Raw genomic sequence first — 113,921 nt, 5'->3', positions numbered from 1 at the left:
GGGCGCCCACCCCACCACCCTCGCCCATCGAAAGCCCTGCTCACGTAGGCCCTGGGTCCCGTTCCCTTATCCGGCTCCTACTCCCACCGCAGTACGCCCGGGTGGAGATCAGTCCATCCTCGGGCGGACCAGCCCGGACTCGTACGCGATCACCACGAGCTGGGCCCGGTCCCGGGCGCCCAGCTTGGCCATGGCCCGGTTGACATGCGTCTTCACGGTCAGCGGGCTGACCTCCAGGCGCTCGGCGATCTCGTCGTTGGAGTGCCCGCCGGCGACCTGGACCAGGACCTCGCGCTCCCGTCCGGTGAGCGCGTCGAGCCGCTCGGCGCGGAGCGGGTCGCGGCCGTCGTCGCCGTCGCCCTGGGCGAGGAAACGGGCGATCAGGCCCTTGGTGGCGGTCGGGGAGAGCAGCGCCTCGCCGCCCGCGGCGACCCGGATGGCGTTGAGGAGCTCCTCGGGCTCGCTGCCCTTGCCGAGGAACCCGGAGGCGCCGGCGCGCAGCGCCTGCACGACGTAGTCGTCGACCTCGAACGTCGTCAGGATCACCACCCGGACCTGGTCGAGGGCCGGGTCGGCGCTGATGAGCCGGGTGGCGGCGAGACCGTCCGTGCCCGGCATCCGGATGTCCATCAGGACGACGTCGGCCGCGCACTCCTTGGTCAGCTGCACCGCCTCGGCGCCGTCGGAGGCCTCGCCGACCACCTCCATGTCGGGCTCGGAGTCGACGAGCACGCGGAACGCGCTGCGCAGCAGTGCCTGGTCGTCGGCGAGCAGGACACGGATCGTCATACGGAGTCCCCCAGGGCGGCCGTACGGCGGTCCGTACGGCCGGTCGTGTCGGTCGTGGCGGCCTTGACCGGCAGGATCGCATGGACGCGGAAGCCGCCGCCGTAGCGGGGACCGGTGGTGAGGGTGCCGCGCAGGGCGGCGACGCGCTCGCGCATGCCGAGCAGACCGTGGCCGCCGCCGGCCTCGGGGGCGGTGTCCTCGCCGGAACCGTTGTCGAGGACGGTGACCTCTACGTTCGGTCCGACGCGTACGACGCTGACCTCGGCCTTGGCGTCGGGTCCTGCGTGCCTCTGCACGTTGGTGAGGGCCTCCTGGACGATCCGGTAGGCGGCCAGGTCGACGGCGGCGGGCAGGGTGGTGCCCTGGTCGGCGCGGGCGACCTCGACCTGGAGGCCCGCGTTGCGGAACGTGTCGGCGAGCTCTTCGAGGACGTGCAGGCCGGGGGCGGGTTCGGTGGGGGCCTCCGGATCGCCGGACTGGCGGAGCAGGCCGACGGTGGCCCGCAGTTCGTTGAGTGCGGAACGGCTGGCCTCGCGGACGTGGGCGAGGGCCTCCTTGGCCTGGTCGGGCCGCTTGTCCATGACATGCGCGGCGACTCCGGCCTGCACATTGACCAGGGCGATGTGGTGGGCGACGACGTCGTGCAGGTCGCGGGCGATACGCAACCGCTCCTCGGCGACCCGGCGGCGGGCCTCCTCCTCACGGGTCCGCTCGGCGCGCTCGGCACGCTCGCGGATGGCCTGGACGACGGCCCTTCTGCTGCGGACGGCGTCCCCGGCGGTGGCGCCGATACCGGTCCAGGCGAAGATCGCGAGGTTCTCCTGGGCGTACCAGGGCAGTGGGCCGGCGGCCATCGCGGCGGTGGTCAGCACGGTCATGGTGAGCAGGCCGCAGCGCCAGGTGGTACGGCGGTCGGTGGTGGCGGCGACGGTGAAGAGGGCGATCACGGCCGCCATCGCGACGGGGGCGCGGGGGTTGCCGGTGAGGCTCTCCACGACGGAGGCGGCGCCGGTGAAGGCGAGGACCGACCTGGGGGCGTTGCGGCGGAACACCAGGGCCGCGGCGGCGAGCGTCATCAGGACGAGGCTGAGGGGGTCGGGGCTGCGGACACCCCACTTGACGCCGTGCGCTCCGTGAGGGACGACGAAGGAGCCGGCGACCATGCAGAGGAGGACGCCGACGGCGATCGCGGCGTCCAGCGCGAGGGGATGTGCGTCGGCTCTGCAGCGGGCCTTGTCGAAGGTGCTCACGCACTGAACGGTACGGCGGCTTCCCCCCGACCGGAACTACACCCTCGCCCCGCTGCACCCCGCCCGACTCGCCAGGCCGAGAGGCTCGGGGTGGGGCGGGCGTGAGGTGAGCAGAACCAGATCAGCGCGCAACCGGTCCAGGCTGTCGTCAGCCTGGGATCAGGCCGTCGTCCCTCAGGAGGGCGCGGACCTGCTCCAGGGTCGCGTCCGGGGACGGGAGGATCAGGTCCGAGGGTTGCAGGGCGTCGTCCGGCAGGGGCTCGCCGCGTTCTCGGACCTTGTCCAGGAGGGCGGTCAGGGTACGGCGGAAGGCCGGCTCGTCGTCGGTCTCCATCTGTGCCAGGAGCTCGTCGTCCAGCTTGTTGAGTTCGGTGAGGTGGCTGTCGGCCAGCCTCACCTGGCCCTCCCCCATGATCCTCACGACCATGTCGGCCATGTCGCCCTCCAGGCGTCGGCTACTGCTTGTCGAAGCGCGGGGTGTCCTGCGGCTGCTGCGCCTGCTGGCCCTGGCCGGTGCCGCCCTCGATCGCCTGCTGGGGCTGGCCGCCGGCGAGCTCGGCCTTCATGCGCTGCAGTTCCAGCTCCACGTCCGAACCGCCGGAGAGGCGGTCCAGCTCGGCCGCGATGTCGTCCTTGGCCATGCCGGTCGGGTCGTCCAGGGCACCGGAGGCGAGGAGCTCGTCGATGGCGCCGGCGCGGGCCTGGAGCTGCTGCGTCTTGTCCTCGGCACGCTGGATCGCGAGGCCTACGTCGCCCATCTCCTCCGAGATGCCGGAGAACGCCTCGCCGATGCGGGTCTGGGCCTGGGCGGCGGTGTAGGTGGCCTTGATGGTCTCCTTCTTCGTACGGAAGGCGTCGACCTTGGCCTGCAGGCGCTGCGCGGCGAGGGTGAGCTTCTCCTCCTCGCCCTGGAGGGTGGCGTGCTGGGTCTCCAGGTCGGTCACCTGCTGCTGGAGCGCGGCGCGGCGGGACAGTGCCTCACGGGCGAGGTCCTCACGGCCGAGCGCGAGCGCCTTGCGGCCCTGGTCCTCCAGCTTGCCGGACTGCTGCTGGAGCTGGTTCAGCTGGAGTTCGAGCCGCTTGCGGCTGGTCGCCACGTCGGCGACGCCGCGGCGGACCTTCTGCAGCAGTTCGAGCTGTTTCTGATACGAGTAGTCGAGGGTCTCGCGCGGGTCCTCGGCCCTGTCCAGGGCCTTGTTCGCCTTCGCGCGGAAGATCATCCCCATACGCTTCATGACACCGCTCATGGGCTTCGCGCGCCCCCTTCTGACGGACTCCAGCTCACAGATCCTGCGACAGAACCCACAGTACGGGCCCTGCCTCCATTACCGCACTGTTCGGGGACCGATGCGCTCATCCCCAAGGACGACTGCGGACAACCACGCTCCGGCACAGGTAGTAGGTGGCCCCCCAGGGTTCCCCGAACCGCCTGCAACGTCCCCTCTGTCCCCAATGGAGACGACTGGCGTTGCGGGATCGTTCCCCGCCGGACTAGGGCCCACACCCCACCACCCCGTACCCTTGGGTTTTGTGTTCCGTAGCCGTGCCAAGGATGAGAAGGCCCCCGCCGACAAGGCGGCGATGACCGACTCCAAGCAGACCCGTGACCCGCAGGCCCCGAAGGGCAGGCCCACGCCCAAGCGCAGTGAGGCCCAGTCCCAGCGCCGCAGCGTGGCCAGTACGCCGACGACGCGCAAGGACGCCGCCAAGCGTCAGCGCGACGACCGGCGCGCCGCCATGGAGCGGCAGCGCCAGGCGCTGGCCACCGGCGACGAGCGGTACCTGCCGGCCCGTGACAAGGGCCCGGTCCGCAAGTTCGCCCGCGACTGGGTCGACTCGCGCTTCAACGTGGCGGAGTTCTTCCTGCCGCTGGCCGTGGTCATCCTGGTCATGAGTGTGGTCAACAACACGGCGATCAAGAACATCGCGCTGCTGCTGTGGCTGGTCGTGATCGTGCTGATCGTGCTCGACGCGGCCGTCAGCGGCTTCCGGCTGCGGGGGCGTCTCGCCGAGCGCTTCCCGGACCAGAACAAGAAGGGCGCCGTCGCCTACGGTCTGATGCGCTCGCTGCAGATGCGCCGTCTCCGGCTGCCGAAGCCGCAGGTCAAGCGCGGAGAGCGGCCCTGAGCACAGAGCCTTTCACCGGGGATGCGTCCGAGGCCTGGCTGACCAAGCTGGGCGGGCTGCGGAACGTCGTGAGGCAGGAGCTGGTGGCCCGGCAGCTCGAGGAGCAGATAGCCGGGCGGTTCGCGGTCGGGCGGCGGCTGCGGGTGCTCGACGTGGGGATGGGCCAGGGCACGCAGGCGCTGCGGCTGGCCCGGGCCGGGCACCAGGTGACCGGTGTCGAGCAGGATCCGACGATGATCGCGGCCGCGCGGGAGAACCTGGCCGGTGAGCCGGAGGGGATCCGCGAGCGGGTGCGGATCGTCCAGGGGGACGGACGGGACACCGGTGTCCACTTCCTGCCGGGCAGCTTCGACGTGGTGCTGTGCCACGGTGTGCTGATGTACGTCGAGGAGCCCGACGCGCTGCTGGCCGGGGTGGCCCGGATGCTGGCCCCGGGCGGACTGCTGTCGCTGCTGGTGCGCAACGCCGAGGCACTGGCCATGCGGCCGGGGCTCGCCGGGGACTGGGCGGGGGCGCTGGACGCGTTCGACACCGTCTCCTACCGCAACCGGCTCGGCCTGGACGTACGGGCGGACCGGCTGGGCACGCTGACGGCCACCCTCGCCGGTATCGGTGCGCCGCTGCACTCCTGGTACGGGGTGCGGGTGTTCACGGACACGGCGGCGGACGACGCCGAGGTGCCCTCCGACGTGGAGGCGCTGCTGGCGGCGGAGGACCGGGCCGGGCGGACGGATCCGTACCGGTCGGTCGCGGCGCTGCTGCACCTGTGCGGGGTCCGCGGCTGACCTCGCCGCGGCCTGCCCGTTCGGGTCAGCAGTACGAGCCGGACCGGCACCCCGCGGCGAGACTCGGGGCATGGATGTCTCCCGTACCCGACGGACCCTCCGTACGACCGCCGCGCTCGGCTCCTGCTGCCTCGCCCTCGTCTCCGGCTGCTCCGTCCCGGGCGGCGGTTCGGCCGAGGACGGTTCGACCACCGCCCAGCAGGCGGCCGTCCCGGTGTCGGTGACCGATCTGCAGAACCAGTACCTGAAGGTGATCAAGAACGTGCTGCCGTCGGTCGTGCAGATCGAGGCCAGCAGGGACCTGGGCTCGGGCGTGGTCTACGACGGCAGCGGACGCATCGTCACCAACGCGCATGTCGTCGGGAACGAGAAGACGTTCAGGGTGACGACCGCCAACAGCGAGGAACCGCTCACCGCGTCCCTCGTCTACTCCTACCCCGAGCAGGACCTGGCGGTCATCAGGCTCGACAAGGTCCCGGACGGGCTGAAACCGGCCTCCTTCGGGGACACCCAGAAGGTCCAGGTCGGGCAGATCACGCTCGCCATGGGGTCGCCGCTCGGGCTGTCGTCCAGCGTGACCGAGGGCATCGTCTCGGCGACCGGACGGACCGTCACGGAGAACCCCGAGGGCGGCGGTACGGGCGCCACCATCGCCAACATGGTGCAGACCTCGGCCGCCATCAACCCGGGCAACAGCGGTGGCGCCCTGGTCGACCTGGACGGCCGGGTGATCGGCATCCCGACGCTCGCCGCGAGCGATCCCGACCTGGGCGGCAGCGCGGCGCCCGGGATCGGGTTCGCCATCCCGGCGTCGATGGTGAAGACGATCGCCGACCAGATCGTCAAGCAGGGCAGGGTGACCGACTCGGGGCGGGCCGCGCTCGGCGTCACCGCGCGCACGGTCGTCGACGAGAACTACCAGCCGGCCGGAGTGGCCGTGGTGAGCGTGCAGCCGGGGGGCGCGGCCGACCGGGCGGGCATCCGGACCGGGGACATCATCACCAAAGTGGGTGACGACCACATCACCACCATCACCTCACTGGCCGTGTCGCTCGCCTCGGACCGGCCGGGGCAGCGGACGACGGTGACGTACAGCCGGGAAGGTGTCCGGCGGACGGTGGGGGTGACGCTGGGCGGGCAGTGACGCGGCGACGGCGGGGCGGCCGACTGGGGCCGCCCCGGCCGACGTCCGCGGACGCGTCCTAGGCCTCCGCGTGCAGACTCATCGGGCCGTAGATCTCGGTGGCGTCCTCGAAGAGCCGCACCTGGTCGGCGCCGCCGGCCAGCAGGGCCTTCCACTGCTCGCCGATCCAGGACTCGGCGTCGCCCTGTGTGGTGAACTCCTCGGGCTCCACCGCGGGCTGGACCTCCGTCCCGTCGGCCTTCTCGAACCGCCACGTCCATGCCGCCATGTAGGCCTCCCTTTGATCCAACTGATGCATCGTATGCGGTTCAGTACGGGTGCCGATATAACTCCGCAGGTTGTGGGGTGGGTGCGGGTGTGTGGGGGGCTGGTCGCGCCCACGCGGCGGAGCCGCATGTCAAATACGGCCCCGCGCCCCTTTGGGGCGCGCTGCAGGGGGCGCCGACTGAAGCGAGAACCATCGGGACGGGTGAAAATCAGTACGTGGAAGTGACTTTGCTCGGTACCGGTGCTCCTGCGGGGCTGCCTCGCCCCGGCTGTTCCTGTGCGGCTTGTGCGTGTGCCGTCGGGGAGGATGCGCGGGCCGCCACCGCGCTGCTCGTCGACGGGACGCTGTTGCTCGATCTGACGCCCGGTGCGGCGTTCGCGGCGGCTCGGGCCGGGCGGTCGCTCGGAGGCGTACGGCAGGTGCTGCTGTCGCATCCGCACGACGGGCCGGCCGTCGAGGTGCCGGCCGGGCTGCCGCAGCCGGCGCGGGTGCCGGACGGGCGGGAGCTGGCGCTGCTGACGGGGCATCGGGTGCGGGCGGTGGCGATGGACTCGGGCGGCACCGGGTACGCGGTGACCGGTCCTGAGGGGCAGCGGCTGCTGTACCTGCCGCCGGGCGGGGCGCCGGCCGGGCTGGAGAACGGGAGCGCGGAGTCGTACGACATGGTGCTCCTCGACGTCGTGGGGCGGCCGGACGCGCTGGCGCGGCTGCGGGCGGTCGGTTCGGTGGGGCCGGCCACGGATGTCCTCGCCGTGCATCTGGACCATGACGTGCCGCCCGGCGCGGAGTTGCGGCGGCGGCTGGCGGCGGCCGGGGCGCGGGCGGTGCCGGACGGTACGACGCTGACGGTGGGGGTGTACGAGGACGTGCCGGACGTACCGCGGCGGACGCTGGTGCTGGGCGGGGCCCGGTCGGGCAAGTCCGTGGAGGCCGAGCGGCGGCTGGATTCCTTTCCCGACGTGCTGTACGTGGCCACCGGCGGGACCCGCGGCGGGGACACCGAGTGGGCGGCGCGGGTGGCCCTGCACCGGGAGCGGCGGCCGGGGTCGTGGCGTACGACGGAGACCTGCGACCTGGTGCCGTTGCTGGCGCAGGACGGGCCGGCGTTGCTGGTCGACTGTCTGTCGCTGTGGCTGACGGACGCGATGGACTCCGTCGGGGCGTGGGACGACACGGAGTGGGCGTCGGGCGGCGAGAAGGCGCTGCGGGAGCGGGTGCGGGAGCTGACGGACGCGGTACGGGCCACCCGGCGCACGGTGGTCGCCGTGTCGAACGAGGTGGGGTCGGGGATCGTGCCTGCGACGGCGTCCGGGAGACGGTACCGGGACGAACTGGGTCGGCTGAACGCGGCGTTCGCGGGTGAGTGCGAGCAGGTGGTGCTGGTGGTGGCGGGGCAGGCGGTGGTGCTGAGGTGAGGGGCGCGGCCGGGCAACGGGCTGTCATCCCCCCTTTTTCGCGATGATCCGATAGGTGTTCGAGAAGCGTGTCCGGCGCAGCAGCGGAGCCAGGGCGTGGTCGACGGCCGCTGTCAGGGACACGAACGGGGCCGCCGCCGGGAGCCACCGCCTCGGCATCAGCCGGCCCAGGGCCAGGAAGAGTGCCGCCGAGATGTCGTACGGAACGTGGGGCGTCTTCCGGTCGGCTTTCAGGATCTCGCAGCCCTGGGACTCCAGTTCCGCCCGCAGGTTGGCCGGCGGCATGAGATGCAGGTGGCGGGGCTGGCCGTGGTGGAGCCACCACTTGCCCAGCAGCCTTGCGAACATGCTGCGCGGGTCCGGGGCCTCGATGAGGAGGTGGCCGCCGGGACGCAGCGCGGTGAGCGCGGCGCGGAGTTCGGCGCGTGGGTCGGGAGTGTGTTCCAGGTGGTGGATCATGCTGACCACGTCGTAGCGGGCGCGGAGGCGGGCCAGGACCTCCGGGGCGGTCAGCCGGCCGCAGTGGGCCTCCTCGATATGGCCCTCGGTCTGGGCCCGCGCCACCCGGAGGGTGGTGTCCAGGCCGTCGAAGGAGGTGTAGGGGAAGAGTTCCTTCGCCGTGCGCGGGAAGTGGGCGTGGCCCGTCCCCACGTCCAGCCAGCTCTCCGGCTCCGGCAGCGCCGCCAGCGCGCGGGCCGCGGCGCGGTGCCGGCGGCGGCCGGAACGGGTGGCGCGGAACCGTTCGGCGTAGTCCTCCAGGCGGCCCTCGAAGAAGTCCCGGTGGTAGAGGGCGAGGCCCTCCGGGGACAGCAGGGGGTTCTGGAAGGCGTGGGCGCAGTCGCGGCACTCGTCGACGGCGAACGTGCCGGGCCGGTGGTGGAGGAGGTCGGGCGCGCGCAGACGGGTGCGCAGGCGTCTGGAACCGCACCAGGGGCAGTCCTCGCGGCGCGGTTCGTGGAACCGGTCGGTGCCCGGGGCGAGTTCGGGCTTGGGCGGCATGGGCGGCTCCCTCTGCTTCCCGGAACACAATCCACTGCAAAACGGAACGTATGGGATACCGATCTTGCGTGCAAAGACGCCGTGCGGGTGTGGTGGCGATCTGACGCCGAACCGTTCGTTCCGTGCCGGTACTGTTCGGCGAATGAGCTCGCTTAATCTCGACGACTTCACCGATCTGATCGAGCGCCCCGACGGCGGTGTACGCCGGGACGCCGAGGCGCGCCGGGAGCGGCTGATCGTGCCGCCCGGGTCGCTGGGCCGCCTGGACGACCTGGGTGAGTGGCTGGCCGCCGCGCAGGGTTCCGTACCGGTACGGACCGTCGAACGGCCGCGGGTCCTTCTCTTCGCCGGTGACCACGGCGTCGCCGAACTCGGCGTCTCCGCGCGGCCCGCGGGCAGCGCGGAGCTGCTGGTGCGGGCGATCCTGGAGGGGGCCAGCCCGGTGGCGGTGCTCGCCCGGCGGCTCGGGGTGCCCGTGCGGATCGTGGACATGGCGCTGGACTGCGATCCGGACACGCTGCCCGAGGAGGTCGTACGGCACCGGGTGCGGCGCGGCAGCGGCCGTATCGACATCGAGGACGCGCTGACCCTGGAGGAGGCGGAGGCGGCCTTCCGGGCGGGCGTCGCGCTGGCCGACGAGGAGGCCGACTCGGGCACCGATCTGGTGGTGCTCGGTGATGTCAGCGTCGGGGGGACCACGGCGGCCTCCGTCCTGGTCGCCGCGCTGTGCGGGACCGACGCGTCCGTGGTGACCGGGCGGGGCGGTCTCGCCATCGACGACCTCACGTGGATGCGGAAGTGTGCGGCGATCCGGGACGCGCTGCGGCGGGCGCGGCCGGTGCTCGGGGACCAGTTGCAGTTGCTGGCGACGGTCGGCGGGGCGGACCTCGCGGCGATGACCGGGTTCCTGTTGCAGTCGGCGGTGCGGAAGCTGCCGGTGGTCCTGGACGGCGTCGTGACCGCCGCGTGCGCGCTGGTCGCGCAGCGGGTCGCGTTCCGGGCACCGGACTGGTGGCTGGCCGGGCACGGCAGCGGGGAGCCGGGGCAGGCGAAGGCGCTGGACCGGATGGCGCTGGAGCCGCTGCTGGAGCAGGGCGTGACGGTGGGCGAGGGCGCGGGCGCCCTGCTCGCCCTGCCCCTGGTCCAGGCCTCGGCGGCACTGGCGGCAGAACTCCCGGAGAAGCCGGAGCCGGAGCCGGAAACCGAGGAGAAGCCGGAGGAGTAGCCACCGAACGGGTCACGACCGGGACGGCACCGCCGGACTCCGCCGTCCCGACCGATCACCGCCGCGGCGGCAGAAGAAGCCCGGCGGGCCAGGGGGCCGACGGAGGCGAAAGACCGGCCGCCGAAGGAACGGGCAGAGGAGCGGAGGCCGGGCGGGTCAGGGCCGGTTGGGCACCGCCGAGATACGCCGTCCCGGCTGATCACCGTTGCGGCGGAGAAGAAAGACCGGCGGAGACGGAAGACCGGCGGACGAGGGGACCCGCGGAGAAGGCAGCCCTCCGGCGAGACGGGCCGCGGAGAAGGCAAACCTTGTGCGAGGCGGGCCTCGGAGAAGGCAGCTCTCGGGTGAGGCGGGGGTTGGGCCGAAAGCGGGGTTGGAGACGTGGTGGCGTTGGCCTGGATGGTGGGGTTCGCCATGGAGACGCCCATATGATCCCTCTCCATGGGAGATGCCCGAATTGCCGTGGAGCAGTGTGATGGACGTGAGCCGGGGCGGCGGGGTGGCGGGGTCTCCCAGCGGGCCGCCGCCTTCGCCGTGTGGTACTTGCGGGCCGTCGCCTTCGTCAACTTCCTCAGCGCGGTGTGGGTGTCGTTGGGCCAGGACGTACGGCGGCACAACCAGGAGAACTTCTTCACGCCGTACCTGCTGACGGCCGGCTTCGCCTCCGGCGTGTTCACCGCGTTCCTCGCCATCACCATGCGGCGGCGGAAGCGGGCCGCCTGGATCCTCAACCTCGTGCTGAGCGGGCTGTTCCTCGCGCTGTTCGCGTTCGCCATGGCCTTCCCGGAGATCCGGCGGTACGCGCAGAACTGGATCTCGATCGCGCTGACCGCCGGGTTCGTGGGGGCGCTGCTCGTCGGGCGGCGGGAGTTCTATGCGAAAGGCGACCGGTCCAATCCCCGGCTCGCCGCCACCGTCGCCGTCGGCGGCGGGCTGCTCGCCTCGCTGTTCGCCGCCCTCCTCGTGACCGTCACCAACCAGGCCCCGCACGCCGCGCGTTCGACGTTCGCGGAGCGCTGGCACTACGGCACCCTGCGCCTGGTGTCGGTCGCCGCCGACCCCTCCCGGTTCCCCTACATCGCACCGCCCAACTGGGTGAACGTCGTCGTCAACGTGCTCAGCACGCTCCTCGTCCTCGCCGTGCTCTACGCCGCCTTCCGCTCCCGCCGCGCCGTCGACCCGCTCACCGAGGACGACGAGAAACGGCTGCGGGCGCTGCTGGAGCGGCACGGGGAGCGGGACTCCCTCGGCTACTTCGCGCTGCGCCGGGAGAAGAGCGTCGTGTGGTCGCCCACCGGGAAGGCGGCGGTGGCGTACCGGGTGGTGGGCGGGGTGAGCCTCGCCTCCGGGGATCCGATCGGGGATCCGGAGGCCTGGCCGGGGGCGATCGTGCCGTGGCTGAGCGAGGCGCGGGCGCACGGGTGGATCCCGGCGGTGATGGGGGCCGGCGAGGAGGCCGGGACCGTGTACGCGCGGCACGGGCTGGACGCCCTGGAGCTCGGCGACGAGGCGATCGTCGAGGTCGCCGAGTTCACGCTGGAGGGGCGGGCGATGCGCACCGTCCGGCAGGCCCACAACCGGGTCGGACGGGCGGGGTACTCGGTACGGATCCGCCGGCACGAGGACATCCCGGCGGACGAGATGTCGTATCTGATCCGGCGGGCCGACGACTGGCGGGACGGGGCGACCGAGCGCGGGTTCAGCATGGCGCTGGGGCGGCTCGGGGACTCCCGGGACGGGCAGTGCGTGATGCTGGAGTGCACCGACGAGAACGGCGAGCTGCGGGCCCTGCTGTCCTTCGTGCCGTGGGGGCCGGGCGGGCTCTCCCTCGACCTCATGCGCCGGGACCGGGACTCCGACAACGGGCTGATGGAGTTCATGGTCATCGAACTGCTGCGCCGTGCCGCAGACATCCGGATCACCCAGGTCTCGCTCAACTTCGCGATGTTCCGGTCGGTCTTCGAACGTGGTGCGCGTCTCGGCGCGGGGCCGGTGCTGCGGCTGTGGAGGTCCTTGCTGAGCTTCTTCTCCCGGTGGTGGCAGATCGAGTCCCTGTACCGGGCCAACGCCAAGTACCGGCCCATCTGGGAGCCCCGGTTCCTGCTCTTCGAGAAGAGCGCGGACCTGCCGCGCATCGGCCTCGCGTCGGCCCGTGCGGAGGGGTTCCTGGGGACCGCGGCGCCGGGTCTGCCGAAGTGGGCGCGTCGCAGGCACCTGGACACGCACGGATGAGGACCCACGGATGAGAGCCCACGGATGAGGACCACCGCATGAAGTCGATCGCCCGCTGGGCCCGCACCGAGTGGGGTCTGCTGCACGCCACCGTGCGCGGTCCGCTGCTGAAGCTGCGGCTGCGGGCGGTGCCGATGGCGGCCACGGCGGTGTGCCTGACGACGTTGCTGCAGTTCGCCCAGAACCAGCCGTGGGGCTACCGGTTCGTGGAGAACATCGGGGCGGTTCGCGCCGAGGACCCGCTCTGGCTGGCGCTGCTGCGCACCCCGCTGTCGCTGTTCGTGCCGGCGCTGGATCTGCCGGTGTGGGGCGCGCTGGCGCAGATCCTGGTCGTGTTCGGCATCGCCGAGGTGTGCCTGGGCTGGTGGCGGACCCTGACCATCGCGTACGTGGCGACACTCGCCGGGACGCTCTACGCCCGCCTCGGCATCTCGCTCGGCCCGGGCAGTCCGCTGGGGCTGCCCGCCTCGGACGCGAGGGTCGTGGACACCGGGCCGTCGGCCGCCGTCGTCGGTATCGCGCTCTACCTGGGCTGGCGCTACGGCGCCTATGTCACCGCGGGCGCCGTGGCGGCGGCGATGGCGGTCGAGGTGGGGGTGAAGGAGAACCTCGCCGGCAAGGAGCATCTGGCGGCCATCGTGGGCGTGGCGGCGCTGGGCGGGGCGGTGGTGGCGGGCCGGCGGCTGCGGAACCGGTACGGTCACCGGCGGCCGGGCAGCCGGGCCGGCTCGGGGCGGTCGGGCTTGCCGCCGATCCAGTCCTGAAGGGTCCGGGTGAGTCCGGCCCAGCGGCGGTCGTGGTGGTAGGCGCGCAGTCCGGACCTGGCCCGGGCGTGCGGGCGGTTGCCGTAGAAGCGGCGGGACCAGGCCGAGCCGGGGCGGGCCAGCCGGACCGCGCCGACGATCGCGACCAGCGGGACGATCACGCCGAAGATCGCGGTGCGGGTCTTGCCCTTGCTCAGGGCGACCAGCGAGAAGGCGAAGTTCGCCACGATGTTGGCGATGACGGTCCCCCGGCTCTGGAGTTCGTCGGCCGAGAGGTCGTTGACGCCGAACGGGGAGAACCCGGCGAGCAGCAGGCCGACCAGCGCGGCGGTGATGACGACGGCCTCGACGCTCTTACGGCCCTCCTCGGTCCAGTAGACGTCGTCGAGGTGCAGGATCAGCGCGAACTCGTCGAGCACGAGCCCCGCGCCGATGCCGAAGACGATCGCGGCGAGGGCCGCGCCGAAGCCCTGGCGGGCGCTGGCGACCGCGCCGAAGCCGCCGACGATGATCAGGACGACCCCGGGGACCACGTGGTGGATGTGCAGCCCGCCCGCCTTCACATTGCCGAACGGGCCCTTTCCGGCCCGGATCAGCCGGGTGATGACCCGCGTGATCACGAAGGTCAGGACGAAGGCGGTCAGGGCGAGCAGCAGCGGGAGTTTGCCGGGCTCGATGATGTTCCGTTCCAACCAGTGCCCCATGTGCGCACTTTATCCCCGGCCGAAGTCCGGCGGGGGCTCGGTCGGACCCTGCTCGGGGCGCGCCTGAAGGCGGGCCGGCACCCGGCCGGGACACGGCCCTTCCTGACCACCGGGTAACCTTCGCCGGTGGCTGCGACCTCTGCGACTCCCTGGCCGGACGGCCTCCGCTTCGCCTTCGGCACCCTCACCGCGTTCCCCGTGAAGGTCACCCGCTGGGACCGCGAGGCGGCCCGCGGTGGCATGCTGTGCGCTCCGCTGGCCGGTCTCGCGGTCGGCGTCTGCGCGGGCACGGCCGGTGCGCTGCTGCTGCTGGCCGGTGCGAGTGCGCTGCTGGCCGCGGTCGCCGCTGTCGCGCTACCGGCCGTGCTCACCCGGGGGTTGCACCTGGACGGCCTCGCCGACACGGCCGACGGGCTGGGCAGCGGCAAGCCCGCGGAGGACGCCCTGCGGATCATGAAGCAGTCGGACATCGGGCCGTTCGGGGTGATCACGCTCCTCCTCGTCCTGCTCGGGCAGGTGGCCGCGCTGGCCCAGGCGTACGGCGACTCGTGGCAGCGGGGGGCGCTTGCCGCGGTCGTCTCGGGGACGGTGGCGCGGCTGGCGCTGACACTGGCCGCGGTGGACGGGGTGCCCGCCGCCCGGCCGGAGGGGCTGGGGGCGGCGGTCGCGGGGGTGGTGCCGAAGGTGGGGGCCTCGCTGGTCACGGTCGCGGTGATGGCGGCCGCGGCGGGCGCGGGGGCGGCGATCGGGGCCGGCGAGAGTCTGCGGGCGCTGCTCGCGGTGGTCGGCGCGGAGATGGCGACCGACGTGCTGCTGCGGCACTGCAGACGGCGGTTCGGCGGGGTCACCGGGGATGTGTTCGGGGCGCTCGCCGAGACGGCGGCGACGACCGCGCTGGTCGTTCTCTGCCTCGGGTGACCGGCGTCAGCAGGTTTTGCGCCACACCCCCAGTTCGTACTTCTTCTCCAGCGAGCTCAGCCTCAACTTCCGTGACTCGGCGCAGAACTTGCTCGTCGCCAGTTCGTACTCCACGTGGAAGACCGCCTTGTCCGCCTCGATGAACGGCTTCAGGTCGTCGCACTCGCCGTACTGGGCGCACTGCTCGTTCACCGCGAAGTCGAAGTCCCCTACCAACTGCGGGATTTGGTCCAGGTCGTTCTTCAGGCCCACCGACATGCCCCGGTCGTGGGCAAGTTGGGCGACGAGCCTGTTGTAGCGGAGCTGGTCGGCCGCCTTGAGGGGGAAACCGGTGCGGTTCTTGTAGCCGTCCATGTTGTCGGGCTCCACCGCGTCGAACCCCTTGTCCCTGCACATGTCGAGACGGGCCGTCAGCAACGGCTTCAGGACGTCCGTACGGCGGATGTCGAGCCAGCGCTCGCCCTCCCAGCCGTTGCCACGCCCCAGCACCGACCCGGGGAACTTCTTCGCGTCCGGGCGCCAGTCCTCCCAGGCGCCGGTGGAGAGGTAGCAGATGACCCTGCGGCCGTCGCGGTGCAGTTCGGCGACGGTCGCCTTCGACTGGTCGAAGCCGTCGATGTCGTAGACGGACGCCTTGACGGAGGTGTCGACACGGCCGCTCAGCTGCCACTGCCAGCTGACCCCGGGCTCGGGCTGCCAGCGCCCGGACCCTTCCGAGGCCTGGGTGCAGCCGGCGAGCAGTGCCAGAAGGGCGAGCAGAGGCGTGGCGCGGGGTATCACCGGGCGGGCTCCAGGGTGTTCGGCGGGGTACCCCAGGATGATCTCCCATCCCGGGGACCGCTCGGCGCACGGCCCCGAACGCCACGAGTGTGCCCCGGCCCGCCGGTGGGGATGGGCCGGAAATGGCGACGACGCCACCCTCAGGTGAACGCCCGTAGGAATGAGCGAACGCATACACACGCGTAGGCTCGTCCCGGGTGTTCGCCGACAGGGTGAAGGCCCCGGTCGCAACGCGCCCTGAGGCCACGCCTAGGGTCGCTTCCCGGGCCCGGTCGACCCACCCACTCGGCCACAGCAACTCAACATCGGAAGCGAGATTCCACCACCGTGACTGCTCTCACTCTCAGCACCTCAGCGGCGCCCGGCCTCCGGGCCGACGCGATCGTGATCGGTGTCGCCAAGGGCGCCAAGGGCCCGGTCGTAGCGCCGGGCGCAGAGGCCGTGAACGAGGCCTACGACGGCAAGCTCGCCGGCGTCCTGGAGACCCTCGGTGCCTCGGGTGCCGAGGGCGAACTGACGAAGCTGCCCGCCCCGGCGGGCTTCAAGGCCCCGCTGGTCATCGCGGTGGGCCTGGGCGCCGAGCCCGAGGACCGCGACTACCCGGCGGAGGCGCTGCGCAAGGCGGCCGGTGTCGCCGCCCGCGCGCTGACCGGGGCGAAGAAGGCGGCCTTCGCGCTGCCCGTCGAGGACGCGGCCGCCGTCGGCGCCATCGCCGAGGGCGTACTGCTCGGCGCGTACTCCTTCGACACCTACAAGGACAACGGCAAGGACCCGAAGGCGAAGAACGGCAAGGCGCCGCTCGCCGAGGCCGCGCTGCTCGGCGGCAAGCCGCGGGACGCCGCCCACAAGGCGGCCGCGGCCCGTGCCACGGCCGTCTCCGAGGAGCTCAACCGCGCCCGTGACCTGATCAACACCCCGCCGAACGACCTCACGCCTGCCATCTTCGCGGGCATCGCGCAGGAGGCGGCCAAGGAGCACGGGATCAAGATCCAGGTGCTCGACGACAAGGCGCTCACCAAGGGCGGCTACGGCGGCATCCTCGGCGTCGGCGGCGGCTCGGCGGCGACGCCGCGGCTGGTGAAGCTGACGTACACGCACGCCAAGGCGGACAAGCACCTCGCCTTCGTCGGCAAGGGCATCACCTACGACTCGGGCGGCATCTCCCTCAAGCCGGCCGGCCACAACGAGACGATGAAGTGCGACATGAGCGGGGCGGCGGCGGTCTTCGCGGCCGTCGTCGCGGCGGCGCGGCTCGGTCTCGAGGTCAATGTGACCGGGTGGCTGGCGCTGGCCGAGAACATGCCGTCCGGGTCCGCGGTGCGGCCGGGCGATGTGCTGCGCATGTACAGCGGCAAGACGGTCGAGGTGCTCAACACGGACGCGGAGGGGCGGCTGGTGCTCGCCGACGCGCTGTGGGCGGCGTCGGCGGAGAAGCCGGACGCGATCGTGGACGTGGCGACGCTGACCGGCGCGATGATGCTGGCGCTGGGCAGCCGGACGTTCGGCGTCATGGCGAACGACGACGCGTTCCGTTCCACGGTGCACGAGGCCGCGGAGGAGGTGGGCGAGCCGGCGTGGCCAATGCCGCTGCCGGAGCACCTGCGCAAGGGGATGGATTCGGCCACGGCCGACATCGCGAACATGGGTGAGCGGATGGGCGGCGGGCTGGTCGCCGGACTGTTCCTGCGCGAGTTCGTGGGTGAGGGGATCACCTGGGCGCACCTCGACATCGCGGGGCCCGCGTTCAACGAGGGCGGGCCGTTCGGGTACACGCCGAAGGGCGGCACGGGGTCGGCGGTGCGGACGCTGGTGCGGCTGGCCGAGCTGACTGCCGCGGGTGACCTGGGCTGACGTCGGGTTTTGTGGGCGGGGCCTCGCCTGCGGGTAGTGCGGGGCCCCGTCGCCGAACAGCTCGGGGGGTTCGGTCGTGCGGCGGCTGCGGGTGGTCCGTGGCTTGTCGCGCAGTCCCCCGCGCCCCTGACGGGGCGCTGTCCCCCGGGGCGTTATCAAGTGAGCGTGTGGTGTCTCACACCCCGGCCCCGCGTCTCGTTCACCTCCGACAAGTGCGAAGATGGGGCTCGGCAGGACAGGGCCCCACCCACAGGGCCGAAGAAGAGCGGCCGGACACCAGCCGCCGACCGGTCGCCGTTGACCGGCGTACGGCGCACATGCATGGAGGACGTGACGTGGCGAACGACGCCAGCACCGTTTTCGACCTAGTGATCCTCGGCGGTGGTAGCGGTGGTTACGCCGCGGCCCTGCGCGGGGCGCAGCTGGGCCTGGACGTCGCCCTGATCGAGAAGGACAAGGTCGGCGGTACCTGCCTGCACCGGGGTTGCATCCCCACCAAGGCCCTGCTGCACGCGGGCGAGATCGCCGACCAGGCCCGCGAGAGCGAGCAGTTCGGTGTCAAGGCCACCTTCGAGGGCATCGACGTGCCGGCCGTCCACAAGTACAAGGACGGTGTCATCTCCGGCCTGTACAAGGGCCTGCAGGGGCTCATCGCCTCCCGCAAGGTGACGTACATCGAGGGTACGGGGCGTCTCTCCTCCCCCACCTCCGTCGACGTGAACGGCCAGCGCATCCAGGGCCGCCACGTGCTCCTCGCGACCGGCTCCGTGCCGAAGTCGCTGCCGGGCCTGGAGATCGACGGCAACCGCGTCATCTCCTCCGACCACGCCCTCGTCCTGGACCGCGTGCCGAAGTCCGCGATCATCCTCGGCGGCGGTGTCATCGGCGTCGAGTTCGCCTCCGCCTGGAAGTCCTTCGGTGCCGACGTCACCGTCATCGAGGGCCTCAAGCACCTCGTCCCGGTCGAGGACGAGAACTCCTCCAAGCTTCTTGAGCGCGCCTTCCGCAAGCGCGGCATCAAGTTCAACCTGGGCACCTTCTTCTCGAAGGCCGAGTACACCACCGACGGCGTCAAGGTCACCCTCGCCGACGGCAAGGAGTTCGAGGCCGAGATCCTGCTGGTCGCGGTGGGCCGCGGGCCCGTCTCCGCCAACCTCGGTTACGAGGAGCAGGGCGTCGCGATGGACCGCGGCTATGTCCTGGTCGACGAGTACATGCGGACGAACGTCCCGACCATCTCCGCCGTCGGCGACCTGGTCCCGACCCTCCAGCTCGCGCACGTCGGCTTCGCCGAGGGCATCCTGGTGGCGGAGCGCCTGGCCGGTCTGAAGGCCGTCCCGATCGACTACGACGGTGTCCCCCGCGTGACCTACTGCCACCCGGAGGTCGCCTCCGTCGGCATCACCGAGGCCAAGGCCAAGGAGATCTACGGTGCGGACAAGGTCGTCGCGCTGAAGTACAACCTGGCGGGCAACGGCAAGAGCAAGATCCTCAACACCTCCGGCGAGATCAAGCTCGTCCAGGTGAAGGACGGTGCCGTGGTCGGCGTCCACATGGTCGGCGACCGCATGGGCGAGCAGGTCGGCGAGGCCCAGCTGATCTACAACTGGGAGGCGCTGCCCGCCGAGGTCGCCCAGCTCATCCACGCCCACCCGACGCAGAACGAGGCGCTCGGCGAGGCCCACCTGGCCCTGGCCGGCAAGCCGCTGCACTCGCACGACTGACCCTCGGTCGACACAAGCGACGACTCAGACTTCCGCAATTCGTAAGGAGCAACCGAAACCATGGCGGTTTCCGTAACCCTTCCGGCGCTCGGCGAGAGCGTCACCGAGGGCACTGTCACCCGCTGGCTGAAGGCCGAGGGCGAGCGCGTCGAGGCCGACGAGCCGCTGCTCGAGGTGTCGACCGACAAGGTCGACACCGAGATCCCGGCCCCCGCCTCGGGCATCCTGGCCTCGATCAAGGTCGCCGAGGACGAGACGGTCGAGGTCGGCGCCGAGCTGGCCATCATCGACGACGGCACGGGCGCGCCCGCTGCCGCTCCGGCCCCGGTCGCCGAGCCCGTCGCCGCGCCGGCTCCGGCCGCCCCGGCCCCCGCGCCGGTCGCCGAGGCCCCCGCCGCCCCGGCCCCGGCCCCCGCCGCCGCTGCGCCCGCCGCTCCGGCCGGTGGCGCGTCCGGCACGGACGTGGTCCTGCCCGCGCTCGGTGAGTCCGTCACCGAGGGCACCGTCACCCGCTGGCTGAAGCAGGTCGGCGAGGAGGTCGGGGAGGACGAGCCCCTGCTCGAGGTCTCCACCGACAAGGTCGACACCGAGATCCCGGCGCCGGTCGCCGGTGTCCTGCTGGAGATCGTGGTCGGCGAGGACGAGACCGCCGAGGTCGGCGCCAAGCTCGCCGTCATCGGCGCCCCGGGTGCCGCTCCGGCGGCCGCTCCGGCCCCGGCGCCCGTCGCCGCTGCCCCGGCCGCGCCCGCCCCTGCGGCTCCGGCCCCCGCGCCCGCCGCCCCGGCCCCGGCGCCCGCCCCGGCTGCCCCGGCGCCCGCCCCGGCTGCTCCGGCGCCCGCCCCGGTCGCCGCCGCTCCGGCTCCGGCCGCCCCGGCTCCGGCCCCCGCGCCGGTGGCCGCCGCCCCCGTCACCCCGGCTCCGGCCGCTCCGGTCGACGAGGGTGCCTACGTCACCCCGCTGGTGCGCAAGCTCGCCGCCGAGAACGGCGTCGACCTGGGCTCGGTCAAGGGCACCGGCGTCGGCGGCCGTATCCGCAAGCAGGACGTCATCGCCGCCGCCGAGGCCGCGAAGGCCGCCGCCGCTGCTCCGGCCCCCGTGGCCGCCGCCGCTCCGGCCGCCGCCGCTGCCAGGAAGGCCCCGGCGCTGGAGGTCTCCCCGCTCCGCGGCCAGACCGTGAAGATGCCCCGCATCCGCAAGGTCATCGGCGACAACATGGTCAAGGCGCTGCACGAGCAGGCGCAGCTGTCCTCGGTCGTCGAGGTGGATGTGACCCGCCTGATGCGTCTGCGCGCCCAGGCCAAGGACTCGTTCGCGGCCCGCGAGGGCGTCAAGCTCTCCCCGATGCCGTTCTTCGTGAAGGCGGCGGCCCAGGCGCTGAAGGCCCACCCGGCCGTCAACGCCCGGATCAACGTGGAAGAGGGCACGATCACCTACTTCGACACCGAGAACATCGGTATCGCGGTGGACTCGGAGAAGGGCCTGATGACCCCGGTCATCAAGCACGCGGGCGACCTCAACATCGCCGGTATCGCCAAGGCCACGGCCGACCTGGCCGGCAAGGTCCGCGCCAACAAGATCACCCCGGACGAGCTGTCCGGCGCGACCTTCACCATCTCCAACACCGGCTCGCGCGGCGCGCTGTTCGACACGATCATCGTGCCGCCGAACCAGGTCGCGATCCTCGGCATCGGTGCCACGGTCAAGCGTCCGGCCGTCATCGAGACGGAGGAGGGCACGGTCATCGGCGTCCGCGACATGACGTACCTGACCCTCTCCTACGACCACCGTCTGGTGGACGGCGCCGACGCGGCCCGTTACCTGACGGCCGTCAAGGCGATCCTGGAGGCCGGCGAGTTCGAGGTCGAGCTCGGTCTCTGACCAGCCAGGCAGTACTGACGCTGTTCCACGGCGCCCCCGACCGGACCACTCCGGCCGGGGGCGCCGCATTTTGCCCCTCTCGCGGCCCTTTCCCTGCTGCGCCCACCCGGCGACCGCTACCGTGAGTCAGTTCACAAGCGGTTTCACGCGGACGAAACCCCCACCGCCTACGCCTGCATCACGGACCGCGCCGCCCTGAACGCACGGATCCAAGGTCTGCCGGCCACACCGGACGCCGAACTCCTCAACGCCTGCGCGCTCCTCGAACTCCTGGTCCACCAGGACGAGTTCACCGCCTCTGTCCACCTGGCCATGTCGGCGATCCTCGCCGACACCCCCTGGCCCACCTCCACCGCCCCCGACCGCGACCGAGCCCTCACCGGGATCACCGCCTTCATGGGACGCTCCCCTCAGCACGCCCCCTCGGCACCCTCCTCCAGAGCCTCCTGGCTGCGACCACCTCATGACCACGTGCTGACGCCCCCCACTCCCGCCGTCATCCTCGTGGTCCAGCCGGCCTCCCCGGAGTCCCCGGCACCCCGGACGCCGGAGCCGAGTACCGCACTCCGCCCACCCGGGACACCGTCGAGCCGCGCGGCAGCCGTCTCTCCTGGCGGCTGCGGAGGAAACCGCTGCCCGCATGCCCTGCCGGTCGGCCTCAGCCCCGCCGGGTCGACGCCTCGGGGCTTTACGGATCCCGTCGGCCCGGGAAGCATGTAAGTCTCGTCTCACCTGCGCGAAAGCGCCCCCGTGCACCTCTCCCGAAAGGCAGTCCGGCCTTATTGTCTAAACGTCAAACGCCCTTAAGGAGCTCCCATGACCGCGCCCGTCGTCCACTCGCTGCGCGAGCAGATCCGCGAGCACATCGTGGAGGGGATCGTCAGCGGGCGCTGGCAGCCGGGCGAGCGGATCGTGGAGCGGCGGATCGCCACGGAGCTGGAGGTCAGCCAGACGCCGGTGCGGGAGGCACTGCGTGAGCTGGAGTCCCTCCGGCTGATCGAGTCGGCACCGAACAAGGGCGTGCGGGTCCGGAACCTGACGGCGGCGGACCTGGAGGAGAGCTACCCGGTGCGGGCCGGGCTGGAGGCGATCGCGGCGGAGCTGGCGGCGGAGCGGCTGGCGGAGGACTGCTCGGCGCTCGAACCGCACGTGGCGGCGCTCTACGAGGCCGACCGGAACGCCGACGGCACGGCCCAGGTCCGCCACACGGTCGGCTTCCACCGCGAGCTGGTCCGGGCGGCCGGCAACTCCGTCCTGCTGCACACCTGGGAGGGGCTGGGCATCGAGGTGTTCACCGCCCTCTCCATCCGCTGGCTGGGGACGGTCCAGCAGTCGTACGCCGAGGAGCACGAGGAGCTGGTCGCCGCGTTCCAGCGCCGGGACCCGCGGATCGCGGAGATCGTGAAGGCGCATGTCCTGGGGTGCGCGCCGAGGGCGTGAGGGGCCGCCGTACGCTGACCCGGGATCCGCGGGATCCGGGATCCGGGGCGACGGAGGAGACCTGACGTGACGGTGGGCGAGGCGCCGGTGAAGCGGCGGCGGGTATGGGTGCTGTGGTGCGTGGCCGGTCTCGCGTACGCCGTCGACCTGGGGAGCAAGCTGGCGGTGGTCGCCTGGCTGGAGGGGCGTGCCGCCGTACCGGTGATCGGGACCTGGATGGAGTTGCGGGTCCAGCGCAACCCCGGCGCGGCGTTCAGCATGGGCCGGACCACGACCATCCTGTTCACGCTGATCGCGGCGGGTGTAGCCGTCGCCGTCGTCCGGGTGTCCCGGCGGCTGACCAGCACACCGTGGGCGGTCTCGCTGGGGCTGATCCTGGGCGGGGCGGTCGGCAATCTGACGGACCGCGTCTTCCGTTCCCCCGGCGGTATGCGGGGAGCGGTGGTCGACTTCATCTCCGTGCGTGACTTCAGTGTGATGAACCTCGCCGACTGGGCGATCACCTGCGGATGTGCCCTGGCGGTCCTGTTGTCGGTGCGGGGGCAGGCGTTGGGCGCTGCCGACAGCGCCGCCGACACGGCGGCACCGACCGCGTCCCCGTCCTGAACCGAACGACCGCGTCCCCGCCCTGAACCAGAAGAGCGCGCCCCCGCTCAGACACCGCCCCACCTGCGCAAACGTCGATCGAATCACGTCACGCGGTGCCATCGCCGAAGGCACCCCGTGCCGACTTTCTCGGAATCGAGAGGTTTTGCCCCTGAACCCTTTGATCGATCATCGATCAGGGAGTTAGAGTCACCGACGGGCTTCCACCAGAGCCTCACGCCCTGTCCTGCCAAAGACCAAGGGCACCCCCGAAGAACCCCTTACCGATGAGGGAACCCCCTTCGACTGAGGAAGGCGGCGACATGACCGACCCCCAGGCCATCCAGCCGAGCGCGCTCGACCAGCTCCCCGACCGGGACCCGGAGGAGACCGCCGAATGGCAGGCCTCACTGGACGCCGTGGCCAAGGAGGCCGGGCCGCACCGCGCCGCGTACCTGATGCGCCGCACGCTGGAGCGCGCCGAGGCGGACGGCATCGCGCTGCCGAAGCTGCTCGAGACCGACTACGTCAACACCATCCCCACCGCCGTCGAGACGGCCGTCCCCGGCGACGAGGAGATGGAGCGGAAGATCACCGCGTGGAACCGCTGGAACGCGGCCGCGATGGTCACCCGGGGCTCGAAACACGGTGTCGGCGGGCACATCGCGACCTTCGCCTCCGCCGCCTGGCTGTACGAGACCGGCTTCAACCACTTCTTCAAGGGCAAGGAGGGGGACGGCAGCGGTGACCAGCTGTACATCCAGGGTCACGCCTCCCCCGGCATCTACGCCCGAGCGTTCCTCGACGGCCGGCTGACCGAGGCGCACCTCGACAACTTCCGCCAGGAGGCCGGCGGCAACGGCCTCCCGTCGTACCCGCACCCCCGCCGCCTCCCGTGGCTGTGGGAGTTCCCGACGGTGAGCATGGGCCTCGGCCCGCTCTCGGCCATCTACCAGGCCCGCTTCAACCGGTACCTGACCGCGCGCGGCATCAAGGACCTCACCGCCTCGCACGTCTGGGCCTTCCTCGGCGACGGCGAGATGGACGAGCCGGAGTCCACGGCCGCCCTCGCACTCGCCTCCCGCGAGGGCCTGGACAACCTCACCTTCGTCATCAACTGCAACCTGCAGCGCCTCGACGGCCCGGTCCGCGCCAACTTCAAGATCGTGCAGGAGCTGGAGGCCCAGTTCCGCGGCGCGGGCTGGAACGTCGTCAAGAGCCTCTGGGGCACGGCCTGGGACGAACTGTTCCAGCTCGACACCACCGGGGCCCTCGTCCGCCGCCTGCGCGAGGTACCGGACGCCCAGGTCCAGACGTACCAGACCCGCGACGCCGCCTACATCCGCGCCGACTTCTTCGGCAAGGACCCGGCGCTCGCCGAGATGGCGAAGCTGCTGAGCGACGACAAGATCCTGGAGTGCTTCCACCTCTCCCGGGGTGGTCACGAGGCGCGCAAGGTGTACGCCGCGTACAAGGCCGCCGTCGAGTTCAAGGGCGCGCCGACCGTGATCCTCGCCCAGACCGTCAAGGGCCACACCCTCGGCAACGGCTTCGCGTCGAAGAACGCCAACCACCAGATGAAGAAGCTGACGGTGGACGAGTTCAAGACGATGCGGGAGCTGCTGGAGCTGCCGATCCCGGACAGCGCCTTCGTCGACGGGGTCGTGCCCTACGGCCACCCCGGCGCCGACTCCCCCGAGGTCCGCTACCTCCAGGAGCGCCGCGCGGCCCTCGGCGGCCCGGCCCCGGCCCGCCGTACCCACGCCCTGGCCCCGCTGCCCGCCCCCGCCGACAAGGCGTTCGCCTCCTTCGACAAGGGCTCCGGCACGCAGAACGTGGCGACGACGATGGCCTTCGTCCGCCTCGTCAAGGACCTGGTCCGGGACAAGGAGACGGGGAAGCGCTGGGTGCCGATCGTCCCCGACGAGGCGCGCACCTTCGGCATGGAGAGCCTCTTCCCCTCCCTGGGCATCTACTCGCCCAAGGGGCAGACGTACGAGCCGGTCGACCGCGACCAGCTGATGTACTACAAGGAGGCCAAGAACGGCCAGATCCTCAACGAGGGGATCACCGAGGCCGGTTCGATGGCCGACTTCATCGCCGCGTCCACCGCGTACGCGACGCACGGCGAGGCGATGATCCCGTTCTACATCTTCTACTCGATGTTCGGCTGGCAGCGGACCGCCGACCAGATGTGGCAGCTCGGCGACCAGCTCGGCCGCGGCTTCCTCGTCGGCGCGACGGCCGGCCGTACGACCCTGACGGGCGAGGGCCTCCAGCACGCCGACGGCCACTCCCCGGTGATCGCCGCGACCAACCCGGCCGCGATGACGTACGACCCGGCCTTCGCCTACGAGATCGCGACGATCGTCAAGGACGGTCTGCGCCGGATGTACGGCGAGGCGGCACCGGGCGAGGACTCCAACGTCTTCTACTACCTGACCGTCTACAACGAGCCGCTCCCGCAGCCCGCCAAGCCGGCCGGGCTCGGGATCGACGAGGGCATCGTCAAGGGCCTGTACCGCTTCAACACCGCGGAGTCCGCGGGCGTGACCGTCCCGGCCAACGCCCCGCGCATCCAGCTCCTCGGTTCCGGTACGGCGATCCACTGGGCGCTGAAGGCGCAGCAGCTGCTCGCCGACGAGTGGGGCGTGGCCGCCGACGTCTGGTCGGCGACGTCCTGGTCGGAGCTGCGCCGTGACGCGATGGAGGCGGACGCCGCACTCCTGCGCGGCGAGGAGCGCGTCCCGTACGTCCGTCAGGTCCTGCACGGCGCCGAGGGCCCGGTCCTGGCCGTGTCCGACTACATGCGTCAGGTCCCGGACCAGATCGCGCAGTGGGTGGAGCAGGACTGGTCCTCGCTCGGCGCGGACGGCTTCGGCCTCTCCGACACCCGCGAGGCGGCCCGCCGCCACTTCGGCGTCGACGCCGAGTCGATCGTGGTCGCGGCCCTGGCCCAGCTGGCCCGGCGCGGCGAGGTCAAGGCGACGGCGGTGAAGGAAGCCCGGGAGAAGTACGGGCTGTAGGGAATCCGACCGGGCCACGGCGCGGTTCGGCACCGCCGAACCGCGCCGTCCCGGCCGAGCGTCGTTGCGGCGGGCAGGAGGGTGCACACACCTTCCGGTCCGCCGCTTCCCATTTCCCCCTCTGTCGGTGGGCCCCGGCATCATGAACGCATGCGCGCCGCCCGGCTCATCAAGATGGTGCTTCTGCTGCAGTCCCGGTCCGTCATGACCGCCGGTGAACTGGCCGTGGAGCTGGAGGTGTCCGAGCGGACCGTCATGCGGGACGCGCAGGCGCTGTCGGAGGCGGGGGTGCCGGTGTACGCGGACCGGGGGCGTGCGGGCGGGTACCGGCTGGTCGGGGGATATCGGACGCGGCTGACGGGATTGGGGCGGAGCGAGGCCGAGGCGTTGTTCCTGAGCGGGATGCCGGGGGCCCTGCGGGAGATGGGCCTCGAGGACGCGGCCAGTGCCGCCCGACTGAAGGTGTCCGCCGCGCTGCTGCCGTCCCTGCGCGACGCGTCCCGTACCGCCGCGCAGCGGTTCCACCTCGACGCGCCCAACTGGTTCACCGAGCCGGAGACCCCCGCGCTGCTGCCCGCCGTCGCCGACGCGGTGTGGGACGACAGGCGGGTCGTCGCGCGCTACCGGCGCGGGGAGTCGGAGGTACGGCGGGAACTGGAGCCGTACGGGCTCGTGCTGAAGGCCGGGGTCTGGTACCTGTGCGCGCGGGTCGCGGACAGCGACTCCTACCGGGTGTACCGCATCGACCGGTTCACCTCCGTGGAGGCCGGCGGGAAACGGTTCGAGCGGGACGAGGAGTTCGATCTGCCGGGGTTCTGGGAGCAGCGGGCGGAGCAGTTCGCGCGGTCCCTGCTGCACGCCCAGGTGGTGGTACGGCTGTCGGCGGTCGGGGTGCGGAGGCTGGCGTACGCCGTCGATCCCTTCGCCGCGCGGCAGGCGCTCGCGGCGGCCGGGACCCCGGACGATCGGGGGTGGGTGACGGTGACACTGCCCGTGGAGAGCGAGGAGGTCGCACACGGCCAGCTGACCGCGCTGGGGCCGGAGGCCGAGGTACTCGCGCCGGCCCGGCTGCGGGCCCGCTTCGCGGCGGACGCGGCGCGGCTGGCGGGGCTCTACGCGCAGCCGGGTGACGGCGCATAACAATCCGCACCACTCCGCGTGCGCCCCCGGCGCCCAGGCACGATGCTGGACCCGTGATGGACGAGACGGAGTTCTGGGAGCTGGTCGACGCCACCCGCGAGGCCGCCGAGGGTGACCCCGACGACCAGGCGGACCTGCTGGTCGACCGGCTGCTCCAGCTGGAGCCGGACCTGGTCCTGGACTTCGCCCGTCACTTCGAGGCCCGCTACAACCGCGCCTACCGCTGGGACCTGTGGGGCGCCGCCTGGGTGCTGCTGGACGGCGCCAGCGACGACGCGTTCGACTTCTTCCGGTGCTGGCTGATCGGCCAGGGCCGGGACGTCTACGAGGGTGCCGTGCACGATCCGGACACGCTGGCGGAGCTGCTGGACGACTTCGACGAGGAGGTCGACGGCGACGGCGAGGAGCTGGGGTACGCGGCGGACGAGGCGTACGAGCAGCTCACCGGGACCGTGGCGCCGGACCTGGGTATCACGCCCGCGCCCTCCGAACCGGAGGGCGCCCCGGTCGACTTCGAGAACGAGCGGGTGCTCTCCGAGCGGTTCCCCAAGCTCTGGGACCGCTTCAAGGAGTGAGCGTCACGGCGTGAGTGCCGGGGCGTGCGTGCCGGGGCGTGCGTGTCACGCCGCCGTGCGGCGCCGGGTCACGTCCGACGGGATGTACGCCTGCGTCTGCTCGGCCTTGACCGCATGGTGCATCGGTGCCGCGTTGGCCTGGTCGAGGGCGGACGCGGTGACCGCGGCCGGGCCGAGGACGACCGTCGCGACCGCGCAGACCACGGCCCACGGTCCCCGGGACGACCTGACCCGGCCGGCCTTCCCGGTGCCCTCCGCGCCCTGCGTGGTCTCCGTACGGGCTTCGGTACGACTGCTGTTCATGATCCCCACCTCCAGTCGGCTGCTGATGTCCATGACTGTAGGACGCGGGGATCTGAACAACCTGCGTGTCACCTGTGGCGTTCCTTTGACATCCTCCCCCCGCTGGAAGCGGGGGGATTCCAACCCTGAGGGATTGAGGTTCACGGACGCTCGACCGCTTGAGCGGTGTCATCCCTCCGGCGTGTCCCGCCGCGACGCCGGAGGCTCAGCACGACCGCCGAAGCCCATGGCCCCCTTCAGCGGAGATTCGGTAGCCGCCGTGGCCGGGCGCAGGGGTGTCATCCACCGCGGCGTTCCCGGCCAGGTCGCCATGGGGGTCCTGGTCGGTGTTCCGGTGGCCGTCCCCGTCGGCACCCTGCCCTGCAGCCGGGCCGCCGCCTGCCTGATCTCCGGGAGGCGGGCGGCGAGGGCGGCGCCGGGGCAGTTGGTCTTGTAGCCGTCCTGGTGGCCGGCGACCGCGGGCAGGGCGACGGTGGTGCCCTGCTGGTAGCGGCTGCGGTCGTTGCTGGAGACCAGGCGGGCCCTGGCGCGCGGGTCGACGTCGGCCAGGCCGAGTTTCCAGGCGACGAGGGCGGCGATGGAGTCGGTCATGGCGCGCGGCACCGGTACCCCGGCGGTGAAGGTGCCGAGGGCGGCGATGCCTGCGGTGCGGTGGTTGAAGCCCTGGGTGTGGGCGCCGGTGACGGCCCGGTCGGTGCCGCCGGCACGGCCCTCGTAGATGGTGCCGCAGCGGTCGACGAGGAAGTTGTAGCCGATGTCGTCCCAGTCGCGGTCGCCGGTCTGGCCGGTGTAGAGGCGGCGGATGATCTCGGGCGCCTGTGCGCAGGAGTAGCCGTTGGGCGAGTCGGTGTGGTGCACGAAGACGGCGACGACCTTGTCGTCGTAGCGCGGCGGCGGCTGGGTGCGGCGGACGGTGGCGTTCAGCCAGGCCGAGCGCGGCACGATACGCGGCCGGGGCGCCCGGTACCGGCCGGCCGGGCCGGCGGGCTCGGGCGCGGCGAGGTGCATCGCGACGGGGCGGTCGACACCCTGGGTGCACACCACCAGCGTAAGGACGGCGACAAGGCCGGGCAGACAGCCGAGCAGCGTCAGGACGGTGATCCTGGTGCGCCGCCCCGCTCTGGGGAGGACACGCATGGCACCCACTCTCGGGTTGATCCACCGCGTCCGCGATGTGTGCTGTGCCACCTGGTGGAACCATCGTCCCGGTCCGGGACGTTTCAGGAGGTACACGCACGCGTGGCCGGTTCCCGAGGTTCCCGCGCGCGTGAACTGATCACCGGACCTGTCCCGACCGTATTAAGGGCACCGAGAGAAAGGCGGCTTCGTGGACGTGCTCGACCTGGTGCTCGTACTGCTGGTCCTCGTCTACGCGTCGTCCGGTTACCGGCGCGGGCTGGTGGCCGGCTGTGTCTCGCTGGCCGGGTTCGTCGGCGGCGCGGTGATCGGCGTGTGGGTGCTGCCGTGGGTGATGGAACTGGTCACGCGCGGGACGGCGACGGCGACGGTGGTCGCGGTGCTGACGGTGCTGGTACCGGCGGTGGTGGGGCACGAGCTGGCGGGGCGGCTGGCGCTGCGGCTGCGCCGGGAGCTGGACGAGGGGCCGCTGCGGGTGGCCGACGGGATAGGCGGGGCGGTCGCCAACTCGGTGGCGGTGCTGATCGTGGCCTGGGTGGCGGCGAGTGTGCTGGCCGCTTCCTCGACGCCCGCGGTGACGACGGCGATCCGGGACTCGAAGCTGCTCGGCGCGGTGCAGAACACCATGCCGGACACCACCCCGGCCTGGTTCTCGCGGGCCACCTCGGCGCTCACCGAGGCGGGTTTCCCGCAGGTCTTCAACCCGTTCGAGAACGAGTCGACGGCCCAGGTCGCCAAGCCCTCCGGCGACAACGTCACGGCGGCCGCGACGAACGCGGCCAAGCGCAGCACGGTCAAGATCGAGGGTTCCTCCGGCACCCAGGGCCGCGAGGGCAGCGGGTTCGTGTTCTCGCCTGAGCATGTGATGACCAACGCCCATGTGGTGGCCGGCATCGACAACCCGACCGTGCGGATCGGCGGGGTGGGGCCGGCGTACGACGCGCAGGTGGTCCTCTTCGACCCGGACCGGGACGTGGCGGTGCTGTACGTGCCGCAACTGCACGCGCCGGTGCTGAGGTTCGACACCGCCGCGGCGCGCGGCAACTCGGCGGTGGTCGCCGGCTACCCGCAGGACGGCGACCTGAACCTCCAGGCGGCCACGGTGGCGAACAAGGTGCAGGCCACCGGGCAGAACATCTACAACGACGCCACGGTGACCCGCGAGATCTACTCGATCCGCTCCACGGTCCGCCCCGGCAACTCCGGCGGCCCGCTGCTGACCACCGGCGGCAGGGTGTACGGGGTGGTGTTCGCCCGCTCCACCTCGGACAACGAGACGGGGTACGTCCTGACGGCCGACGAGGTGGCCGGTGACGCGCAGCGCGGGGCGGAGGCGACCCAGCCGGTGGACACGGGCGACCTGATCACGTCCTGACCGTCACACCGTCCGCCCCATGAGGACGTCGTCGACGTACCGCCCGTCGAGGAGGAACTCCTCGGGCAGTACGCCCTCGACGGCGAAGCCCTCGGCCTCGTACAGCTTGCGGGCCGGGGTGTTGTGCCCGAGGACGCGCAGGGTGAGCCGTCGGGCGCCGCGCCGCCGGGCCTCCTCGACGGCGGCCCGGATCAGGATGCGTCCCACGCCGCGGCCGCGCACCTCCTCGGTGACGGCGAGGCCCTGGATCTGCAGCACATGCGTGTTGGCGGCGAGCGGGGTGGGACGGGCCAGCCGGATGTAACCGACGATCCGCCGGTCGAGCTCGGCGACCAGGAACTGGTCCGGGGTGTGGCGCTCGTCGAAGTACGGCGGGTACGGCGGCTGCGGCTCGGGGGTCACCGCGTGCAGGGTGGACCAGGTGACCCGGTCGAGGAGGGCGAGCTCCTCCTCGTCGTCGGGCAGGGCGGTGCGTATGTACGGATCTGCCATGCCGGTCACCCTAGGCCGGGCCGCGCCGGGGGCCCATCGGGTTTTCCGCCGTACGTGCGGGCATGCTGGGGCGCATGGAACGTTCTCGTATCGCGGTGGCCGGTGCGTCCGGTCTGATCGGCAGCGCCCTGGTGCGGTCCCTGCGGGCGGACGGGCACGAGGTGGTCCGCCTGGTGCGGCGCGGGGCCCACGGCCCCGGCGAGGTGTGCTGGGACCCCGAGGGGCAGTATGTGGACACGGCCGGGCTGGCCGGCTGCGACGCGGTGGTGAACCTCGCCGGGGCGGGCATCGGCGACCGGCGCTGGACACCGGCGTACAAGAAGACGATCCGGGACAGCCGGGTCCTCGGCACGGCCGCGCTCGCCGAGGCGGTGGCGGCCCTGCCGGAGCCGCCCCGGGTGTTCGTGAGCGGCAGTGCGATGGGCATCTACGGCGACACCGGCGACCGGATCGTGGACGAGGACGCCCCGCCCGGGGACGGTTTCCTGCCGTCGCTGTGCGTGGAGTGGGAGGAGGCGGCGGCCCCGGCGCAGGAGGCGGGGGTACGGACGGTGTTCCCGCGCACGGGCCTGGTGGTCGCGCGGGGCGGCGGGGCCTGGGGCCGGCTGTTCCCGCTCTTCGGCGCGGGGCTCGGCGGCCGGCTGGGCGACGGAAGTCAGTACTGGTCGTTCATCGCGCTGCACGACGAGGTGGCCGCGATCAGGTTCCTGATGGACACCGAGGGCCTGGCGGGCCCCTTCAACCTGACCGCGCCGCAGCCTCTGACGAACCGTGAGATCACGGCGGCGATGGCCCGGGTGCTGCACCGCCCGGCCCTCTTCCCGGTGCCGGCCGCCGTGCTGCGGACCGCGCTGGGCGAGCTGGCCGGGGACGTCCTGGGCAGCCAACGGGTGGTGCCCAAGCGGCTGTTGGAGTCGGGGTTCACATTCGCGTTCCCGGGCATCGAGGACGCGATTCGCGCGGCCTGACGCCACATGTGACCGTATGCGACCGGTGTGCGACCGTGCCCTGTTCATGCGCGACTGTCCTCGACCGTTCACCGCCCTAACCTCGACCCGAACTCGGGTATCCCCGGAGCCTGTTGGGGGCATCACGTCTCCACCGGACGCGCAATCGAGGAGGGGCCTCGTGCATGAGCCCGCGTACCAGGCGGACGTCGTCATCGTGGGAGCCGGTATCGCCGGACTCTCCGCGGCTCATCGGCTGAACAGCGCAGGAGTAACGACCGCGGTCCTGGAGGCCGCCCCCTACGTCGGCGGACGCATGTCGACCGAGAAGGTCGACGGCTTCCGGCTCGACCGGATCGGTCAGCTCCTGTCCACGTCCTACCCGGAACTACAGCTGACACCGGGACTGGACGCCCTGGTTCTGCGCCGGTTCGCGCCCGGCGTGCTACTGCATCGCAACGGGCGCAGGCACCGGGCCGGCGCTCCGGCGGGCGGAGGAAGCGCAAGGGGCGCACTGTATGCCGTGCGCGCCCTGGCGAGCGCCCCCAGGGGCTCGGCGGTGGCCCCGGCGCGGGCGACCGCGCCGATGGGCAGCGCGGTCGACCAGGCACGTCTGGGCGCGGCGCTGGGCCGGATGGCGACCACGCCCGTCGAGCGGCTCCTGGCCCGCCCCGAACTCCCCGCCGCCCACGCCCTCGCGGAGCGCGGGGTACCCGCCCGCACGGTCGACGGCTTCCTGCGCCCGCTGCTGGCGGCGCTGCTCTGCGACCCCGAGCTGACGACGTCCAGCCGGTGCGCGGACCTCGCCCTGCGCTCCTTCGCGAGCGGGCGACTGTGCGTGCCGGAGGGGGGCGCCGAGGTCGTCCCCGAGCTCCTCGCCCGCGCCCTGCCGCCCGGCACGGTCCGCACGGGGGTACGGGTCACCTCGGTCTCCACTACGTCGGTGACGACGGCCGACCACGGCGAGATCCGCTGCCAAGCGGTCCTGCTGGCAACCGACGCCCGGGCCGCCGCCGAACTGCTCCCGGGCCTCCGGGTCCCGGACTTCCACCAGGTGACCGTGGTCCACCACACGACGGACGAACCGGCGACGCTCACGACGGGCACGTCGCTCCTGCTGGACGCCGACCGGAGCGGCCCCGTCTCCCACACCTCGGTGGTCAGCAACATCGACCCGAGCCGGGCCCCCCAGGGCCGCGCCCTGATCTCCTCCACGGTCCTCGGCACGCCCCCCTCGGACATCGACACAGCGGTCCGAATGCACCTCTCCCGCCTCTACGGCACGTCGACGCGCCGCTGGGAGACCCTCGCGATCCACCACACGCCGGAGGCGATCCCGACCATGCGCCCCCCGCACGACCTGCGCCGCCCGGTCCGCCTCCTGGCCGGCCTCTACGTCTGCGGCGACCACCGCGACACCAGCACAGTCCAGGGAGCCCTCCATTCAGCCCACCGGGCAACAGCGGCGATATTGGCGGACATCGACGCATCGGGCTCCTTGAACAGGGCGGAACCTTTGCAACGCCGAGCCGCATAAGCACCCCGCCAGGGGCGCGAGGAACTGCGCGACCAGCCACGACGGCGCCGCACCAAGCCGACAGCCGCCACCCGCAACGGCGAGTGACAACACCCGGCCCGGCACCGCCGGACGACACCGTCGTGGCTGAGCACCGTCGCGGCGGAAATGAGGTGAGCGGCGGAGAAGGCACGACCGGCGAAAAGGCGAGCCGACTCGAAAGCCGCCCCGCCCAGCACCCCGTCGGCCAGGCCGGCGCAGCTACCCCCGCTAGCCGAGCGCGGCGACCTTGTCGCGGTAGCCCTTTACCGGGGCCGCGTCCTTGTACGGCTCCAGTCGGCGTTCGAAGTCCTTGACGTACTCGATCGCGCGCACCGAGCGCATCTCCGCGGCCGCCCCCGCCGCTTCCACGCCGAGCGCGCACGCCTGGTCGAGTTCGCCGAGGCCCAGGCGGGCCGTGGCGAGGACGACGCGGCAGAAGAGGCGGCTGCGGGCGTAGGAGGGCGCACGCAGTTGCAGCGAGCGTTCGGCGTGCTGGGCGGACGCGCGGAACTGCTGCAGATCCCGGTGACAGTGGCCGAACTCGTCCGCGAGCTGGGCCTCGTCGAAGAAGCGGGCCCAGTGCGGGACCTCGTCACCCGGGCGGGCCGCCTCCAGCGCGCGTTCCGCGCGGACCAGCGCGCCCGTGCACGCCCGCACCTCGCCGAGGACTCCGTGCGCGCGGGCCTCGGCCGCGTGCAGCAGCGCCTGGACGACCGGCGAGGCGCTGGTGCCGACGCCCTGCTGGGCCACCCGCGCCAGCTGCACCGCCTCCCGGCCGTGCCCGAGGTAGACCGCCTGACGGCTCATGGTGACCAGGACGTAGGAGCCGTAGGCCCGGTCCCCCGCCGCCTGGGCGAGCCGGAGGGACTGCACGAAGTAACGCTGCGCCAGGCCGTGCGCCGCGATGTCGTACGACGTCCAGCCCGCGAGCCGGGTGAGGTCGGCGGCCGCGCCGAACAGCTTGCGTCCGGTCTGCTCGCCGTACGTGCCGCGCAGCATCGGCTCGCACTCGTGCTCCAGATAGCGCACCAGTGCCTGCCGGGCGTGCCCGCCGCCGTACGTGTCGTCGAGCGTGCGGAACAGGTCGCCGACGGAGCGCAGCGCGGCGATGTCGCCGCCGGTGACCTTCTGCCCGGGTCCGCGTTCGGTCTGTCCGCGCGGGCGCCCCGGCACGGGCGGCACCTGCCTGGGCACGGCCGGACGGAGCTGCGCCGGTACCCGGGCCGCCGGTGCGGGCGCCGGCGCCGGCTCGCCGCGGGCCACCCTGTCGTCGGCGCGGCCGATCAGCCAGTCCCGGCTGGGCACCACGAGCCCGGCCGGGGTGAACGCGATCTTGCGGAGCTCGGCGTGGCTGCCGGAGTCCTTGCGCCACAGCCCGCTGACGATGTCGACGGCCTCCTCGGGGGTCGCCGCGAACTCCAGCCCGGCGTACACCGGGGCACACGCGTCGAGGCCCAGGTCCTGGGCGGTGAGTCGGCGGCCCAGGCGCCGGGTGAAGACCTCGGCGATCAGCGCGGGGGTGGTGCCCCGGGGCTGCTGGCCGCGCAGCCACCGGGTGACGGATGTCTTGTCGTATCTGAGATCCAGCCCGTGTTCGAGGCCGAGTTGGTCGACGCGACGCGCCAGACCCGCGTTGGAGAACCCCGCTTCTGCGATGAGCGCGGCGAGCTGGCGGTTGGGGGTGCGCTGCGCGGGTCGGTCCGTCATCTGGGGTGGGGTCTCCTGCCTTCTGGCTCAGCTCGGTAGCTTGTGCCCGGATTGCCGGTGAGCAGCCCTTTTGGCGCTCATGGACGGCGCGAATGTAGCGGAGAGTGAGCAACCGATCGCACACTTCGACGTTCATTCATCCGATCGTGTGAGGATTGCCCCCGAGGCTGACGCGCGACGGGCGGACGTACAGTGGCTTGGGCGCGTTACGTGCCTGACGCACTTATCGCCTTATCGCCGAGGGAGGCGCTTGCCGTGAGCGAGTTGCGGTTCGTCCGTATGGGGTTCGGCGCGGATGCCGTCGAGTACCAGGAGGCCTGGGACGAGCAGCGCCGGGTGCACGCGGCCCGGTTCGCCGACGAGGTCCCCGACACGGTGCTGCTGCTCGAACACCCCCCGGTGTACACGGCGGGCCGCCGCACCGCGGACAACGAGCGCCCCCTCGACGGCACCCCGGTCGTCGACGTGGACCGCGGCGGCAAGATCACCTGGCACGGCCCCGGCCAGCTGGTGGGCTACCCGATCCAGAAGCTCCCGCGCCCGGTGGACGTGGTCGCACACGTACGGCGTCTGGAGGAGGCGCTGATCCGTGTCTGCGCCGAGTTCGGCCTGGAGACCAGCCGGGTGGAGGGCCGCAGCGGCGTGTGGGTGCTCGGCGACCCGGTCGAACAGCGGCCGGCCATCGGAGGGCTCTCCCTGGACTTCGACCCGCGGCTGCACGACGAGGAGTTCGACCCGCGGATGAACGGCCCGGAGTACGCGCCCTCCAACGCCGGCCAGCGCCGCGAGGACCGCAAGATCGCCGCGATCGGCATCCGGGTCGCCAAGGGCGTCACGATGCACGGCTTCGCGCTGAACGTGAACCCCGACAACAAGTGGTTCGACCGGATCATCCCGTGCGGCATCCGGGACGCGGGCGTGGCCTCCCTGGCGGGCGAACTGGGCCGGGACGTCACGATCGAGGAGGTGCTGCCGGTGGTGGAGCGGCACCTGAAGGACGTCCTGGAGAACGCGGAACTCGCGCCGAGGGTGATCGAGAAGACACCCGCGGCCTGACTTTGGCCTGCAGGCTTTCGAATCCACGGGCGTACGCTGGAGCACGCCGAAGAATCAATCGCTAGGGAGCCGGTCGTGTCCGCAGTCGCACCCGACGGACGCAAGATGCTGCGCCTGGAGGTCCGTAACAGCCAGACCCCCATCGAGCGCAAGCCCGAGTGGATCAAGACCCGGGCGAAAATGGGCCCCGAGTACACGAAGATGCAGAACCTCGTGAAGAGCGAGGGCCTGCACACGGTCTGCCAGGAAGCCGGCTGCCCGAACATCTACGAGTGCTGGGAGGACCGCGAGGCGACCTTCCTCATCGGTGGCGACCAGTGCACCCGGCGCTGCGACTTCTGCCAGATCGACACGGGCAAGCCCGAGGCGCTGGACCGCGACGAGCCGCGCCGCGTGGGCGAGTCCGTGGTCACCATGGACCTGAACTACGCCACCATCACCGGCGTCGCCCGCGACGACCTGGCGGACGGCGGTGCCTGGCTGTACGCGGAGACCGTCCGCCAGATCCACGCGCAGACGGCGGAGCGCGAGGGCGGCCGTACCAAGGTCGAGCTGCTCGCCCCCGACTTCAACGCGGTCCCCGAGCAGCTCGCCGAGGTCTTCTCGTCCCGCCCCGAGGTCTTCGCGCACAACGTCGAGACCGTGCCCCGGATCTTCAAGCGGATCCGCCCCGGCTTCCGCTACGAGCGTTCGCTGAAGGTCATCACCGAGGCCCGTGACTTCGGTCTGGTCACCAAGTCCAACCTCATCCTCGGCATGGGCGAGACCCGTGAGGAGGTCAGCGACGCGCTGCGCCAGCTGCACGAGGCGGGCTGCGAGCTGGTCACCATCACCCAGTACCTGCGTCCGAGCGTCCGGCACCACCCCGTGGAGCGCTGGGTCAAGCCGCACGAGTTCGTGGAGCTGAAGGAGGAGGCCGAGCAGATCGGCTTCTCGGGTGTCATGTCCGGCCCCCTGGTCCGCTCCTCCTACCGGGCCGGCCGCCTCTACCAGATGGCCGTGGAGAAGCGGGGCGCGTTCGTCGCCGCGCAGGCCGTCTGACGGTCTCCGCCACGGCCTTCGGCCATTTGCGTGTGAATTCACGCACAAGTTGCTACCGGTCGGTAATGACCGAATGGACGCGGTCCTGACCGTCCTCGCTGATGAGGGCGTACGTCAGGGCCGCGTCAGCGTTCCGGCCCCGCGCATCAAGGCTTCATTGGTGTTTGACCGGTCGGTCACGCCCTGGTAACACCAAACAGTGACCCTGGTATCACAGCAGGCAGACCCACTTCGAGGAGGGACCTCCACCATGCAGGCCGCGCCCGTTCGCGCCACCGCCATCCCGTCCTTCACCGACGCCCTGCGCGCCGTCGAGTCGATCCTGATGAGCGGCGGCCAGCGCACCGCCCGCCAGAACGCCTGGACCTCCGTACTGGAGGACCGCCGTCGTGCCAAGGACCGGGTCGAGGCGCAGCGCTTCCTGGAGCAGGCCGCCGGCCGCTCCTGACGCCCCTCCCGTGGGGCCTTCCCGGGCACTGCCGTCGTCGGCACTCCCGGGGCCACGTAGACTTCGGGGCATGGCGAGGAAGGAACCCGCAGCGGACGCTGCGAATGCGGGACGACTGAAGCAGATCGTCCTGACGTACAAGATGACCCGCAAGGCCGATAAGACGATCGGTCTTGTACTTGCGGGTGTCGGTCTCGGCACCCTTGCCGTCTTCCTCGTGATCGGCTTCCTGATCGGCCACCCGGTCTATCTGGGCATCCTGGGCCTGTTGCTCGCCTTCCTCGCGACGGCGATCGTGTTCGGCCGCCGGGCCGAGCGTGCGGCCTTCGGCCAGATGGAGGGCCAGCCGGGCGCGGCCGCCGCGGTGCTGGACAACATCGGGCGGGGCTGGACGACGACGCCGGCGGTGGCGATGAACCGCAGCCAGGACGTGGTGCACCGGGCGGTCGGCAAGGCCGGCATCGTGCTGGTCGCCGAGGGCAACCCGAACCGGGTGAAGACCCTGCTGGCCGCCGAGAAGAAGAAGATGGCCCGCATCGTGGCCGATGTGCCGGTGCACGACGTGATCGTGGGCACGGGCGAGGGCCAGGTCGAGCTGAAGAAGCTACGGACGACGATGCTCAAGTTCCCGCGCGTGCTCGCCGGCCCCCAGGTGACGGCGACCAACGACCGACTGCGGGCCATGGGCGACCTGATGTCCAACATGCCGCTGCCGAAGGGCCCCATGCCCAAGGGCATGCGGATGCCGAAGGGTGGACCTCGGGGGCGGTAGTTCGCCCAAGAGCTCGGGGCGCGGTGGTTGCTACGGCGACCGCCGCGCCTTTGTGGTTTCCCGGTCGTCCAACGCGGATGACACGCCGCCGAACGGAGCATCCAGCGGGTTATCGGGTCATCCGCTTCTAACCTGCCGAATGTGACAAAACGCCATATCGCATACCTCGCCTGTGCAGCCGCCCTGTGCGGCTCCCTCGGCGCCGCACCGGCGTCCGCCGCCCATCGCGTCCACTGGGTGCACCCGGGCGAGTCGATCCAGAAGGCCGTGAACGCCGCCGAGCCCGGTGACACGGTGGTCGTCATGGCCGGCACCTACCGCGAGAGCGTCAAGGTGACCACGCCCGGCCTCACGCTGCGCGGCGTGGGCCCTCAGACCGTGCTGAAGCCGGCCAAGAAGGCCAAGAAGGTCAAGGCCGGCAAGATGAAGGCCGCCGCCCAGAAGTCCTGCGCGGAGATGGGCAACGGCATCTGCGTGATCGGCACGAAGAAGCAGCCCGTCGAGGACGTGACCATCGCCGGGATGACCGTCACCGGGTTCTCCCGGATCGGCGTGATGGCCGTGGGCGCGGCCAACCTGAACGTGCACGGCGTGGCCGCCGTCAAGAACGGTCAGTGGGGCATCGCCGAGGAGCGCTCGGTGCACAGCACCTACCGCGACAACGTCGCCCGGGACAACGGCGACGCGGGCCTGTTCCTCGCCAACTCCGTCACCGCGGAGAAGGGCGCCACGGACACCCACGGCACGGTCGTCGAGCGCAACCTGCTGCAGGGCAACCGGATCGGCGTCACCGTGCGCCGGCTGCGCAACCTGACCGTCACGGCCAACTCGATCACCGGCAACTGCGCGGGCGTCTTCGTCGTCGGCGACGAGAACAAGCCGAAGGCGGGCAACATCACCGTCGCCGAGAACCAGGTCGTCAAGAACAACAAGTACTGCAAGAAGACCGCCAGGCTGGCCTTCCTGCAGGGCACCGGCATCGTCCTGACCGGCGCCGAGAAGACCCTGGTCACGCACAACACGGTCACCGGCAACACCGGCAAGTCCCCGCTGTCCGGCGGCGTCGTGATCTTCAAGAGCTTCGTCGGCACCACCAGCGACAAGAACCAGGTCACCGACAACAAGCTGTCGGGCAACGGCCCCGCCGACCTGATCAACCAGGAAGCCACCAAGCACGGCAACGCCTTCAAGGGCAACACCTGCAAGAAGTCCAAGCCCGCGGGTCTGTGCTGACCGTAGGGACGTACGGCACGCCCAGAAGACACACCGGAAGACACACCGGAAGAAACACCAGAAGGACCCTCAGAAGGAACCTCAGAAGGAAGGAAGGCGGCACATGACCGCACCAGCACGCGACCTCTCGTCGGCGGCGAAGCAGCCGACGCAGGAGGACGCTCCGCCGCCGTCGATGCGGCTGCGCGAGCTCGTGTTCGGGGCGGCGTGTGCCGCCGCCGTCCGCGCGGCCGCCCGGCTGCGCGTCGCCGACGCGCTCGGGGACGCCCCCATGACCGTGGAGACCCTGGCGGCCACGGTGAAGACCGACCCGAAGCCGCTGCGCCGGCTGTTGCGCGCCCTGTCCTGCTACGGCGTCTTCGCCGAGCGGCCGGACGGGACGTTCGCCCACACCGAGACCTCCCGGCTGCTGCGCGAGGACGACCCGCACAGCCTTCGCTACATCGCCCTGTGGTGCACCGAGCCGTGGACCTGGGCCGCCTGGCCGAAGCTCGACGAGGCCGTGCGCACCGGCCGCAACGTCGTCGAGGACCTCTACGGCAAGGAGTTCTTCGACTACCTGAACGAGGACGCGCCGGAATCGGCGGACGTCTTCAACCGGGCGATGACCACCTCCAGCGAGCAGTCGGCCCGAGAGGTCGCCGCACTGCTGGACCTGTCCGGGAGCCGGTCGGTCGCCGATCTCGGCGGCGGACAGGGGCATGTGGTGGCATGCCTGCTGGACAAGTACCCGGCGATGAAGGGCTATCTGCTGGATCTGCCGCGGGTGGTGGAGAAGGCGCTGCCGCGGCTGCGTCCGGGCGGGGACCTGGAGGACCGGGCGAGCATCGTGCCCGGTGACATCCGGGAGGCCGTGCCGGTCGGGGCCGACGCCTACATCATCAAGAACATCCTGGAGTGGGACGACGAGTCCACCGCGCGGCTGCTCGCGAATGTCATCGCGGCCGGTGGTCCGGGGGCCCGGGTCGTGGTCATCGAGAACCTCGTCGACGACACCCCGTCCATGCGGTTCAGTACGGCCATGGACCTGCTGCTGCTCCTGAACGTCGGCGGGGCCAAGCACACCACCGACAGCATGGTGCGCCGGCTGACCGACGCGGGACTGCAGGTGGGTGACATCCGGCCGGTCAATCCGTATCTGCATGCCTTCGACTGCATGGTGCCCGCCTGACCGGGCGGCACAGGACCCCGTGCACGCCGGTGCCGGGCCCGCGTCGTACGCGGGTCCGGCACCGTTGGCTGGGCGGCCTGCGGTTCAGGCGCCGCCGTCGCGCTCCCAGAGGTAGAAGCGCTGTGCCATCGCGTCCTTCGGGGAGCGCCAGGTCTCCGGGTCGTACGCGCTGACGTACGCCTGGAGACGGTCGCTGACGTCCCTGAACTCGGGGTGCGAGGTGACCTTGGCGATGGCCGGTCCCGGCTCGCGCTCGGACTCGATGAGGTGCATGTACACATCACCGAACTGGAAGAGGCTGCGCCGGGTGACCCCGACGAGGTGCGGCAGCTCTCCCCGGTCGGACTCCGCGAACACCTTCGCGATGTCGGGGGCGGAGCCCGGGGCCATACGGGCGACGATCAGGGCCTGGTGCACGTGTCTCTCCGTTCCTGTCTTCCTGACGGCCGGCTCAGTCGGCCAGGGCCGGGTCGGGGCGCCGGCCGGTGGCCGCCTTCTCGATCTTGTCCCGGATCAGGGCCATCTGGACCTTGGAGTTCCGGTTGATGTTGTCGGTCATCCAGTCGTCGTCGACGGGGGCGTCCGGCTTCATCGCGAAGTCCTGGGTCCAGACCATCCGGGTACCGGCGGGCACCTCCTCGTACTGCCAGAGGATGTCCATGTGCGCGAACGGGCCGGTCTCCACGCGGCGGGCCTTGACCCGCAGGCGGGCGCGGTCCGCCTCGCGCTCGGAGACCCAGCTCCACACCTTGCCGTTCTCGTCGGGGTGCATGGTCAGCCGGAAGGTGACCTTGTTCCCCTCCTCCTCCAGGATCTCGGCGCTGGCGTACTCGCTGAACAGCTGGTGCCAGTTGGCCACGTCGTTGGTCATGTCCCAGACCAGTTCGACGGGCGCGGCGATGGTGATCTCGTTCTGGGTGTGTCCGGTCATGTCAGGCTCCCGCGGGCATGGCGCTGTTGACGAGGTCGAGGAACGCGCGGGGCGTCCTGCACCGCTCGGCGTCCACCGGCATCGGCACGCCGTGCCGGTTCTCCAGCTCGCCGACGATGCCGAGCAGGCCGAGCGAGTCGACACCGAAGGCGTCGAAGCCACTGTCGCTCCGCTCCTGCAGGTCGGCCGGGGAGACGGTGACGCCGGCGGCCGTCTTCATGAGTGCGGACAGTTCGTCCACGGTGATGCTCATAGGGACTCCTTCTTCGTTCGCTGCCGGTCAGCAGCTGCTTGTTCGCGTCACCCGGCCGCGCCGTGGCGCAGCACGAGTGCCGAGTTCGACCCCATGAGGCCCCGGCTGAGGACCAGCGCCGTGCGTGGTGCGGCGGCGCGGGCGCTGCCGGTCACGAGGTCGAGGTCGTGGCAGATGTCGAAGACACCCGGGGTGGGCGGGATCAGCCCGTGTTCCATGGCGAGCACCGCGGCGGCGGTGTCCAGGACGGGCGCCGCGCAGTAGCCGCGGCCGATCCCGGTCTTCGGTGCGGTGACCGGTACGCGTCTGCCGTGCGCGCCGAGGGCGTCGGTGATGGCCAGTGCCTCGGCCCGGTCGGCCTCCGGGACGCCGAGGGCGTCGGCGAAGACCACGTCGATCTCCTCGGGGGCGCACCCGGCCTCGGCCAGCGCCCCGCGGATCGCCTGGGCGAGCCCGGCCCTGGACTCGGCCCAGCGGGAGGCCCCGGTGAAGGTCGACGCATGGCCGTCGAGGGTGGCCCGTACCGGCAGTCCGCGCCGACGGGCCGAGCCGGTGTCCTCGACGACGAGCATGGCGCCACCCTCGGCCGGCACGAACCCGCAGGCCTGCTCGGTGAACGGGCGGTAGGCGCGGGCCGGGTCGGTCTCCCGGCTGAGCTCCTCGTAGCCGAGCTGGCAGACCACCGAGTACGGAGCTATCGGCGCCTCGGTGGAGCCGGCCACGATGACGTCCGTGCCCCGGCGCACCGCGCGGGCGGCATGGGCGAGGGCGTCGAGGCCGCCGGCCTCGTCGGCGGCGACCACCGAGCAGGGTCCCTTGAAGCCGCGCCGGATGGAGATCTGGCCGGTGCTGGCCGCGTAGAACCAGGCGATGGACTGGTAGGGGCCGACGAACCGGCTGCCCTTGCCCCACAGCTGCTGGAGCTCGCGCTGGCCGAACTCGCCGCCGCCGGAGCCGGCCGCGGTGACCACGCCGATGTCGAACGGCGAGCCGTCGGTGTCGGCGCGGCCGAGGCGGGCGTCCTCCAGGGCGAGGTCGGCCGCGGCCATCGCGAAGTGGGTGAAGCGGTCGGTCTGGACGATGAGGCGTTCCTCGACGGCGGCCGCGGGGTCGAAGTCGCGGACTTCGCCGGCCACCTTCATGGGCAGGTGCTCGCAGCCGTCGCGGGTCACCTTGTCGAGGACGTTGCGTCCCTCCTGGACGGATTTCCAGAAGGTGTCGGTGCTGGTTCCGTTGGGCGCCACGACACCGATGCCGGTGACAGCCGCCCGCCGAGAATGGGGTTCGCTCATCGTGTCCTTCCTCTCGGCCGGGTCAGGATCACCGCGGACTGGAAGCCCCCGAACCCGCTGCCCACGGACAGGACACCGCTCAGGGGCCGTTCGCGGGCGACGCGCGGCACGTAGTCGAGGTCGCACTCGGGGTCGGGGGTCTCGTAGTTGGCGGTGGGAGGGACGACCTGGTGGGCCAGGGCGAGCACACAGGCCACGACCTCGATCGCGCCGATGGCGCCGAGCGAGTGGCCCACCATGGACTTGATGGAGCTCATCGGCGTGCGGTACGCGTGCTGTCCGAGCGCCTTCTTGACGGCTGCGGTCTCGTGGCGGTCGTTCTGCCGGGTGCCGGAGCCGTGCGCGTTGACGTAGTCGATGGCGGTGGGGTCGAGGCGGGCGTGGTTCAGGGCGGTCTCGATGGCGCGGGCCATCTCCAGGCCCTCGCTGGTGAGACCGGTCATGTGGTAGGCGTTGCCGAAGGTGGCGTAGCCGTCGAGGAGGCAGTAGATGTGCGCGCCGCGGGCCTTGGCGTGCTCCTCCTCCTCCAGGACGAGCACCGCGCCGCCCTCGCCCATGACGAACCCGTCGCGGCGGTTGTCGAAGGGGCGGGAGGCGTGCTCGGGGTCGTCGTTGTTCGGTGAGGTGGCCTTGATCGCGTCGAAGCAGGCCATGGTGATCGGTGAGATCGGGGAGTCCGAGGCGCCGGCGATGCAGATGTCGGCGCGGCCCTCCTGGACGGTGTGGAAGGCGTAGCCGACCGCGTCCAGGCCCGAGGTGCAGCCGGTGGAGACGGTCTGCACCGGACCCTGCGCGCCGAAACGTTCCGCCACCGCGGAGGCCAGGGTGCTCGGGGAGAACGCCCGGTGCAGCTGGGGCTGCGCCTGCCGGTGGTCCACGTCCCAGCGCTGACCCGCGCCGCTCACCAGGACGTAGTCGTGCTCCAGTCGGGTGGTGCCACCGACCGCCGTACCCAGGGAGACCCCGATCCGCCAGGGGTCCTCCCGGCCCAGGTCGAGACCGGAGTCCCGGACCGCCTCGTCGCCGGCGACCAGGGCGAACTGTATGTAACGGTCCGCCCGTTCGATCTCCTCAGGGTCCAGGCCGTGCGCCGCCGGGTCGAAGTCGCACTCGGCGGCGATCCGTGACCTGAGTCCGGAGGGGTCGAAGAAGGTGATGCCGCGCGTCGCGGTCCGGCCCGAGGCGAGCAGATCCCAGAACGCCGGTACGCCCACACCCCCCGGAGCCACGATGCCTATGCCCGTAACCGCCACGCGCCGGGTCACGACCGGACCTGCCCCACGGAGACGGCTTCCGTCTCCTCCGTGTCGACGTGGCCCAGGGCCGGGCGGGGGGCGAGCGGGCCGAGGTGGAAGACGATCCGCGCCTCGACATTGCCCACGTTGCGGAAGCGGTGCTTCATGTTCATGGGGATCATCAGGCCCTGCTCGGGCCGCAGCGGGTGCGGCTCGCCGTCCAGATCGACCTCCATGTCGCCGCAGACGACGTACACGAACTCCTCGGAGTACGGGTGGTAGTGCTCGGCGATGCGGTCGCCCGGCTGCACGAGGGCCACACCCATGAAACCGCTGGTGGAGCCCACCGTGGCGGGGGTGAGCATGGCGCGCAGATCGCCGCCGCGCCGCGTGTTGGGCTCGATCTCGCTGAGGTCCACGATCTTCGGAATGGGCTTCATCACGTACTCCTCCGTGAATGTGATGCCGTGGTCTGATGCGACGGTGGTGAGGGGGGTCAGGCGTCCGGCGAGCGGCGGTCGGTGATGAGCTGCATCCGCACCGCGTCGCCGTCCAGCAGGGCGGTCAGGGCTTGGGCCGGGGTGACGTCCACGGCCTCGCCGGGCCGGTGCTCGACCAGTCGTACGACGACGTCGTCACGCTGGAAGACCGTGCTGTGCAGCACCGGGCTCGCCGGGTCCTCGGCGGCGGTCTCGTCGTGCTGCGCGAGCAGTTCCGCGAGCCGCATCCCGCAGCCGGGGCGGGCCGGGTAGTACAGCGCGTGGCGCTCGCCCTCGGCGAGCTCGTCGACGCTGACGTGGTGGACGGCCGGCAGCGCCGCCCGGGTGAAGAACACCCGTGCGGATTCCTGGTCGTTGAGGTCGCGTTCCTGCTCCAGGTAGGGGTTGATCGCCTCCTCGACGGCCCGTACCTCGGGCTGCCGGGCGACATGGCGCAGGGCGGCCATCAGTTCACCGCGTACCTCGATGGCCCGCACGACCCGGTTGCCGTGCATGAACAGGGAGGTGCGGAGCAGCCGGGTGGTGTCGTCGACGTTCGCCTTGGGCGAGGCGTAGTCCGCGAGGATCTTCGCGACCTGGGCCTCGCTGCCCGGCCGGACCGTGAAGGTGAGCGCGTGCCGGATCACTCCGTCGCCCATCCGCGGCTCGGCCTGCAGGACGCGCACGGAGTCCGCCGCCGGGCCGCCGGTCTCGCGGACGACGTGGAAGCGCAGCGAACGGGTGTCGCGGACGCAGCTGTGCAGCGGCTTCACCATCTCGACGTGCTCCTCGCTGTTCACCCAGGCGAGGAACGGCGGGGCGCTCTCCCACTCGCTGGTGATCAGCCACTGCGAGGGGTTCTCGATCGACTGGCAGAGCTGGTCGCTGACGTGGCCGGGCACCTGGGCGACCTGGTTGCACAGCTGCTCGTAGGCCTCCAGGAACTGCTGCTGTGCGCCGTCGTAGACGTCCACCAGCAGGACGACCCGGAGCCGGGAGCCGTCGAAGACGGACTGGGAGACCCGCTTGGACACCGGGCGGGTCGTTCGGGTCGGGGAAACCTTTTCCGAGATCGTCGTCATGCTTCGCACATCTCCTTCGCGGGGGCAGCGGCCTGCGCCTTCGCCGATGACGCGGCGTCAGCGCTTCTTGATCCTGTGCCGGTCCTTCGAAGTGCGCGACTCGCGTGAACCAGGTGGGTGATTGAGCGCACGGAACCCCTGCCGGAGGGGCCCGGACGGGGCATGGAAGTTGCGACGCACCTGACGGACCACCACCCGCCTCTGGAGTGCCCGATGCACCGGAAAACCGATCACCAGGTCCCCGTCCTCGTCGTGGGCGGCTCCCTCGTGGGCCTGTCCATGTCCCTCTTCCTGGGCCGACTGGGCGTACGGCACATGCTCGTCGAGAGACACTCCGGGACCTCGATCCATCCACGCGGCCGGGGCAACAACGTGCGCACGATGGAGCTGTTCCGGAAGGCCGGCATCGAGGCCGACATCAGGACCGCGGCCTCGCTCCTCGCGGACAACCACGGCATCCTGCAGACCCCGACGCTGGTCGGCGACGCCGGCGACTGGCTGTTCAAGGAGATCGACCCGGGCGGCGGACTCGCGAGGTTCAGCCCGACGGGCTGGTGCCTGTGCAGCCAGAACGACCTCGAACCGGTACTCCGCCGGGCGGCCGAATCCCTCACCGGCGAGCTGCGCTACTTCCATGAGATGGAGTCCTTCGAACAGGACCCCGAAGGAGTGACGGCGTACGTCCGCGACCGTGACTCCGACCGGATGTACACCGTCCGTGCGGACTACCTGGTCGCCGCCGACGGCCCGCGCAGCCCGGTCCGCGGCCGGCTGGGCATCGGCCAGACGGGCCCGGGCGACCTGTTCGCCAACGTCAGCATCACCTTCCGCTCCAAGCTGCTCCAGAACACGGTCGGGGACCGCCGCTTCATCTGCTGCTACCTCACCGACCCCGAGGCCGACGGCGCCCTCCTCCCCGTCGACAACAAGGAGCGCTGGGTCTTCCACGCGCCCTGGCACCCCGAACGCGGCGAAACCCTCGACGAGTTCACCGAGGAGCGGCTCACCCGGCACATCCGCCGGGCCGTCGGCGTCCCCGATCTCGACGTCGAGATCACCGGCCGGGCGTCCTGGCGGGCGGCCGAGCGGGTCGCCGAGCGGTACTCGGACCGGCGGGTCTTCCTCGCCGGGGACTCCGCGCACGAGATGTCCCCGACCGGCGCGTTCGGCTCCAACACCGGCATCCAGGACGCCCACAACCTGGCGTGGAAGCTGGCGGCGGTCCTGGACGGCTGGGCCGGACCGGGGCTGCTGCAGTCGTACGACACCGAGCGCCGCCCGGTCGCCCTCGCCACCAGCGCCCGCGCGTCCGCCCGCTCGGTGGAACACAGCCACCCCGGCTTCGCCCCGGCCCCCGGCATCGGCGCCGGCAAGCGCGGCGGCATCCTCAACATCGTCCTCGGCTACCGGTACCCGAGGGGGGCGGTACTGGGCGCGGACGTCGGCCGGCCGGTCGTACCCGACGGGATGAACCTGACGGGCCGGCCGGGCAGCAGGGCGCCGCACCTGTGGCTGCGCCGGGCGGACGAACGCGTCTCCACGCTCGACCTGTACGAGCGCGCCCTGGTCCTGCTCAGCGCCCCGGGTTCGCCCTGGCACATGGCGGCCCGCCGGATCGCGGACACGGAACGGGTACGACTGGACGCGTACGGGATCGGCACGGCCGGGTCAGGGGCCGATCTTGTGTACGACACGGAGGGCGACGACTGGGCGACGGCACACGGCACGACGGCGGACGGCGCGGTGCTGGTACGGCCGGACGGATTCGTGGCCTGGCGCGCGGAGGGCCCGGCGGAAGGGGACGCGGAGGCGGAGCTGCGGGATGTACTGCGGGGAGTTCTGCGGACACGGTGAGCCGGGGTGGGGGCTGCAGCGCCCCGTCAGGGGCGCTGGGGGTACCCCCGGCCGAAGGCCGGGGGAGGAACTGCGCGAGCAACCACGCACCACCCGCGGCCGCCGACGAAACGGAACCCCGCAGTCGACCGGGCGGCCGAACCCCCCGCGCCTCAGATACGGACCTCCACGGTCCGCGCCAGCCGGTCGTGCAGTCCCCTGCCGTCCCGGTCCCAGATCAGCGCCGGAATCGCGAGGCACAACAGAACCGTGCGGGCCAGCACGCGCAGCGGCTGCACCCGCCCTGTCCCGACGCCGACCACCCGCAGCCCGAACAGTCGCTTGCCCGGCGTGAAGCCGACCGTGCCCACCGTGAGGACACCCAGGACGAAGAAGATGAGCAGGGCCCAGTTGCCGGTCGAAGCCGGGTTGTAGCCATGAGTGATCAGGCCGTATGCGATCAACTCGCACAGCGCCCAGTCCACGGCCAGCGCCCCGAGCCGCCTGCCGGGGCGGGCGATGGAGCCCGGTCCCTGTTCCGGCAGACCGAGCTGCTCGCCCCGGTAGCCGAACTCCGCGCCCGCCTCTTCCATGGCCGCGCGGGGCCCGGAGAGCCACGATCCGATTGCTTGCCTGTTGTCCACCCGTCAACGGTACTGCCCCGGTATCCACCCGGGGTTCGGCGGGGTGTCCCGGGGCTACCGTGGAAGCGAACCCGGTTAACTTCAGCGAAACAAATGGGTCACGCCCGAGAAATCACCCGTCCCTAGGGTCGAGGACAGCGTGTGCCACCGCACTGGCCGCACGAACGAACTACCACCCCGGCACGGGAACGGCCGGGAGTAGGAGGAGCTGGATGTTCCAGAACGCCGACGAGGCCAAGAAGTTCATCGCGGACGAGGACGTCAAGTTCATCGACGTCCGTTTCTGCGACCTGCCGGGCGTCATGCAGCACTTCACGCTGCCCGTCGAGGCGTTCGACCCGGACGAGGAGCTCGCGTTCGACGGTTCGTCGATCCGTGGTTTCCAGGCGATCCACGAGTCCGACATGGCGCTGCGCGCGGACCTGTCGACCGCCCGGGTGGACTCGTTCCGCCGGGACAAGACGCTCAACATCAACTTCTTCATCCACGACCCGATCACCGGCGAGCAGTACTCCCGTGACCCGCGCAACGTGGCGAAGAAGGCCGAGGCCTACCTCGCGTCGACCGGTATCGCGGACACCGCGTACTTCGGTCCCGAGGCCGAGTTCTACGTCTTCGACAGCGTCCGTTTCGCCACCTCGGCGAACGAGAGCTTCTACCACATCGACTCCGAGGCGGGTGCCTGGAACACCGGTGCCCTCGAGGACAACCGTGGTTACAAGGTCCGCTACAAGGGCGGCTACTTCCCGGTCCCGCCGGTCGACCACTTCGCCGACCTGCGCGCCGAGATCTCCCTGGAGCTGGCCAAGTCCGGCCTCCAGGTCGAGCGCCAGCACCACGAGGTGGGCACCGCCGGCCAGGCGGAGATCAACTACAAGTTCAACACGCTGCTCGCCGCCGCCGACGACCTCCAGCTCTTCAAGTACATCGTGAAGAACGTGGCCTGGCGCAACGGCAAGACCGCGACCTTCATGCCGAAGCCGATCTTCGGCGACAACGGCTCGGGCATGCACGTCCACCAGTCCCTGTGGACCGGCGGCTCCCCGCTCTTCTACGACGAGGCCGGTTACGCGGGCCTGTCGGACATCGCCCGCTACTACATCGGCGGCATCCTGAAGCACGCCCCGTCGCTGCTCGCGTTCACCAACCCGACGGTGAACTCGTACCACCGTCTGGTCCCGGGCTTCGAGGCGCCGATCAACCTGGTGTACTCGCAGCGCAACCGCTCCGCCGCGATGCGTATCCCGATCACGGGTTCGAACCCGAAGGCCAAGCGTGTCGAGTTCCGCGCGCCCGACTCCTCCGGCAACCCGTACCTGGCCTTCTCGGCCCTGCTCCTCGCGGGCCTCGACGGCATCAAGAACAAGATCGAGCCGGCCGAGCCGATCGACAAGGACCTCTACGAGCTGGCTCCCGAGGAGCACGCGAACGTGGCCCAGGTCCCGACCTCCCTCCCGGCCGTCCTGGACTCCCTGGAGCGCGACCACGAGTTCCTGCTCGCCGGTGACGTCTTCACGCCCGACCTGATCGAGACGTGGATCGACTTCAAGCGCACCAACGAGATCGCCCCGCTGCAGCTGCGCCCGCACCCGCACGAGTTCGAGCTGTACTTCGACGTGTGATCGACGCCTCTCCGGCTTCCGGCGCCCCCGTTCCTGTTTCTCAGGGCGGGGGCGCCGTCGTATCGTGCCTGGGTACTGGCGTTCGAAACGGGGGCACGGGATGTCGGAACAGGACGACGAGGAGCGGGAGTTCGATCTGCGCTGGGCCGACCAGGCCGAGCACAGGGAGCCGTCCGCGCGGGCACGGATGCTGGCTGCCCGGTGGCGGGAGAACCCCCCGGGCCCGGTGCCGTTCCGTCCGGATCCGGGACCGGCGGCACCACGACGATCGTCGTGGGTGTCGACGGCTCTGGTACTGGGCTGCGTGGCGGCTGTGATCGTTCTGCTCGGGTACATACAGACGCGCTCGCCCTACTAGGGGCCCCGGCACAAGCGCCCCGTGAGGGGCGCGGGGAACTGCGCGAGCAACCACGACGGCGTCGCTCCCTTCACAGGGACCTTTTGCCGCTACTAGGCACGTTCGGAACCTCCTCATTGCCCTCGGCAGGTGCACACTGGACAGCGGGACGAGTGCCTGACTGCGGGGTGAGGCAAGATGCAGAGCCGCTTCCGGAGCGACCGACGGCTGACCGTGCGGATGACGATCACGCTGTTCCTGCTCGGGTTGTTGTACGTCGGATTCGTTGCCGCGTTGATCGTGCTGCTGAAGTCGTGGCTGCTGGTCGTGGTGCTGGTCGGCGCGATGTTCGTGGCGCAGTTCTGGTTCTCCGACCGGATCGCGATGTTCGCCATGCGCGGGCGGGTCGTGGAGCGGGAGGAGTATCCCGAGCTGCATGCGGTGGTGGACCGGCTGTGTGCCATCGCCGACATGCCGAAGCCCGTGGTGGCCGTGTCGGACATGGACATGCCGAACGCATTCGCGACCGGGCGGAATCCCGACCATGCGGTGGTGTGCGTGACCACCGGGCTGCTGAGGCGGCTGGAGCCCGCCGAGCTGGAGGGTGTGCTCGCGCACGAGCTGTCGCACGTGGCCCACAAGGATGTCGCCGTGATCACGATCGCGTCGTTCCTGGGCGTGATCGCCGGGCTGATCGTGCGGTTCGCCTTCTACTCGCAGCTCTTCGGCGGAGGCAGGCGGGACCAGAACACGGCCGCCGTGTTCGCCGCCGTCATCGGGGTCTCCGCGGCCGTGTACGCGATCAGCTTCCTGCTGATCAGGGCGCTGAGCCGGTACCGGGAGCTGGCCGCCGACCGGGCGGCCGCCCAGCTGACCGGCCGGCCTTCCGCGCTGGCGTCGGCGCTGACCAAGGTCTCCGGCGACATCGCCCGGATCCCCACCAAGGACCTGCGCACCGCCCAGGCCTTCAACGCCTTCTACTTCACCCCGGCGGCCGGCAAGGAGCCCGGCCTGGAGCGCTTCTTCTCCACCCACCCGCCCCTGGAGCAGCGCCTTGAGCAGCTGGGCCGGATCTCGGCGGAGCTGGGCGAGGCGGCGACGCCCGGGAAGGCCGGGTGAGCATGGGGTTCCTGGACATCCTGCTCGGCCGTACCAAGCCCGTCGCACCCGACCTCGACCAGCTGTTCGCCCTGCCGTCCGCGGCGCTGACCCTGGAGGCCGCTGCCGGGTTCACCCCGACCGGCGGGGGCGCGGTGTGCTTCGCCACGGTGGAGGGCTCGGCCTTCGAGCAGACCCACCGGGAGGTCCAGGCGCTCCTGGACGCGGACGCGGACCGCAGCGGACCGCCGGTGGAGCTGCACCAGGACGAGTACGGATACTCCTGGCTGGTCTCCCGGCGCACCCCCGACCAGCTTCCGCAGCTGGTCAACGATCTGCACGCGGTGAACAGCTCGATGGAGGTCAACGGCTTCGGCCCGCAGCTGCTCTGCTCCCTGGCCGCGTTCGAGGACGAGCGCGGGCGCAGGCTCGCGCTCGTCTATCTCTACAAGCGGGGCACCTTCTACCCCTTCGCACCGCTGCCCGGGTCGGGGCAGCGGCGGGACAGCGCACTGGAGCTGCAGGTGAAGGCGGCACTCGCGAACGACCTGAGGATCGAGCAGGACCTCAGCCGCTGGTTCCCGGTCTGGGGTGCCCCCGGCCTGTGACCGGCGGCCTGTGACCGGCGGCCGCTGACCGGCCGGCAGCACCTGCCTGCTCTCCCCTTCTACTTCCCCTTCTCGTTCTGCTGCCGCCGGGACTCCAGGGGGCGCTCGCGACGGTAGCGGCGCTCCCACTTGGCCTGCTGGTCACGGCGTTCGCGGTAGGTCTTGTAGTCGCCGGCCATGCCCCCTCCGCCGCCGGACGAACCGCCCGACGAGGAGGCCGACGACGAGCCCCGTCCGTACTGGACGTACAGGAAGAGCAGGGCGACGGCGGCGAGCCACCAGTTGTGGTTGCCGAATCCGAGGATGACGAGGACGACTGTTCCGGATAGGACGATGGTGCCCATGACGGGCCTCCGTGGCGTGGGTGTGTGAGCGGTCGACGGATCCGACGGCACGCGGGGGACGGGCGGCCGTCCGTCGGTGCGTAGCAGAGTAGCCCCGAGTCACCGGGGCGCGGCCGCCTCTGCGGAAAGCAGTGGTGGACGACTCCGCAACGCGTGTCCAGCGTAGGGAGACGGTCACTCGGTGTGCATCTCGTTTTCGGGAGGCCCGGGTGCCCGTCCGGGACGCCCTCGGCACCCGTTCCCGCTTCACCTGGCTCGAACTGCCGCACGCGGAGCATCGGTTGGGGCTGTGGTTCCGCGACCACCGGGATGACCGGCGGGAGTTCGCCGCCCTCCTGCTGGAACCGCGCGGCCGGCTCAGACCCCCGGCAGGGCCGTCAGGACGCCCGCCGTGACGGCCGCGTGGAGGGCGGCGTGGTCGGTGGCGGTCTGGTCGGCATAGGCGAGCGCGAAGTCGGTGACCGCGTGGTCGAAGGAGTCGGTGCCGCCCAGGTAGGCGGCGATGGCGATGCGGTCACCGGAGCGGGCATGGCCGTGGGCGAGGGTCGCACCGCACAGCTCGGCGTAGACGCTCAGGCCCTTGGCGTCCATGGCGGCGGCCTCCAGGGAGCCCTTCATGTCCCGCAGTTGGCGCCAGTAGTAGGCGCGGCCCTGGGGGCCGGTCATCCAGCCGAGGAAGATGTCCCCGGTGGCCTGCAGCAGCCGCTGCCCGGCGACGACCCGGTGGCCCGGGTGGGCGTACGGCCCGCTGGGCAGGTACTGCTCCAGTACGGCCGTCCGGGCCTCCTTGATCTGCAGGAACAGCGGGTCGTCGTCGTCCCGGCCGGTGAGCAGCACGATGAAGCAGCGGGTGCCGACGCTGCCGACGCCGACGACCTTCCGGGCGGCGTCGACGAAGCGGTAGCGGTCGAGCAGGAGCCGGCGTTCCTCGGCGAGGGTGGAGCGGTAGTCGCTGAAGATCTTGCGCAGCGAGGCCATGTCGGGGGCACCGGCGGCTTCGAGGAGCGGCGGGTCCAGGACGATACGGCGCCGGCCGCCGGCCACCTCGGTGAGCTTGCCGAGCGCGTGCAGGCTGGTGCGGCGCCGGGCCCGGGTGAGGGTGTCCTCGATCCGGTGCCGGCGGCGCGCGGAGCCGACCAGGGACAGCAGACTGCCGGCGTCGACCCGCTCGTACCAGACGGCGAGTTCCCCGAGCCTCGCCAGCCGCCGCATGCCGGTCCGGTACCCGGCCACGGCCGCGCGGGCCGCGGCCCGGGCCTCCACGTCGCTGTGCCCGTTCTCCCGGGCGGCGACGGCGACGGAGGCGGCGAGCCGTTTGACGTCCCACTCGAAGGGGCCGGGGAACGTCTCGTCGAAGTCGTTCAGGTCGAAGACCAGGATCCGCTCCGGGGAGGCGTACAGCCCGAAGTTCTGCAGATGGGCGTCGCCGCACAGCTGCACGGTGAGCCCGGTGTGCGGCCGGGCGGCGAGGTCGGCGGCCATCACGGCGGCGGCGCCGCGCAGGAACGCGAAGGGCGAGGCGGCCATCCGCCCGTACCGGATGGGCAGCAGCTCCGGCACCCGGTCACGCCCCTGCCGCTCCAGCACGGCGACGGGGTCGGGCCGGTCCACGGGCGGCAGCCAGAGGGCGTGCGCGGAGCGGGGGGCACGCTTGCGGGCGGCCTTGCCACGGGTGGCACGCTCGGCGGGCGTGGTCATACGTCACTCCCCTCGCTCGGCTGCTCCCTCCTTGACCTGCTGTTCGCAGTGAACGGGAGGTCGGGGGGCGTGCGCATGCCGAGCCCACCAAACGAGTGACGACGCCCCGTCAGGGGCGCTGGGGGTACCCCCGGCCGAAGGCTGGGGGAGGAACTGCGCGACCGGCCCCCACCGGCCCGCAGCCGACACTCAAGGCCACCGACGCGGGGCCTGGGGGCGGCAGCCCCCAGACAAAAAGCACCGGGCACCGCAAAACACACGGCACCCGGCACCACGGCTCATCGCGAATATCGCATCAGCGCCCGCACCATGTGACACGTCGTGTCCGACGGCGGGTGGATCCCGACGCTCTCCGCCGCGCTCCGTATCGTCTCGTTGCGTGCCTGGTTCGGCAGGTAGACGCCGGAGTCGAGCAGGGCGATGGCGAGGCGCATGGCCTTGAGGCGGCGGTTGTGCATGACGTACCACTCGCGGGGCCGCCCGGCCGGCAGCGGGCGCTTCTCCGCCGGCGCGTAGGGCGAGTCGAGCAGGACGGCACGCTTGGCGGTGGACTGGGTCGGCAACGGCTTCGACTTCGGCTTCAGTGCGGCAGCGGGCAAGACATCCTCCTGTCGCGGTCAGAGCGCCCCCGGAAACCCCGGCGACCCTCTCGAACACTGCTTCCAGTGTACCGGCCGCCACTGACATCGAGACAGCTCGAAACGGCATCGAACTTCCCAGGTGAGAAAGGGTATTTCAGCTGTGACGCAATGGACCGGAGAGACTTCCATGACACTCCCCGAAAATCGAACAGACCAGGCCCCGGACAGCGGCTCGCATACTGTTCCCCGCATGGAGATCTGGATCAATCCCGCCTGCTCGAAGTGCCGCAGCGCGATCAGCCTGCTCGACGCCGAAGGGGCCGACTACACCGTCCGCCGCTACCTGGAGGACGTGCCGGGCGAGGACGAGATCAGGGCCGTACTCGATCGGCTCGGGCTCGAACCCTGGGACATCACCCGCACCCAGGAGGCGGCCGCCAAGGAGCTGGGCCTGAAGGAGTGGGCGCGGGACGAGACGGCGCGCGACCGCTGGATCACGGCGCTCGCCGAGCACCCCAGGCTCATCCAGCGGCCGATCATCACCGCCGACGACGGAACGGCGATCGTCGCCCGGAGCAACGAGGCGGTGGAAGAAGCGCTGGCCAGGAGCAAGAGCTGAACACTCTTCAACTCCGGTGTGACGTAGGTTACTTCAGTTGACTCCTGTAACTGCTGAGTAACGGCGTTCGACATCCCGTACGTAGCGGCGTACGCACCCCCACACCTCACAGGAGGCGCGCATGTCGCGTAGGAGAAACTTCAGCGCCAAGAAGAAGCTCGCGCTGCTCGTCAGCGCCGCCGCGGTGGCGGGCGGCGGGGCCTTCGCCCTGGCGTCCACCTCGAACGCCGCGCAGACCCCGCAGAACGCCAAGACGCTGTCGTCGGCCGCGGACTCGACCGTCTGCCAGGGGCTGGCCACGGCCCTCGGCAACAACCAGAAGTTCATCGCCGGCCAGCAGGCGAACCCGGACGCCCAGTCGGCGGCCCGGATCGCCAACCGCCAGGCGGTCATCCAGCAGATCCAGGTCCAGCAGAAGGCGGCCGGCTGCGTCGTTGGGGAGTCGGCTCAGGGCTCCCAGGCGGCGAGCGGTGCGCAGGCGGGCGGTACCCAGGCCGGCGGCAAGACCGCGACTCCCTCGCAGAGCGCGGCCACCGGCAACACCGGTGGCGGTGCCGCCGCGACCGGTTCCGGTACACAGGTCTGCAAGGGCTCGACCGTCACGCTGTCCGGCGAGGCCGGCGCCCCGGCCGCCTCCAGCAACCAGTTCCCGGCCGGAACCACGCTGAAGGTCACCAACCTGGACAACAACAAGTCCACGACGGTGAAGGTCACCTCGGTCTCCGGCAGCTGCGTGCTGCTCAACAACGCGGCCTTCGAACAGGTCCGGGAGCCGGGCAAGTTCCTGATCCGCCGCGCGGTGATCGAGAAGATCGGCTGACCCCCGAAACGAGCTGAGGCACGGCCGCCGGCTTTTACGGAGGGAAAGCCGGCGGCCGCCACACGGACAGCTCCGTACGGTGCCCGAAATGGGCCCCGTACCCCGCCTTTCCGAGTCTCACGACGTGAGTCGCGCCACAGAACCACCAGGTAACACGGGGTTCACATTCGAGCAATGATCGGGAAATCGCCTGTTGACAGGCTGCCGGGCAGAAAAGGCGGCGCCCCAGTGCCGTAGCGCCGCTGCACCCGCAAGTGCGCCCGACCCACCCCCGAAGGATGTGGCCCGTGACCTTCAAGGCTGAGTACATCTGGATCGACGGCACCGAGCCGACGGCCAAGCTGCGTTCGAAGACGAAGATCATCGCGGGCGCCCCCGCCGGTCTCGACGCGCTGCCGATCTGGGGCTTCGACGGGTCGTCCACGAACCAGGCCGAGGGGCACTCCTCGGACCGTGTGCTGAAGCCGGTCTTCACCTGCCCGGACCCGATCCGCGGCGGCGACGACATCCTCGTCCTGTGCGAGGTCCTGGAGATCGACATGACTCCGCACTCCTCCAACACGCGCGCCGCGCTGGTCGAGGTCTCGGCGAAGTTCGCCGCGCAGGAGCCGATCTTCGGTATCGAGCAGGAGTACACCTTCTTCGACGGCGCCCGCCCGCTGGGCTTCCCCGAGGGCGGCTTCCCGGCCCCCCAGGGCGGCTACTACTGCGGTGTCGGCGCGGACGAGATCTTCGGCCGCGAGATCGTCGAGGCCCACCTGGACAACTGCCTGAAGGCAGGGCTCGCGATCTCCGGCATCAACGCCGAGGTCATGCCGGGCCAGTGGGAGTTCCAGGTCGGCCCGGTCTCCCCGCTGGAGGTCTCCGACCACCTGTGGGTGGCCCGCTGGCTGCTCTACCGCACCGCCGAGGACTTCGGCATCTCCGCGACCCTCGACCCCAAGCCGGTCAAGGGCGACTGGAACGGCGCCGGCGCGCACACCAACTTCTCCACCAAGGCGATGCGCGAGGGCTACGACGCGATCATCACCGCGTGCGAGTCGCTCGGTGAGGGCTCCAAGCCTCTCGACCACGTCAAGAACTACGGCGCCGGCATCGACGACCGCCTGACCGGTCTGCACGAGACCGCCCCGTGGAACGAGTACTCCTACGGCGTCTCCAACCGCGGTGCCTCGGTCCGCATCCCGTGGCAGGTCGAGAAGGACGGCAAGGGCTACATCGAGGACCGCCGTCCGAACGCCAACGTCGACCCGTACCTGGTGACGCGGCTGATCGTCGACACCTGCTGCTCCGCCCTGGAGAAGGCCGGCCAGGTCTGATCCGCAGACAGCTCCTCAAAGGGGGCGTCCGCCGTTCGCGGCGGGCGCCCCTTTCGTATGCCCTCTTCCGTATGCCCGTGACCGCGTTGTCAGTGGTGCGTGTCATGGTGGGCGGCATGGAGATCGACGAGGTGCTCGCCGTCAACGCCCGGACGGAGAACGGGCGGACGTACGTGTGGAGTTCGCCGGACGAGCTGCGGGCGGCCGTGCGCGGGCTGGGCGGGGCCGGGAACCGCTTCCTGGTCGCGCAGCGCATCCCGGACCTGCCGAAGGTGTTCGCGCAGCTGTGGCACGAGGAGGGCGGGGACTACCGCCTCGAACACCGGCGCGGCGCGGACGAGTTCTTCGGTACGAGCCTCACGGACCCGGAGCGGGCGGCGGACCTGGTCGTCGACTGGGCGCACGAGGACGACGGCTGGGACGCGGGCGTGGACTGGGCGCCGGTCGAGACACCACCGCGCGAGGAGATACCGGCCCTCACGACCGAGGTGGCGGCCCGCGCGGAGGAACACGTGCGCGCGCTGCTCCGGGACGGGTTCCTCGGGATCGAACGGCTTGTGCAGGAGACCGTGTACCTGATGGAGGACGGTGACGGGGCAGACGGTGACGGGGAGGGCGCACCGACGGTCTCCTCGGCCCAGGCACGCGAGATCGTCGAACGGCTCTGGGTGGAGCGGCTGGAGGAGCAGCGGGCGTGGACCGGGCTCACCGACCCGGACCGGCTGACCCGGGCGTTCGCGGCACTGGAGCGCGAAGGCGTCGTCGCCCGCCAGGACTTCACCTGCTGCCGCTCCTGCGGCATGACCGAGATAGGCGCCGAGGCGGCGGACGCGGAGGCCACCCGGGGCTTCGTCTTCTTCCACCACCAGGGCACCCGCGCCGCGGCCGAGGGCCGTGGACTCACCCTCTACTACGGCGGTTTCGACGACTCCGCCGCGACCACCACCTCGGTCGGCCGGAAGGTCGTCGCCGCGCTCAGGACCGCCGGGCTGTCCGCAGTGTGGGACGGCAATCCGGACAAGGCGATCGAGCTTACGCCCCTGACCTGGCACAAACGCCTGGTGGGGTGAGGTGCGCAACGTCAACTTCCCACCAAGGACGCGTCCAAGCAGTGAGAGGAGGGTCCTGTTTCCGGGCTGTGTCTGCTTCAATATGGGCATGGCCAGCTTCCAGAAGTACACCGCGACGGGTCGCCATGACCTGGAGCCCTTCTGGCCTTCCCGTCAGCACCACGACTTCGACCGGGTGTGTTGCCGCGCGATGAACGCGCGGGCCCTCTAAAGCCGTACACCCCGGCCTTCGGCCAGCGCGAAACGCAGTACGTCTCCCCGGCGCGCCCGACCACGAATCGCGGCCGTCGTCCTCGACCGACGAACTCCTCGCGCGAAAGAGCTGACGTCTCATGGCGACCACTCGTTCTCTCTCCCCCGCTACCGCCCTCGCCGCCTCCTCCCCCGCCCGGCACCGGTTGCGTGCCGTCGACCGGGACGAGGTCGTGGACATGGCGGACTTCCTGCCGCCGGGCGCCACCTGGCTGCCCGCCCCGCAGCACACCCTGCCCACCCTGCCGGGCCAGCCGCCGATGATCGGCTACCTGGTGCTGGTCCCGGCGGACCAGCAGCCGCCGTTCCTGCCGGTCGCGGTGCCGGACCGGCCGGAGACGGCCGCCGGGCCTCAGGCCACGGCGGAACCGGCCGACGGCGCCCGACCGCTCGTCACCGTCGACACCGGGCAGCGCACCGCCCAGGTCGACGGAGAGGAACTCGACCTCACCTACCTGGAGTTCGAGCTCCTCGCCCACCTGGTCGCACATCCCAACCGGGTGCACACCCGCGACCAGCTGGTCACCACGGTCTGGGGCTACGGCCATGTCGGCGACGGCCGGACCGTGGACGTCCATGTGGCCCGGCTGCGCCGCAAGCTCGGCGCGGAGCACCGCGGCGCGATCCAGACGGTGCGCCGGGTCGGATACAAGTACACCCCGCCGACCGGCCGCTGACGAGCCGCTCTGCCCTCGGCAGAGAACCGTTACGTCCGCCGCCGCTCCCGGGCACGATCACCGGCATGAGACTTCTCGTGCTGGGTGGAACGGAGTTCGTGGGGCGGGCCGTCGTGGAGGCGGCGCTCGGACGCGGCTGGGAGGTGACCGTCTTCAACCGGGGACGCCACGAGCCCCCGCCGGGGGTGCGGTCGCTGCACGGCGACCGCTCCTCTGCCGAGGGCCTCGCCGCCCTCGGCGACGGCACCGGGTGGGACGCGGTCGTCGACACCTGGTCGGCCGCGCCCCGGGCGGTACGGGAGACGGCGCGGCTGCTGCGGGGCCGCGCCGGACGGTACGCGTACGTGTCCAGCCTGTCGGTGTACGACTGGCCCCGCCCGGTCGGCTGCACCGAGGACGCGCCCCTGGTGGCGGGGGCCTCGGCCGACGCGGACCGGACCGAGTACGCGCAGGACAAGCGGGGCGGTGAGCTGGCCGCCGTCGAGTCCTTCGGGGTGGACGGTTCGATCCTGGTACGGGCCGGGCTGATCCTCGGCCCGTACGAGAACGTCGGCCGGCTCCCCTGGTGGCTGAGCCGTATCGCGAAGGGCGGCCCGGTGCTGGCCCCGGGCCCGCGTGAGCTGCCCGTCCAGTTCGTGGACGCCCGCGACCTCGCCGAGTGGACCCTCGGCGCGGTCGAGCGGGAGCTGTCCGGGCCGTACAACCTGATCGGCCCGCCCGGCCACACCACGATGGGCGGGCTGCTGGAAGCCTGCCTCCGGGTCACCGGCTCGGACGCCGAACTCCGCTGGACCGCCCCCGGGCCGATCCTCGCCGCCGGGATCGAACCATGGGTCCAGCTGCCGGTGTGGGTGCCGCCGGACAGCGAGTCGTACACCGGCGTGCACCGCGTCGACGTCTCCCGGGCCCTGGCGACGGGGCTGGTGTGCCGCCCGGCCGAGGAGACCGTGGCCGACACGTGGCGGTGGCTGCGGGACACCGGAGGTGTGGCGCCGATGCGGGAGGACCGGCCGGCCGTCGGGCTCGACCCTGTTGTCGAAGCGCGGGTGCTCGGCGTTTCACGCGGTACGCCGTGATCGGTCTGCGGGCCGGTGGGGGCTGGGCGCGCCCACGCGGCGGAGCCGCATATCCGACACAGCCCCGCGCCCCTTCGGGGCGCTTTCCTTCGGGGCGCTTTCCTTCGGAGCGCTTCAAGTCCCCGGGGTGTATCTGGCACCACCCCCTCACATGGGGCTTCGGGCCAGTGACCGGCGTCCGTGGGGTCGGACAGACTGGCGCCATGACGACGAACACGAACCGTGGCGGCTTTCGGGGCCGGGCCCGGGAGATACTGCTCGCCGCCGTGCGGGGGCTGGTGCTGGCGCTGGTGATCCTGCCGGTCTCGGTGCTCTGCTTCGCCCTGACCGCGGTCTCCGTCGCACTGATCCCGATCGGTGTCGGCATCGTCACGACCCCCTGGATCCTGGGCGGCGTGCGGGACGTGGCGGATGTGCGGCGGCGGCTCGCGTACGAGTGGTGCGGGGTGCGGATCCGGTCGGCGTACCGGCCGCTGCCGGCGGACGCCAACCCGTGGGCCAGGACCTTCGGGATGCTGCGGGACCCGCAGGTCGGGCGGGACGTGCTGTGGCTGTTCGTGGACATGACGGCCGGGTTCGTGACCGCGCTGCTGCCGGCGGTGCTGCTGCTCTATCCGTTCGAGGGGTTCGCGGTGGCCGCCGGGCTGTGGCGGGTGCTCGGGGAGGGCGGCACCTACTGGTACGGATTCGTGCCGGTCAGCGGGCAGGGCACCGCGTTCGCCGCCGCGGCGCTCGGCGCCGTGATCCTCGTGGCCGCCTTCCGCTGGACCCCCGCCCTGCTCACCGCCCACTTCCGGCTCACCCGTGCCGTCCTCGACCCGGGTGAGGGTGAGCTCGTAGAGCGGGTAAGGGTGTTGACCGAGACCCGGAAGGACGCGGTGGACACCTCGGCGGCCGAGCTGCGCCGGATCGAGCGGGACCTGCACGACGGGGCGCAGGCCCGGCTGGTCGCCATGGGCATGGATCTGGGGACCATCGAGATGCTCCTGGACAAGGACCCGGAGCACGCGAAGAAGCTCCTCGCGCAGACCCGGCAGGCGTCCGTGGAGGCGCTGGGCGAGCTGCGCGACCTGGTCCGGGGCATCCATCCGCCGGTTCTCGCGGAGCGCGGGCTGGGGGACGCCGTACGGGCGCTGGCGCTGCGGCTGCCGGTGGCCACGGAGGTGACCGTGGACCTGCCGGGGCGGGCGGACGCGCCGGTGGAGTCGGCCGCGTACTTCGCGGTGAGCGAGGTGCTCACCAACGCGGTCAAGCACTCCGGCGCCGACCGGATCTGGGTGGATGTGCACCACACCGACGGGATGCTGCGGATCTCGGTCACCGACCACGGCCGGGGCGGCGCCACGATCGGCGCGGGCTCCGGGCTCGCCGGGGTGGAGCGGCGGCTCGGTACATTCGACGGCGTCCTGGCCGTCAGCAGTCCCGCGGGCGGTCCCACCATGGTCACCATGGAGATCCCGTGCGCGTTGTCCTAGCCGAAGACCTGTTCCTGCTCCGCGACGGACTGGTCCGGCTGCTGGAGGCCTACGGCTTCGAGATCGCGGCCGCCGTCGAGTCCGGCCCCGAACTCACGCGAGCCCTGGCCGAGGCGGAGCCGGACGTGGCGGTGGTCGACGTGCGGCTGCCGCCCACCCACACCGACGAGGGGCTGCAGTGCGCGCTGGAGGCGCGGCGGAAGCGGCCCGGACTGCCCGTGCTGGTGCTCTCCCAGCATGTGGAGCAGCTCTACGCGCGGGAGTTGCTGGCCGACGGCACAGGCGGGGTCGGGTATCTGCTGAAGGACCGGGTGTTCGACGCGGAGCAGTTCGTGGACGCCGTACGGCGGGTCGCGGCGGGCGGTACGGCGATGGACCCGCAGGTGATCCAGCAGCTGCTGTCCCGGCGGGCGGACGACCGGCCGCTCGGTGGCTTGACGGCGCGCGAGCTGGAGGTCATGGAGCTGATGGCGCAGGGCCGTTCGAACGCGGCGATCGCCGCTCAGCTGGTGGTGACGGAACGGGCCATCGCCAAGCACACCTCCAACATCTTCACCAAACTCGGACTTGAGGTGTCGGACGATGACAATCGGCGTGTGCTCGCGGTACTGGCCTACCTGGACCGCGATCGCTGATTTTCCCGGAACTTCTGCAGCTCAAACGGCAGTTGTGGCCCAAGTGCGTAACAAGTCTCTGATTATTTTGTGAGACGCCTGAACACCTCTGAGACCAGGTGCGTATGAGAAGGCGCCGCTTCACTCCTGTCGGGCGCCTCGATGCCGCCCCGCAAGGAAGGTCTGAGGAGTTCCATGGGACGCAACATACGCAAACGCCGTTCGCCGCTGGCCGTCAAGGTCGTAGCCGCATCGGCGGCCATAGCGCTCGGCGGGGGCGGGCTGCTCTGGGCACAGATGAACGCTTCGGCCCACGAGTCGAACGACGCCGCCCAGAACTACACGAAGGCCGCCGCCGCCACGGTGGCGACCATCGCCTGCCCGGATGTCGGCCAGAAGCTGACGAACGTTCCGGCCAATGCCAAGCAGGGGGTGGCGACGGAACTGGCGAACCTCGACAAGCAGATCACCGAGGCCTACGCCCGGCTCGCCTCCACCCGTCAGGCCCAGGCGAACGACGCGAACTTCGTGCAGAACGCGATCGTCGGCCCCCTGAAGGAGAAGCGGGCGGCCACGATCAACCGGATCCGTCTCGACATCACCCGGGTCGGCGGAACGTTCGACAACTCGCTGGCGCAGCTCGCCGCCTGCACCACGCAGAGCGTGAACCAGACCAACGCCGGCCAGGGTGGTGGCCAGAACAACGGTGGCCAGAACAACAACGGCGGTCAGAACAACAACGGCGGTCAGAACAACAACGGGAACAACGGGCAGGCCTCGGCCGCCCCGAGTGCCAGCGCCAGCGCTCCGGCGAACATCGGCGGACAGGCGGGCAACGGTCCGGTCGCCGCGGACTTCGTGGACATCACGAAGGTCGCCGCGAACGTCCAGGGCAAGCCGCAGAACGGCGCCCAGGCCTCGACCGGTTCCTTCACCACCCGCTGTGGTGTCAACGCGAACAAGAACCACAACACCGACAACGTCATCGTGGCGCCCGGCGTGACCAACGGCGCGCACCACCTGCACGACTACGTCGGCAATCAGAAGGTCAACGCGTTCGCGACCAACGACACGCTGATCGCGGACCAGACCAGCTGCCAGAACCAGGGCGACCTGTCGGCGTACTACTGGCCGGTCGTGCGTATCCAGAACGGCACGCAGGACTTCGACCAGAACGCGCTCGGCGGTGGCAAGGAAGGCAACGTCGGCAAGATCCTGACGCCGCTCCAGGCGCAGATCAAGTACGTCGGCAGCCCGGCCAGCAAGGTCACGGCGATGCCCCAGTTCCTGCGCATCATCACCGGTGACGCCAAGACCACGACCAACGGTCTGGGCAACGCCAACGCGCACTGGAGCTGCACCGGCTTCGAGAACAAGGTCCAGCTGACCACGCAGTACCCGATCTGCCCGCAGGGCAGCAACGTGGTGCGTACCTTCGCCTTCCAGAGCTGCTGGGACGGCAAGAACATCGACAGCGCCAACCACCGTACGCACGTGGCCTTCGCGGACCCCGCGAGCGGTGTCTGCGGCAACGGCTTCGTGGCCATCCCGCAGCTGACGATGCGCCTGGTCTACAAGGTCACCCCGCCGACCATCGTCAACGGCCAGGTGAAGAACGCCTACGCGGTGGACGGCTTCCCGGAGCAGCTCCACAAGTCGGCGACCGACCACGACGACTTCATCGCGGTCTTCAAGAACAACCTGGCGACCACCATCGCCAACTGCATCAACACCGGCAAGAAGTGCGCGTAGCACTGACTGACCGATAGCACGAGAGCGGGCGGTGGGAGATTCCCACCGCCCGCTCTCGTATGTGCTGGACTCTTATGTGCTGGACTTTTATGTGCTGAAGTCGCTGAAGTCCTTGGGGCGTCAGCTGCTGTGCGCCGAGTGGTCGGTGCCGATCTCCTCGCCGCCGCCCAGCGTGGTCTGCAGCGTCTTGACCACCTTCTCGGTGCCGACGGCGACCCACTTGCGGCCGACGAGGTAGAAACCGCCGTAGTCCTTGGCGTCGTTGATCCATTCGCGCTGGCCGCGGTCGGTGGCGAAGGTGGCGAAGACGAACTTGCCGGCGGAGGTCTTGCAGATGGCCTGGCGGACCTCGTCGGAGTCGATCTGCATGTCCGGGGTGCACTTCACCTTGGCGGCCAGGCTCTCCAGACTCCCGGTCGCGGTGACCGGCACCTTGGCTTCCGCCTTGCTGGCTCCGGTTCCACAGCCCGCCAGCGCCAGTACGGCCACGGCGCCGGCCACGGCGAGCATCGGTCGGGTCAACCTCATCTGATCCTCCGGTCGCATTGCTGGCCCCGGGGTGCCTTCGGGGGCCCGTCCCCTTCGATACGGCTGTGGGGCGCGAAGCGCTCAAATCGTGCGCGTACGGCAGTGTCACCTGTGTGGCGGTGACCAACCAACGGGTCGCTCGTTCTCCAGGGCGTGCAGTCACAGCATGTAGCCCAGCGTCACGCAGCCTCCTCCGCCGGAGCCCTGGGTCCGGCCGTCGACGTCGAGCAGGCCGAGGCCGCGCTCGTCGAGCACTACCCGCGGCTGGTCCGGCTCGCCTATCTGGTGCTGCCGCCGGGGCTCGCCCGGGGCCGCCGGGTCCTGACCGCACACGCGCTGGTCCAGCGGGCGCTGCCCCGGGGCCGTAAGCAGGCCCCGGTCATCCCGGCCCAGTCCACCGGGCGGGACACCGACCCCGGGTACGCGTTCGTCCGCCTCCAGGTGGTGCGTACGGCGCTGGAGGCGGGCGTACCACTGAAGTTCACCGCGTGGCCCAAGCGTGCCCAGCTGCCGCCGCTGCTCCCCCAGGTGTGGGGCATCCGGCTCTTCCCGCGCTCCGGCGGCGCCGACGAACTCGCCCTGGACCAGCGGCTCGCCGGCCTCTCCGGCCCGGCGCGCGCCGCGTACGCGCTGCGCGGTCTGGAGCAGCTCCCCGACGGCGACGTCCGCAAGATCCTGCGGGCGGCCGGGATCGGGCACCCGGAGAGCGCGCTCGCCGAGGCGAACGGCGTCCCGGCCGAGTACCCGCTGCTCGACTCCCCCGAGTTCGACCCCTGTTCGCTGCAGGCCCGGCCCACCGATCTGATGCGGCGCCGCCAGCACACCAGGGCCGCGCTCGCCGCCGCCGCCGCGCTCGCGGTGTGCGGGGCGCTGGTCGTGCTGCCGGGCGGCGGCTGGGGCGCCGACGGCGCGGCCGCCCCGCCGTACGCACAGAACGCGGCCGCCCAGGCCGCCTTGGACCCGGCCCAGGTGACGAAGGCCCCGGCCACCGCGTGGCAGACCGCCGCGCGCACCGACTTCTCCGTCTGGCCGGCGCGCGGCACGCTCACCAAAGACACCGGGCTGCTGCGCCGGGCCCTCGCCGTCTGGGCCCGCCCCGGTGCCACCGTCCGGGTCTCGGCGACCCCCGGCACCCAGACCGGCGGCCCGGCCGGACCGCCCCAGCTGCTGTTCGCGGGCGTGGTCGACAGCGCCCGGGTGGTGGTCTTCTACGACGGTCTGCGCATCGCCCGCTACGCCGAGCCGAAGACCGGCACCGAGGGGGCGGCCCTGGACTTCGCCCGGGTCGACGGCGCGTCTGGTGCCGAGGCGGGCGCGCTGGTCCTGGGCCGTACCGACGGCAACGTCCGTTATCTGACCGCTCCCTGGGTGACCGGGGCGGCCGAGCGGGATCTGATGAAGCCGACCGCGGGGGCGATGGACCTCGGGCTGACCGACGGGGTGACCGGGCCGCTGGCCGGCCCCGCGGTGCAGCAGGGCACCTGCACGTCCTGGAACGTGCTCCAGCTGACCGACGCGAAGGGCGTGCAGCTGGCGACCGACCTGGGCGAACTGGTGCCGGCCCATCTCACCGCCGGGCGGCCCGGCTACATCGGCGAGGCCTCGGGGGCGAAGGCGCTGCGCGACTGGGCGCCGTTCGCCTGCTCGCTGGCCGCGGAGCGCTCCGCCGGGGTGCGCAGCGTCAACGTGTGGGCGTTCGCCGAGCAGCCGCTGCCCGACGCGAGCGGCACCGGGTCGTGGGTGTGCACGCGCGCGGAGACCTGGCGGGGCGACGGCACGCTGTCGCTCGCCCAGTTCCGGACGCCGGGCAGCCAGTACGGGGCGGTCACGGCGAAGGGGGCCGATGTGACGGCCTGCGGTCCGCGTGATCCGCATGTGCTGGCCGGGGTGTTGTGGAAGTCCGGGGCCGGACGTTGGTACCTGCTGGCGGCGGGCGGTCGCGACACGGCGTCGATCCGGGCGACCGGCGGGATCACGGCCTCGGCACCGGGGACGCTGCTGGTGGCCAGGGCGAAGCAGGGGGCACAGGCCGACCTGACGGGCACGCTGAAGGACGGGACCGGGATCAGCGGGCTGCGGTGAGGCCGACGTACGGCCGACGCGAGGCCACCTTGCTGACATCTGCGTAAATAAGCTCGGTCGCAGGTCTTCTCAGGCCATCTACCCGTCAGTACATTGACGCCATGTCCAACAAGCAGCCGCAAGCGGTGGAGTCCGAGCACATCGCGCTCACGGCCCGCAATGTGTCCTTCACCTGGAAGGACACTCCCCTGCACTGGGTGCCGGGCGACCCCTTCGCCACGCACACCATCAATGTGCTGCACATGCTGCTGCCCGCCGGTGAGCGGTGGTTCGTGCATGTCTACAAGCAGGTGCTGCCCCTCATCCGCGACGAGCGGCTGCGCGCGGACGTCATCGGGTTCATCGGGCAGGAGGCGATGCACTCCCAGGCCCATGACGAGGTGCTGCCCCACCTCAGGGAGCAGGGGCTGGACCCGACGCCGTACACCGCGCAGGTCGACTGGTTCTTCGAGAAGCTGCTCGGCGACCGGACCCTGCCGCCGGGACGGGCCCGCCGCTGGTGGCTGCTCGAACGGGTCGCGCTGATCGCGGCGATCGAGCACTACACCGCCTTCCTCGGCGACTGGGTGCTCAACGCCGGCGAACTGGACCGGCGCGGCGCCGACCCGACGATGCTGGACCTGCTGCGCTGGCACGGCGCCGAGGAGGTGGAGCACCGATCGGTCGCCTTCGACCTCTTCATGCACCTCGACGGCGGCTACCGGCGCCGGGCGCGGACCTGGGCGACGGCGTTCACGGCGATCGTGTTCCTGTGGCAGCGCGGCGCCCGCTTCTTCATGGCGAACGACCCCACGCTGACCGAAGGCCGGGCCCGGCTCAGGGACTTCCATCTCGCGGGCAGGCGCGGCACGCTCCCGGCCACCGGCGACATGCTGAGGTCCATCCCGCGCTACCTCAGCCGTACCTACCACCCCTCCCAGGAGGGCTCCACCGAACAGGCGGTCGCCTATCTGGCGTCCTCCCCCGCCGCACGCGCGGCCGAGCAGGAGGGCAAGTGATGCCGAGGCTGCGGACCGTCGTCGCCGTCGCGGGCGCCGCGCTGCTCGTCAGGCGGGCCATGCGCCGCCGTATCGAGGCCTCCCCGCTGTGGCCGATGCCGGCCCTGGACCCGCCGACCTCCGGGCAGCCGCGCTCCCGGGCGCTGCGGCTGCTGGTTGCCTCGCACCGGACGGTCGCCGACGGAGTCGTACAACTGCGCCTGGAGGGGCGGGAGCTGCCGCGCTGGGAGCCGGGGGCGCATCTCGACGTCGTGCTGCCCTCGGGACTCGTCCGGCAGTACTCGCTGTGCGGGGACCCGGCGGACACCTCGTCGTACACGATCGCCACACGGCTGGTCGCGGACGGCCGGGGCGGTTCGCGGGAGGTCCACGAGCAGGTGGCGGAGGGGATGGAGCTGGAGGTGCGCGGGCCGCGCAACCGCTTCCCGCTCGTCGACGCCGGGTCCTACGTCTTCGTCGCCGGGGGGATCGGCATCACCCCGGTGCTGTCGATGGTGCGGTCGCTGCCGGAGAGCGTGCCGTGGCGGCTGCTGTACTGCGGGCGGTCGCGGGCCTCGATGCCGTTCCTCGGGGAACTCGCCGGGGACGAGCGGGTCACGGTGGTCGCGGAGGACGAGAACGGACGCCCGGACCTGGACGCGCTGACGGTCCCCGAGGACGCGGTGGTCTACTGCTGCGGTCCGGAGGGGCTGATGGCGGCGGTCGAGGAGCGCTTTCCCGCCGTACGCCTGGAGCGCTTCGCACCGCGCACCGACACCGACGGCAACCACGCCTTCGAACTCGAACTCCGGCGCAGTGGACGGGTGTTGACGGTCCCGGCCGGCTCCTCGGTGCTGGCCGCCGTACGGGCGGAGCTGCCCGACACGCCCTACTCCTGCGCGCAGGGCTTCTGCGGAACCTGTCAACAGAGAGTGCTGGAAGGGGAGGTGGAGCACCGGGACGAGCTGCTCACGGACACGGAGCGTGCCGACTCGATGCTGATCTGTGTGTCGCGGGCGCGAAGTGGGAGACTTGTGCTGGATCTGTGAACACCCATGGTGGGTCGGGTCCGTTGGAGGCCGGATCCGATCGGTAAGGTGTTCGTATGAGTACCGGGGTACGCCGCAGGATGGGAGTCGACGAGCGGCGGCAGCAGTTGATCGGCGTAGCCCTCGAACTGTTCAGCCGTCGCTCGCCCGACGAGGTCTCCATCGACGAGATAGCCGCGGCCGCGGGCATTTCGCGGCCGTTGGTCTACCACTACTTCCCCGGCAAACTCAGCCTGTACGAGGCCGCGTTGAAGCGCGCCTCGGAGGATCTCGCGGGTCGTTTCGCCGAACCGCAGGAGGGCCCGCTCGGCGCCCGGCTACTGCGTGTGATGCGCCGCTTCTTCGACTTCGTCGACGAACACGGGCCCGGTTTCGCCGCGTTGATGCGCGGCGGCCCGGCGGTGGGCTCCTCGGCGACCAACGCGCTCATCGACTCCGTGCGGCAGGCCGCGTACGAGCAGATCCTCTCCCACCTCGACGTCGCCGAGGCGCCGGCCCGCCTCGAACTGGTCGTCCGCTCCTGGATCTCGCTCGCCGAGTCCACGGCGCTGATCTGGCTGGACGGCCGCCGGATCCCGCGCGGTGAGCTGGAGGTCCAGCTCGTCCACGACTTCGCCGCGCTGGCCGCGGTGAGCGCGGCGTACGACGAGGAGATGAGCGCGCTGGTCAAGCGCATGGTCCAGGACGAGCCGACGGACGGGCCGTTCGCGGACCTGGCCGGCCGGCTCATTGCGTTGGCGGGCTGAGTCGGGTCGGAGGGCGGCTGCGGGCCGGTGGGGGCCGGTCGCGCAGTTCCCCGCGCCCCTTACCGGGGCGTTGCCCGAGGCCCCTGCAAGGGGCGCGAGCAACCACGACGGCGCGACAGCCGAACGACGACCGTGGACGGCACAAGCCGACCTAGCCCTCGTACTTCCGGTACGACGGGTCCAGGTCCCGCACCTCGGCAGAAGCGTGCAGCACGAACCCTTCCGGCTTCAGATGCTCCCGCAACAGCTCCAGCGTCGCCTCGGTCAGCTTCGCCTTCGTCTCGTCGGCGCGGCCGGCCAGCAGGCCGAACGTCACGTGCACGATGACGTGGCCACCCTCCTCCTCGTAGCCGTACGCCGTGGCGTCCGCGGCACGGAACAAGGTCTTGCAGGCCTCGGGCTTGGCGGCCGCGATCTCGACGACGGCGGTGTGCAGGGCCTTGGCGAAGCCGGCCCGGTCGAAGGCGGCATCCGCCGTGGCGGAGTAGTCGACGGTGATCTGCGGCATGGGCACTCCTGTTCTACGGCAACTGAGGCCCAGCCTAGTTCGCCAGGCTCAGTGCCAGCAGGGCGACGTCGTCCTCGCGGTCGCGGCCGAAGCAGGCGAGGAGGGTGTCGCACAGGGCGTCCAGGCCGGGCAGGGCGCCGACGGCGGCGGCCCGGAGCTGTTCCATCGAGACCGTGAGGTCGGTACCGCGGGTCTCGATCAGGCCGTCGGTGATCATGAGGAGCCGGTCGGCCGGGGCGAGGACCAGCTCGGTGGGCGGCGGATGGGGCAGGCCGACCCCGAGCAGCGGACCGGACGCCTTGACGTACTCGGCGCTGCCGTCCTCGCCCAGTATCAGCGGCGGGATGTGCCCCGCGTTGGCGATCCGGGTGCGCCCGGTCTCCGGGTCGATCAGGGCGAGGCAGACGGTGGCCGTGACATCGGCGTGGTAGTGCTGGAGCAGCTGGTCGAGCCGTTCGGCGAGCGCGGCCGGGTCGCTCTCGGCGAGGCAGTAGGCGCGCAGCGCGTGCCGGAGTTCGACCATGACGGTGGCCGCGTCCAGCGAGTGCCCCACGACGTCGCCCACCGCGGTGAGCACCTGGTCGCCGACCCGCAGCGCGGCGTAGAAGTCGCCGCCGATCTCCGTCTCCTGGGAAGCGGGCTCGTAGCGCACCGCTATGTCGACGCCCGGCAGCTCGGGCAGCTGGTGCGGGCGCGGCAGGAAGCTGTGCTGGAGGGTGAGCGCGACATGCCGTTCCACCTGGTACATGAGCAGCGGCTCGGCGGTGAGCGCGGTGGCGTGGGCCAGCTGGGCCAGCAGCGCCTCGTTCTCGGGGTCGATCCTGCGCAGCCCGCGGGTGGGTGTGGCCAGGCACACCGGGACCTTGCCGTCCTGGGTGAGGACCAGGGTCAGCCGGGCGTCGTGCTGCACTCCGGGCCGGAAGAACCCGGCCGGCCACAGCGGCGCCGGCACGGTGGTGATCTGCACCCCGGACTGCCCCCGGGTGAGCCGCCTCAGCAGGCCGGCCACCTCCCGGTGGGCGCCCTCGTCCGGCAGGGCGAGGGAGGTGCGCTCCCGGCACAGGCCGCGGTACAGCTCGTCGTCCTGGTCGAGGACGAAGACGGCGGCGGGGCAGCCGAGGAGCCGTGCGGCGCCGTCCGCGGCGGCGTCGGCCAGTTCGTGCAGCGAGCGTGAGGCCTGGATGGTGACGATCGTCTCCGACAGCCGTTTCAGCCGCCGTACCAGTGCCTGGTCGTCGGCGCGCAGCCGGGCGGCGCGCACCGCGGCCCGGACCGCGGCGTCGATGTCCTCCGGTTCGGCGGGCACCGTCAGATACGCCTCGGCCCCCGTGTCCAGTCCCGGGCAGCGGTCCGCCGGGGCGACGGAGAGGGCGGAGAAGTGCACGACGGGCAGTCCGGCCATGTGCGGCCGCTCCCTGAGCCGGCGGCACAGCTCGAAGCCGCTCATGTCGGGCAGGTGCACGTCTATGAGGGCCACGTCGGGCAGGTGGCCCTTGCGCAGCCGTACATCGAGTTCGCTGAGCGCCTCCGCGCCGCCGCCGACCGCGACGACCTCGTGACCGGCCCGGCGCAGCACGGTGCCCATCGCGTACCGGCTCGCGGGCTCGTCGTCCACGACCAGCACGGTCGTGTCTGTCAGCTTGCCGTTGACGTCCATTCTCCCAGCCCCTGGACAACGCCGGTGGGGCAGACCCGGTGCCGGGCCTGCCCCACCAACCTAACGCCACCGTCACCTGGTCCGGGAGAACACCGCCACCGTGCGTCCCGGGACGATGAACGTACCCGTTCCCCGCTCGTACGAAGCGGACTTGACAACGGAATCCGCGCCCGAGGCCTGCACCGGGTGCAGTCGGTAACCGGTGCCGGCCAGTGCCGTCACCCGCTGCTCCCGCTGCTCCGGTGCCGCGTTGAACACGACGACGAGGTCACCGAGTTCCATGGTGATCACACCGGGTGTCTCGTCCTTCCCGGACAGCGGGAAGGACAGCTTCGACTGCACCTGTCCAGCCGTGTCCAGCGAGAACGCGCTCTCGGTCGTACGGATTCTCAGCAGATCGCGGTACGCGGCCGAGGTCCCGTCGATCTGCGCGCATCCGACGCTCACCGAACTCAACAGGGGCTTGGCATATGACCACTTGGACTCGTTGTCGGCGGCCGTCGGCAGTCCGCGCCCGAAGCCGTTGCCGTCGGCGCAGTTCCAGTGGATGGCGTTGAACCAGTCTCCGCTGTCGAAGGAGTTGCGGTCCAGGGACTTGGAGCGCAGGAGGTCCGTACCTGCCTGGGAGAGCGACGGGCCCTGCGAGAGGGCGGCCGTGGCCATCGCCAGGACCTGCATCCGGGCCCGGTCGGAGGCGCTGGTCGTGGCGGGCAGTTTGTACGTCAGCGCGTCGAACAGCGACTCGTTGTCGTGTGCGTCGACATAGGCGAGGGCGTCGCCGGGCGCGTCCGCGTAGCCGGCGGGCGAGCCGTTGTAGTCGACCTCGGCGCCGGTGACGTCCTTGCCGTCGTCGTCGGTGAACCGGTACTTGGCGAGGTTGCCGGTCAGGCCGATCTTGATCAGGTCCTGGTAGTGCAGCAGCCGGGCCTTCTGCTCGGCCGAAGTGCCGTTTTCCGTGGAGGAGTTGGGGTCGGTGTAGAGCCCGGACGCGAAGCCCTGGATGCCGGGGTCGGCGTCGAAGGGGCTGCCGCCGCGTACGGCGTCCCGGGCGCGGTCGGAGAAGGTCGCGATCCCGGTGCCGGCCATGTTCTGCTGGGTGGCCTGGACGAAGCGGGCGTCATTGGCGACCTCGCCGAAGTTCCAGCCCTCCCCGTACAGGATGATCTTCTTGCCGTCGACGCCGTCCTTCTTCAGGGTCAGCGCGTCCAGCGCCTTGCGGACCGCGAGGATGTTGGCCTTCGGGTGGTGGCCCATCAGGTCGAAGCGGAAGCCGTCGACCTTGTACTCCTTGGCCCAGGTGACGATCGAGTCGACCACCAGCTTGCCCATCATGGCGTTCTCGGGCGCGGTGTTGGCGCAACAGGTGCTGTTGGCGACACTGCCGTCGGCGAGCAGCCGCTGGTAGTAGCCCGGCACGATCCGGTCCAGGACGGAGGTGTCCGCCTGGCCGCTGGCCGCCGTGTGGTTGTAGACGACGTCCATGACGACCCGCAGACCGTCCTGGTTGAGGGACTTCACCATCTGACGGAACTGGACCGTGCGTGCGGTGCCGTCCGGGTCCGTGGCATAGGAGCCCTCGGGGACCGTGAAGTGGTACGGGTCGTAACCCCAGTTGTAGGCGTCCTTCGCGGCGATCGCCGAGACGCACTCCTGCTGTTTCTCCGAGTCGGCCGGGTAGGAGGCGAGGTCGCAGTCGGTCCTCGCCTGGTCGGACTTCTTCTCGGGGACCGTGGCGAAGTCGAAGGCCGGGAGGAGGTGGACGTACGAAGTCCCCGCCTTGGCCAGGGCCTTGAGGTGCCTGGACCCGTCGCTGTTCTTGTCGGTGAAGGCCAGGTAGGTGCCCTGGTCCTTCGCCGGGACGGTCTTGTCGGCCACCGAGAAGTCGCGGATGTGCAGCTCCTGGATCTGCGCGTCCTTCAGCGGTACGGCCTTGGGCTTGGTGTAGGTCGACCAGCCGCCGGGGGCGAGGGACCTGTCATCGAGGTCGACGACCAGGCTGCGCTCCGAGTTCGCGGTGAGGGCGACCGAGTAGGGGTCGGTGACCTTGTTGGTGACGATCTTCCGGACGCTGGGCGCCCAGACCTTCACCACGTACCGGTAGGGCTTGTTCTTCCATGACCCGGGGCCGGTGACGGACCAGACGCCGGTGGCGGAGTCGCGGTGCATCGCCTTGACCGCGCCGTCGAGTTCGAGGGCGACGGACTGCGCGGTCGGGGCCCAGACGGAGAGGGTCGGCTTGCCGTGGTGGAAGACCGGGCCGAGGGCGGCCTTGGTGGCCGTCGCGTACACGTCGTCGAGCACGCCCGCGATCTGTACGCCGGTGGCGGCCAGCACCGCGCCGTTCGCGGCCCGCTGCGAGGCGACCAGCTGACCGCTGAGCGCCTCGCGCACCCGGCCGCGGTCACGCGGATCGACGGACCAGGCCGTGTAGTCCTTCAGGTGCGGGAACCTCGCCTTCTGCGCGTCGGTGAGCGTGGTCTTCGTCAGCCGCAGCCAGCGCTCGTCGTCACTGGTCAGCGCCCCGTCCTTGACGGCGATCGAACCGTCGTGGGAGGAGAGCAGCTGGGTGGAGGCGGCACCGTCGACGCCGTCCCAGGCGACCGTGTTCCGGTCGATCCAGATCGCCTTGGAGGTGGTCAGGTCGAGCGCGGCCGCGCTGCCGGCGGGCTGCGGGAGCAGGTGCTTGTCCTGGCCGTTCAACAGCCACACCTCGTAGCCGTCGGACTTGAGGTCGAGGGACTGGTCGGCGGACAGGTCCTTCGTGTCGCCGTTGTGGATGATGTAGCTGAGGCTGGTGGCACCCGCGGTGAGCGGTACCTCGAAGACCGCGCCATAGGCATCAGTCTTCACCGGCTTCAGGGGGTTCGACCAGTCGGTGGGGTTCGCGGCACCCGTCCAGACGTGCAGGCCCCAGCCGTCGTAGTTCCCGTCGGCACGGTGGTAGTGGATGACCGCCTTGGTGGTGTCCTGGGCGGGGTACGCGTCCGAGGGCCGCGTCGTGAGGACGTCCGTCTTGCCCTGCTCGACCCAGACCTCGCCCGTCTTGGTGACGTCGATGGAGCGGTCGGCGGAGACGTCCTTGTTGCCGTCCTTGTCGACGACGAGGAAGCCGACGTTCGAGGCGCCGGACTTCAGCTTGACGTAGGCGAAGGCGCCGTACGCGTCCCGGCCGACGAAGGGGTGACCGGCGGGCCAGGTGGTCGCCTCGCCGTCGGCGATGTCGCCCCAGGTGTACAGGCCCCAGTCGGCGTAGTCGCCGTCGGTGCGCTTGTAGTGGACGATCGCGTAGTCGCGGGAGGAGGCGGTGGGGGTCTCGGCGGCGGGCGGGGTGCCGGAGGTGGTGGCGGCGAGTGCGCTGCCCGTGTGCCCCGCCGAGTCGATGACGACCGCCTTGTAGCGCAGGGCGGTGCCGGCCGGGACGTCCTTGGCGATGGTCTGGGTGACCTTGTAGGGGGCGTGGTCGGCGGAGCCCAGGGTGGTCCACTTCCCGTTGCCGACCTGGGCGGCGAAGACGACGCGGTCGAGCTGTCCGCCGGTGACGTCCGCGCTGAGGTCGACGGTGCCGGTGGCGCCGGCGGCCGGGGCGGTGAGGGTCAGGGCGGGTGCGGTCGCGGGCTCGGCGAGGGCGCCGGAGGCCTTGTACACGACGGCGGACTCGGCCGGGACGGTGACGGTGACCTGGGAGGAGGCGTCCGAGGTGACGGTGCCGTCCGTGCCGTAGAGCGCGCGGTAGCCCATCCCGGCGGAGCCGGTGGTGAAGGTCGCGGTCTTCGCCGTGCCGGCGTTGTTGAAGGCGACGACGTACTCCTGGCCGGTCTTCGCGTCCGTCCGGGTGAACGCGTAGATACCGGCGCCGTCGGCCGCGTAGCGCTCGGTCTGGACGCCGTCGGCGAGCGCGGGGTTGGCCGCACGCAGCTTGGAGAGAGCGCTGATCTGCTGGTAGAGCGGCGCACTCGTGTCGTAGGAGTCGCTGGCTGCGGTGCGGTCGGTGCCGATCTCGTCGTCGTCGAGATAGTCGGCGACCTTCGACGCGAACATCGTCTGCCGGGCGTCCTTGTCCCCGCCGGAGCCGGTGAAGCCCTGCTCGTCGCCGTAGTAGACGACCGGGTTGCCGCGGCTGAGGAACATCACCTCGTTGGCGAGCCGGTCCTTGGCCAGCAGTTCGGCGTCCGTGGCCTTCGGGTTGTCCTGCTCCAGGAAGTACCCGATCCGGCCCATGTCGTGGTTGCCGAGGAAGGTGACCTGTTCGTAGGCGTTGGCCTTGTCGGTCGTGTACTTGTAGTCGTCGCCGAAGACGCTCGCCAGCTTCTGGGCGCTGCCGCCCTGCGAGGCATAGGAGCGGGCCGCGTCCTGGAACGGGAAGTCGAGGGTCGCGTCCAGCCGCCCCTGGGTGACGTACGGGGAGGTGACGGACGTGTCGGCGGAGTAGGTCTCGCCGAACATGAAGAAGTTCTTACGGCCGTGCTGCGCCGCGTACTTGTCGAGCGCGGTCGCCCACTGGGTCCAGAACTCCATGTTGACGTTCTTCACGGTGTCGATCCGGAAGCCGTCGATGGCGTAGTCCTTCACCCACCGCTCGTAGATCTTCTCCATGCCCTGCACGACCTCGGGCCGTTCGGTCCACAGGTCGTCCAGGCCGGAGAAGTCGCCGTAGGTCGCGGACTCACCGGCGAACGTCGAGTCGCCCCGGTTGTGGTACATCGTCGGGTCGTTGAGCCACGACGGCACCTTGGACCGGCTGGTGACGACGGGCGTGCGCGGGAAGGAGGCGGTGGAGACCGCCGGGAACCTCTTCTTCCCGTCCGCGTGGTCGGCGTCGTCGAACGGCCGCCCGTCCTTGGTCAGATAGGGGAAGGCACCTTTGGAGAGGTAGTCGTACGACTTCTCCTCATAGTCGACGACGTCGGCGGTGTGATTCGTGATGACGTCGAAGAAGACCTTCATCCCCTTGGCGTGCGCCTTGGAGATGAGCGTCGCCAGGTCCTTGTTGGTGCCGAAGTGCGGGTCGACCTGGGTGAAGTCGGTGATCCAGTAGCCGTGGTAGCCGGCGGAGGCGTTGCTCCCCGTCCCCTGCACGGGCTTGTTCTTGAAGATCGGGGCCATCCAGATGGCGGTGGTGCCGAGCCCCTTGATGTAGTCGAGCCGTTTGGTCAGGCCCTTGAGGTCGCCGCCCTGGTAGAAGCCCTTGTCGGTGGGGTCGTATCCGGTGGAGAGCCGGGAGCCGGTCAGGCCGCCCTTGTCATTGCTCTTGTCCCCGTTGGCGAAACGGTCCGGCATGACGAAGTAGAACTGCTCGCGGGTGTCGTCGTGCCGGGCGGGCTCGGCGGCGAGTTTCGCGTCGGAGGGCGGCGCGGGCGGGGTGTCGGCATGTGCGGCGAGTGGCTGCACCAGCGCGACTGCGAGGGCGGCGACGGCGACGGCCGCGACCCGTCTGACATGTATCACCGGTGTGAACTCCTAGCGATAGCGGCTCTCTTGGGTCCGACCCGGCGCGACCGTATCGCTAACGAAAGGTTTACAGCAAGAGGCTTGAAACTCACAGCAAGAACTTTCACGAGGCGTATTGACGCGCTGTCTCAACTGGCCCACGCTCCAGGGTTGTTGAAGCCTGTCCCTCTTGTTTGGGAGCCGCACATGACCGGACACCGACCCCCGGGTGTCTTCAGACGCACGGCCGTCGCGATCGCCGCGGGCGCCCTGGCGCTCGCGGGCGTCGTCGCCCTGCCGGCCACCGCCGCACAGGCGGACACCACCGCCAAGGGCGACGTGATCGCCAACCTCTGGGAATGGAACTGGAACTCGATCGCGTCCGAGTGCACCAACGTGCTCGGCCCGGCCGGGTACGGCGCGGTGCAGGTCGCCCCGCCCTCCGAGTCCCTCAAGCAGTCCAGCTACTACTGGTGGGACGTCTACCAGCCCTACTCGTACACCCTGAACAGCCGATTCGGGACCGCGACGCAGTTCGCCGCGATGGTCACCGCCTGCCACACCGCGGGCGTGAAGGTCTACACCGACGCGGTGATCAACCACACGGCCGCCCAGACCGGCACCGGCTACGACGGCACCACGATCACCAACAAGTACGACACCCCGGACTGGGACCCGAGCGACTACCACACCTCCGCCGACTGCCCCACCTCCGACCTGACCATCCAGGACTACTCGAACCTCACCCAGGTCCAGAACTGCGAACTACTGGGCCTGCCCGACCTCAAGACCAGCGCGGACAACGTCCGTTCGGGCCTCGCCGCCTTCCTCAACAAGCAGATCGCGCTGGGCGTCGACGGCTTCCGCGTCGACTCGGCCAAGCACATCCCGGCCACCGACATGGCGGCCATCGTCGCCAAGCTGAACACCACGACGTCCGGGGCCGCGCCGTACATCTTCGACGAGGTGTACCCGGGCTCGACCCCCCAGCCCAGCGACTACTACGGCTCCGGTGACGTCCTGGACTTCACCTACGCGAGCAAGATGAAGTCTGCCTTCCAGGGCAACGTCAGCGACCTCTCGTCCCTCTCCAGCAGCGGCATCCTGCCGGCCGCCAACTCGGTGTCCTTCGTGACCAACCACGACACCGAGCGCAACGGCCTGCACATGTCGTACAAGGACGGCGACACCTACAAGCTGGCGAACCTCTTCGAGCTTGCCTACAAGTGGTCGACGCCGACGGTCTACGCCAGCTGGGAGTGGACACAGAGCGACCAGGCCCCGCCGAACTCGTCCGGCTTCGTCACGGACACCGACTGCTCCAGTGGCTCCTGGTACTGCCTCGACCGTGACACCGGGGTCGTCGGCATGGTCGCCTGGCACAACGCGGTGGACACGGCGGCGGTCTCCAACTGGCAGACCATGTCCTCCAGTGTCATCGGCTTCGGCCGCAGCGGCGCGGGCTTCTTCGCGCTCAACAACGGTTCCTCATCAGCGACTTACACGTTCACCACCGGCATGGCGGACGGCACGTACTCGAACGTCGTCGACGGCGGGGCCACCAAGGTCACCGTCTCCGGCGGCAGCGCCTCCCTCACCATCCCGGCGAAGAGCGCGGTCGCCTTCTACAACTCCTCCTACACCTGCACGGTCGGCTGCGGCGACGCGGGCGGCGGTGGCGGCGGTTCGACGTCGACGGTCAGCGCGACGTTCAACGAGTACGCGTCGACGACCACCGGCACCAACGTCTACGTCGTCGGCTCCATCTCCGCCCTGGGCGGCTGGGACACCTCGAAGGCGATCCAGCTGTCGTCCTCCGGGTACCCGATCTGGTCGGGGGAGGTGAGCGTACCGATCAACACGTCCTTCACCTATAAGTACGTCAAGAGAGATAGTTCAGGCAACGTGACCTGGGAGTCCAACGCCAACAGGTCGGCCACGACCACCACGTCGGCGGTCTCCCTCAACAACTCCTGGAACGTGGCCAACGCCGACGCCACGGACGTGACCTTCAACGAGTACGCCACGACCACCTGGGGCACCAACGTCTACGTCGTGGGCTCCATCGCCTCCCTCGGCTCCTGGAACACCAGCGACGCGATCCCGCTGTCGTCGGAGTCGTACCCGACGTGGAGCAAGCTGGTGATCGTCCCGAAGAGCACGACATTTGACTATAAGTTCGTCAAAAAGGACAGTTCCGGGACCGTGACATGGGAGTCGGGCACCAACCGCTCCTACACGACCGGCACTTCTTCGGGCTACACCACCAGCGACACCTGGAAGTAGTCGAGCAAGCCCAACGCCCACGGACGGGCTCTCGTCGGCCTACGCCGACGAGAGCCCGTTCATCTGTGCACTTTCGAAGCCGTGACCGATCCGTATCGGCGTCGTTGCTCCTGTCGTATGAAAGACGAGCTGTCCCGCATCAAGGGACAGCGCCGGGAACGTGACGTGGGAGTCGGGCACGGTCCGGAAAGATTGCCGCGGTCTCCCTCGAACAATTCCGCGGTATCGCGCATCGAACCTCGTGTACGGCACCAGAGGACGGCACGGGGCGCACACCGCGCCCCGTGCCGCAGGACACGAGTGGAGCACCGTCATCATGAACGATCACCGGAGCACCGGCCGCAGGTACGGCCGTACCGCGCTCGCCGCGGTCGCCGTCGTCGGCCTGGGCATCGCCTGGGCGGGTACCGCCTCGGCCGCGGGTACGAGCAGCGCGAAGGCCACGCCGACCTGTTCCGCCGCCGCGCTCAAGGCCACCTTCGGCCAGCAGCTGGCCGGCGGGATGAACCACGAGGGCGTCGTCATCAGACTGCGCAACCTCAGTGGCAGGACCTGCGCGCTGCGCGGCTACCCGGGCCTGGGCCTGGAGAACTCCGCGCACCGGGCGCTCACGACCCACACGCACTGGGGCAACACCTGGTACGCCAAGGACCCGGGCAAGAAGACCCTGGTCCTCAAGGACGGCCAGAGCGCCGAGGCCGTGGTCGCCTGGACGCACGCCAACACCGGCACCTCGGGCGCGGTGCACGCCTCCTACCTGGAGATCACTCCGCCCGCCTCGACCCAGCACAAGACGCTGGCCTTCCGTCAGTGGGTCGACCACGGTGACCTCTCCGTCACGGCGCTGGCCAGGCACATCGACGTCACGCCCTGACCTCACGGCCGGGCGGGCCGCCACCGGGAGCCCGGTGGCGGCCTCTCACGCGCCTGCTCCCCCGTCCACCTGCAGAATCGCGCCCGACACGAAGGACGCCCGGTCGCTGAGGAGCCAGGCGGCGGCTTCGGCGATCTCTTCGGGGGCGGCCGTACGGCCCAGCGGGGTCATGGACCTCAGACGGTCGATGACGCCGGGGGTGGCCGCGTCCCAGTCGCGGACCATCTCGGTGAGCGTGCCGCCGGGTGCGACGGCGTTGACGCGGATGCCCTCGGGGCCGTAGGTGACCGCGGCGGACTGGGTGAGGCTGTTGACGGCCCGCTTCAGGGCACCGTAGACGGGCAGGACGGGATTGGCCCGCAGGCTGCCGACGGAGGAGTTGTTGACGATGGCGCCGCCGGAAGCGGTGGCGCGGATGGCCTTGATCTCCGCGGTCATGGCCAGCCAGACGCCCTTGAGGTTCACGTTGGTGACCTGGTCGAAGTCCGGCTCGGGGAGTTCGTCCAGGGGGCCGGGGTGCTGGGCGATCGCGCCGTTGTTGAAGGCGATGTCGAGGCGGCCGTAGACCTGCACCGTGCGGTCGACGGCGGCGCGGACACTCTCCGCGTCGGCCAGGTCGCAGACCACGTAGTCCGCGGTGCCGCCCGCCGCGCGGATCTCCTCGGTGACCGTCTTGAGCTGGTCCTCCGTGCGGGCCGCCAGCAGGACCCGGGCGCCCTCGCGGGCGAAGAGCCGGGCGGAGGCGGCGCCGATGCCGCGCCCGGCGCCGCTGATGAAGGCGACCTTGTCGGTGAGAAGGCCCTGGCCGGTCGTCACTGTGTTCGTCATGGCTTCGAGCCTGGGCCCGGCCCGGCGGCTCATCCAGGCACCGGCGGTACCTGGATGGGGTCCGGCACCTGGCGCACACTGAAAGGCATGGACAGGCAAGAACTCGCGGCGTTCCTGCGCAGCCGGCGTGAGCGGATCTCCCCCGCCGAGGTGGGGCTGCCGCGCGGCCCGCGGCGCCGTACGCCGGGGCTGCGGCGCGAGGAGGTGGCGCAGCTGGCGTTCATCTCGACCGAGTACTACACGCGGCTCGAACAGGCGCGGGGGCCGCGTCCGTCGCGGGAGGTGCTGGGCGGTCTGGCGCGGGCGCTGCGGCTGTCGGACGCCGAGCGCGGGCATCTCCATCACCTCGCCGGGGCGCCGGCGGGGCCGCCGCCCGGGCCCTCGCGCGAGGTGCGGCAGAGCCTCCTCGACCTGCTGCGCCGGCTGCCGCAGGCCGCGGCCTTCGTGACGTCCGCAACCTTCGAGGTGCTGGCCTGGAACGATCTCGCCGCAGCCCTCATGGAGGACTTCTCCGCGCTGCCCCCGCGCGACCGCAACCTGGTGCGCCGCGCCTTCCTCACCCCGCGCCCGGAAGGCAGCAGGCTGTACGGGGTGTCGGACGTCGACGCCTTCGCTCGGCTCTCGGCACAGCGGCTGCGGGCCGTCGCCGCCCGCTACCCCGACTCGCCGGAGGTGACCGGGCTGGTGGCCGAACTCCTCGCCGGGAGCGAGGAGTTCCGTCGGCTGTGGGAGTCGCACGACGTGTCCGCCGAGCCCACCTTGTGCAAGACCTTCCGGCACCCGGTGGTGGGCCCGGTCACCGTGAACTGCGATGCCCTCGACATCACCGACCGGGACCAGCAGGTCGTGATCTACACCGCCACTCCGGGCTCACCGTCGGAGGAGGCGCTGCGTCTGCTGGCCGTCGTCGGGACGCAGCGGATGGATCAGCAGGTCGACTTCCCGGCGTAGATCGCGAGGGCCGTGTTGCTGCCGAGGGTGGCGGTGAACTGCCCGGAGCCGTTCACGGTCACGCTGGTGTTGTTCTGCACGTTGCAGTACGTCCCCGCCGGGAGCGAGGTCTGGTAGGTCCGGGTCAGCGTGCCGCTCTCGTGGTTGATGGCCACGTAGCCCTTCGCGCCCCGTCCGAAGGCGATCGCGTCGTCTCCGTCGTCCCACCAGTTGGTCACCGACTCGCCGCGCACCGCGTTGCGGAAGGCGACCATGCGGATGATCTCCGGCCAGGCGTGCTGGCACTTCCAGCCGTCCTGCCAGCAGGCGTTGACGACACCGTTGTTGGGCGGCCCGGCGTCGGCGTCCGACCATTCGTAGCCGGAGTTGATGTCCGGGGCGCCGTAGGGGTAGGCGAGCATGAAGACGTTGGCGAGCGTGTAGTTGGCGCCGTCCTTGTAGTTCAGGGTGGAGCCGTTGCGCTCGGTGTCGTGGTTGTCGACGAAGACCCCGGCGACCGAGCTGCTCATGTATCCCCAGCCTTCGCCGTAGTTCTTCAGGTAGGCGAGGCTCTCGTTGTTGAAGACGCGCTTGAGGTCGTAGGCGTAGCGGAATTCCTGGACGTCGCCGTTGCCGGTGTACTCGGTGGGCTGGACGGCCTCTCCGGCGCCGTAGATGACCTCCTGCTTCCAGTACACGGACGGATTGGTCAGCCGGGTCTTGATGTTGGCGAGGTCCTCGGCCGGGATGTGCTTGGCCGCGTCGATCCGAAAGCCGTCGACGCCGAGGCTGAGCAGGTCGTTCATGTAGCCGGCGATGGTCTTGCGGACGTACTCCTCGCCGGTGTCCAGGTCGGCGAGGCCGACGAGTTCGCAGTGCTGGACGTTCCAGCGGTCGGCGTAGTTCGAGACGAGGGAGGTGCAGTCGTCGAAGTCGTAGGAGGAGTACAGGCCGGGGTAGTTGTACTTGGTGTACGACGAGCCGCCGGTGCCGGTGCCGCTGCCCGCCGACATGTGGTTGATGACGGTGTCGACGACCACCTTCACACCGGCCGCATGGCAGGTATTCACCATGTTCTGGAAGGAGGTGCGGTCGCCGAGCCGGCCCGCGATCTTGTACGACACCGGTTGGTACGACGTCCACCACTGCGAGCCCTGTATGTGCTCGGCGGGCGGGGAGACCTGGACGTAGCCGTAGCCCGCGGGGCCCAGGGTGCTGGTGCACTCCTTGGCGACCGAGCCGTAGTTCCACTCGAAGAGGACGGCGGTGACGTCCTTGGTGCCGGGCGGGGAGGCGTCCGCGACGGTCGGGGTCATGACAATGACGGAGGTGGCTGCCGCCAGCGCTGCCGCTGCTGCGAGGGTCTTGCGTGCCATGTGGGGGTTCCTTCGCCGTTGAAGGCTCGTGCTGGATCTCGTGCCGAATCTCGCACTGAAGCTCTTGCAGAAATGTTGCTGAAACCTTGCGGTTGCGCAGATGTTAAGGGCCCGCCACCCAGTTGGGTAGCGGGCCCTGTGAAGTTGCTGCAAGAAGTTACCGAGTGACGGCCCGTCAGACGGCTGTCAGGCGGTCGTCCACCACACGGTCGTGTCGGCCGGCACCTTCGCCTCGCCGTCGGCCTCCGTCAGCTCACCGCTGGCGAGCAGCACCCGGCCGTACGCCGGAGTCGTCACCGACTCGCCGCCGGTGTTCGCGACGCAGACGAACTCCCCGCGCCGGAAGGCGAGTACGCCCTCCGGGGCACGCAGCCACTCCACCGACTCGCCCGCGCCGAGGTCGGGCTGCGCACGACGGACGCTCAGCGCGGAGCGGTACAGCTCCAGCGTCGAACCGGCCACCCCCGACTGCGCCTCCACGCTCAGCTCGCCCCAACTGGCGGGCTGCGGGAGCCAGCTGCCCCCGCCGCCGAAGCCGTACGACGAGCCCTCGCGCGTCCACGGGATCGGCACCCGGCAGCCGTCGCGGAAGCCGTCCTGACCCGCGCCCCGGAAGTACGCGGGGTCCTGGCGGACCTCGTCGGGCAGGTCGACGACGTCCGGGAGGCCGAGCTCCTCGCCCTGGTAGACATACGCGGAGCCGGGCAGCGCGAGCATCAGCAGGGTCGCCGCACGGGCCCGGCGCAGGCCGAGGTCCCGGTCCCCCGCGGTACGGATCTGGGTACCCAGTCCCGGCGGGTTGGCGAAGCGGGTGGCGTGCCGGGTGACGTCGTGGTTGGACAGCACCCAGGTGGCGGGGGCGCCGACCGGGCGCATCGCCTCCAGGGTGCGGTCGATGACCTTGCGGAGCTCGGCGGCGTCCCACTCCGTGCTCAGGTACTGGAAGTTGAAGGCCTGGTGGAGCTCGTCCGGGCGGACGTAGTTCGCGGTGCGCTCGACGGTCGGGGTCCACGCCTCGGCGACGAAGATGCGCTCACCGGCATACTCGTCGAGGACGTGCCGCCACTGCCGGTAGACGTCGTGGACGCCGTCCTGGTCGAAGAACGGCATGACATCGTTGCCCAGCAGCTTGAGCTGGTCGGCGCCGCCGAGGTCCGGGAGGCCCTCCGCCTTGACCAGGCCGTGGGCCACGTCGATCCGGAAGCCGTCCACGCCCATGTCCAGCCAGAAGCGCAGGATGGAGCGGAACTCGTCGCCGACGGCCGGGTGGTCCCAGTTGAAGTCGGGCTGCTCGGGGGCGAAGAGGTGGAGGTACCACTCGCCGTCGGCCACCCGGGTCCAGGCGGGTCCGCCGAAGATGGACTCCCAGTCGTTGGGCGGGAGTTCGCCGTTCTCGCCCTTCCCCGGGCGGAAGTGGTACCGGTCGCGCGACGGCGAGCCGGGGCCCTCCGCCAACGCCCGCTTGAACCACTCGTACTGGTCCGAGGAGTGGTTGGGCACCAGGTCGACGATGATCCGCAGACCCAGTCCATGGGCGTCCCGGATCAGCGCGTCCGCGTCGAGCAGGTTGCCGAACATCGGGTCCACGGCCCGGTAGTCGGCGACGTCGTAGCCGGCGTCGGCCTGCGGGGAGGCGTAGAAGGGGCTGAGCCAGACGGCGTCGATGCCGAGGTCGCGCAGATAAGGAAGTCTGGAACGTACGCCCTCCAGGTCGCCCATCCCGTCACCGTTGCTGTCGGCGAAGCTGCGCGGATAGACCTGGTAGATCACCGCGTCCCGCCACCAGTCGCGCCGTTCGGCGACGGTGGCGGTGACGGGGGCCGGTGCGGCGGATTGCTGCTGGCTCATGGCGTCCTTGATGCGTCGTAACAGGGTCATCGGGTCAGAGGTGGGTTGTTGAGGCGGCCGTGGTCACAGCGGGGTCGGATGAAGACCACGGCCGCCACCCCGCGCGTTCGGGCGCACGGGAGTCATGGCGCGCCCCCGAAGGGGCGCGGGGAACTGCGCGACCAGCCCCCACACCGCCGCAGACGAACGACGGGCCGAGGCAGTTCTTCGGCGACCGGCGCTAGCCCTTCGTGCCGCCCGCGGTGAGCCCCGCGACCAGGTTCTTCTGCACGAGGTAGAAGAACACGGACACGGGTATCGCGATCAGCACCGCCGTCGCGGCCATGAGGTTGCGCTGGGCGTCGTGCTCACTGATGAACGTCTGCAGGCCGACGGCCAGCGTGTACTTCTGGTCGTCCAGCATGAACGTCGTGGCGAAGGCGACCTCGCCGAACGCGGTGATGAAGCTGTAGAACGCGGCGACCGCGAGCCCCGGCTTGGCCAGCGGCAGGATCAGCCGCGCGAACGTCCCGAAGGGGGACAGCCCGTCGACCCGGCCGGCCTCGTCGATCTCGAACGGGATGGTGTCGAAGTAGCCCTTGAGCAGCCACGCGCAGTACGGGACCGCCGTCGAGCAGTAGACGAGGATCAGGCCGAGGTAGCTGTCGACGAGTTTGAGGTCGGACAGGATCTGGTACATCGGCACCATGAGGACGGCCACCGGGAACATCTGGGTGACCAGGAGCACCCACATGAACTTCCGGTAGCCCGGGAAGCGCATCCGGGAGACCGCGTACCCGGTGGTGGCGGCGACCAGGACGCCGAGCACGGTGGTGCCGAGCGAGACGATCAGGGAGCTCTTCAGCCAGTCGAAGAAGCTCGTGTGCTGCAGGACGAACGAGTAGTTGTCGAACGTCATCTTCTTCCAGATGCCGCCCGGGTGGAGGTAGTCGTCCTGGTCCGGACCGAGGGACAGGAAGACCAGCCAGCCGACCGGGAAGAGCGCGATGACGCTCCCGGCGATGAGGATGCCGTGGGAGGCGAGGGAGGCCGCGAGGCTGCGCTCGTCCCTGCCCCGGATCCTGCGGGGGCGCTGCGCCGGGCCGTCGTCGGTCACCGCGGCGGAGGTCTCGACAGTGGTCGTACTCATGGGAACTCCTGCCTCAGATCGCGAGCTGCTGCTCGTTGCGGTTCAGCCAGCGGCGGTAGAACGAGGTGAAGACGATCAGGACGGCCAGCAGCAGGATGCCGTAGGAGGCCGACTGCGCGAAGTCGCGCGGCTGCTGTCCGAAGCCGAGGTAGTAGGCCCAGGTGACGAGGATCTGGGCGTCCGGGGCCGAGGTCGGGCCGAACAGCAGGAAGATGACGGCGAACTGGTTGAAGGTCCAGATGATGCCGAGGAGTACGACGGTGGAGCTGACGGACCTCAGGCCCGGCAGGGTGACGTACCTGAAGCGCTGCCAGGCGCTCGCGCCGTCCATCTCGGCGGCCTCGTACAGGGAGGCGTCGATGGACTGCAGTCCGCCGAGCAGCGAGATCATCATGAACGGCACACCGCACCAGGTGTTGACCATGATGGCGGCGAACCGCTGCCAGAAGGTGTCCTCCAGCCAGGACGGCTGCGGCAGATGCAGCATGTGCAGGAAGGAGTTGATGATGCCGCCGTCGGAGAGCATGATGCGCCAGCCGAAGACGGTGACGAAGGTGGGCACGGCCCACGGCACGATGAGCAGCAGCCGGTAGAGGGTCCGGCCGCGCAGCTTCTGGTTGAGCAGCAGGGCGAGGCCGAGGCCGATGGTGTAGTGCAGGGCGACGCACAGGGCCGTCCAGACGACGGTCCAGATGAAGTGCGACCAGAAGCGGTCGTAGGACAGCGGGCCGAACAGGATGTCCTTGTAGTTGCCCAGGCCGATGAACTTGTAGGTGGCGTCGATGTGGTTGACGCCGATCGTGCGCGCGGTGTTGAGGCTGTTGGCGTCGGTGAGCGTCAGGTAGAGGCCGTACACCAGGGGGTAGAGCACGAGGACGCCGAGGACGATCACCACGGGGGCGATCATCGCGTACGCGTACCAGTACTTCTGGTAGCTGTGCTTGAGGCGCTGGCCCAGCCCGGGCCGTGGCGCGCGGTCACCGCGGCGCTTGCCGGTGGCGCGGTCGATGGCGACTGTCATGTTCGACACCTTCTGGAAGTTCTACGGCTCTGAGAAGCGGCTGGGCGCGGGCCGGTGGCCGCCGGATCCGTCCCCTGCTCGCAGGAGGATCCGGCGGCCACGGCTGTCACTTGCTTGTCACTTGCTGAAGTCCGGCACCAGCTTGGCGATGGCCACTTCGGCGTTGCTCAGGCCGGTGTCGAGGGACTCCTTGCCGCCGGCGATCTTCGGCAGCTCGATGTCCAGCGGGCCCCACAGGGAGCTGTACTCGGGCAGCGCGGGGCGCGGCTGGGCGGCGGAGAGCACGCTCTGGTAGCCGGCGATGCCCGGGTCGGCCTTGACCTCGGCGGTGTAGGCGTCCTCGCGGGTGGGCAGCGTGGAGTTCTTCAGGGCGATCTGAGTCTGCGACTTGGCGGAGGTCATGAAGTTGACGAACTTGAGGGCCGCCTTCTGGTGGGCGGAGTCCGAGCCGGCGTAGACCGACAGGTTGTGGCCGCCGGTCGGGGCGCCCGACTTGCCGGTGGAGCCGGCCGGGATCGTGGCGATGCCGAGGTTGGACTTGTCGGCGAACGCCTTGCCCTTGTAGAAGTTCGTGATCTCCCAGGGGCCCTGGATGATCGCGCCGACCTGGCCGTTGACGAACGCGTCCTGGATGTGGGCGTAGGCGTCGGCGGTGGTGTCGGCCTTGTGCAGGCCCTGGCCCTTGAAGAGGCTCAGCCAGGTGCTGTAGGCCTTCTTCGCGGCGTCCGAGTCGACGGTGATCTTCTTGGCGGAGGCGTCGACGGTGTCGGTGCCCTCGCCGTAGAGGAAGGTCTGGGCGTAGTAGGCCTGGGTGGAGCCCCAGTAGCCGTAGACGTTCTCCTTGGCGTTGATCTTGGAGGCGTCGGCCTTCAGCTCGTCCCAGGTCTTGGGCGGCGTGGTGATGCCGGCCTTGGCGAAGATCGCCTTGTTGTAGACGAGCGCGAGGGTGTCGGTGACCAGCGGCACGCCGTACGTCTTGCCGTCGTACTGGGCCTGCGTGATCAGGCTGGACTGGAACTTGTCCTTGTCCGCCAGGGCCTCGGTGCCGTCCAGCGGCAGGAAGTAGCCCTTCTTGGCGAAGGCGGGGGTCCAGCCGACCTCGGAACGCAGCACGTCCGGGGCGCCGGTGGAGCCGGCGGCGGTGTCGAACTTGTTCTGCGCCTGGTCGAAGGGGACGTTGACGTACTTGACCTTGACGTCCTTGTTGGCGGCCTCGAACTGGCTGATCAAGGCCTTGTACGTCGGTGCCTCATTGGTGGCGTTGGAGGTGTCCCACCAGGTGATGGTGACCGGGCCGTCCGACTTGCTGTCGCTACCGCTCCCGCCGCACGCCGTCGCCGTGAGGGCGAGGGACGCCACCAGCGCGGAGGCCGCTATGCCACGCCGCATGAGTTCTCCTTGAGGGTTATGCCCGTGTGATGCGGGAGCGGCCCCGTCCGCCGTTCCCGCTGTCGTGCCGACTGCGCCGTTGCTGCGGCGGCCGGGCGTCAGGGAACGTAACAGCGATGCAACCCTTGCGAAAGACCTTGCAGAAAAAAAGTGCAAGAAGTCTCCGAAGTTATCCGGGCGTGACCTGTCGGCGACCGCCGTGAGACGCTTGTTTACGGCGGTAGAGCGCTACGGGGGCCACTTGTGCAAGACTCTGCAAGCTCTTGCTGTCACGTTTCATGAGGGAGTGCGATGACGCAGCAGCCCGCCCCGGGCCGCCCCCCAGGCCGCATCAGGCGCCCGATTGGTGTGCAAGGAGAGATACGACCGGTACAGTCCAGTGCCGTGACCACACGGCTTGCCGACATCGCAGCGCAGGCGGGGGTGAGCGAGGCGACCGTCAGCCGGGTCCTCAACGGGAAGCCGGGCGTCGCCGCCACCACCCGCCAGTCCGTGCTCGCCGCGCTCGACGTGCTCGGCTACGAGCGCCCGGTACGGCTGCGGCAGCGCAGCGAGGGCCTGGTCGGCCTGATCACCCCGGAGCTGGAGAACCCGATATTCCCGGCCCTGGCCCAGGTCATCGGGCAGGCGCTGACCAGGCAGGGCTACACCCCCGTGCTCGCCACCCAGACGCCCGGCGGGTCCACGGAGGACGAGCTGACCGAGATGCTGGTGGACCGCGGGGTCGCGGGCATCATCTATGTCTCCGGGCTCCACGCGGACACCACCGCCGACATGCAGCGCTACGAGCGGCTGCGGGCGCAGGGCGTGCCGTACGTCCTGGTGGACGGGTTCTCGCCGAAGGTGCAGGCGCCGTTCATCTCGCCGGACGACCGGGCCGCGATGACGCTGGCCGTCACCCACCTCGCCTCGCTGGGCCACACCCGGATCGGCCTCGCCCTGGGCCCCAAGCGTTTCGTCCCCGTGCAGCGCAAGATCGAGGGCTTCGTCCGGGCCGTGCAGGACCAGTTGGGCCTGGCCGCGGACGTGATCGAGCGTGAGCTGGTCCAGCACTCCCTCTACACCCTGGAGGGCGGCCAGGCGGCCACCGCCGCCCTGATCGACCGGAACTGCACGGCGATCGTCTGCGCGAGCGACATGATGGCCCTCGGCGCGATACGGGCGGTCCGGCAGCGCGGCCTCGACGTCCCCCGGGACGTCTCGGTGGTCGGCTTCGACGACTCCCCGCTGATCGCCTTCACCGACCCGCCGCTCACCACGATCCGCAAGCCGGTGCCGGCGATGGGCCAGGCCGCGGTGCGCACCCTGCTGGAGGAGATCGGCGGTACGCCGGCCCCGCACAGCGAGTTCGTCTTCATGCCGGAACTGGTGGTACGCGGTTCAACGGCGTCGGCCCCCGGGGACCGCAACCGTCCCTGAGTTCCGGCGAGGTACTCCGTCCGCTGTAGAACCCCTGCGGTAGAACATGCGCGGTGATCCCACCCTTGGGATGATCTGTCGCATACGTCTTTTCTGGCAGACTCTGTGGCTATGAGTGACTCGACCGTGACAGAGCCGGAAGGTCGCGCACAACAGACCCTTCCGCGGACCGTCACGGGTGAGGGAGCAGAGGGGTTCCTGCGCCGGCTGCGCACCCCGCGCCGGCCCCGGCTGTGGTTCGAGATCCTGCTGATCGCGGTGAGTTACTGGATCTACTCGCTGATCCGCAACGCGGTCCCGGAGCAGAAGGCGCAGGCGCTGCGCAACGCGGAGTGGATCTGGAACTCCGAGCACCGGCTGGGGATCGCCGTGGAGGAGTCGGTCAACCACGCCGTGAACTCGGCGACTTGGCTGATCATCGGCATAAACTACTACTACGCGACGCTGCACTTCGTGGTGACGCTGGGTGTGCTGGTGTGGCTCTACCGCAGCCACCCCGGCCGCTACGCGGCGGCCCGCCTCGCCCTCTTCGCGACGACGGGCGTGGCCCTCCTCGGCTACTACCTGTTCCCGCTCGCCCCGCCACGGCTGATGGCGGGCGGCGGCTTCGTCGACACGGTGACGGTCCACCACACCTGGGGCTCCATGGCCTCCGGCGACCTGAAGCACATGTCCAACCAGTACGCGGCGATGCCGTCGATGCACATCGGCTGGTCCCTGTGGTGCGGCCTGACGGTCTTCGCCCTGGCGTCGGTGCCGTGGGCACGGCTGCTGGGCCTCCTCTACCCCGCGACGACCCTGCTGGTGATCGTGGCGACCGCCAACCACTTCTGGCTGGACGCGGTGGGCGGCACGCTGTGCCTGACCTTCGGCTTCGCGCTGGCCCGGCTCTGGTACGGAGCCGTGCCGTACCCACTCCCCCGGCCGGAGGCGGACGCCGCAACCGGCTGACAGCGGGCAGCTGGAGCCGACCCGCTCGGGGAAACGGCCGGTCCGGCACCGCCGGACCACACCATCGTGGCTGAGCACCGCCGCGGCGGGAGAAGGATGACCGACGGCTTCGAGGAGACCGGCAGGCTTCAGAGCGACCGGCGGATTCGAGGAGACGACCTGTGGTTGCGGGGAGACCGGCGGTTTGGAAGGCACCGGGGCTCGCTACTGGACGTCGGCTCTTATGATCCGCCGCGACGGTGCTCGGCCGAGACGGCGTCATCCGGCGGTGCCGGACCCCGCTCGGCCGAGACGGTGCCCTCCGGCCGTGCCGGAACCTGTTCGGTTCGGCGGGAGTCCGTCACTCTTCCCGGTGAACCACGTGGCCCCCGGTCACCGTCATCCTTACCGGTGTCTCCGCCAGCTCGTCCGCGGGTGCCCGGACCGGGTCCAGGGCGAACGCCGTCAGGTCGGCGCGGTGGCCCACCGCGATGCGGCCCGCCGTCTCCGCCTCGCCCGCCGCCCGCGCCGCGTGGCTCGTGCAGCCCTCCAGGGCTTCCAGGCCGGTCAGGCCCGCCCGAGCCGACGCCGCACCCCTCGGTGCGCGGGCGGTGGCCAGGACGACGCGTACGTCGTAGTGGGCGATCGGCCAGTCCGAGCCCAGGGCGACCGTCGCACCCGCGTCGCGAAGGTCGCGCAGACGCCAGGCGTGCCCGGCGCGGCCGGCGCCCAGCCGGCGGGACCACTCGTCCGTACCGTCGGCCCGGGTGTACGCGGTGTGCGGTGGCTGCATCGACGCGGCCACCCCCAGCTCCGCGAACCGCGGCAGCAGCGCGTCCGGCGCCGTCTCGATGTGCTCGATGCGGTGCCGGCCCGCACCACCGGGCCCGAGCCCCGCCACCACGTCCAGCACATGGCGTACCGCCGCGTCCCCGATCGCGTGTGTCGCCGTCCGCACCCCGGCCGCGTGCAGCCGCCGTACGGCGGCCCCGTACGCCTCGGGGTCGGGCCAGAACGCCTCCGTCCCCTGCCCGTGGCAGTCCGCGTGCTCCAGCCAGGCGGTGCCGCCTTCCACCGTTCCGTCCATGAAGAACTTGACCCCGTCGACCACCCAGTGCCGGCCGCCCCGCCCCTGCGCCGCGACCAGCTCCTTCAGCCCGGCCTCGTCGATCCCCGGCATGCACCAGGGCGCGAAGCGCAGCCGCAACGGCAGGACGGTCTCCTCGGCCACCGCCCCGACCAGCTCCGCGTCCCCCGCGTCCATGACGTGCGCCCCGGTCAGCCCGGTCGCCGCCATCGCGCCGAGGAGTTCGACCAGCCGTCTTTGCCGGGCCGCGTACGACGGGCGGGGCATCGCCCGCTCGACCAGCTGCATCGCCGCGTGCTCGACGAGGTGCCCGGTGGGCCTCCCCCCGGCGTCGCACACGACCTCCGACCGCTGTTCGAAGTCCCGCGCGCCCGTCACCCCCGCCGCGGCCAGCGCCGCGCCGGTCGCGAGCGCGGAGTGGCCGTCGTAGAGCCTCAGGAAGGCCGGCGCGCCGCCGAGTACGTCCTCGACGAGCGCCCGGTCGACGGGCCGGCCCTCGAACGCGTTGTGGTCGAGTCCGAAGCCGATCACCCATCCGTCGATCCGCCCGGCACCGGCCAGCGCCGCCTTCAGACCCGCCAGGCCGGTCACCCCCGACAGGTCCACGCCGGTCGCCATGTCCAGGCCCCACACCGGGTGGCTGTGCGCGTCCACCAAGCCGGGCACCAGATGCGCGCCCGCCAGCGCCACCACCTCCGTGCCTGGCCCCCGCCAGTCGCGTACGTCGCGGTCCTCGCCGACGGCGGCGATCAGCCCGTCGCGTACGGCAACGGCGGTGGCGTACGGCCGGCCGGGGTCGAGGGTGCGGACCTCGGCGCCGGTGAGGATCAGGTCGGGGGCGGCGGTCATGACGGGGTGAACTCCTTTGTCCGTGGGGGTCCGACAGGCGGCCGGCGGGGCTGTTCGGCGGGCGGCCGGCAGGGCTATTCGGCGGGCTCCGCGGCGAAGTCCGCGTACACCGCGGGCCGTTCGCGACGCAGCCACCACGCGAGGCCGAGGCCCACGACGAAGACGGCCGGCGCGATCACGATCAGCACGGTGTTGACGGTGGTGGAGGCACCGGTGAACAGGTCGATATGGGTGATGACCAGTCCTATGGCGGTGGCGAGGAGTACGGCCGCGACGGTCGGGGCGACGACGGTGCGCAGGGTGCCCTCCTCGTGCCGGACCCGGCGGAAGTAGCAGGGCACGGCGATCGCGGCCAGTAGCTGGAGCGCGAACAGGCCGATCATTCCTGGGGTGTTGACCCACAGCAGGAGCTGGTTGTACGGGTCCGCGCCCGCCGCCCAGAAGCCGAACACGACCACCAGGCCGACGACGGTCTGCGCGACACCGGCCATGTACGGGGACCGGTGCCGGGGGTGGACGGTCCCCAGCCGCTTCGGCAGCACGCCCTCCTCGGCGAGCGCGAGGCCGTACCGGTTGATGGCGTTGTGGAAGGCGAGCAGCGAGGCGATGATGCTGGTCACGATGAAGACGTGCATCAGGTCGGACGCCCAGCCGCCGACATAGGTGGTGATGGCGGTGAAGAAGAGTCCGCCGGGGTCCTTGGCGGCGGCCGCGATGACGTCCGCGTTGCCGAAGGCCTGGATGACGATCCACACCATGAAGGCGTAGAAGAGGCCGAGGAACGCGACGGCCACGTAGGTGGCGCGCGGGACCGTGCGCTCGGGGTCGCGGGCCTCGCGGCGGTAGATGACGGTGGACTCGAAGCCGGTGAAGGCCGCGAAGGCGAAGGCCAGGACGACCGCGGTGCCGGAGACGAAGACGTGGTCCGGGGCGAAGGACGCGGCCGACAGTCCGTGCGCGCCGCCCTTGACCAGCACCCCGCCCGCGAGCAGCACGAGGATCCCGGTCTCGGCGAGCAGCAGCACGCCCAGCACCTTGGCGCCGAACTCGATGGAGCGGTAGCCGCCGTAGCCGATGAGGAGGAGCCCGGCGAGGGCGATCGGCAGCCAGGGGACGTCGATGCCGAACAGGGCCTGCGCGGTGTCCCGGCCCGCGCTGCCGAGCAGGCCGTAGACGCCGATCTCCATGCCGTTGTAGCCGATCAGCGCGAGCAGCGCGGCGCCGATGCCGACGGGGCGGCCCAGGCCGCGGGTGATGTACGCGTAGAACGCGCCGCCGCTCCTGATGTGCCGGCTCATGGTGGTGAAGCCGACGGCGAAGACGGCGAGGGTGATGCCGGCGATGAGGTAGCCGGCCGGGGCGCCGATGCCGCCGAGCAGGACCGCGAGGGGGGCGACGCCCGCCATGACGGTGAGCGGGGCGGCGGCGGAGATGACGAAGAAGGCGATGTCGGCGGTGCCGAGCGAGCCGGAGCGGAGAGTGGCCACGGCGGGTGGCGTGCTCTCCTCGCGAGCGGTGACGGACATGGAGGGGGAGCCCTTCGAGCGCGACGGACGGGAGGGTTCCGGGCGTGCGGGATGACCGGCGCTACCAGGGCAGGAACTGCCCCGGACCCGTAAATCTAAAGCCTTTCGGTTTTGGCAATGTAGCCTCCTCCTGGACATCCGGGAAGACCCGTTTCACACCTTCAGGGGAGAACACACCGATGGGACGGCCGCGCACCCCGCTCCTCGACCGGGAGCGGATCACCACGACGGCGCTGCAACTCGTGGACGAGCAGGGCGACTTCAGCGTCCCGCAGATCGCGAAGCGGCTCGGCACGCAGGCCGGCTCGCTGTATCACCACGTGGACGGCCGCGACGGCATAGTCGAGCTCCTGCGCGAGCGGGTCGCGTCCGCGATCGACCCGACGACCCTGGACCTGGCCCCCTGGGACACCGCGCTGGAGTCCTGGGCCCGCTCCTACCGGGCCGCGTTCGCCGCCCACCCGAGGACGATCCCGCTCCTGATGACCTCACCGGTGCGCGCACCCCGGGTCCTGGAGCAGTACGAGCGCGCGGTCACCCTGCTGCTGGCCGCGGGCTTCGCCCCGGCGGACGTGATGCCGCTGCTGATCGCCCTGGAGAACCTGGTCCTGGGCTCGGCACTGGACCTGGCGGCCCCGGAGACGATGTGGGAACTGACGGCACAGACACCGACCCCGCACCTGGCCGAGGCCCTGGCAGCAGTGGGCGCAGGCAGAGCGGACCGAGCCTTCGAGGTAGGCCTGACGGGCTTGATGAACCATGCAAGAACGCTGCTCACAGCGCCCCTTTAGGGGCGCGGGGAACTGCGCGACCAGCCCCCACGCACCCGCGGCCGAGAACGAGACAGCGACCGCCCCGAGATCCGCTGCTCCCTAGGCCCCGTAGAAGAGCTCATCCACAACGGCCCTGGCCCGACGCGCAGTCCGCCGATACGCATCGAGCATGTCCCCCGCATGTCCGTCCCCGTACCCCAGATACCGCCCCACCGCAGCCAACTCCCGGCTCTCGGAGGGAAACGTGTCGCCGGCCCGCCCCCGCACCAGCATCACGGCGTTGCGCACCCGCGTGGCGAGCACCCAGGCCTCATCCAGTATCCCGGCCTCCTCGGCCCCCAGCAGCCCCACCGCCTGCGCCGCGGCCAGCGCCTCCCGGGTCCGGGTGGTCCGCAGCGCCGGCTCGGCCCACCCGTGCCGCAGTTGCAGCAACTGCACGGTCCACTCGACGTCGGACAGCCCGCCCGGCCCGAGCTTGGTGTGCAGCTTGGGATCGGCCCCGCGGGGCAGCCGTTCCGACTCCATCCGTGCCTTCAGCCGCCGGATCTCGCGGACCGCCTCGTCCCCGAGCCCCTCCGCCGGATACCGCAGCGGGTCGACCAGTTCGATGAACCGGCGCCCGAGATCCTCGTCCCCGGCGACGAGTTCGGCCCGCAGCAGGGCCTGCGACTCCCACACCAGGGACCACCGGCGGTAGTACGCCTCGTAGGACTTGAGCGTGCGCACCAGGGGTCCGGACTTGCCCTCGGGGCGCAGATCCGTGTCGATGAGCAGCGGCGGGTCGGCGCTGGGCACCTGGAGCAGCCGGCGCATCTCGGCGACCACCTTGTTCGCCGCCTCGGCCGCCTCCCGGTCGTCCACGCCCTCCCTGGGCTCGTGCACGAAGACGACGTCCGCGTCGGAGCCGTAGCCCAGTTCGTGCCCGCCGAACCGGCCCATGCCGATCATCGCGAACCGCGTCGGCAGGGTGTCGCCCCAGCCTTCGCGGACGACGGCCCGCAGTGTGCCGGCCAGGGTCGCCGCCGTGAGGTCGGAGACCGCGGCGCCGACCCGGTCCACCAGGGCGCCCTGGTCGGCCTCGGCGGGCTTGGTCTCGGTGCCGTAGGAGTCGACGATGTCGGCGGCGGCCGTACGGAACAGCTCGCGGCGGCGCACACCGCGCGCCGCCCGTACCCCGTCCTCGGCGTTCTCGGCGCGGCCGACGGCGGCGAGGATCTCCTGCTCCAGGTGGGCGCGACCGCGCGGCTCCAGGCCCGAGCTGTCACCGTCGCCGAGCAGGGCGACCGCCTCGGGGGCGCGCATCAGCAGGTCGGGGGCGAGGCGGCCGGCGGACAGCACCCGGGCGAGGTTCTCCGCGGCGGCCCCCTCGTCCCGCAACAGCCGTAGATACCAAGGGGTCTTGCCGAGGGCGTCGGACACCTTGCGGAAGTTCAGCAGACCCGCGTCCGGGTCGGCGGAGTCGGCGAACCAGCCCAACAGGACGGGCAGCAGGGTGCGTTGGATCGCGGCCTTGCGGGTGACGCCGGAGGCGAGGGCCTCCAGGTGGCGCAGGGCGGCGGCCGGGTCGGTGTAGCCGAGGGCCTCAAGGCGTTCCCGGGCCGCCTCGGCGCTCAACCTGGCTTCGCCGGGGGCGAGTTGGGCGACGGCGTCGAGCAGCGGGCGGTAGAAGAGCTTCTCGTGCAGGCGCCGTACGACGCCCGTGTGCCGCTTCCACTCGCGGATCAGCTCGTTCACCGGGTCGGTGCGCAGGCCGAGCGAGCGGCCGAGGCGGCGCAGGTCGGCCTCGTCCTCGGGGACGAGGTGGGTGCGGCGCAGCCGGTAGAGCTGGATGCGGTGTTCCATGGAACGCAGGAAGCGGTAGGCGTCGTCGAGCTGGAGGGCGTCGGCGCGGCCCACGTAACCGCCGGCCGCCAGCGCCTGCAGGGCGTCCAGGGTGGTACCGCTGCGCAGTGAGGCGTCGGCCCGGCCGTGCACCAACTGCAGCAGCTGCACGGCGAATTCGACGTCCCGCAGACCGCCGGGGCCGAGTTTGAGCTCGCGGTCGATCTCGGCGGCGGGAATGTTCTCCACCACCCGGCGGCGCATCTTCTGCACGTCGACCACGAAGTTGTCGCGCTCGGCGGCCTTCCAGACCAGGGGGTCGAGCGCGGCGACGTACTCCGCGCCCAGGTCGAGGTCGCCGGCGACCGGGCGGGCCTTGAGCAGGGCCTGGAACTCCCAGGTCTTGGCCCAGCGCTGGTAGTAGGCGACATGGCTGCTGAGGGTGCGGACGAGGGGGCCGTTGCGGCCCTCGGGGCGGAGGTTGGCGTCGACGGGCCAGATGGACCCCTCCACCGTCGTCTCCGAGCAGATCCGCATCATGTGCGAGGCCAGCTTGGTGGCGGACCGCAGCGCCTTGCTCTCGTCCGCGCCGTCGGCTGCCTCACCGACGAAGATGACGTCGACGTCGGAGACGTAGTTCAGCTCGTGGCCGCCGCACTTGCCCATGGCGATCACCGCGAGCCGGCAGACGGCGGCGTCCTCGGGCGCGGCCTTCTCGGCGAGGGCGAGGGCGGCGCGCAGGGTGGCGGTGGCCAGGTCGGCGAGTTCGGCGGCGGTCTGGGCGACATCGGTGGTGCCGCACACGTCCCGGGCGGCGATGGACAGCAGACAGCGCCGGTAGGCGACCCGGAGGGAGATCGGGTCGGTGGCCTCGGCCAGGCCGCGTTCGAACTCCGCCACGCCCGGGTGCAGGTCCCGGGGCTCGTAGGTGACCAGGGCCTCCCAGTCGCGCGGGTGCCGGGCCAGGTGGTCGGCGAGGGCGGCGGAGGCGCCGAGGACACCGAGCAGCCGGTCCCGCAGCGGCTTGGCCGCTATCAGGGTGTCGAGGAGTTCCTGGCGGGCGGTGTGGCCGGACTGGGCCTCCACGAGCCGTACCAGACCGTGCAGGGCGAGATCCGGGTCGGCGGTGGCACCGAGTGCCTCCAGGAGGAACGGGTCGTCCCGGACGGGTGCCAGCTCGGGGCTGTCGAGGAGCCGCTCGGCGGCCGAGGCATCGGTGAAGCCGTGCCGTAGCAGTCGCGTGAAGGTGCTGCTCCTGCGCCCCGGCGTCATCCGCGGCCTCCCCTCGGAACGGGAATCGGATCAAGGTCGTCCACGCCAGAGCCTAACCGCAGGGGCTGTCACGAGCACCGATGAGTTTCACGTGGGATCGCGGTCTGTACGGGTAAACGGCTAGGGGAGGCATCATGCGTGAACCCCAGGGCGTGCTGGACGCCCGCTACAGCAGCGAGGGCACCTCGGCGCACGACTGGTCCGAGGCGGAGAAGGTACTGACGGAATCCGAACTGTTCTGGATCTCGACGGTACGGCCGGACGGGCGCCCGCATGTCACTCCGCTCCTCGCGGTGTGGCACGACGGGGCGCTGCACTTCGGCACCGGCCCCGGCGAGCGCAAGGCGCTCAACCTCGCCGGGAACCCGTATGTCGTCCTGACGACCGGCACCAACAGCTGGACCGAGGGGTACGACGTCACCGTCGAGGGCGAGGCGGTGCGGGTCGCCGACGACGAGCGGCTGCACGAGCTGGCGGCGGCCTGGGAGGCGAAGTACGGCCCGTTCTGGCACTACGAGGTGGCGGACGGCCACTTCCGGCACGGCCCGGGCCGGGCCCTGGTCTTCGCGGTGCGGCCGCGCAAGGTGCTCGGCTTCGGCAAGGGGGAGCCGTTCAGCCAGACGAAGTGGGAGTAGTCCACGCAATCTCGCGGTTCGGCCGCTCTTGCCGTTCACCCGCTCTTCATCCGTCTGGTCAGGTGCGGTGGGGCGAGGGATTATTGGCGTGCGCATGCTCAGTCCGCACCGGCACCACCCCCCACCCCTCCCCATCTCCAGCACGGAGGTTGATGTGTCCGGCAGTTCCGCACGTTCAGGGATGCTGCGCCGAGCCCGTACGGCAGTGGCGTCCGCGACCGCCTTCACCGCGGCCGCGGTCGGCCTGTGGACCGGGTTCGGCAGCACGTCCGCGCACGCCGCGAGTGCCGTACCGGCCCCGGACCACGTGATCGTCGTGGTCTTCGAGAACCACGCGTACAGCCAGGTCATCGGCTCCTCCAGCGCCCCGTACATCAACTCGCTGGTCTCCGGCGGCGCCAACCTGACCCAGATGTACGCCGAGACCCACCCGAGCCAGCCCAACTACTACGCGATGTTCTCGGGCTCCACCCAGGGCATCACCGACGACAGCTGCGTCACGCCCGGCTTCTCCTCCGCCGCCAACCTCGCCTCCGAGCAGCTCGCGGCCGGCCGCACCTGGGCCAGCTACAACGAGACCCTGCCCAGCCAGGGCTCGACCACGTGCAGCAGCGGCAACTACGCGCAGAAGCACAACCCGTGGTTCGGCTTCAGCAACGTACCGACGTCGTCCGCGAAGACGTTCGCCCAGTTCCCGACCGACTACACCACCCTCCCCCAGCTGTCCTTCGTGACCCCCAACCTGTGCAGCGACATGCACGACTGCTCGGTGTCCACCGGTGACACCTGGCTGAAGAACAACCTGGGCGCGTACGCCACCTGGGCCAAGACCCACAACAGCCTGCTGGTCGTCACCATGGACGAGGACAACCGGCTCGCCGGCAACCGCATCCCGACGGTCCTCTACGGCCAGCCCGTCACCGCCGGCTCTTCCTCCTCCACCTCCTACGACCACTACGACCTGCTGCGCACCCTGGAGGACAGCCAGGGCCTGACCGCGCACGCGGGCAACGCGGCGTCCGCCTCCGACATCACCGGGATCTGGACGTCCTGACGTGTACGTAGCGGACAGCCGCGCGAGCACTCCGGCGGCGTCCGTGGAAGGTACCGCCCGGCCCGCGACGGCCGGGCGGTACCGCTCCACGATCGCCCCCACCGTCCTCGCCCTCGGCACGGTCAGCCTGGTCACGGACGTCTCCTCCGAGATGGTGACGGCGGTCCTCCCGCTGTACCTGGTGACGGGCCTTGGCCTGTCCCCGCTGGGCTTCGGCCTCCTGGACGGCGTCTACAACGGCTTCTCGGCGGTCGTACGACTGGTCGGCGGCCACCTGGCCGACCGGGGCGGCGGCCGCCACAAGTGGGTGGCCGGCGCGGGCTACGCCCTCTCGGCACTCTGCAAACCCCTGCTGCTGATCGCCCACGCCCTCACCCCCATCGGCCTGATCCTGGCGGCGGACCGCACGGGCAAGGGCCTGCGCACGGCTCCCCGGGACGCCCTGATCTCGCTCTCCAGCACCCCGGAGAGCCGCGGCCGCGCCTTCGGCGTCCACCGCGCGATGGACACGGCGGGCGCCCTGCTCGGCCCCCTGGCCGCGTTCCTCATCCTCCGGGCGACGGTGGACGGCTACGACGCGGTGTTCACGGTGAGCTTCTGCGTGGCGGTGCTCGGCGTGCTGGTCCTGGTGCTGTTCGTACCGGGCGAACGCTCCGGGACGTCCGCACCGGGCGAACGCTCCGGAACGTCCGTACTGGACGGCCGCTCCGGAACGTCCGCACCGGGCGGCCACTCCGAAACGTCCGCACCGGGCGAACGCTCCCGGACGGCTGCCGCAGATGCGCGCCCCGCAGCGGATGCGCGCCCCACACTGCGAGCGGCCCTGGGCCTCCTGTCCGACCGTGGCCTGCGCCGTATCACCGTCTGCGCCCTGCTCCTGGGCCTCGCGACGGTGAGCGACTCCTTCGTGTACCTGTTGCTGCAACGGCGCCTCGACGTCCCCGACGGCTGGTTCCCTCTGCTCCCGCTCGGCACGGCGGCGGCCTTCCTCCTGCTGGCCGTGCCCCTGGGCCGGCTGGCCGACCGCTGGGGCCGCTGGCGCGTCTTCCTGGCCGGCCACTGCGCCCTGCTCCTGGCCTACGCGCTGCTGCTCACGTCCTGGCACGGTACGGGGTTGCCGTACGCGGTACTGGCGCTGCACGGCACGTTCTACGCGGCGACCGACGGGGTGCTGATGGCGGTCGCGTCGGACAGCGTGCCCCAGGCGCTGCGCTCGTCGGGCCTGGCGCTGGTCCAGACGGGGCAGGCGGGGGCGCGTTTCGCCTGCTCGCTGGCGTTCGGCGCGGCGTGGACGCTGTGGGGTGACCGTACGGCACTGCTGGCGTCGACGGCGGCGCTGGCGGTCTGCGCCGCATACGCACTCACCTTCCGCCCCTCCCGGGAGACAGCCGTATGACCCTGAGGTCCCGCATCCTGATCCTCGCCTCGGCGCTGGCCGTCCTGGCGGCGATAGCCCTGGCCTCCGTGCTGCACGCGTCCGCACGGGCGGAGCGCCGTGACCATACCCAGGCGGGCGGCCCGAAGATCACACCGGGAACGGTGACCCTCACGGCCCCGGGCCGCATGATCTTCCGCAACATGGCGTGGGGCCCGCACCGCGACGAACTGACCACGACCCCGGCGTCCGCCCCGTCCGGCCCCCGCACCGCCTCCGGCGTCAAGTGCCTCCGCTTCTACGCCGCCTCGGGCACGGGCGTCTGCCTCCAGGCGGTCCACGGCCCGGTCTCGGACACCTACCGCGCGTTGATCCTGGACGCGAAGCTGCACACGACGGCCCACTACGACGTCCCGGGCATCCCCTCCCGGGCCCGGGTCTCCCCGTCCGGCCGCTACGCGGCCTGGACGGCGTTCGTCGGAGGCGACTCCTACGCGGGCACGAACTTCTCGACGCGCACGGCGATAGTCGACACCCGCACGGGCGCCTACATCCCGTCGCTGGAGGCGTTCCGCATCCGCAAGGACGGCAAGGCCTATCAGGCTGCGGACGTCAACTTTTGGGGCGTGACGTTCGCTTCGGACGACGACACCTTCTACGCGACGCTGGCGACGAAGGGCTCGACCTATCTGGTCCGGGGCGACCTGCGCACTCGCACCCTCACCACCCTCCACCAGAACGTCGAATGCCCGTCCCTCTCCCCCGACGGCACGCGTATCGCGTACAAGAAGCGGGTGAAGGGCCTCCCCAAGGACGCCCCGTGGCACCTGTACGTCCTGGACCTCAGGACGATGCGCGAGACCCCGTTGGCGGAGCCCCGGAGCGTGGACGACCAGGCGGTATGGAAGGACACGCACACGGTCGTCTACGCCATGCCTGGCGACTACGGGGCAGACCTGTACGAACTCCCGGCGGACGGCACGGGGAAACCGCAGCGGATCAGTGTCTCCGCGGTCTCCCCTGCGTATGTCCGCTGAGCCGGACGGTGTCAGATCGTCTCAGATGGTCTCCAGCATCTTGAGCAGCTCGATTCCGACGGGCACGCCGAAGCCGGTCACCGCGTCGAACCCGGGCTGGACCTTGTAGCCCCGGCCGGGGAACGGCGTCGAACGGTTGTCGTGACCGAGGGCGATGTCCTGGCAGACGTGCTGGCCGACCGGCTTGCTGTTGGTGCCGGTGCCGTAAAGCAGCGGGGTGAGGAAGCGATGCTGCTTGGCGACGGGCAGCAGGGCGTTGACGCGGGCGACGAGGGCGGCCCACAGGGGGGTGGACGCGCTGGTGCCGCCGTTGAGCTGGGTCTCGCCCTGGAGCGTCAGTTGGTACCAGGGCGGCCCCGCCAGCGCGGCGACGTCCGGGACCACCCGGCCGTCCTTGGTGGGCTTCGGGTTGAGGGAGGTGACCTTGACCTTCTGCCAGGTGGGCCGGTCGAAGATGTCGCTCACTCCGCCGCCGGTCGCTCCGCCGCCGCCGCTGCGGTCACCGGGTGAGATCCACCAGGAGGTCTCCTGGCCGGCTTCCATGATCATGGTGCCGCCCACGCTGAGCACGTGGGCACTGGACGCCGGGAAGTCCACGTGGCAGCGGTCGTCGTCCATCTGGTCGCCCGAGCCGTCGTCGCCCGAGGAGACGCAGACGGTGATGCCCTTGTCCGCCGCCGCGGCGAGGCGCCGGTCGATCTCGTCGCGCCCCAGGAGGGACCAGTTCGGGTCGTCCTCGGCCAGGCCGTAACTGACCGACACCGTCACGGGCTCGTCCATGATGATCCGGTCGAGCAGATCGATCCAGCCCTTCTGGTCGAAGTCGGCGAAGTAGACCGAGATGTCCGCCTCGGGGCACAGACCGACGATGATCTGCACGTCCATCATGACCTCGCCCGCGATCTCCAGCGCGTTGCTCAGGTCCGTCGGGGAGAGCCGCTGGAGGTCCTGCGCGTTGCGCGGCGGCGTGTACCCCACGGGCACGATCTGCACCGGCGGCGAGGTCAGCCCGTTGTTCCGGCAGAAGGTGTCGGTGTCGTCGTCGAAGTAACAGCCGCCGAACTCAAGGATGGCGATCTTCTGGCCCTCACCGGCGCCTTCCGGGAACTGGTAATGCTCCTCCAGGTTCCGCGGTGTGAACGATCCGTGATCACCCGATCCGGGGAACACCCGGCGCCGGGCCACCTGGCGCTTGTCCAGGCCGAAGACACCGGCGACGATGCCGTCGAGGTCGGCGGGGATCTGGAGCTCACCCTCCCGGCCGCGGAACACGCCCTGCCGCTCGCTGTGGTAGAGCCGCAGTTCGGTCTTGAAGGCGCGGTTGAGGTCCTTCGCCTTCCCCGTCATCTCGATGCTGCCGACCTCGAGACGCTCGTCCGTCACCCTCAGGCCGTACTGGCCGAGGGATTCCTTCACCTTCTCCGCGTCGGCGCGGCGCTCCTGCGGGTTGTCGTTCTTTCCCGCGTTGCGCAGGGAGACGGTGACCGCGATCTCCTCGTTCGGGTCGACGGGATCCGCGATCGCCACGGACCTGGTGGGGCGCGGTCGCTCGCTTCCGGCGAGGCGCACGTGCTGCTGGGGCATGGAGAACCACCCTTCTGTCGGGGAACAACAGCCAGGTGGATAAATGTGCGAATCTTCACAAGATCACACGCTATGTCCGTCAGGGTCATCAGGACGGCGCACCCCATGACGCCGGGCGGGGTCGGTGCTCCTGGAGCACTGACCCCGCCTGCGAAAACCCCGACAGCCCTACAGCACCGGCAGGTTCTTCCGCAGTTCGAATGCGGTGACCTCGGAGCGGTACTCGTGCCACTCGGCGCGCTTGTTGCGCAGGAAGAAGTCGAAGACGTGCTCGCCCAGGGTGTCGGCGACCAGGTCGCTGCGTTCCATCAGGGTGAGGGCCTCGCCGAGGTTCTGCGGGAGGGGTTCGATGCCCATCGCGCGGCGTTCCGCGTCGGAGAGGGCCCAGACGTCGTCCTCGGCGCCCGGCGGGAGCTCGTAGCCTTCCTCGATGCCCTTGAGGCCGGAGGCCAGGAGGAGAGCGTAGGCCAGGTACGGGTTCGCGCCGGAGTCCAGGGAGCGGACCTCGACCCGCGCCGAGCCCGTCTTGCCGGGCTTGTACATCGGGACGCGGACCAGCGCGCTGCGGTTGTTGTGGCCCCAGCAGATGTACGAGGGGGCCTCGCCGCCGGCGCCGGCGGTGCGCTCGGAGCCGCCCCAGATGCGCTTGTAGGAGTTCACCCACTGGTTGGTGACCGCGGAGATCTCGGCGGCGTGCTTCAGCAGGCCCGCGATGAAGGAGCGGCCGACCTTGGAGAGCTGGAACTCCGCGCCCGACTCGTAGAACGCGTTGCGGTCGCCCTCGAAGAGGGACAGGTGCGTGTGCATGCCCGAGCCCGGGTGCTCCGAGAAGGGCTTGGGCATGAACGTCGCCTGGACGCCCTGCTCCAGCGCCACCTGCTTCATGACCAGCCGGAACGTCATGATGTTGTCGGCCGTGGAGAGCGCGTCCGCGTAGCGCAGGTCGATCTCCTGCTGGCCCGGCGCGCCCTCGTGGTGCGAGAACTCGACCGAGATGCCCATCGACTCCAGCATGGTGATCGCCTGGCGGCGGAAGTCCATGCCGATGTTCTGCGGGGTGTGGTCGAAGTAGCCCGAGTTGTCGGCGGGGGTGGGGCGCGTGCCGTCGAGCGGGCGGTCCTTCAGGAGGAAGAACTCGATCTCGGGGTGGGTGTAGAAGGTGAAGCCCAGGTCCGAGGTGCGGGCCAGGGCGCGCTTCAGGACGTAGCGGGGGTCCGCGAAGGACGGGGAGCCGTCGGGCATCAGGATGTCGCAGAACATCCGCGCCGTGCCGGGGGCCTCGGCGCGCCACGGCAGCACCTGGAACGTGGACGGGTCCGGCTTGGCGATCATGTCGGACTCGTAGACCCGGGCGAAGCCCTCGATCGCCGAGCCGTCGAAGCCGATGCCCTCGTCGAAGGCCTGTTCCAGCTCCGCCGGGGCCACGGCGACGGACTTGAGGAAGCCCAGCACGTCCGTGAACCACAGGCGTACGAACCGGATGTCGCGCTCCTCCAAGGTCCGGAGCACGAACTCCTGCTGCTTGTCCATCTTCCGCTTCCCCATCCTTGCTGGTCAGGCCGCGTACTCCCGGTCCCACGGGAGAGCGGTCGGGCACCCGAGCATCACACCACAACAGCATTTCATGCGCGTTGCGGACCTTGATCGCTCCGGCGTCCTCGGCCTGAACGGCTCACATACGGCAGGTGTACCGCCCTGCCGCCCATCTTGCCTGCTCGCAGCGACATCCGTAATGGCCGATCTCAGTTCCTAGTGACGGAGACCACGGTCCTTAAATTTGAATCTCAGATGCAAGTTTTAATAGCGTCGAGGTGTCGAGCCGCCCGGCCGAGTCCGCGCCGAGCCGAGCCACAAGGAGCCCCGATGCTGTCCGAGCCGTCCGCAGTCACCGTCCGCGCCACCCTCCCCGCCGTCGGCGCGGCCATCGGCGAGATCACCGAGCGTTTCTACGCCCGGCTCTTCGCCGCCCACCCCGAGCTGCTGCGCAACCTCTTCAACCGGGGCAACCAGGCCGCCGGCACCCAGCGGCAGGCCCTCGCCGGCTCCATCGCCGCGTTCGCCACGCACCTGCTGGACCACCCGGACCAGCGGCCCGACGCGATGCTCGGGCGCATCGCCCACAAGCACGCCTCTCTCGGCGTCGCCCCCGAGCAGTACGCCGTCGTCCACGAGCACCTCTTCGCCGCCATCGTCGAGGTGCTCGGCGAGGCCGTGACCCCCGAGGTCGCGGCGGCCTGGGACGAGGTCTACTGGCTGATGGCGAACGCCCTCATCGCCATCGAGAAGCGGCTCTACGAGGAGAGCGGCGAGCCCGGCCTGCGGCCCTGGGAGGTCGTCGAGCGGATCACGGAGACGGCCGACGTCACGACCTTCCGGGTCCGGCCGGTGGACGGCGGGACGGCGGTGCGCGGCTTCCGGGCCGGGCAGTACGTGTCCGTGGGCGTCACGCTCCCGGACGGCGCCCGCCAGATACGCCAGTACAGCCTCTCCGGCGCGCCGGGCGAGTCGGTCCGCCAGTTCAGCGTCAAGCGGGTGCAGGGCGACACCGCCACGCCCGACGGCGAGGTCTCCCAGCACCTGCACGCGCGCGTGCAGGTGGGTGACGTCCTGGAGCTCTCCGAGCCGTACGGCGACCTCGTCCTGGGTGACGCCGCCGACCGGCCCCTGCTGCTCGCCTCCGCCGGCATCGGCGTCACCCCGATGGTGGCGATGCTGGCCGCGCTCGCGGCCGACGGTCACGGCGCCCCGGTGACGGTCGTGCACGGCGACCGCTCCCCCGCCGACCACGCGCTGCGCGCGGACCACACGTCGTACACCGCGAAGCTGCCGGACGCGGGCGTCCACTTCTTCTACGAGCGCGACGCCGAGCCCGGCACCCGCACCGGTCTGGTGGATCTCGCCGATGTCGATGTCGCGCCGGGCACGCGCGCGTACCTGTGCGGGCCGCTCCCCTTCATGCGCGCGATCCGCACCCAGCTGCTCGACAAGGGCGTCTCCCCGGCCGACATCCACTACGAGGTGTTCGGCCCGGACCTCTGGCTGGCAGCGGCCTGAGCGCCCCGTAGGGGCGCGGGGAACTGCGCGACCAGCCACGACGGCGCAGCAGCCGCGAACGGCGGACCGCGGCACCCCCATAGGCGCCTACACCGCGCCCGGCCTCTTGGAAATACCGAGCAGCAACGGCCCCGTCGGCTCCGCCACCATGTCCGCCACCGTCACCGGGTCCAGCGCGGCGTAGAACGCCTCCTGGGCCCGGCGCAGGGCCCCGCGCAGGCGGCACGCGGAGTTGAGGGGGCACGGGGTGGCATTGGTGGCCGTGCCGTCGCAGTCGACCACGTCGCCGTCGCCCTCGAACCTCCGCACCAGCGCGCCCACCGAGGCCGTACGGCCCTTCTCGGTCAGCGTGAGCCCGCCGCCCCGGCCGCGCCGGGCGTCGACCAGCCCGAGGTGCTGCAGTTCGGCGACAACCTTCGCCGCGTGCGTGTACGGCACGTCCATGTCCGCCGCGACCTCGCGGGTCGCCGGGCTGGCCCCGTCGGCGACGGCGAGCCGCATCAGGAGCCGCAGGGCGAGGTCGGTGGAGCGCAACAGCCGCATACCGGCCAGGGTAGGTAATACACATCCGGCATTCAAATTATCGGTTTCCTGTCGGATCCCGGCTCTTTACCGCTCTTTCCCGCTCCCTCCCTACGGACGACCCCATCTCCCCCATTACGATCAGTGAGCCCCACCGTCCACGTCCCTTTCCCCCCAGAAGGACACACCTCATGGGTTCCGCGAAGAACAAGGCCGGCAACGCCGAACGCAAGGCACGCATAGAGGAGATGCGGCGCGCGGAGCGTGCCCGCGAGCGCCGCAACCGGATCCTCACCATCACCGCGAGCACGGTGGTGGTCGCCGGTCTGATCGTCGGCGGTGTGGTGCTCGTCCGCTCGCAGTCGAACAAGAGCGACAGTTCCAGCGACGCGAAGGGCAGCTCGGGGGACTCCGGACACTTCGTGACCGGCAGCGACGGCGTACGGACCTGGACCGGCAAGCTCTCCCGCACCCACGTCACCGGGACCGTGAGCTACCCGATGCACCCGCCGGTCGGCGGCAACCACAACCCGGTGTGGCTCAACTGCAACGGCGACGTCTACCCCAAGGCGGTGAAGGACGAGAACGCCGTGCACGCCCTGGAGCACGGTGCGGTCTGGGTGACGTACACCGACAAGGCGAGCAAGGCCGACGTGGCCACGCTGGCGGCGAAGGTGAAGCAGACGCCGTACTCGCTGATGAGCCCGTACACGAACCAGACCTCCCCGATCGAGCTGTCGGCGTGGGGCCACCAGCTGAGCGTGACGAGCGCCGCCGACCCGAAGGTCGCGAAGTTCTTCGAGACGTATGTGCAGGGCAAGCAGACCCCGGAGCCGGGTGCCTCCTGCACGGGCGGGACGATGTGACGTGAAGAAGCACATCGGCTGGATCGCCGGGGCCACGGCGGCGGTGCTGGTCGCGGCCGGCGCGATCACCTACGCGGTCGCCGAGGACGGCAGCGGTGGCGGCGGCCCGAGCGTCCCGAGCGCCGAGGGGGCGGACGCGGGGTTCGCGCGGGACATGGCCGTGCATCACCAGCAGGCCGTGGAGATGTCGTACATCATCCGCGACCGCACGACCGACACCGAAGTGCGGCGGCTCGCCTACGACATCGCGCAGACGCAGGCCAACCAGCGCGGCATGCTGCTGGGCTGGCTGGATCTGTGGGACCTGCCGAAGGTGTCGGCGAAGCCGCCGATGTCCTGGATGGGCATGGGTGACATGCCCGAGCGCGGGGACGGTTCGCTGATGCCGGGCATGGCGACCGACACGGAGTTGAAGAAGCTGGGGACCCTGAACGGCAAGCAGGCGGAGATCTTCTATCTGCAGCTGATGACGGACCACCACAAGGGCGGTATCCACATGGCCGAGGGCTGTGTGTCCAAGTGCACCGTCGAGGTGGAGAAGAACCTCGCCCAGGGCATGGTGGACGCGCAACAGTCGGAGCTGGCGGCGATGAAGCAGATGCTGAAGGAGCGGGGCGCGCAGCCGCGCGACTGAACGGCCGTACCAGCAGGGGGATTTGTCGACTTAGCTGCACCGCAAGGGCTTGCCGACAATCGCAATCGATCCGTAACGTTCCACGCACCGTCGAAATCCGGTCAAATACCCTTAACCAACGCCCACTTGGGGCTTCCTTGGTAATTTCATTCCCCTGGCATGAACAGTTCATCGAAAGAGTGGCGTCCACCACGTGATCGATTCATGGGCCGTTCCGCCGCTGGCCGCCTGGTGATCACGTACGACCGACCACTCCATGCGACGAACCGCATAGCAGGGGGCAGTATGAGATCGAACCGTGCCAAGGTGCGGGCCAGCGTGAGCATGGCAGCGACACTGCCGATGATCGCCGGTGCGCTCGCGCTCGGCATACCCGCGGCGCACGCCGCGGACAACCCGGCCCGTGACGCCCTGGCGGGCACCAAGCCCGCCTGGGCCACGGCCAAGGCGGACAAGGGCGCCACCTCCGACAGCGCGCAGGTCAAGGCCCGGGTCTACCTGGCCGGCCAGGACGCCAAGGGCCTCGCGGCCTACGCGAAGGCGGTGTCCGACCCGAGCTCGCCGCTGTACGGCAAGTACCTGACCGCCAAGCAGATCCAGGCCCGCTACGGCGCCACCAAGGCGCAGGTGAAGGCCGTCAAGTCCTGGCTGACCGCGTCCGGTCTGCAGGTCACCGCGGTCACCCAGCACTACATCGCCGTCTCCGGCGACGTGTCCGCCGTCGAGCAGGCGTTCGGCACCCAGCTGCACAACTACGCCAAGGGCTCGAAGACTTACCACGCCCCGGCGAAGACCGCGTCGGTGCCTGCCGCCGTGAGCTCCGCCGTCCTGACCGTCACCGGCCTGGACAACGCGCCGCACAAGTCGACGCACGACGACACGCTGCCGCCCCCGGCGACCGTGTTCAAGAACTCCGGGCCGTTCTCGTCGTACTACGGCTCGAACATCGCGACCACGCTGCCGGACGCGTACGGCTCGAAGATCCCGTACGCGGTCGAGGGCTATACCGGCAAGCAGCTGCGGGCCGCCTACGGCGCCGGCAAGTACACCGGCAAGCACGTGCGCGTCGCGATCACCGACGCGTTCGCCTCGCCGACCATCGCCTTCGACGCCGGCACCTACGCCAAGGCGCACGGCGACGCCACGTGGAAGACGAGCCAGCTGCACCAGGTGCTGCCGGCGAACTACACCAACACCGGCGCCACCGAGTGCGACGCCTCCGGCTGGTACGGCGAGGAGACCCTCGACGTCGAGGCCGTGCACGCGGTCGCGCCGGACGCCGACGTCACCTACGTGGGCGCCGCGTCCTGCCAGGACAACGACCTCCTCGACGCGCTCAGCAAGGTCGTCGACAACCACCTGGCCGACATCGTCTCCAACTCCTGGGGCGACATCGAGGCCAACCAGACCCCGGACCTCGCCGCCGCCTACGACCAGGTCTTCCAGCTGGGCGCGGTGCAGGGCATCGGCTTCTACTTCTCCTCCGGTGACAACGGCGACGAGGTCGCCAACACCGGTACGAAGCAGGTCGACACCCCCGCCAACTCGGCCTGGGTGACCGCGGTCGGCGGTACGTCCCTGGCCGTCGGCAAGGGCGACAAGTACCTGTGGGAGACCGGCTGGGGCACCGAGAAGGCCTCGCTGTCGGCCGACGGCAAGAGCTGGACCAACTTCCCCGGCGCCTTCACCTCGGGCGCGGGCGGCGGCACCAGCAAGACGGTGAACGAGCCGTACTACCAGAAGGGCGTCGTCCCGGACTCCCTCGCGAAGGCCAACAGCGCCACCGGCAACCGCGTGGTCCCGGACATCTCGGCGATCGCCGACCCCAACACCGGCTTCAAGGTCGGTCAGACCCAGACCCAGGCGGACGGCACCGAGGCGTACAGCGAGTACCGCATCGGCGGCACGTCGCTGGCCGCGCCGGTCATCGCCGCGGTCCAGGCCCTGGCCCAGGAGGCACGCGGCGGCACGGCGATCGGCTTCGCCAACCCGCTGATCTACTCCAAGTTCGGCACGAAGGCGTACCACGACGTCACGGACAACCCGACGGGCTCCGGCCTCGCGGAAGCCCGCGTCGACTTCGCCAACGGCCACGACGCCACCAACGGCCTGCTGACCTCGGTCCGCAGCCTCGGCAAGGACAGCTCCCTGTCCGCGGTGAAGGGCTACGACGACGTGACCGGCGTCGGCACCCCGGCGGGCGGCTACCTGGAGTCGTACCGCGGCAACAAGCGCTGACGCGCTGAGCTGCTGATCCGCTGAGCAGAGGGGCGTGAGGTCCTGACGGACCTCACGCCCCTTTGTGTTGCGCCGTCGTAAGAGGGGTCTACCCGGTCATGGAGGGGGCGAAGGGAGACAGGGCCGGGGCGAGCTGCGCGCCGAGGGCCAGGCCGAGGGCGGTGAGAGCGTCGGGCAGGCCGCTCCCGGTACGGGCCGCGTCCAGTGTTCCCGGTGCGGCCAGTGGACGGCAGCTGGCGGCGAGGGTCCCGAACAGGTGCTGTACGCGGCCGGGTCCGCGGGGCAGCAGCTGGCCGTGGAAGTCCTCGTGGTGGGCCAGTACGAGCGCGGCCAGGCCCGCGATGTGGGCCGACGCGGTGCCGGTGCCGTCGAGGGCGGTGTAGCCGCCGTCCGGGGAGCAGGAGAGAACGGAAACGCCGGGGGCGGCCGCGTTCACTCCGGGGCCATGGCAGCTGAACGGTGCGGCGAACAGCCCTTCCGGGCTCAACTGCGGCCCGACGTGGGTGGCATGGGAGGTGTCGGGAGGGAAGGTGCCGAAGGCACCCAGAGCGCCCACGGAGAAGACGGTGGGCAGCGAGGCGGGGAAGGAGACCGGTCCACCGCTGTCGCCCGCCGGAGCGATGCAGGCGATGCCCGCCGCGGTGGCGTCGGCGAGTTTGCGGGAGACCAGGGCCGAGGGGTACGGGGTCGCCACCTGGATGTGGGCGATGTCGACCTCGTGCTCGACGCAGTGGTCCAGGGCGCCGATCAGGTCGCTGAAGTGGCCGTCGGGCATGACCTGGCAGACCTCGAGCTCGGCGTCGACGGCGATGCCGATGATGCCCTTGCCGGTGTCCGCCCCGGCGATGACGCCGGCCGCGTGGGTGCCGGTGCCGACCGGGTCGTGGGCCCAGCCGTCCTTCGTGCGGCGCACGAAGTCGGCGCCGGAGCGCACTCGTTGCTTCAGGTCGGAGTGGTCGACACTGACGCCCGTACCGATGACAGCGATCTTGATGCCGAAACCGCGGAACGTGGGCGGCAGCCGGTCCAGCCGCATGGCCTGCTGGCCCCAGCCGTAGCTCTGCCGCTGTTCCAGTTCCGGGTAGACCTTGGACAGAGGGGTGAGGGCGACGAGGTTGTCCCGGGTCTCCGACAGGTCGGGACGGAGGATCCAGCGGTCCGTGTAGCCGCCCGCGGGCCGGACGTACAGGGACTGGACCGATTGCACGGTCTCCGTCGCCAGGGTGAGGGTGGCCCTCCCGTCGGGGCCGGTGATGCCCTGGCTCGGCCATGTCGCCCCGATCAGGAACACCCCCGCGCCGGCCAGCGGTTCGCCGTCCGGGCCGCAGACCAGTACCGAGACCTCCATGGCCTCCTCCAGCGGCATGACCAGACCCGGGTCACGCAGCGGCAGCATGCCCGCGGCCGACGTGGCAACGGGCAGAGCTGTGGACAGCGGCAGATCCGGCTCGATGTGCACATGCAGTGACCGCATCGCCGGTACCTGGGCCTCGGCCGCCTCGACGACAACGAGTTCGGGGCAGGAGGGCAGCACCCCTGCCGACTGCAGCTTGTCCGACGGGGTGAGTCTGCGGACCACCGTGACCTCGGGCATCCGCTCCAGGTGGTCGCACACCGCGTCCATGCCGAGTTCGGGCACTCCCACGGGCAGAAGCTGCTGCGGCAGCGGGGCCACCATGTAGCGAGACCGGCGCGGCTGCACCGCGATCGGTGACGGTTTGCCCTTCTTGCGCGGCGCCGCTTCCTCCGCCGGGCCCGGCCCGCCGGCCCCCACGCCCTCGGATTCGCTCTGGCGGTTGTTCCGGGGCTTGCTTCCAGGCCTGTCCTTGACCATTACATCCACCTCGACCATGCCTACGTCGGTTTTGAGCTTCTGATCCGTATGACGGGCGTCTCACGCCTTCCGCGGCTGTGGGGGGGGGGCCGGGCCCCGGGCCCGGGCCCCCCCCCCCCCCAACGCCCCAATTGAGCCCCCTCCCCCGGGGGGAACCAACAGGGCGCACCCCCCCACCCGCGGCTG

At 70.9% G+C, this 113,921-nt stretch carries 97 protein-coding genes and 1 pseudogene; 58 read left to right on the top strand and 40 right to left on the bottom strand.

Going from position 1 to position 113,921, the window contains the following annotated elements; all coding sequences use genetic code 11:
* Window positions 1-108: 108 nt before the first annotated feature.
* From ACIRR9_RS09065 to ACIRR9_RS09050, 4 genes are all read right to left on the bottom strand, one after another.
* A complete protein-coding gene (locus ACIRR9_RS09065) occupies window positions 109-789 on the bottom strand; it encodes a response regulator (protein WP_403749202.1) in 681 nt (226 codons plus the stop codon).
* On the bottom strand, window positions 786-2,039 hold the full coding sequence (locus ACIRR9_RS09060) for a sensor histidine kinase (protein WP_403749200.1): 1,254 nt from the start codon (window positions 2,037-2,039) through the stop codon (window positions 786-788). Before ACIRR9_RS09060 ends, ACIRR9_RS09065 begins: the two co-directional genes overlap by 4 nt.
* Window positions 2,040-2,187: 148 nt before the next feature.
* Window positions 2,188-2,466, bottom strand: a complete 279-nt coding sequence (locus ACIRR9_RS09055) for a hypothetical protein (RefSeq protein ID WP_365336117.1) — start codon at window positions 2,464-2,466, stop codon at window positions 2,188-2,190.
* Window positions 2,467-2,494: 28 nt separating this feature from the next.
* Complete coding sequence (locus tag ACIRR9_RS09050; protein WP_403749198.1) at window positions 2,495-3,286, bottom strand: PspA/IM30 family protein; 792 nt, start codon at window positions 3,284-3,286, stop codon at window positions 2,495-2,497.
* A gap of 205 nt (window positions 3,287-3,491) precedes the next feature.
* On the opposite strand from ACIRR9_RS09050, the gene ACIRR9_RS09045 reads away from it, so the two are divergent.
* The 3 genes from ACIRR9_RS09045 to ACIRR9_RS09035 all read left to right on the top strand — a co-directional run bounded on the left by ACIRR9_RS09045 (window position 3,492) and on the right by ACIRR9_RS09035 (window position 6,095).
* Entirely contained in the window at window positions 3,492-4,166 is a 675-nt protein-coding gene (locus ACIRR9_RS09045; RefSeq protein WP_403749196.1) for a DUF3043 domain-containing protein, read from the top strand.
* Between the two features lie 83 nt (window positions 4,167-4,249).
* Window positions 4,250-4,951, top strand: coding sequence for a methyltransferase domain-containing protein (locus ACIRR9_RS09040; protein ID WP_365336081.1), 702 nt, complete (start codon window positions 4,250-4,252; stop codon window positions 4,949-4,951).
* A gap of 70 nt (window positions 4,952-5,021) precedes the next feature.
* Window positions 5,022-6,095, top strand: a complete 1,074-nt coding sequence (locus tag ACIRR9_RS09035) for a S1C family serine protease (RefSeq protein WP_403749194.1) — start codon at window positions 5,022-5,024, stop codon at window positions 6,093-6,095.
* A 58-nt stretch (window positions 6,096-6,153) separates the two neighbouring features.
* Here the strand turns inward: ACIRR9_RS09035 and ACIRR9_RS09030 are convergent, their stop codons facing one another.
* The gene (locus ACIRR9_RS09030; protein ID WP_123977802.1) at window positions 6,154-6,363 is read right to left on the bottom strand and encodes a hypothetical protein; all 210 of its coding nucleotides are present in this window, start codon (window positions 6,361-6,363) and stop codon (window positions 6,154-6,156) included.
* Between the two features lie 215 nt (window positions 6,364-6,578).
* Between ACIRR9_RS09030 and ACIRR9_RS09025 the strand changes: the two genes are divergently transcribed.
* Window positions 6,579-7,778: a bifunctional adenosylcobinamide kinase/adenosylcobinamide-phosphate guanylyltransferase gene (locus ACIRR9_RS09025; protein WP_403749192.1), complete on the top strand. Its 1,200-nt coding sequence runs from the start codon at window positions 6,579-6,581 to the stop codon at window positions 7,776-7,778.
* A 24-nt stretch (window positions 7,779-7,802) separates the two neighbouring features.
* Here the strand turns inward: ACIRR9_RS09025 and ACIRR9_RS09020 are convergent, their stop codons facing one another.
* Window positions 7,803-8,777 carry a class I SAM-dependent methyltransferase gene (locus ACIRR9_RS09020; RefSeq protein WP_403749190.1) on the bottom strand — a complete coding sequence of 325 codons (975 nt, stop codon included), beginning with the start codon at window positions 8,775-8,777 and terminating at the stop codon, window positions 7,803-7,805.
* Window positions 8,778-8,919: 142 nt separating this feature from the next.
* On the opposite strand from ACIRR9_RS09020, the gene cobT reads away from it, so the two are divergent.
* The 3 genes from cobT to ACIRR9_RS09005 all read left to right on the top strand — a co-directional run bounded on the left by cobT (window position 8,920) and on the right by ACIRR9_RS09005 (window position 12,998).
* Window positions 8,920-10,002 (top strand): nicotinate-nucleotide--dimethylbenzimidazole phosphoribosyltransferase, encoded by a 1,083-nt coding sequence (gene cobT / locus ACIRR9_RS09015; RefSeq protein WP_365336085.1) that lies wholly within the window; start codon window positions 8,920-8,922, stop codon window positions 10,000-10,002.
* Between the two features lie 441 nt (window positions 10,003-10,443).
* The gene (locus ACIRR9_RS09010) at window positions 10,444-12,234 is read left to right on the top strand and encodes a phosphatidylglycerol lysyltransferase domain-containing protein (protein ID WP_403749188.1); all 1,791 of its coding nucleotides are present in this window, start codon (window positions 10,444-10,446) and stop codon (window positions 12,232-12,234) included.
* 38 nt (window positions 12,235-12,272) lie between these two features.
* Window positions 12,273-12,998, top strand: a complete 726-nt coding sequence (locus ACIRR9_RS09005) for a hypothetical protein (protein WP_365336087.1) — start codon at window positions 12,273-12,275, stop codon at window positions 12,996-12,998.
* On the opposite strand, the gene ACIRR9_RS09000 is transcribed toward ACIRR9_RS09005, so the two are convergent.
* Window positions 12,935-13,702 carry a hypothetical protein gene (locus tag ACIRR9_RS09000; RefSeq protein ID WP_403749187.1) on the bottom strand — a complete coding sequence of 256 codons (768 nt, stop codon included), beginning with the start codon at window positions 13,700-13,702 and terminating at the stop codon, window positions 12,935-12,937. The genes ACIRR9_RS09005 and ACIRR9_RS09000 overlap by 64 nt on opposite strands.
* Before the next feature lie 126 nt (window positions 13,703-13,828).
* Between ACIRR9_RS09000 and ACIRR9_RS08995 the strand changes: the two genes are divergently transcribed.
* Entirely contained in the window at window positions 13,829-14,620 is a 792-nt protein-coding gene (locus tag ACIRR9_RS08995) for an adenosylcobinamide-GDP ribazoletransferase (RefSeq protein ID WP_403749184.1), read from the top strand.
* 6 nt (window positions 14,621-14,626) lie between these two features.
* Here ACIRR9_RS08995 and ACIRR9_RS08990 read toward each other — a convergent pair whose 3' ends face one another.
* A complete protein-coding gene (locus tag ACIRR9_RS08990; protein ID WP_403749700.1) occupies window positions 14,627-15,397 on the bottom strand; it encodes an endo alpha-1,4 polygalactosaminidase in 771 nt (256 codons plus the stop codon).
* Window positions 15,398-15,727: 330 nt separating this feature from the next.
* Here ACIRR9_RS08990 and ACIRR9_RS08985 point away from each other — a divergent pair, with 330 nt between their 5' ends.
* The 8 genes from ACIRR9_RS08985 (at window position 15,728) to ACIRR9_RS08950 (ending at window position 27,619) form a co-directional block, all read left to right on the top strand.
* Entirely contained in the window at window positions 15,728-17,251 is a 1,524-nt protein-coding gene (locus ACIRR9_RS08985; protein WP_403749182.1) for a leucyl aminopeptidase, read from the top strand.
* Window positions 17,252-17,586: 335 nt separating this feature from the next.
* Window positions 17,587-18,975: a dihydrolipoyl dehydrogenase gene (gene lpdA, locus ACIRR9_RS08980; protein ID WP_403749180.1), complete on the top strand. Its 1,389-nt coding sequence runs from the start codon at window positions 17,587-17,589 to the stop codon at window positions 18,973-18,975.
* A 60-nt stretch (window positions 18,976-19,035) separates the two neighbouring features.
* A complete protein-coding gene (sucB, locus tag ACIRR9_RS08975; protein WP_403749178.1) occupies window positions 19,036-20,853 on the top strand; it encodes a 2-oxoglutarate dehydrogenase, E2 component, dihydrolipoamide succinyltransferase in 1,818 nt (605 codons plus the stop codon).
* An 816-nt stretch (window positions 20,854-21,669) separates the two neighbouring features.
* Window positions 21,670-22,293: a GntR family transcriptional regulator gene (locus tag ACIRR9_RS08970; RefSeq protein WP_123977790.1), complete on the top strand. Its 624-nt coding sequence runs from the start codon at window positions 21,670-21,672 to the stop codon at window positions 22,291-22,293.
* A 66-nt stretch (window positions 22,294-22,359) separates the two neighbouring features.
* Window positions 22,360-22,899 (top strand): signal peptidase II, encoded by a 540-nt coding sequence (gene lspA / locus ACIRR9_RS08965; RefSeq protein ID WP_403749176.1) that lies wholly within the window; start codon window positions 22,360-22,362, stop codon window positions 22,897-22,899.
* A gap of 302 nt (window positions 22,900-23,201) precedes the next feature.
* The gene (gene aceE / locus ACIRR9_RS08960) at window positions 23,202-25,904 is read left to right on the top strand and encodes a pyruvate dehydrogenase (acetyl-transferring), homodimeric type (protein WP_403749174.1); all 2,703 of its coding nucleotides are present in this window, start codon (window positions 23,202-23,204) and stop codon (window positions 25,902-25,904) included.
* Between the two features lie 150 nt (window positions 25,905-26,054).
* Window positions 26,055-27,044 carry a helix-turn-helix transcriptional regulator gene (locus tag ACIRR9_RS08955; protein WP_403749172.1) on the top strand — a complete coding sequence of 330 codons (990 nt, stop codon included), beginning with the start codon at window positions 26,055-26,057 and terminating at the stop codon, window positions 27,042-27,044.
* Window positions 27,045-27,100: 56 nt separating this feature from the next.
* Entirely contained in the window at window positions 27,101-27,619 is a 519-nt protein-coding gene (locus ACIRR9_RS08950; protein WP_403749698.1) for a DUF4240 domain-containing protein, read from the top strand.
* A gap of 45 nt (window positions 27,620-27,664) precedes the next feature.
* Here ACIRR9_RS08950 and ACIRR9_RS08945 read toward each other — a convergent pair whose 3' ends face one another.
* Window positions 27,665-27,922: a hypothetical protein gene (locus ACIRR9_RS08945; protein WP_123977786.1), complete on the bottom strand. Its 258-nt coding sequence runs from the start codon at window positions 27,920-27,922 to the stop codon at window positions 27,665-27,667.
* Window positions 27,923-28,276: 354 nt separating this feature from the next.
* Window positions 28,277-29,059: pseudogene (locus ACIRR9_RS08940) on the bottom strand (peptidoglycan recognition protein); the annotation flags it as partial.
* 190 nt (window positions 29,060-29,249) lie between these two features.
* Between ACIRR9_RS08940 and ACIRR9_RS08935 the strand changes: the two are divergent.
* Window positions 29,250-30,434, top strand: a complete 1,185-nt coding sequence (locus ACIRR9_RS08935) for a MarP family serine protease (protein WP_403749170.1) — start codon at window positions 29,250-29,252, stop codon at window positions 30,432-30,434.
* Window positions 30,435-30,437: 3 nt separating this feature from the next.
* Here ACIRR9_RS08935 and ACIRR9_RS08930 read toward each other — a convergent pair whose 3' ends face one another.
* The gene (locus tag ACIRR9_RS08930) at window positions 30,438-30,926 is read right to left on the bottom strand and encodes a GNAT family N-acetyltransferase (RefSeq protein WP_403749167.1); all 489 of its coding nucleotides are present in this window, start codon (window positions 30,924-30,926) and stop codon (window positions 30,438-30,440) included.
* A gap of 74 nt (window positions 30,927-31,000) precedes the next feature.
* Between ACIRR9_RS08930 and ACIRR9_RS08925 the strand changes: the two genes are divergently transcribed.
* Window positions 31,001-31,894: a TIGR01777 family oxidoreductase gene (locus ACIRR9_RS08925; RefSeq protein ID WP_403749164.1), complete on the top strand. Its 894-nt coding sequence runs from the start codon at window positions 31,001-31,003 to the stop codon at window positions 31,892-31,894.
* A 160-nt stretch (window positions 31,895-32,054) separates the two neighbouring features.
* Window positions 32,055-33,410 (top strand): FAD-dependent oxidoreductase, encoded by a 1,356-nt coding sequence (locus ACIRR9_RS08920; RefSeq protein ID WP_403749161.1) that lies wholly within the window; start codon window positions 32,055-32,057, stop codon window positions 33,408-33,410.
* A 249-nt stretch (window positions 33,411-33,659) separates the two neighbouring features.
* Here the strand turns inward: ACIRR9_RS08920 and ACIRR9_RS08915 are convergent, their stop codons facing one another.
* Window positions 33,660-35,138, bottom strand: a complete 1,479-nt coding sequence (locus ACIRR9_RS08915) for a regulator (protein ID WP_403749158.1) — start codon at window positions 35,136-35,138, stop codon at window positions 33,660-33,662.
* Window positions 35,139-35,393: 255 nt separating this feature from the next.
* On the opposite strand from ACIRR9_RS08915, the gene lipB reads away from it, so the two are divergent.
* The 6 genes from lipB to ACIRR9_RS08885 all read left to right on the top strand — a co-directional run bounded on the left by lipB (window position 35,394) and on the right by ACIRR9_RS08885 (window position 40,859).
* Entirely contained in the window at window positions 35,394-36,194 is an 801-nt protein-coding gene (gene lipB / locus ACIRR9_RS08910; RefSeq protein WP_403749156.1) for a lipoyl(octanoyl) transferase LipB, read from the top strand.
* A 75-nt stretch (window positions 36,195-36,269) separates the two neighbouring features.
* Window positions 36,270-37,235 (top strand): lipoyl synthase, encoded by a 966-nt coding sequence (lipA, locus tag ACIRR9_RS08905; RefSeq protein ID WP_123977778.1) that lies wholly within the window; start codon window positions 36,270-36,272, stop codon window positions 37,233-37,235.
* Between the two features lie 250 nt (window positions 37,236-37,485).
* A complete protein-coding gene (locus ACIRR9_RS08900; protein WP_123977777.1) occupies window positions 37,486-37,683 on the top strand; it encodes a hypothetical protein in 198 nt (65 codons plus the stop codon).
* A gap of 70 nt (window positions 37,684-37,753) precedes the next feature.
* A complete protein-coding gene (locus ACIRR9_RS08895) occupies window positions 37,754-38,455 on the top strand; it encodes a DUF4191 domain-containing protein (protein WP_384560274.1) in 702 nt (233 codons plus the stop codon).
* Window positions 38,456-38,596: 141 nt separating this feature from the next.
* Window positions 38,597-39,688 (top strand): nitrous oxide reductase family maturation protein NosD, encoded by a 1,092-nt coding sequence (locus ACIRR9_RS08890; protein WP_403749152.1) that lies wholly within the window; start codon window positions 38,597-38,599, stop codon window positions 39,686-39,688.
* Between the two features lie 175 nt (window positions 39,689-39,863).
* Window positions 39,864-40,859, top strand: a complete 996-nt coding sequence (locus ACIRR9_RS08885) for a methyltransferase (protein ID WP_365343388.1) — start codon at window positions 39,864-39,866, stop codon at window positions 40,857-40,859.
* 84 nt (window positions 40,860-40,943) lie between these two features.
* On the opposite strand, the gene ACIRR9_RS08880 is transcribed toward ACIRR9_RS08885, so the two are convergent.
* Genes ACIRR9_RS08880 through ACIRR9_RS08850 form a run of 7 tightly spaced genes read right to left on the bottom strand, consistent with a single transcriptional unit; the run spans window position 40,944 to window position 46,131 of the window.
* Window positions 40,944-41,276 (bottom strand): TcmI family type II polyketide cyclase, encoded by a 333-nt coding sequence (locus ACIRR9_RS08880; RefSeq protein WP_123977774.1) that lies wholly within the window; start codon window positions 41,274-41,276, stop codon window positions 40,944-40,946.
* Window positions 41,277-41,310: 34 nt separating this feature from the next.
* Entirely contained in the window at window positions 41,311-41,790 is a 480-nt protein-coding gene (locus ACIRR9_RS08875) for an SRPBCC family protein (protein WP_403749149.1), read from the bottom strand.
* A 1-nt stretch (window position 41,791) separates the two neighbouring features.
* Entirely contained in the window at window positions 41,792-42,043 is a 252-nt protein-coding gene (locus tag ACIRR9_RS08870) for an acyl carrier protein (RefSeq protein ID WP_123977772.1), read from the bottom strand.
* Between the two features lie 47 nt (window positions 42,044-42,090).
* A complete protein-coding gene (locus ACIRR9_RS08865) occupies window positions 42,091-43,335 on the bottom strand; it encodes a ketosynthase chain-length factor (protein WP_403749146.1) in 1,245 nt (414 codons plus the stop codon).
* Window positions 43,332-44,600 (bottom strand): beta-ketoacyl synthase, encoded by a 1,269-nt coding sequence (locus ACIRR9_RS08860; protein ID WP_123977770.1) that lies wholly within the window; start codon window positions 44,598-44,600, stop codon window positions 43,332-43,334. The genes ACIRR9_RS08865 and ACIRR9_RS08860 overlap by 4 nt, the downstream gene beginning before the upstream one ends.
* The gene (locus tag ACIRR9_RS08855) at window positions 44,597-45,010 is read right to left on the bottom strand and encodes a cupin domain-containing protein (protein WP_403749144.1); all 414 of its coding nucleotides are present in this window, start codon (window positions 45,008-45,010) and stop codon (window positions 44,597-44,599) included. Before ACIRR9_RS08855 ends, ACIRR9_RS08860 begins: the two co-directional genes overlap by 4 nt.
* 56 nt (window positions 45,011-45,066) lie before the next feature.
* Window positions 45,067-46,131 (bottom strand): SchA/CurD-like domain-containing protein, encoded by a 1,065-nt coding sequence (locus ACIRR9_RS08850; protein ID WP_403749143.1) that lies wholly within the window; start codon window positions 46,129-46,131, stop codon window positions 45,067-45,069.
* Window positions 46,132-46,344: 213 nt separating this feature from the next.
* Here ACIRR9_RS08850 and ACIRR9_RS08845 point away from each other — a divergent pair, with 213 nt between their 5' ends.
* Window positions 46,345-47,985, top strand: a complete 1,641-nt coding sequence (locus ACIRR9_RS08845; RefSeq protein WP_403749140.1) for an FAD-dependent monooxygenase — start codon at window positions 46,345-46,347, stop codon at window positions 47,983-47,985.
* 152 nt (window positions 47,986-48,137) lie between these two features.
* Here ACIRR9_RS08845 and ACIRR9_RS08840 read toward each other — a convergent pair whose 3' ends face one another.
* Window positions 48,138-48,608: an RDD family protein gene (locus tag ACIRR9_RS08840; protein ID WP_123977766.1), complete on the bottom strand. Its 471-nt coding sequence runs from the start codon at window positions 48,606-48,608 to the stop codon at window positions 48,138-48,140.
* Between the two features lie 212 nt (window positions 48,609-48,820).
* Here ACIRR9_RS08840 and glnA (ACIRR9_RS08835) point away from each other — a divergent pair, with 212 nt between their 5' ends.
* The 4 genes from glnA (ACIRR9_RS08835) to ACIRR9_RS08820 all read left to right on the top strand — a co-directional run bounded on the left by glnA (ACIRR9_RS08835) (window position 48,821) and on the right by ACIRR9_RS08820 (window position 52,273).
* Complete coding sequence (gene glnA / locus ACIRR9_RS08835) at window positions 48,821-50,230, top strand: type I glutamate--ammonia ligase (protein ID WP_189260613.1); 1,410 nt, start codon at window positions 48,821-48,823, stop codon at window positions 50,228-50,230.
* 100 nt (window positions 50,231-50,330) lie between these two features.
* On the top strand, window positions 50,331-50,588 hold the full coding sequence (locus ACIRR9_RS08830) for a hypothetical protein (protein ID WP_403749137.1): 258 nt from the start codon (window positions 50,331-50,333) through the stop codon (window positions 50,586-50,588).
* Window positions 50,589-50,765: 177 nt separating this feature from the next.
* Window positions 50,766-51,686, top strand: a complete 921-nt coding sequence (gene htpX / locus ACIRR9_RS08825; RefSeq protein WP_123977763.1) for a zinc metalloprotease HtpX — start codon at window positions 50,766-50,768, stop codon at window positions 51,684-51,686.
* A 2-nt stretch (window positions 51,687-51,688) separates the two neighbouring features.
* Window positions 51,689-52,273 carry a hypothetical protein gene (locus ACIRR9_RS08820; protein ID WP_316776848.1) on the top strand — a complete coding sequence of 195 codons (585 nt, stop codon included), beginning with the start codon at window positions 51,689-51,691 and terminating at the stop codon, window positions 52,271-52,273.
* A 59-nt stretch (window positions 52,274-52,332) separates the two neighbouring features.
* Here ACIRR9_RS08820 and ACIRR9_RS08815 read toward each other — a convergent pair whose 3' ends face one another.
* From ACIRR9_RS08815 to ACIRR9_RS08805, 3 genes are all read right to left on the bottom strand, one after another.
* Entirely contained in the window at window positions 52,333-52,617 is a 285-nt protein-coding gene (locus ACIRR9_RS08815; protein WP_365343266.1) for a hypothetical protein, read from the bottom strand.
* A 357-nt stretch (window positions 52,618-52,974) separates the two neighbouring features.
* Window positions 52,975-54,315, bottom strand: a complete 1,341-nt coding sequence (locus ACIRR9_RS08810; protein ID WP_403749133.1) for a DUF2252 domain-containing protein — start codon at window positions 54,313-54,315, stop codon at window positions 52,975-52,977.
* A gap of 278 nt (window positions 54,316-54,593) precedes the next feature.
* The gene (locus ACIRR9_RS08805) at window positions 54,594-54,914 is read right to left on the bottom strand and encodes a hypothetical protein (RefSeq protein WP_365343270.1); all 321 of its coding nucleotides are present in this window, start codon (window positions 54,912-54,914) and stop codon (window positions 54,594-54,596) included.
* 232 nt (window positions 54,915-55,146) lie between these two features.
* Between ACIRR9_RS08805 and ACIRR9_RS08800 the strand changes: the two genes are divergently transcribed.
* From ACIRR9_RS08800 to ACIRR9_RS08755, 10 genes are all read left to right on the top strand, one after another.
* The gene (locus ACIRR9_RS08800; RefSeq protein ID WP_365343272.1) at window positions 55,147-55,515 is read left to right on the top strand and encodes an arsenate reductase family protein; all 369 of its coding nucleotides are present in this window, start codon (window positions 55,147-55,149) and stop codon (window positions 55,513-55,515) included.
* A gap of 121 nt (window positions 55,516-55,636) precedes the next feature.
* The gene (locus tag ACIRR9_RS08795; RefSeq protein WP_403749129.1) at window positions 55,637-56,335 is read left to right on the top strand and encodes a hypothetical protein; all 699 of its coding nucleotides are present in this window, start codon (window positions 55,637-55,639) and stop codon (window positions 56,333-56,335) included.
* A 287-nt stretch (window positions 56,336-56,622) separates the two neighbouring features.
* Entirely contained in the window at window positions 56,623-57,654 is a 1,032-nt protein-coding gene (gene glnII / locus ACIRR9_RS08790) for a glutamine synthetase (RefSeq protein WP_365343276.1), read from the top strand.
* 116 nt (window positions 57,655-57,770) lie between these two features.
* Window positions 57,771-58,724: a DUF6891 domain-containing protein gene (locus ACIRR9_RS08785; RefSeq protein WP_403749694.1), complete on the top strand. Its 954-nt coding sequence runs from the start codon at window positions 57,771-57,773 to the stop codon at window positions 58,722-58,724.
* 88 nt (window positions 58,725-58,812) lie between these two features.
* Window positions 58,813-58,935 (top strand): hypothetical protein, encoded by a 123-nt coding sequence (locus tag ACIRR9_RS08780; RefSeq protein WP_365343278.1) that lies wholly within the window; start codon window positions 58,813-58,815, stop codon window positions 58,933-58,935.
* 121 nt (window positions 58,936-59,056) lie between these two features.
* Window positions 59,057-59,653: a winged helix-turn-helix domain-containing protein gene (locus tag ACIRR9_RS08775; protein ID WP_403749125.1), complete on the top strand. Its 597-nt coding sequence runs from the start codon at window positions 59,057-59,059 to the stop codon at window positions 59,651-59,653.
* A gap of 65 nt (window positions 59,654-59,718) precedes the next feature.
* A complete protein-coding gene (locus ACIRR9_RS08770; protein WP_403749122.1) occupies window positions 59,719-60,729 on the top strand; it encodes an NAD-dependent epimerase/dehydratase family protein in 1,011 nt (336 codons plus the stop codon).
* Between the two features lie 203 nt (window positions 60,730-60,932).
* Window positions 60,933-62,204, top strand: a complete 1,272-nt coding sequence (locus tag ACIRR9_RS08765) for a sensor histidine kinase (protein ID WP_403749120.1) — start codon at window positions 60,933-60,935, stop codon at window positions 62,202-62,204.
* On the top strand, window positions 62,189-62,839 hold the full coding sequence (locus tag ACIRR9_RS08760; RefSeq protein WP_316776500.1) for a response regulator transcription factor: 651 nt from the start codon (window positions 62,189-62,191) through the stop codon (window positions 62,837-62,839). Before ACIRR9_RS08765 ends, ACIRR9_RS08760 begins: the two co-directional genes overlap by 16 nt.
* A gap of 174 nt (window positions 62,840-63,013) precedes the next feature.
* Window positions 63,014-64,570, top strand: a complete 1,557-nt coding sequence (locus ACIRR9_RS08755; protein ID WP_403749117.1) for a DUF1996 domain-containing protein — start codon at window positions 63,014-63,016, stop codon at window positions 64,568-64,570.
* A 120-nt stretch (window positions 64,571-64,690) separates the two neighbouring features.
* Here ACIRR9_RS08755 and ACIRR9_RS08750 read toward each other — a convergent pair whose 3' ends face one another.
* Window positions 64,691-65,098: a hypothetical protein gene (locus tag ACIRR9_RS08750; protein ID WP_403749115.1), complete on the bottom strand. Its 408-nt coding sequence runs from the start codon at window positions 65,096-65,098 to the stop codon at window positions 64,691-64,693.
* 153 nt (window positions 65,099-65,251) lie between these two features.
* Here ACIRR9_RS08750 and ACIRR9_RS08745 point away from each other — a divergent pair, with 153 nt between their 5' ends.
* The 4 genes from ACIRR9_RS08745 to ACIRR9_RS08730 all read left to right on the top strand — a co-directional run bounded on the left by ACIRR9_RS08745 (window position 65,252) and on the right by ACIRR9_RS08730 (window position 69,952).
* Window positions 65,252-67,180 carry a hypothetical protein gene (locus ACIRR9_RS08745; RefSeq protein ID WP_403749113.1) on the top strand — a complete coding sequence of 643 codons (1,929 nt, stop codon included), beginning with the start codon at window positions 65,252-65,254 and terminating at the stop codon, window positions 67,178-67,180.
* 101 nt (window positions 67,181-67,281) lie between these two features.
* On the top strand, window positions 67,282-68,178 hold the full coding sequence (locus ACIRR9_RS08740) for a metal-dependent hydrolase (RefSeq protein WP_403749110.1): 897 nt from the start codon (window positions 67,282-67,284) through the stop codon (window positions 68,176-68,178).
* A complete protein-coding gene (locus tag ACIRR9_RS08735) occupies window positions 68,178-69,206 on the top strand; it encodes a PDR/VanB family oxidoreductase (RefSeq protein WP_403749108.1) in 1,029 nt (342 codons plus the stop codon). Before ACIRR9_RS08740 ends, ACIRR9_RS08735 begins: the two co-directional genes overlap by 1 nt.
* A gap of 56 nt (window positions 69,207-69,262) precedes the next feature.
* A complete protein-coding gene (locus tag ACIRR9_RS08730; RefSeq protein ID WP_403749106.1) occupies window positions 69,263-69,952 on the top strand; it encodes a TetR/AcrR family transcriptional regulator in 690 nt (229 codons plus the stop codon).
* A gap of 151 nt (window positions 69,953-70,103) precedes the next feature.
* Here the strand turns inward: ACIRR9_RS08730 and ACIRR9_RS08725 are convergent, their stop codons facing one another.
* From ACIRR9_RS08725 to pulA, 3 genes are all read right to left on the bottom strand, one after another.
* On the bottom strand, window positions 70,104-70,460 hold the full coding sequence (locus ACIRR9_RS08725) for a 5-carboxymethyl-2-hydroxymuconate Delta-isomerase (RefSeq protein ID WP_403749104.1): 357 nt from the start codon (window positions 70,458-70,460) through the stop codon (window positions 70,104-70,106).
* Between the two features lie 34 nt (window positions 70,461-70,494).
* On the bottom strand, window positions 70,495-72,117 hold the full coding sequence (locus ACIRR9_RS08720; RefSeq protein WP_365343300.1) for a fused response regulator/phosphatase: 1,623 nt from the start codon (window positions 72,115-72,117) through the stop codon (window positions 70,495-70,497).
* A gap of 72 nt (window positions 72,118-72,189) precedes the next feature.
* The gene (pulA, locus tag ACIRR9_RS08715) at window positions 72,190-77,562 is read right to left on the bottom strand and encodes a pullulanase-type alpha-1,6-glucosidase (protein ID WP_403749101.1); all 5,373 of its coding nucleotides are present in this window, start codon (window positions 77,560-77,562) and stop codon (window positions 72,190-72,192) included.
* Window positions 77,563-77,751: 189 nt separating this feature from the next.
* On the opposite strand from pulA, the gene ACIRR9_RS08710 reads away from it, so the two are divergent.
* Together ACIRR9_RS08710 and ACIRR9_RS08705 are read left to right on the top strand one after the other, a co-directional pair.
* On the top strand, window positions 77,752-79,830 hold the full coding sequence (locus ACIRR9_RS08710; protein WP_403749099.1) for a carbohydrate-binding module family 20 domain-containing protein: 2,079 nt from the start codon (window positions 77,752-77,754) through the stop codon (window positions 79,828-79,830).
* Window positions 79,831-80,146: 316 nt separating this feature from the next.
* Window positions 80,147-80,704 (top strand): DUF4232 domain-containing protein, encoded by a 558-nt coding sequence (locus ACIRR9_RS08705; protein ID WP_403749096.1) that lies wholly within the window; start codon window positions 80,147-80,149, stop codon window positions 80,702-80,704.
* A gap of 45 nt (window positions 80,705-80,749) precedes the next feature.
* On the opposite strand, the gene ACIRR9_RS08700 is transcribed toward ACIRR9_RS08705, so the two are convergent.
* On the bottom strand, window positions 80,750-81,532 hold the full coding sequence (locus tag ACIRR9_RS08700; RefSeq protein ID WP_403749093.1) for an SDR family NAD(P)-dependent oxidoreductase: 783 nt from the start codon (window positions 81,530-81,532) through the stop codon (window positions 80,750-80,752).
* Between the two features lie 87 nt (window positions 81,533-81,619).
* Between ACIRR9_RS08700 and ACIRR9_RS08695 the strand changes: the two genes are divergently transcribed.
* Window positions 81,620-82,483: a helix-turn-helix transcriptional regulator gene (locus ACIRR9_RS08695; protein ID WP_403749091.1), complete on the top strand. Its 864-nt coding sequence runs from the start codon at window positions 81,620-81,622 to the stop codon at window positions 82,481-82,483.
* On the opposite strand, the gene ACIRR9_RS08690 is transcribed toward ACIRR9_RS08695, so the two are convergent.
* The 5 genes from ACIRR9_RS08690 to ACIRR9_RS08670 form a co-directional block, all read right to left on the bottom strand.
* Window positions 82,459-83,838, bottom strand: a complete 1,380-nt coding sequence (locus ACIRR9_RS08690) for an alpha-amylase family protein (RefSeq protein WP_403749088.1) — start codon at window positions 83,836-83,838, stop codon at window positions 82,459-82,461. The two genes, ACIRR9_RS08695 and ACIRR9_RS08690, sit on opposite strands and share 25 nt — an antisense overlap.
* Window positions 83,839-84,024: 186 nt before the next feature.
* Window positions 84,025-85,686 carry a glycoside hydrolase family 13 protein gene (locus ACIRR9_RS08685; RefSeq protein ID WP_403749086.1) on the bottom strand — a complete coding sequence of 554 codons (1,662 nt, stop codon included), beginning with the start codon at window positions 85,684-85,686 and terminating at the stop codon, window positions 84,025-84,027.
* Window positions 85,687-85,906: 220 nt separating this feature from the next.
* Complete coding sequence (locus ACIRR9_RS08680) at window positions 85,907-86,815, bottom strand: sugar ABC transporter permease (RefSeq protein ID WP_403749083.1); 909 nt, start codon at window positions 86,813-86,815, stop codon at window positions 85,907-85,909.
* Between the two features lie 13 nt (window positions 86,816-86,828).
* On the bottom strand, window positions 86,829-87,836 hold the full coding sequence (locus ACIRR9_RS08675) for a sugar ABC transporter permease (RefSeq protein ID WP_365343318.1): 1,008 nt from the start codon (window positions 87,834-87,836) through the stop codon (window positions 86,829-86,831).
* Window positions 87,837-87,953: 117 nt separating this feature from the next.
* Window positions 87,954-89,225 carry an extracellular solute-binding protein gene (locus tag ACIRR9_RS08670; RefSeq protein WP_403749081.1) on the bottom strand — a complete coding sequence of 424 codons (1,272 nt, stop codon included), beginning with the start codon at window positions 89,223-89,225 and terminating at the stop codon, window positions 87,954-87,956.
* A 384-nt stretch (window positions 89,226-89,609) separates the two neighbouring features.
* Here ACIRR9_RS08670 and ACIRR9_RS08665 point away from each other — a divergent pair, with 384 nt between their 5' ends.
* Together ACIRR9_RS08665 and ACIRR9_RS08660 are read left to right on the top strand one after the other, a co-directional pair.
* Window positions 89,610-90,644, top strand: coding sequence for a LacI family DNA-binding transcriptional regulator (locus tag ACIRR9_RS08665; RefSeq protein WP_403749078.1), 1,035 nt, complete (start codon window positions 89,610-89,612; stop codon window positions 90,642-90,644).
* 111 nt (window positions 90,645-90,755) lie between these two features.
* Window positions 90,756-91,595, top strand: coding sequence for a phosphatase PAP2 family protein (locus ACIRR9_RS08660; protein WP_403749076.1), 840 nt, complete (start codon window positions 90,756-90,758; stop codon window positions 91,593-91,595).
* 340 nt (window positions 91,596-91,935) lie between these two features.
* Here ACIRR9_RS08660 and ACIRR9_RS08655 read toward each other — a convergent pair whose 3' ends face one another.
* Both ACIRR9_RS08655 and ACIRR9_RS08650 read right to left on the bottom strand, forming a co-directional pair.
* The gene (locus ACIRR9_RS08655) at window positions 91,936-93,510 is read right to left on the bottom strand and encodes an amidohydrolase (RefSeq protein ID WP_403749073.1); all 1,575 of its coding nucleotides are present in this window, start codon (window positions 93,508-93,510) and stop codon (window positions 91,936-91,938) included.
* Between the two features lie 74 nt (window positions 93,511-93,584).
* Window positions 93,585-95,036: an APC family permease gene (locus tag ACIRR9_RS08650; protein WP_403749071.1), complete on the bottom strand. Its 1,452-nt coding sequence runs from the start codon at window positions 95,034-95,036 to the stop codon at window positions 93,585-93,587.
* A gap of 179 nt (window positions 95,037-95,215) precedes the next feature.
* On the opposite strand from ACIRR9_RS08650, the gene ACIRR9_RS08645 reads away from it, so the two are divergent.
* Window positions 95,216-95,827, top strand: a complete 612-nt coding sequence (locus ACIRR9_RS08645; protein WP_403749069.1) for a TetR/AcrR family transcriptional regulator — start codon at window positions 95,216-95,218, stop codon at window positions 95,825-95,827.
* A gap of 81 nt (window positions 95,828-95,908) precedes the next feature.
* Here ACIRR9_RS08645 and ACIRR9_RS08640 read toward each other — a convergent pair whose 3' ends face one another.
* Window positions 95,909-98,902 (bottom strand): bifunctional [glutamine synthetase] adenylyltransferase/[glutamine synthetase]-adenylyl-L-tyrosine phosphorylase, encoded by a 2,994-nt coding sequence (locus tag ACIRR9_RS08640; RefSeq protein WP_403749067.1) that lies wholly within the window; start codon window positions 98,900-98,902, stop codon window positions 95,909-95,911.
* 134 nt (window positions 98,903-99,036) lie between these two features.
* On the opposite strand from ACIRR9_RS08640, the gene ACIRR9_RS08635 reads away from it, so the two are divergent.
* The 4 genes from ACIRR9_RS08635 to ACIRR9_RS08620 all read left to right on the top strand — a co-directional run bounded on the left by ACIRR9_RS08635 (window position 99,037) and on the right by ACIRR9_RS08620 (window position 103,003).
* Complete coding sequence (locus tag ACIRR9_RS08635) at window positions 99,037-99,537, top strand: pyridoxamine 5'-phosphate oxidase family protein (protein ID WP_403749064.1); 501 nt, start codon at window positions 99,037-99,039, stop codon at window positions 99,535-99,537.
* A 181-nt stretch (window positions 99,538-99,718) separates the two neighbouring features.
* Complete coding sequence (locus ACIRR9_RS08630; protein ID WP_403749691.1) at window positions 99,719-100,591, top strand: alkaline phosphatase family protein; 873 nt, start codon at window positions 99,719-99,721, stop codon at window positions 100,589-100,591.
* A 1-nt stretch (window position 100,592) separates the two neighbouring features.
* Entirely contained in the window at window positions 100,593-101,987 is a 1,395-nt protein-coding gene (locus tag ACIRR9_RS08625; protein ID WP_403749062.1) for an MFS transporter, read from the top strand.
* Complete coding sequence (locus ACIRR9_RS08620) at window positions 101,984-103,003, top strand: TolB family protein (RefSeq protein WP_403749060.1); 1,020 nt, start codon at window positions 101,984-101,986, stop codon at window positions 103,001-103,003. Before ACIRR9_RS08625 ends, ACIRR9_RS08620 begins: the two co-directional genes overlap by 4 nt.
* 21 nt (window positions 103,004-103,024) lie before the next feature.
* Here ACIRR9_RS08620 and ACIRR9_RS08615 read toward each other — a convergent pair whose 3' ends face one another.
* Window positions 103,025-104,587 (bottom strand): protease pro-enzyme activation domain-containing protein, encoded by a 1,563-nt coding sequence (locus ACIRR9_RS08615; RefSeq protein ID WP_403749057.1) that lies wholly within the window; start codon window positions 104,585-104,587, stop codon window positions 103,025-103,027.
* Window positions 104,588-104,755: 168 nt separating this feature from the next.
* Window positions 104,756-106,117 carry a type I glutamate--ammonia ligase gene (glnA, locus tag ACIRR9_RS08610; RefSeq protein WP_403749054.1) on the bottom strand — a complete coding sequence of 454 codons (1,362 nt, stop codon included), beginning with the start codon at window positions 106,115-106,117 and terminating at the stop codon, window positions 104,756-104,758.
* Between the two features lie 333 nt (window positions 106,118-106,450).
* Here glnA (ACIRR9_RS08610) and ACIRR9_RS08605 point away from each other — a divergent pair, with 333 nt between their 5' ends.
* Window positions 106,451-107,641: a globin domain-containing protein gene (locus ACIRR9_RS08605; protein WP_403749052.1), complete on the top strand. Its 1,191-nt coding sequence runs from the start codon at window positions 106,451-106,453 to the stop codon at window positions 107,639-107,641.
* Window positions 107,642-107,728: 87 nt separating this feature from the next.
* Here ACIRR9_RS08605 and ACIRR9_RS08600 read toward each other — a convergent pair whose 3' ends face one another.
* Window positions 107,729-108,184: an Rrf2 family transcriptional regulator gene (locus ACIRR9_RS08600; protein WP_403749050.1), complete on the bottom strand. Its 456-nt coding sequence runs from the start codon at window positions 108,182-108,184 to the stop codon at window positions 107,729-107,731.
* Between the two features lie 170 nt (window positions 108,185-108,354).
* On the opposite strand from ACIRR9_RS08600, the gene ACIRR9_RS08595 reads away from it, so the two are divergent.
* The 3 genes from ACIRR9_RS08595 to ACIRR9_RS08585 all read left to right on the top strand — a co-directional run bounded on the left by ACIRR9_RS08595 (window position 108,355) and on the right by ACIRR9_RS08585 (window position 111,901).
* The gene (locus ACIRR9_RS08595; protein WP_403749048.1) at window positions 108,355-109,029 is read left to right on the top strand and encodes a DUF3105 domain-containing protein; all 675 of its coding nucleotides are present in this window, start codon (window positions 108,355-108,357) and stop codon (window positions 109,027-109,029) included.
* Window position 109,030: 1 nt separating this feature from the next.
* Complete coding sequence (locus ACIRR9_RS08590) at window positions 109,031-109,663, top strand: DUF305 domain-containing protein (RefSeq protein ID WP_403749046.1); 633 nt, start codon at window positions 109,031-109,033, stop codon at window positions 109,661-109,663.
* Between the two features lie 324 nt (window positions 109,664-109,987).
* A complete protein-coding gene (locus ACIRR9_RS08585) occupies window positions 109,988-111,901 on the top strand; it encodes a protease pro-enzyme activation domain-containing protein (RefSeq protein WP_403749689.1) in 1,914 nt (637 codons plus the stop codon).
* 88 nt (window positions 111,902-111,989) lie between these two features.
* Here the strand turns inward: ACIRR9_RS08585 and ACIRR9_RS08580 are convergent, their stop codons facing one another.
* Window positions 111,990-113,735 (bottom strand): S8 family serine peptidase, encoded by a 1,746-nt coding sequence (locus tag ACIRR9_RS08580; protein WP_403749043.1) that lies wholly within the window; start codon window positions 113,733-113,735, stop codon window positions 111,990-111,992.
* Window positions 113,736-113,921: the final 186 nt, after the last annotated feature.

It is taken from the genome of Streptomyces sp. NPDC101234, from assembly GCF_044767525.1.
GTDB classification, from domain to species: Bacteria; Actinomycetota; Actinomycetes; order Streptomycetales; family Streptomycetaceae; genus Streptomyces; species Streptomyces sasae.
This window is presented reverse-complemented; position numbering and strand designations above follow the sequence as displayed.

Coding starts and splice junctions, on each gene's coding strand:
- ACIRR9_RS09065 (WP_403749202.1), bottom strand. CDS start 789: ATGACGATCCGTGTCCTGCTCGCCGACGACCAGGCACTGCTGCGCAGC.
- ACIRR9_RS09055 (WP_365336117.1), bottom strand. CDS start 2,466: ATGGTCGTGAGGATCATGGGGGAGGGCCAGGTGAGGCTGGCCGACAGC.
- ACIRR9_RS09050 (WP_403749198.1), bottom strand. CDS start 3,286: ATGAGCGGTGTCATGAAGCGTATGGGGATGATCTTCCGCGCGAAGGCG.
- ACIRR9_RS09045 (WP_403749196.1), top strand. CDS start 3,492: ATGGAGACGACTGGCGTTGCGGGATCGTTCCCCGCCGGACTAGGGCCC.
- ACIRR9_RS09035 (WP_403749194.1), top strand. CDS start 5,022: ATGGATGTCTCCCGTACCCGACGGACCCTCCGTACGACCGCCGCGCTC.
- ACIRR9_RS09030 (WP_123977802.1), bottom strand. CDS start 6,363: ATGGCGGCATGGACGTGGCGGTTCGAGAAGGCCGACGGGACGGAGGTC.
- ACIRR9_RS09020 (WP_403749190.1), bottom strand. CDS start 8,777: ATGCCGCCCAAGCCCGAACTCGCCCCGGGCACCGACCGGTTCCACGAA.
- cobT (WP_365336085.1), top strand. CDS start 8,920: ATGAGCTCGCTTAATCTCGACGACTTCACCGATCTGATCGAGCGCCCC.
- ACIRR9_RS09010 (WP_403749188.1), top strand. CDS start 10,444: ATGGGAGATGCCCGAATTGCCGTGGAGCAGTGTGATGGACGTGAGCCG.
- ACIRR9_RS09005 (WP_365336087.1), top strand. CDS start 12,273: ATGAAGTCGATCGCCCGCTGGGCCCGCACCGAGTGGGGTCTGCTGCAC.
- ACIRR9_RS09000 (WP_403749187.1), bottom strand. CDS start 13,702: ATGGGGCACTGGTTGGAACGGAACATCATCGAGCCCGGCAAACTCCCG.
- sucB (WP_403749178.1), top strand. CDS start 19,036: ATGGCGGTTTCCGTAACCCTTCCGGCGCTCGGCGAGAGCGTCACCGAG.
- ACIRR9_RS08970 (WP_123977790.1), top strand. CDS start 21,670: ATGACCGCGCCCGTCGTCCACTCGCTGCGCGAGCAGATCCGCGAGCAC.
- aceE (WP_403749174.1), top strand. CDS start 23,202: ATGACCGACCCCCAGGCCATCCAGCCGAGCGCGCTCGACCAGCTCCCC.
- ACIRR9_RS08955 (WP_403749172.1), top strand. CDS start 26,055: ATGCGCGCCGCCCGGCTCATCAAGATGGTGCTTCTGCTGCAGTCCCGG.
- ACIRR9_RS08950 (WP_403749698.1), top strand. CDS start 27,101: ATGGACGAGACGGAGTTCTGGGAGCTGGTCGACGCCACCCGCGAGGCC.
- ACIRR9_RS08945 (WP_123977786.1), bottom strand. CDS start 27,922: ATGAACAGCAGTCGTACCGAAGCCCGTACGGAGACCACGCAGGGCGCG.
- ACIRR9_RS08930 (WP_403749167.1), bottom strand. CDS start 30,926: ATGGCAGATCCGTACATACGCACCGCCCTGCCCGACGACGAGGAGGAG.
- ACIRR9_RS08925 (WP_403749164.1), top strand. CDS start 31,001: ATGGAACGTTCTCGTATCGCGGTGGCCGGTGCGTCCGGTCTGATCGGC.
- ACIRR9_RS08915 (WP_403749158.1), bottom strand. CDS start 35,138: ATGACGGACCGACCCGCGCAGCGCACCCCCAACCGCCAGCTCGCCGCG.
- ACIRR9_RS08900 (WP_123977777.1), top strand. CDS start 37,486: ATGCAGGCCGCGCCCGTTCGCGCCACCGCCATCCCGTCCTTCACCGAC.
- ACIRR9_RS08895 (WP_384560274.1), top strand. CDS start 37,754: ATGGCGAGGAAGGAACCCGCAGCGGACGCTGCGAATGCGGGACGACTG.
- ACIRR9_RS08885 (WP_365343388.1), top strand. CDS start 39,864: ATGCGGCTGCGCGAGCTCGTGTTCGGGGCGGCGTGTGCCGCCGCCGTC.
- ACIRR9_RS08875 (WP_403749149.1), bottom strand. CDS start 41,790: ATGACCGGACACACCCAGAACGAGATCACCATCGCCGCGCCCGTCGAA.
- ACIRR9_RS08870 (WP_123977772.1), bottom strand. CDS start 42,043: ATGAGCATCACCGTGGACGAACTGTCCGCACTCATGAAGACGGCCGCC.
- ACIRR9_RS08865 (WP_403749146.1), bottom strand. CDS start 43,335: ATGAGCGAACCCCATTCTCGGCGGGCGGCTGTCACCGGCATCGGTGTC.
- ACIRR9_RS08855 (WP_403749144.1), bottom strand. CDS start 45,010: ATGAAGCCCATTCCGAAGATCGTGGACCTCAGCGAGATCGAGCCCAAC.
- ACIRR9_RS08850 (WP_403749143.1), bottom strand. CDS start 46,131: ATGACGACGATCTCGGAAAAGGTTTCCCCGACCCGAACGACCCGCCCG.
- ACIRR9_RS08845 (WP_403749140.1), top strand. CDS start 46,345: ATGCACCGGAAAACCGATCACCAGGTCCCCGTCCTCGTCGTGGGCGGC.
- glnA (WP_189260613.1), top strand. CDS start 48,821: ATGTTCCAGAACGCCGACGAGGCCAAGAAGTTCATCGCGGACGAGGAC.
- ACIRR9_RS08830 (WP_403749137.1), top strand. CDS start 50,331: ATGTCGGAACAGGACGACGAGGAGCGGGAGTTCGATCTGCGCTGGGCC.
- htpX (WP_123977763.1), top strand. CDS start 50,766: ATGCAGAGCCGCTTCCGGAGCGACCGACGGCTGACCGTGCGGATGACG.
- ACIRR9_RS08820 (WP_316776848.1), top strand. CDS start 51,689: ATGGGGTTCCTGGACATCCTGCTCGGCCGTACCAAGCCCGTCGCACCC.
- ACIRR9_RS08815 (WP_365343266.1), bottom strand. CDS start 52,617: ATGGGCACCATCGTCCTATCCGGAACAGTCGTCCTCGTCATCCTCGGA.
- ACIRR9_RS08810 (WP_403749133.1), bottom strand. CDS start 54,315: ATGACCACGCCCGCCGAGCGTGCCACCCGTGGCAAGGCCGCCCGCAAG.
- ACIRR9_RS08800 (WP_365343272.1), top strand. CDS start 55,147: ATGGAGATCTGGATCAATCCCGCCTGCTCGAAGTGCCGCAGCGCGATC.
- ACIRR9_RS08795 (WP_403749129.1), top strand. CDS start 55,637: ATGTCGCGTAGGAGAAACTTCAGCGCCAAGAAGAAGCTCGCGCTGCTC.
- ACIRR9_RS08785 (WP_403749694.1), top strand. CDS start 57,771: ATGGAGATCGACGAGGTGCTCGCCGTCAACGCCCGGACGGAGAACGGG.
- ACIRR9_RS08780 (WP_365343278.1), top strand. CDS start 58,813: ATGGCCAGCTTCCAGAAGTACACCGCGACGGGTCGCCATGACCTGGAG.
- ACIRR9_RS08775 (WP_403749125.1), top strand. CDS start 59,057: ATGGCGACCACTCGTTCTCTCTCCCCCGCTACCGCCCTCGCCGCCTCC.
- ACIRR9_RS08770 (WP_403749122.1), top strand. CDS start 59,719: ATGAGACTTCTCGTGCTGGGTGGAACGGAGTTCGTGGGGCGGGCCGTC.
- ACIRR9_RS08765 (WP_403749120.1), top strand. CDS start 60,933: ATGACGACGAACACGAACCGTGGCGGCTTTCGGGGCCGGGCCCGGGAG.
- ACIRR9_RS08755 (WP_403749117.1), top strand. CDS start 63,014: ATGGGACGCAACATACGCAAACGCCGTTCGCCGCTGGCCGTCAAGGTC.
- ACIRR9_RS08750 (WP_403749115.1), bottom strand. CDS start 65,098: ATGAGGTTGACCCGACCGATGCTCGCCGTGGCCGGCGCCGTGGCCGTA.
- ACIRR9_RS08740 (WP_403749110.1), top strand. CDS start 67,282: ATGTCCAACAAGCAGCCGCAAGCGGTGGAGTCCGAGCACATCGCGCTC.
- ACIRR9_RS08735 (WP_403749108.1), top strand. CDS start 68,178: ATGCCGAGGCTGCGGACCGTCGTCGCCGTCGCGGGCGCCGCGCTGCTC.
- ACIRR9_RS08730 (WP_403749106.1), top strand. CDS start 69,263: ATGAGTACCGGGGTACGCCGCAGGATGGGAGTCGACGAGCGGCGGCAG.
- ACIRR9_RS08725 (WP_403749104.1), bottom strand. CDS start 70,460: ATGCCGCAGATCACCGTCGACTACTCCGCCACGGCGGATGCCGCCTTC.
- ACIRR9_RS08720 (WP_365343300.1), bottom strand. CDS start 72,117: ATGGACGTCAACGGCAAGCTGACAGACACGACCGTGCTGGTCGTGGAC.
- ACIRR9_RS08710 (WP_403749099.1), top strand. CDS start 77,752: ATGACCGGACACCGACCCCCGGGTGTCTTCAGACGCACGGCCGTCGCG.
- ACIRR9_RS08705 (WP_403749096.1), top strand. CDS start 80,147: ATGAACGATCACCGGAGCACCGGCCGCAGGTACGGCCGTACCGCGCTC.
- ACIRR9_RS08700 (WP_403749093.1), bottom strand. CDS start 81,532: ATGACGAACACAGTGACGACCGGCCAGGGCCTTCTCACCGACAAGGTC.
- ACIRR9_RS08695 (WP_403749091.1), top strand. CDS start 81,620: ATGGACAGGCAAGAACTCGCGGCGTTCCTGCGCAGCCGGCGTGAGCGG.
- ACIRR9_RS08690 (WP_403749088.1), bottom strand. CDS start 83,838: ATGGCACGCAAGACCCTCGCAGCAGCGGCAGCGCTGGCGGCAGCCACC.
- ACIRR9_RS08685 (WP_403749086.1), bottom strand. CDS start 85,686: ATGAGCCAGCAGCAATCCGCCGCACCGGCCCCCGTCACCGCCACCGTC.
- ACIRR9_RS08680 (WP_403749083.1), bottom strand. CDS start 86,815: ATGAGTACGACCACTGTCGAGACCTCCGCCGCGGTGACCGACGACGGC.
- ACIRR9_RS08675 (WP_365343318.1), bottom strand. CDS start 87,836: ATGACAGTCGCCATCGACCGCGCCACCGGCAAGCGCCGCGGTGACCGC.
- ACIRR9_RS08670 (WP_403749081.1), bottom strand. CDS start 89,225: ATGCGGCGTGGCATAGCGGCCTCCGCGCTGGTGGCGTCCCTCGCCCTC.
- ACIRR9_RS08660 (WP_403749076.1), top strand. CDS start 90,756: ATGAGTGACTCGACCGTGACAGAGCCGGAAGGTCGCGCACAACAGACC.
- ACIRR9_RS08655 (WP_403749073.1), bottom strand. CDS start 93,510: ATGACCGCCGCCCCCGACCTGATCCTCACCGGCGCCGAGGTCCGCACC.
- ACIRR9_RS08650 (WP_403749071.1), bottom strand. CDS start 95,036: ATGTCCGTCACCGCTCGCGAGGAGAGCACGCCACCCGCCGTGGCCACT.
- ACIRR9_RS08645 (WP_403749069.1), top strand. CDS start 95,216: ATGGGACGGCCGCGCACCCCGCTCCTCGACCGGGAGCGGATCACCACG.
- ACIRR9_RS08640 (WP_403749067.1), bottom strand. CDS start 98,902: ATGACGCCGGGGCGCAGGAGCAGCACCTTCACGCGACTGCTACGGCAC.
- ACIRR9_RS08635 (WP_403749064.1), top strand. CDS start 99,037: ATGCGTGAACCCCAGGGCGTGCTGGACGCCCGCTACAGCAGCGAGGGC.
- ACIRR9_RS08630 (WP_403749691.1), top strand. CDS start 99,719: ATGCTGCGCCGAGCCCGTACGGCAGTGGCGTCCGCGACCGCCTTCACC.
- ACIRR9_RS08620 (WP_403749060.1), top strand. CDS start 101,984: ATGACCCTGAGGTCCCGCATCCTGATCCTCGCCTCGGCGCTGGCCGTC.
- ACIRR9_RS08615 (WP_403749057.1), bottom strand. CDS start 104,587: ATGCCCCAGCAGCACGTGCGCCTCGCCGGAAGCGAGCGACCGCGCCCC.
- glnA (WP_403749054.1), bottom strand. CDS start 106,117: ATGGACAAGCAGCAGGAGTTCGTGCTCCGGACCTTGGAGGAGCGCGAC.
- ACIRR9_RS08605 (WP_403749052.1), top strand. CDS start 106,451: ATGCTGTCCGAGCCGTCCGCAGTCACCGTCCGCGCCACCCTCCCCGCC.
- ACIRR9_RS08600 (WP_403749050.1), bottom strand. CDS start 108,184: ATGCGGCTGTTGCGCTCCACCGACCTCGCCCTGCGGCTCCTGATGCGG.
- ACIRR9_RS08595 (WP_403749048.1), top strand. CDS start 108,355: ATGGGTTCCGCGAAGAACAAGGCCGGCAACGCCGAACGCAAGGCACGC.
- ACIRR9_RS08585 (WP_403749689.1), top strand. CDS start 109,988: ATGGCAGCGACACTGCCGATGATCGCCGGTGCGCTCGCGCTCGGCATA.
- ACIRR9_RS08580 (WP_403749043.1), bottom strand. CDS start 113,735: ATGGTCAAGGACAGGCCTGGAAGCAAGCCCCGGAACAACCGCCAGAGC.